Here is a 112,374-nt window from a genome sequence, read left to right on the forward strand (position 1 = left end):
GTCGAAGTTCACAGCGCCTCCCGGATGCTGGATACGGTGTCGCCGCCGACAGCGGCGAAGGCCTGGATGCCTCCGGCGAGGTACACGACGTCGTCGAAGCCGCGCTCGTTGAGGATGCGCGCGGCGCTGCGCGACCGAGGGTCCTTCTCGCAGTAGACCACGAGAGGCTCGTCACCGGCATCCGGCAGCGACCCGCCGCGCAGGTCGCCGATCGGAAGCAGGATGCTGCCGTCGATGCGGCGTGCGTCGGCCTCGTGCTGCTCGCGCACGTCGAGCAGGCGCAGCCGCTCGCCGGCGCGCAGGCGGCCGAGCAGGTCAGCGGCCGAGACGGAGGTGAGGTCATCGTCGGCCTGCACTCCGCAGAAGAGGTCGTAGTCGATCAGCTCGGTGACCGCGGGCGTCTCGTCGGAGACGCCGTAGGGGATCTCGCGGGTGCGTGCGGTGAGCGCGTCGTAGACGAGCACGCGGCCGATCAGGGGTTCGCCGATGCCGGTGATGAGCTTGATGGCCTCGGTGGCGAGCAGCGAGCCGATCGCAGGACAGAGCGTCGGCAGCACGCCGCCGAGCTCGCAGGACAGCGCTTCATCGGCGGGCGGCGGGGCCGGGAACAGGTCGCGCCAGGTGGGACCGTGGCCATGCCACGAGATTCCGACCTGGCCGTGGAATCGCAGGATGGCGCCCCATACCAGCGGCACGCCGGCCAGTACGGCGGCGTCGTTCGCGAGGTAACGCGTGGGGAAGTTGTCGCTGCCGTCGATCAGCAGGTCGTAGCCGGCGAGGATTTCGGGCAGGTTCGCGCTCGTCACCCGCACCGGATGCCGGCTGACCCGGCACTCCGGATCGATCGCGGCGACGGTGTCGGCGAGCGAGTCGACCTTGGGCCGGCCGATGTCGGCGACGCCGTGGCTGAGCTGACGGTGCAGGTTGGACAGCTCGACGTCGTCGTCGTCGATGATGCCGATCGTGCCGATGCCGGCTGCGGCGAGCGCGGGGACCACCGCACTGCCCAGTCCCCCGGCGCCGATCACCAGCACGCGGGCATTGCGGAGCCGGCGCTGCGCGACCTCGCCGAACCCGGGCAGCATGAGCTGGCGGCTGTATCGGGTGACCCGATCGGGGTCCAGCGGCGGACCCGGCTCGACGAGCGGAGACATGGTCCGAGTCTACGCGTTCGCTGTCCACCTGGCGGATATTCACTTCCACTTCGCGGATGCTGGATTCCGCATCGCGGGTACGATGGAGACATGGCGATGGTGACGGTGCGGTACTTCGCGGCGGCGGCGGATGCAGCCGGCTGCGAGCAGGAGCAGCTCGAGCTCGGTTCCGGCGCGACCGTGGGCGTACTGCGCGACGCCCTGCAGGAGCGCTACGGCGCGGCGATGGAGAAGGTGCTGCGCTCCGGATCGTTCCTCGTCGACGGCATCGTGCGCCGCGACCCCGCGTCACCGATCTCGGCGAACGTCGACGTGCTGCCGCCGTTCGCAGGCGGGTGACCGTGCGGACGCACCTCGAGCACGCCGCGGCTGCCGCGGAGCTGCTCGCGCCGCTCGGTGAGCGCCTGACGGATGCGGCACAGCAGTTGCCGCTGGCGGATGCACTCGGCCGCATCCTCGCCGAGGACGTGACCTCCCCGATCTCCCTCCCCCGCTTCGCGAACTCTCAGATGGATGGCTACGCCGTGCGCGCGGTGGATCTCGCCGCGGCATCCGCCGACAATCCCGTGCGCCTCCCGGTCGGCCCGACCAGCGCCGCCGGCGATCCCGTCGGCACGCTCGCTCCCGGAACGGCCTCCCCCGTCATGACCGGAGCCGCCGTGCCGGAAGGCGCGGACGCCGTGGTGCCGATCGAGCAGAGCGATCCGCCCCGGTTCATCGGCATCGGCGGGGGCACGCACGACGCCCCGGCCGGAACGACCGTCGCGTTCCGCGCGCCGGTCGAGCCCGGCACGTTCGTGCGGGCCGTCGGCACCGACATCCGGGAGGGCGCACTTCTGCTGCCGGCCGGAACCCGTCTCGGTCCGGCGCAGCTCGGGTCGCTCGCCGCGGCCGGCGTGCCGTTGGTGCGCGTACGGAATCCGGTCCGCGTGCTGGTGCTCTCCACCGGCCATGAACTGCGGATGCCGGGCATCCGACTCGATCCGGTGGCGGACAGCGGCGCGATCTACGACTCGAACTCGGCGATGATGGCGGCCGCCGTCGCCGCCGCCGGCGCGACTGCCGTGACCGCATCGGCACCGGACGACGCCGCAGCGGTCGTGGACACCATCGAGCAGCATCCGGACGTCGACCTGGTCGTGACGACCGGCGGCGTCAGCGCCGGTGCCTTCGAGGTCGTGCGCGACGCGCTCGCGCCGCTCGGCGTGGAGTTCGGCCCGGTGGCGATGCAACCGGGAGGCCCGCAGGGCCTCGGCACCGCCGTGCTGCCGAGCGGCAGACGGATGCCGGTACTGGCGTTCCCGGGCAACCCGGTGTCGGCGCTGATCTCCTTCGAGCTGTTCCTGCGGCCGCTGCTGCGCGGCTTCGCCGGCCTTCCGCAGCAACGGCGCACCGAGCGGGCCGTGCTCGCGCATCCGGTGACCTCCCCGCCTGCGCGGCACCAGGTGCGGCGCGGCACGGTGCGGGCAGACGGTAGCGTCGAGGTCGGCGCCCCGAGCTCCCACCTGCTGCACGCGTACGCCACGGCGAACGCACTCGTGCACCTTCCGGTCGGAGTGGACTCCCTGCCCGCCGGCGCCGAGGTCGACTACTGGAGGATCGATGACTGAGCCCGAGCCGAAGCTCACCCACCTGCGCGCCGACGGCTCGGCGCACATGGTCGACGTGACCGAGAAGGCCGTCACCCGTCGCGAGGCGAAGGCGCAGGCGGTGCTCATCACCACTCCCGAGGTCGTCGCCGCGATCGCCGACGGCACCCTGCCCAAGGGCGAGGCACTCGGCACCGCACGGTTGGCCGGCATCATGGGCGCGAAGAGGACGTCCGAACTGATCCCGCTGTGCCACCCGCTGCCGCTGACGAAGCTCGCCGTCGACCTCGAGCCCGGCGGCGACCGGGTGCGCATCGTCGCGACCGCCGTCACCAACGGAGTCACCGGGGTCGAGATGGAGGCGCTCACGGCGGCGAGCGTCGCCGCGCTGACGCTCTACGACATGATCAAGGCCGTCGACAACCGCGCCGTGATCACCGACATCCAGGTGCTGGCGAAGTCCGGCGGCAAGAGCGGCGACTGGTCCCGCGAGTCCGGGCGCTGAGCGAGCGAAGCGAGACGAAGCGCGTCAGATCAGGATCGGGAAGGTCAGCATGATGACGATCCCGGCGGCGCCGACGACCATCGCCAAGGAAAGCAGCGTCCAGCGCGCCCACGACACCAGGTCGCGCTGAGACATCGCGGTCAGGAACAGCACGAGGGCGAACAGCACGGTCAGCAGCGTGTAGTTGTCACCGCGCTGGTTGCTCTCGAGCGCCTGCTGGAACTTCGCATCCGCCCGCTCGGAGAGCTGCTTCGCCTCTTCCGTCCCCGGTGGCACGTACTCGGGCACCACGAACGGCCCCTGCTCGACGCGTCCGTCTGCGTCCCACGCGTCGAAGGCCACCCGGAACTCCGGGGTGAAGCGCTGCTCGATATAACCGACGAGCTGAGTGTTGCCGTCGGCCTCGGCGAGGACGTACTGCGTCCAGATCGTGAGGTCGTACTGCCGGGCGTCGCGCGCCTCGCCCTCGGCCGCCGTGGCCTGCACCCGGGCGCTGGAGGCCTGACTGAACGCGATCGACATGTCGCCGCCCCATTTGGAGGCCTCGAAGCCGCACCACGCAGTGAGGACGGCTGTGACAGACAGCACGAACACCGCGATCACGTCGAAGACATCGCGCTTCTTCCGGACCCGCGTCTTCTCGATCTGTCCCATCGCCGACCCCCTCGGCAACATCCTGGCACGGCTAGCCACGATCCGCCGGTGAGATCGCGCCCTTCGTCTCGCTTCGCTCGCTCAGGAGCCGCAGAGCAGAACGAGGACGCTCAGGGGCCGCCGAGCATGGTACGACGGGAGGCGGACGCCGTTGTCCCCGCCCCGCCGAGTCGGGTCAGAGGATGTCGCGGGCGACGGTGCGCCCGACATCCACCAGCAGGGTCTTCGCGTTCGCGATGCTCTTCGCGACATCCGGTTCGACCTCGCTCAGCGCGTAGACGCGCTGGAAGCCGGCGGATGCCACGGCCGCGGCATCCAGGGTCGACCGGCCGCACACCGCGATGACCGGCACACCTTCCGCGCGAGCGACCGCCGCGACGCCGAGCGGCGTCTTGCCGCCGAGGCTCTGGTCGTCGAGGCTGCCCTCGCCCGTGATGACGAGGTCGGCGCCGACCACGCGGTCGGCGAGCCCCGTGAGGCGCTGCACGACCTCGACGCCGGGCTCGCGCCGGGCGCCGAGCATGGCCAGGGCCGCGTATCCGACGCCACCGGCTGCTCCCGCGCCGGGCGCGGTCGTGGAGGGCCGGACTCCCGGCTGGGCTTCCAGCAGTGCCGCGAAGTGCGCGAGTGCGGCGTCCAGTTCAGCGACATCCGCAGCGGATGCCCCCTTCTGCGGGCCGAACACCGCGGGCGCGCCCCGCTCTCCGAGGAGCGGGTTGTCCACGTCGCTGGCCAGCACGATGTCGGCGTCGGCCAGACGCGGGTCGAGGCCGGAGACGTCGACGGTCGCGAGGGCGGCGAGTGCCGCTCCTCCGCCCGGGAGCTCCTCCCCCGCGGCATCCCTCAGCGAGACGCCGAGCGCTTGCAGCATCCCCGCACCGCCGTCGGTGTTGGCGCTGCCGCCGATGCCGAGCACGATCGAGGTGCAGCCACGGTCGAGGGCGGCGCGGATCAGATCTCCGGTGCCGCGGCTGGTGGCCTCCCGGGCGGCGCGAACGCCGCCCGGGAGCACGTCCAGGCCGCTCGCGGCGGCCATCTCGATGATGGCCTGCGAGCCCCGGACAGCGAACCGCGCGGTGACCGGGTCCCCCACCGGTCCCGTCACCTCCGCGGCATCCGCCGTGAATCCGGCGGCGAGGGCGGCATCCACCGTCCCCTCGCCCCCGTCGGCGACCGGCACCGCCTCGATCACGGCATCCTCTCGGACCGACAGGATCCCCTCCCCGAGAGCGGCGGCGACCTCGGCCCCCGTCGCGGACCCCTTGAACTTGTCGGACGCGATGAGAATGCGCATGATCAGAGCGGGCCGAGCTCAGTCGAGCAGCGCGTAGATCGCCTCGGGGGCGTCTGCGGGCGTCGCGGCCAGGTCCTCGAACTCGTTCATGGTGTCGAGGTCGGCACCCATGGCGATGTTGGTGACGCGCTCGAGGATGACCTCGACGACCACCGGCACCTGGAACTCGTCACGCAGGCGAGTCGCCTCGGCGAATCCGGCGGCGAGGTCCTCCGGACGCTCGACGCGCAGCGCCTTGCAGCCGAGCCCCTCGGCCACCTTGACGTGGTCGACACCATAGCCGGTGGCGATGGACGACGAGTCCTGCGGGGTGTTGACGTTGTCGAACGCCAGCGACACCTCGTAGTCCATCTCGAAGCCGCGCTGCGACTGACGGATCAGGCCCAGGTAGCTGTTGTTCACCACGACGTGGATGTAGGGCAGCTTGTGCTGCGCGCCCACGGCGAGTTCCTCGATCATGAACTGGAAGTCGTAGTCGCCCGAGAGCGCGACGACCTGCTCGCCCGGCTTGCCGCGGACCACGCCGAGGGCGGCGGGACCGGTCCAGCCCAGCGGGCCGGCCTGACCGGCGTTGATCCACTTGCGCGGGCCGTAGACGTGCAGCAGCTGCGCGCCGGCGATCTGCGACAGGCCGATCGTCGTGACGAAGGTGGTGTCGCGGTCGAACGCCGAGAGCATCTCCTGGTACACGCGGTGCGGCTTCATCGGCACGTTGTCGAAGTTCGTCTTGCGCTGCAGGCGCGCCTTGCGGTCGCGGCACTCCTCGGCCCAGCCGTTGTAGTCGGGCAGCTCGGCGACACGGTCGCGGGCGGCCTCGAGCAGGGCATCGATGAACGCGCCGGCGTCGGAGACCACACCGTAGTCGGGCGCGAACACGCGGCCGATCTGGGTCGGCTCGATGTCGACGTGCACGAAGGTGCGGCCCTTGCGGTAGGTGTCAAGGCCACCGGTGTGGCGGTTGGCCCAGCGGTTGCCGATGCCCAGCACGAAGTCGCTCTCGAGGAAGCTCGCGTTGCCGTAGCGCTGCGAGGTCTGGATGCCGACCAGGCCCGCGGCCAGCGGGTGGTCGTCGGCGATCGCGCCCCAGCCCATCAGGGTCGGGAACACGGGCACGCCGAGGGTCTCGGCCAGCTCGACGAGCTTGTCGGATGCTCCGGAGTTGACGATCCCGCCACCGGCGATGATCGCCGGGTGCTTCGCGGCCAGGAGCATGTCGAGCACCTTCTCGGCCTGCGCGCGGGTCGCGACCGGCTTGGCGACCGGCAGCGGCTCGTAGGTGTCGATGTCGAACTCGATCTCGGTCATCTGCACGTCGAACGGCAGGTCGATCAGCACCGGGCCGGGGCGGCCGGAGCGCATGATCTGGAACGCGGTCTGGAAGACGCCGGGGACCTGCGCGCCCTCGAGCACCGTCTTGGCGAACTTCGTCACCGGCTTCGCGATCGACGCGATGTCGACGGCCTGGAAGTCCTCCTTGTCGAGCTTCGCGACCGGCGCCTGGCCGGTGATGCACAGCATCGGGATGGAGTCGGCGATCGCGGCGTAGAGGCCGGTGATCATGTCGGTGCCGGCGGGGCCGGAGGTGCCGAGGCAGACGCCGATGCGGCCGTCGCCGGTGCGGCTGTAGCCGTCGGCCATGTGCGAGGCGCCCTCGACGTGGCGGGCCAGGGTGTGCCGGATGCCGCCGTTGGCGCGCATCGCGGAGTACAGCGGGTTGATGGCGGCGCCCGGCAGGCCGAAGGCCTCATCGGCCCCCTCCTTGATCAGGATCTGGACGATGGCGTCCACTGCGCGCATGCGAGTCATGATTTCAGTCCTTAGAAAGTTGTTCGGGATCCTTCGTCTCGTCGCTCCGCTCCTCACTCAGGAACCGGGTCCTGAGCGAGCGGAGTGAGACGAAGGGCGCCCTGTGTGGGGATCGCTCAGTCGCGACCGGAGAGCTCGGCGGTGAGCTTGAACAGACCGGAGTGGTCGAGGCCGCCGTCGCCGCGGGCGACGAGGGAGGTGACCAGCTGCGCGACGGCCGAGCCGAGCGGAACGGAGATGCCGGCCTGTCGTGCGGCGGCGGTGACGATGCCCAGGTCCTTGTTGTGCAGGGCCAGGCGGAATCCGGGGGTGAAGTCGCGGTCGAGGATCTTCTGACCCTTCTGGTCCAGCACCTTCGAGCCGGCCAGTCCCCCGCCGAGCACCTTGAGTGCGGCATCGGTGTCGACGCCGTAGGTCTCGAGGAAGAGGATGGCCTCGGAGAGCGCCTGGATGTTGACGGCGACGATGAGCTGGTTGGCGGCCTTGACGGTCTGGCCGGCACCGGCGGGGCCGACGTGCACGATGGTCTTGCCGACCGCGTTCAGCACGGGCTCCGCCTTGGCGAAGTCCTCCGGCGAGCCGCCGGTCATGATCGAGAGGACGCCGTCGATGGCGCCCTGCTCGCCACCGGAGACCGGGGCGTCGACGGCGCCGAAGCCTGCGGCGACGGCCTCCTCGGCGAGCTCCTTGGCGACATCAGGGCGAATGGACGAGTTGTCGATCCACAGCGCGCCGGCCTTGGCGTTGGCGAAGACGCCGTCCGGGCCCTGCACGACGCCCGCGACATCCGGGGAGTCCGGCACCATCGTGACGATGACGTCGGCGTCCTTCACCGCGTCCGCGATGCTGGTCGCGCCCTTGCCGCCGGCGGCGACGAGCTTCTCGATCGCCTCCGGGCTGCGGTTGAAGCCGGTCACGTCGAAGCCGGCGTTCACGAGGTTCTTGGCCATCGGCAGGCCCATGATGCCGAGCCCGATGAATGCGATGTTGGTCATGTCTTCGCTCCTTCGCGGAAAGTGTCTGGTCAGGCCTGCGCCGTGGCGGCGGTCCAGGCGAACGGGTCGGCCTGGGTGGCCTTGTACTCGAGGCCGATGACGCCCTCGTAGCCGCCGGCCTGGGCATCGGCGATCCACTGTGCGATCGGCAGGTCGCCCGTGCCGGGCTCGCCGCGGCCCGGAGCATCCGCGATCTGGATGTGTCCGAACTCGGCGGCGTGACCGGCGATGACGGCGGCGACGTCGTCGCCGTTCACGGCCAGGTGGTAGAAGTCGGCGAGCAGCTTGACGTTGTCGACGCCCTGCTCGGTCTTCACTCGCTCGATGATCGCCAGCGCGTCGGCGGCGGTCTTCAGCGGGTAGGCGTCGGCGCCCGAGACCGGCTCGAGCAGCACGATGCCGCCCAGCTCGGCGACAGCGCGGCCCGCGATGGCGAGGTTCTCGACCGCGAGGTCGTCCTGCTCCTGCTCGGAGACGCCTTCCTGGCGGAGACCGTAGAGCGCGTTGAAGGCCTTGGTGCCGAGGCGCTCGCCGATCGCGACGACGACGTCGACGTTCGCGCGGAACTCGCCCTCGCGGCCGACCCACGAGACCAGGCCGCGATCGCCGGCGGGCATGTCGCCCGCGAAGAAGTTCAGGCCGGTCAGCTGCACACCGGCATCCTGGATCGCGGTGACGAAGGCGTCGACCTCGGATGCCGCGGGAACGGCCGAGGCGAAGGGCCACCAGAACTCGACGGCGTCGAAGCCGGCGGCCTTGGCGGCAGCCGGACGCTCGTTCACCGGCAGGTCGGTCAGCAGGATCGAGCAGTTCACCGTGTAGCTCATGTGATCACCCTTGATTCGTTCTCGGTTCATCTTCCTTGATTTCGAATCGTGGAAGAAAAGTTCTGTTATCTGAAATCGTACGCGGGGATGCCGGGGATGTCAACGCCCGGAACGACGAACGCCGCCCACCAGCACGGCGGACGGCGTTCGACACAGGACCGACTTCAGGTCAGCTTGATCTGACGGTTCATGTCCTTGTACAGCAGGTAACGGAAGTTTCCGGGGCCGCCGGCGTAGCAGGCCTGCGGGCAGAACGCGCGCAGCAGCATGTAGTCGCCCGCCTCGACCTCGACCCAGTCGTCGTTGAGGCGGTAGACGGCCTTGCCCTCGAGCACGAACAGGCCGTGCTCCATGACGTGGGTCTCGGCGAACGGGATCGATCCGCCCGGCTTGAAGGTGACGATGTTCACCTGCATGTCGTGCGCCATGTCGTTCGAGTCGGCGAAGCGCGTCGTGAGCCAGGCGTCGGTGCCGACCATGGGGGTCGGCTCGATGTCCTGGTCGCGGGTGACGAAGGATGCCGGCGCGTCGACGCCCTCGATCCACTCATAGGCCTTGCGGATCCAGTGGAAGCTGGTGATCTCGTCGCCCTCGTTCGCCAGCGACCAGTTCGCCCCAGGCGCGAGGAAGGCGTAGCCGCCCTCTTCGAGCACGTGCGTCTCGCCCTCAAGGGTCAGCGTGAGCTTGCCGGTGGTGACGAACACCACGCCCTCGACGCCGGCCTCGACCTCGGGCTTCGCCGCGCCACCGCCGGGGGCGATCTCGACGATCAGCTGCGAGAAGGTCATCGCGGAGCTCGGTGTCGGCTTGGCGATGATCCACGCGCGGGCGTTCGTGAAGCCGGGCAGGCTGCTGGTGACGATGTCGCGCAGCACGCCCTTGGGGATCACGGTGTAGGCCAGCTTGACGATCGCGCGATCGGTCAGCAGATCGGTCTGCGGCGGCAGGCCGCCGGCGGGCGTGTAATAGCTCATGAGTTCTCCTTCGCAGCGAGCTTCGGGTGGGCGAGACGGATCAGCTCGTCGGGCTCGGCACCGGTGGCCTCCCGCACCTCCGCCTCGGTGATCGCGCCGCACTCGGCACCGCGGACGACGAACCGGGCCAGCGCGCGGGCTGTGGCCGGCTCGTCCATGATCGTCGCGTCGCTGCCGTGCAGGTAGTTGTCCAGACGCTTCGCCGCGGCGGCGAAGCCTTCGCGGTAGAACGCGTAGGTCGCGAGATACCGGGTGGGCAGCTGTGCGGCGTGCAGATCCCAGCCCTGGTAATAGCCGCGCTCGAGCGAGCGCCGCACCAGGCGGGCGTGCAGCTTCCAGGCATCCTCGGCGTTCTCGCCGACGGGGATGACGTTGGTCGACCCGTCCGAGAGGCGCACGCCGGTCTCGGCGACGGCGACCTGCATGACCTGCTTGGCGTAGTCGGCGGCCGGGTGCTCCATCGACTGGTACGCCGCGGCGATCTGCAGCGAGGCGCTGTAGTCGTACGTGCCGTAGTGCAGCGCGGTGACACGGCCGTTCGACCGGTGCAGCAGGGTCGCGACCGGCACGGAGCCGTCCGCGGCGACGATCAGCTGCGGAGTCTCCATCTGCACCTCGAACCGCAGGCGGCCGGCGGGAAGGCCGAGCCGCTCCTCGAAGATCTCGCAGAGTGAGACCATCGCCTCGACCTGCTCGACAGTGGTGACCTTCGGCAGCGTCAGCACGAGGCCGTCAGGCAGGCCGCCGTTGCGCACCAGCGTGGTCAGGAACAGATCCAGGGTGCGGATGCCGCGGCGCCGGGTCGGCGCCTCGAAGCACTTGAACCGGATGCCGATGAACGGCGGCGCGACACCGCCGGCGACCGCCTGCGAGACGCGCTCTGCGGCGAGGACCGCATCCGCGTCCTCCTCGTCGTCGGGGCGCGCGCCGTAGCCGTCCTCGAAGTCCAGGCGCAGATCCTCGACCGGCTCGTTCGCGAGCTTGGCCTCGACCAGCGGGGCCAGCTCGCCCGCGAGGTGGCCGAGGCCGACGGCCTCGGCCAGTGCGGCGACGCCGCCGAAAGCGGATGCCGCAGCCGCGGCATCCGTTCCGAGCTGAGCGGTGAGCTCCGGCGTGAAGCGGTCGGCCGGCACGTACAGCGTGTGCACGGGCTGACGCGAGCCGTCATCGCCGGGGTACTCGGTCGCGAGCAGCGTGTCGGTGCCGCTGAGTGCGGAGTCGACGGCTGCGAGGTCCTGCTCGCCCAGTGTGGAATCGACGGTCAAATCATTCACTCCTTGCCGGCCTTGACGACGCGCACGATCGCCTCGGCGACGGCGCCCGCCACCTCGGGGTCGAACACGCTGGGGATGATGAAGCTGGCGTTGCGCTCCTCATCGTCGACGCGGCTCGCGATCGCCTCGGCGGCTGCGACCAGCATAGGCGGCGTGATGTCGGACACGCCCGCGTCGAGCAGACCGCGGAAGAAGCCCGGGAAGGCCAGCACGTTGTTGATCTGGTTCGGGAAGTCGCTGCGGCCGGTGGCGACGACGGCGGCGTGCTTCGAGGCGATGACCGGGTCGACCTCGGGGGTCGGGTTGGCCATGGCGAAGACGATCGCGTCGTCCGCCATCGCGGCGATGTCGTCCTCGTCGAGCACGTGCGGAGCGCTCACGCCGATGAACACGTCGGCGCCGACCACGGCCTCCTTGAGCGTTCCCTTGAAGTTGCGCGGGTTGGTGGTGGCGGCGAGCTCGATGCGGTGCGCGTCGGTGTACTCGTCGTCACGGTTGATCGCACCGTTGCGCCCGCAGGCGACGATGTCGACGGCACCCTGCTCGAGCAGCAGCTGAGCGATCGCGTTGCCGGCGGCGCCGACGCCGGAGAGCACGATGCGGACGTCCTCGATCTTCTTGTCGACGACCTTCAGCGCGTTGTGCAGCGCCGCCAGGGTGACGATGGCGGTGCCGTGCTGGTCGTCGTGGAAGACGGGGATGTCGAGCTCTTCGCGCAGGCGGGCCTCGATCTCGAAGCAGCGCGGGGCGGCGATGTCCTCGAGGTTCACGCCGCCGTAGACCGGGGCGATCGCCTTGACGATCTTGATGATCTCCTCGGTGTCCTGGGTGTCCAGGCAGACCGGCCACGCATCGACGTTGGCGAACTGCTTGAACAGCGCGGCCTTGCCCTCCATGACGGGCAGCGCGGCCTCGGGACCGATGTTGCCCAGGCCCAGCACAGCGGAGCCGTCGGTGACCACGGCGATGGTGTTGCGCTTGACGGTGAGCTTGCGGGCCTTGCTCTTGTCCTCGGCGATCGCCATGCAGACGCGGGCGACGCCAGGGGTGTACGCGCGGGACAGGTCGTCACGGTTGCGAAGGGGGACGCTGGGGACGACCTCGAGCTTGCCGCCGAGGTGCATGAGGAAGGTGCGGTCGCTCACCTGGCGCACGGTGACGCCGTCGAGCGCCTCGACGGCGTCGCGGATGCGGTCGGCGTGGTCCTCGTCGATGGTGTTGCAGGTCAGGTCGACGACGATGGTCGTCGGGTGCGACTCGACGACGTCGAGTGCGGTGATGACCGCTCCCGCGTCGGCGGCGGTGGCCGCGAGCTCGCTGGTCACGCTGAAGTTGGACGGCGCGTCGATGCGCAGGGTGATGGAGTTTCCGGGACCCGGGTTCGCCATGATGCCTCCCCTTCGAGAGCTTGTTTTTCGTATCGTGGAGACTATTATCTACTTAGCGAAAGTTTTCCGCAAGTGGTATACCGAAAGGTTCCCGAGTTTCCGGTAAGCGCCTTTCGCATGATGGAATTACAAGACGAATATTGAGGAGTGACCATGGTCGATGCGATGAAGCCCGCCAAGAGCTCGGCGTCCGGAGTCCAGTCAGTGGAGCGTGTCTTCGAGCTGCTCGAACTGATAACGGACGCCGGCGGCGACGTCACCCTCAGCGAACTCTCCGCGTCGACGGACCTGCCGCTGCCGACAATCCATCGCCTGCTGCGCACCCTGGTGGCACTCGGATACGCCCGTCAGCTGCCCAACCGTCGCTACGCGCTCGGCCCGCGCCTCATCCGCATCGGCGAGGGCGCAGCCCGCCAGTTCGGCGCGCTCGCGCGCCCGCAGCTGAAGAACCTCGTCGACCAGCTCGGCGAGAGCGCGAACATGGCGGTGCTCGACGGCGACATGGTCGTCTACGTGGCGCAGGTGCAGTCGCAGCACTCGATGCGCATGTTCACCGAGGTCGGCCGCCGCGCCAATGTGCACGACACCGGCGTGGGCAAGGCGATCCTCGCGCAGCTGCCGAACGAGACCGTGCGCGGCATCGTCAGCCGCACGGGCATGGCGACGCCGACCGAGTACAGCATCGGCACCGTGGAGGACCTCATCGCCGAGCTCGACCGCATCCGCGAGCGCGGCTACTCGATCGACGAGCAGGAGCAGGAGATCGGCGTCCGCTGCTACGCGATGGCGGTGCCGGATGCTCCGACACTGACGGCCGTGTCGGTGTCGGGCCCGATCTCGCGCGTCACCGAGGAGTTCGCGTCGCGCGCCATCCCGCTGCTTCGGCAGGCGGCCGACGCGATCTCGGCCGACCTCGCGGCCTGAGTTCCCGCGCAAAGGCCTCGGATCCGTCGTGGATCCGAGGCCTTTGTCATCCCGCTGGTCGAGCGCCCTTCGTCACTTCGTCACTTCGTCTCGCTGCGCTCGCTCAGGACCCGGGCCGAGTGACCCGGATCCTGAGCGAGGAGCGCAGCGACGAGACGAAGGACGCCCCGAAGCGTCACTCCGCGTCGGAGCCGCTGCTTCCGGCGTTCACATCGAGCAGGCGGTACTTCTCCGCGGCCTGAGCCGGCACTGCGGCATCCACCTCGCCGCGCTTCGCGAGAAGCTGCAGGGTGCGCACCACGACCGACGGGCCGTCGATCTTGAAGTACCGGCGGGCGGCGGCGCGGGTGTCCGAGAAGCCGAAGCCGTCGGCACCGAGGGTCGCCCAGTCGTTCGGCACGAACTGACGCACCGAGTCGGCCCAGTCCTTTGCGTAGTCGCTGACCGCGACGATCGGGCCGTGCGCGTCCGCGAGCTGCTGCCGGATGAACGGCACGCGCGAGCCCTGACCGAGGAACTCCTCCTCTTCCGCGGCGACCGCGTCGCGGCGCAGCTCGGTCCACGAGGTGACCGACCAGATGTCCGCCTCGACGCCCCAGTCGTCGCGGAGCAGCTGCTGCGCCTCCTGCGCCCAGGTCACGCCGATGCCGGATGCCAGCAGGTGCGCCTTCGGCGCCGAAACCTGCGCGATCCGGTGGATGCCGCCGAGGATGCCGGCGATGTCGGCGTCTTCGGGCTCGGCGGGCTGCACGATCGGCTCGTTGTAGACCATGAGGTTGTAGATGTGGTTGCGGTCTGTGGAGTCCGGCCCGTACATGCGCTCGAGACCTGCGCGCATGATGTGGCCGATCTCGTAGCCGAACGCCGGGTCGTAGGTGACCACGGCCGGGTTGGTCGCCGCGAGCAGCGGCGAGTGCCCGTCGGCGTGCTGCAGGCCCTCACCGGTCAGCGTGGTGCGTCCGGCCGTCGCCGAGATGAGGAAGCCGCGCGTCATCTGGTCGGCGGCCGCCCACAGCGAGTCGCCGGTGCGCTGGAAGCCGAACATCGAGTAGAACACGTACACCGGCACGAGCGGCACGCCGTGCGTGGCGTACGAGGTGCCCGCGGCCGTGAACGCGGCGATCGATCCCGCCTCGTTGATGCCGATGTGCAGGATCTGGCCGGCCTCGGACTCCTTGTACGACAGCACGATCTCGCGGTCGACGGCGAGGTAGTTCTGGCCGTTCGGGTTGTAGATCTTCGCGGTCGGGAAGAACGCGTCCATGCCGAAGGTGCGCGCCTCGTCGGGGATGATCGGCACGATGCGCTTGCCGAACTCCTTGTCGCGCATGAGATCCTTCAGCACGCGCACGAAGGCCATCGTGGTGGCCGCCTGCTGCTTGCCGGAGCCTCGGGCCGCGACCTCGTACGCCTTCGCGTCGGGCAGCGCGATCTCGCCGGATGCGTTCGGCCGCCGCTCGGGCAGGTAGCCGCCGAGGGCGCGGCGGCGCTCCTGCATGTACTGGATCTCCGGAGCATCCTGACCCGGGTGGTAGTACGGCGGCAGGTACGGGTTCTCCTCGAGCTGCGCGTCGGTGATCGGCACGCGCAGGTGGTCGCGGAAGTCCTTGAGGTCCTGCAGCGTGAGCTTCTTCATCTGGTGCGTCGCGTTGCGCGCCTCGAAGTGCGGGCCGAGGCCGTAGCCCTTGACGGTCTTGACCAGGATGACGGTGGGCTTGCCGTTGCGCTGCATCGACTGCTGGTAGGCCGCGAAGACCTTGTGGTAGTCGTGACCGCCGCGCTTGAGGCCCCAGATCTCGTCGTCGGAGAGGTTCTCGACCAGGGCCTTCGCACGCGGGTCGCGGCCGAAGAAGTTCTCGCGGATGAAGCCACCGGACTCGGCCTTGTAGGTCTGGTAGTCGCCGTCGCGGGTGGTGTTCATGATGTCGAGCAGCGCGCCCTCGGTGTCGCGCTCCAGCAGGTCGTCCCACTGGCGACCCCAGACGACCTTGATGACGTTCCAACCGGCGCCGCGGAAGAAGCCCTCGAGCTCCTGGATGATCTTGCCGTTGCCGCGCACCGGGCCGTCGAGGCGCTGCAGGTTGCAGTTCACCACGAAGGTCAGGTTGTCGAGGCCGTCGTTCGCGGCCAGCTGCAGCAGACCGCGGCTCTCCGGCTCGTCCATCTCGCCGTCGCCGAGGAACGCCCAGACGTGCTGATCGGAGGTGTCCTTCAGGCCTCGGTTGTGCAGGTAGCGGTTGTTCTGCGCCTGGTAGATCGCGTTCATCGGGCCGATGCCCATCGACACGGTCGGGAACTCCCAGAACTCCGGCATGAGTCGCGGGTGCGGGTACGAGCTCAGCGCGTGCCCCTCGCGGGACTTCTCCTGGCGGAAGCCGTCGAGGTCTTCCTCGGTGAGGCGGCCCTCCATGAAGGCGCGGGCGTACATGCCCGGCGAGGCGTGGCCCTGGAAGAAGACCTGGTCGCCACCGCCCGGGTGGTCCTTGCCGCGGAAGAAGTGGTTGAAGCCGACCTCGTACAGGGTCGCCGCTCCGGCGTAGGTGGAGATGTGCCCGCCGACGCCGATGCCGGGGCGCTGCGCACGGTGCACGAGCACGGCGGCGTTCCAGCGCATCCAGGCGCGGTAGCGCCGCTCCAGGTCCTCGTCACCGGGATACTCGGGTTCGGCGGATGCCGGGATGGTGTTGACGTAGTCGGTGGTCGCGTTCGGCTCCTGCTGGAGCCCGGCGCGATCCGCCAGTTCGCGGACGATGTACTCGCCGCGGTCGGCGCCGCGCTGCGCGATCAGCGCGTCGAGCGACTCGATCCATTCGGTGGTCTCTTCGGGGTCGTGGTCCGTGGTGTCGGAGCCGAGGGTGCCGGTGCTGCGATCTGCATACATGGTCGGCCTTTCTTGTTAGATGTAGGAGTCAGCTCGGTCATCGAGCGAGCGGCGCGAGACGAAATGCCAGGAGGTCTGAAGATGGACGGACGCATCGCCGTGGTGACGGGTGCGGGGTCGGGGATCGGCCGGGCGACCGCGCACGTGCTGCACGACGCCGGATTCCGCGTTGCGCTGATCGGGCGCCGCGAGGCGGCGCTGCGCGAGACTGCGGAGGGCCGGGAGCGGATGCTGGTGCTGCCGGCCGACGTGACGGCCGAGGCGGACGTGGATGCCGCGTTCGCGGCCGTGGTGGCCGAGTGGGGCCGTGTCGACGTGCTGTTCAACAACGCCGGAACCTTCGGCCCCGCGGCATCCGCTGCGGATGTGGACCCTGCCGACTGGCGCTCGACGATCGAGGTGAACGTGACCGGCGCCCTGCTCTGCGCCCGCGCCGCGATGCGCGCGATGCGCGCGCAGCAGCCCCGCGGAGGCCGCATCATCAACAACGGATCGATCTCGGCGCGGGTGCCGCGCCCGCAGTCCGTCGCCTACTCGGTGAGCAAGCACGCCATCAGCGGACTGACGAAGTCGATCGACCTCGACGGCCGTGCGGACGGGATCTCCTGCGGACAGATCGACATCGGAAACGCAGCGACCAGCATCATGACCGAGATCGGCGTAGGTTCCGGGGCGCTGCAGCCCGACGGCTCGCGCCTGGTCGAGCCGACGTTCGACGTCGAGGACGCCGCTCGCACCGTGCTGTTCATGGCGCAGCTGCCGCCGGAGGCGAACATCGCCGAGCTGGTGGTCACCGCCGCGGGGATGCCGTACGGCGGTCGCGGCTGATCCGCTGATCGGCGAGCCGGTCATCTGCGGACCTCCTCGTCCGATTGTTCATTCCCTTTCACCATGTGAAAGAAACCTTTCATCATACGTAAACAAGTGTGCGCCCAGGACGGCGAGGTTGTCAAGACGGAAGCGGGGTCCGCCGAGGCCTTCCGGCCCTGCGAACCCCGCTTCCGTCTGCGTCTTCCGTCAGTGGTGCGACGAGCCGACCTCGTCATCGAGCACCGGCACAGCCTTGCCGTCGGCATCGACGAGCTTGCCGTCCTTGACGCGGTCGCCCTCCTTGAGCACCCGGATGACGTCCGTCTTGATCGTGCGGACCGGCGCAGCGCCGAAGACCGACGGGTTCTCGGGGTTGCCCTTCGTCCAGACGTTGAACACCAGGTTCAGCAGCACCGCCATCATGGCGGCCGAGCTGATGCCCGAGTCGAAGATCACCTGGAACCAGGTCGGGAAGTTCGAGTAGATGTCGTGGTTGATCACCGGGACCATGCCGAACGAGATCGACGTCGCGACGATGATGAGGTTCATGTTGCCCTCGTACTTCACCTTCGCGAGGGTACGGATGCCCGACGCGGTGACGGTGCCGAACAGCACGATGCCGGCGCCGCCGAGGACGGCGGTGGGCATCGCCGAGACGACGCGGCCGAGGATCGGGAACAGCCCGAGGATGATCAGCACCGCACCACCGGCGGCGACCGCGTAGCGGCTCTTGATCTTGGTGACCGCCACCAGGCCGACGTTCTGCGCGAAGGCGCTCTGCGTGAACGAGTTGAAGATCGGGGCGAGGGCAGTGGACACCATGTCGGCACGGAGGCCTGCGGCGATGCGCTTGCGGTCGACCTTCGAGCCGGTGATCTCGGCGACGGCGAGGATGTCGGCGGTGGTCTCGGTGAGGATCACGAGCACCACGATGGTCATGGAGATGATCGCGGCCACGTTGAAGGTCGGCACACCGAACGCGAACGGCGTCGGGAAGGCGAACACCGGCCCCTCGAGCACCTTGGAGAAGTCCGCCTTGCCGATGATCACGGCGAACACCGTGCCGACGACCATGGCGATCAGGATCGACAGGCGCGAGATGAACGCGTTGCCGACCTTGCTCAGCAGCATGATCGTCGCGAGCGTGAAGGCGGCGATGCCGACGTTCACCGGGTCGGCGTAGCCGGGGGCATCCGGCACCGCGCCGGTGATCCAGCGCGCGGCGACCGGCATCAGCGAGAGACCGATCGTCGTGATGACGACGCCGGTGACCACAGGCGGGAAGAAGCGCACGATCTGCGCGAAGAACGGCGCGATCGCCAGTCCGATCAGACCTGCGATGATCACGGCGCCGAAGATGTCGGTGAGCCCGGTCTCCTTGTTGCCGTTCACGATCGCGAGCATCGTGGCGACGCCCGCGAACGAGACGCCCTGCACCAGCGGCAACTGCGAGCCGAAGAGCGGCGGCACGTTCTTGCCGAACTTCAGCCCCAGCGTCTGCAGCAGGGTCGCGAGGCCGCCGACGAAGAGGCAGGAGGCGATGAGGACGCCGATCATCTGCGGGTCGACACCCGCGGCGCTGCCGATGATGAGCGGCGGCGCGATGATGCCGCCGTACATCGTCAGCACGTGCTGGAGCCCATAGGTGAATGCGGAGCCGATGCTCAGCGCCTCATCCTCCGGACGGGCGGATTCTGTCTTGATCTTGCTCTTGGCTGAGCTGCGTGCAGCAGTCATGGGTGGACCTCCTCGTCCGGTGACCCGCTATTCGGGGTGGGCATGTCTGATGGGGGATTTCGGGTATGCGGCAGCCAGGGGTCCGTCCCGTCGGAGACGGACCCCTGAGTTCACCGCCGGTTCAGCAGAAGCCGGCGATGCCGTCCCACGACCAGTGGTCGGTGTCGGCACCGTCGCGCAGGAAGGATGCTTCGATCAGGCCGTAGGGGCGGTCGGCGGCGAAGAACACCTCGTTGGGGTTCTCCAGGCCGAACGGCGACAGGTCGACGACGAAGTGGTGCTTGTTCGGGGTCGAGAAGCGGATCTCGTCGATCTCGGGGTGCGCCTCGAGCACGGCCTCGGCCATCTCCTTCAGCGTGTGCTGCAGGGCGTACGAGTAGTTGCGCGAGAACGCGGCGAGCAGCACACGGCGGACGTCCGCGTAGACCTCGTTGAAGTCGAGGTCGGTGCGGTTGTAGCGCCACTTGGCCGTGACGGAGGTGGCGAGGATGCGGTCCTCAGTCTCCGGCAGGGTGGTGTACTTGTCGCGCGGGTAGCCCACGAAGCCGCTCTGGGTCGACTTGAGGACCGTGAGGTCCTGCAGGCCGGCGATGACGGTGGTGTCGTCGCCGTCGATCTGCACGACGGCGGTGCGGGTCTCGGTGCCTGCGCGCACGAACGAGTGGTCGTGCTCGCCGTTGTCGCCCTCGATGCGCGCCCAGGTGTACTGCTCGGCGGCCCAGCGGCCACCGGTCACCCAGTCGAACTCGCCCGTGAAGTGCCGTCCGAGACGCAGCAGGAAGTCCTCGGGGCTGCCGATGCCGTCCTTGGCGAAGGCGTAGACCGTGTTCTTCTGCGTGTCGGTGGCGACGACATGCTCGTTGTTGCCCTCGAAGTGGGCGCTGGCGAAGTCGCCGCGCAGCTGCGAGGTGACGTTGAGGTCCTCGATCTCGTGGCGGGGGCTGTCACGGGTGATGCGGACGACGCGGTTCTCGGCCTTGCCGTACTGGTTCTTGCCCAGAATGATGTTGGTCATTTTCGTACTCAGCTTCCTCGGTAAGTGGAATAGGCGAACGGACTGAGCAGCAACGGCACGTGATAATGCGCCTGCTCGGCGTCGACCAGGAAGGTCAACACCACCTCCGGGAAGAAGGTGTCCGTGTCGATGCCGGCGAAGTAGGCCGCGGTGTCGAACCGGAGGCGGTAGGCACCGCTCTCCAGCCGCTCCGGGCCGAGCGCTTTCACCCGCCCGTCAGCATCGGTGAGGCCCGTACCGATCCCGGCCCATCCGTCGCCGACTCGGGCCTCGAGTACGACGGCGACGCCGGGCGCGGGGCGCCCGATCGATGTGTCCAGGATGTGGGTGGTCACGTGAGAGACGCTCATGCGCGTGCTCCTTCAGCTCTGCAGGGCCGTCGCCAGGCGCAGCGCTGCGATCTCGCGCAGCTGCTGCTCGATGACGACGAGCTCCTGCTCGGGGGTGTTGCCCAGCCGCGTCTGCAGCAGGGCGAGGATGTCGTCGGCCGAGCGTCCGGCGGCGCGCACGAGGTACACGCGGTCGAACTTCGCCTCGTAGGCACGGTTGCCCTCGGCGAGCGCTGCGGCGGCGGATGCGTCGACGCCGGCCTGCTCGCTGCGCGAGTGCGCGGCCTCCGCGGTGGCGCCCTTCGGCTGCTCTCCGATGCGGGGGTGGTGCGCCAGGGCGCCGTCGATCTCCGCTTCGGAGAAGGGCCCCGCCACGACGGCGGCGGCTGCGGTGATCTCGTCGACCGATCCGAACGGACGGGAATCGACGATCGCCTCGATCCAGCGGGCGACATCGAGCGCCGGCTTCACGATGCTGATCGCGTCTTCACGCGGAAGAGCGTTGAACTCCTCGAGCGACATCTTCGTACCTCAAGTCATGCTGGCATCCGGGGTGTAAGGCTATACGGGAATCTCCGAGAAGATTCGATTCCGTATCCCGGAACTGTTCTTTCAGCATGTGCAATTAGTATGCAGAAGGCGGGCGGGGTCTGTCAACCCCGCCCGCCGAAATTCTTCCGCGACGCGAGAACTCAGACGCCGAGCTCCTCGCGCAGGCGCGCGACGTGGCCGTTCGCGTCGACGCCGTACTCCGCGCGCTGCACGACGCCCTCGCCGTCCAGCACGAAGGTCGAGCGGATGACGCCCTCGAAGGTGCGACCGTCGACGGTCTTCTCGCCCCACACGCCCCAGGCGCGCGCGACGGATGCGTCACTGTCGGCCAGCAGCGGGAAGGTCAGCCCCTCGGCATCCGAGAACGACTTGATGTCGGCGACCTCGTCGGGCGAGACACCTACGACGGCGTAGCCGGCGGCGGACAGCGACGACAGGCTGTCACGGAAGTCGCAGGCTTCGGTGGTGCAGCCGGGAGTCGCGGCCTTGGGGTAGAAGTACACGACGACGTTCTGGCCGCGGTAGTCGGCGAGCGAGGTCGTGGCGCCCTCGGCGTCGGACAGGGTGAACGCGGGGGCGACGTCGCCCACGGACAGTCTTTCGGACATGAGTGTCTCCTTTTCCTTGATTGTGGGTCCCTGAGCCTGTCGAAGGGCTGAGCCTGTCGAAGGGCACTCAGCGGCCGCTCGGCATCACGCCGAACGCCTCGGCGAGCTGCATGATCTTGCGGGCACGGCCCAGACGCGGCAGATCGCTGCCGTCGCGCACGATGCGGCCGCGGGCGTCGAAGTCCTCCAGGAACTCGTAGGCCCATTCGACGTCGGTGCGGGTCGGGCTGATGACCTCGTTGACGACGGGCGTCTGGTCGGCCGAGAGGCAGAGCTTGCCGGTCATCCCCATCGAGACGGTGATGGCGGACTGCTCGCGCAGGATGGGGTGGCTCGAGCCGACCGTGGGTCCGTCGATCGGGCCGGGCAGGCCGCCTGCACGGCTGGAGATCACCAGCCGGGCGCGCGGGTAGGCCATCGCCTCGCGGTCGGCCGACATGCCGGTGTCGCGACGGAAGTCGCCACTGCCGAAGGCCAGACGGAAGGCGCCCTTGGCACGGGCGATCTCGGTGGCGTTCTCGATGCCGATCGCGGACTCCACCAGCGCCACGACGGGCACTTGGGCACCCAGGCGGTTGAAGGTGTCCATCACCTGGCCACCGTACTCGGTCTTCGCGAGCATCACGCCCCGCAGGCCTGGGGCCGATCGCAGCCCTTCGATGTCGGCGCTCCAGTGCTCACTGGTGGCGTCGTTGATGCGCACCCAGGCGCTGTTGCCCTCGCTGCTCAGCCAGCGGATGACATCGTCGCGGGCCTCGTCCTTGTGACTGGCATCGACGGCGTCCTCGATGTCGAGGACCACGGCGTCGGCGTGCGAGCGAGCGGCGTCGTCGAAGGTCTCGGGGCGCGTCGCCGCGACGAGCAGCCAGGAACGGGCCAGCTCAGGCGCGATCTCGCGCGGGGTCGAGGCGGGCAGCGGAGCATTCATTTGTGATTCCATTTCATGGAAGTAGATTTCTACAGTACGAAAAGTTTAGCGCGGTGGATCAGGGGGCGCCAGCGGGCAACTGTACCCGGTCACTCTGCGCGGTAGACGAGCACGGCATCCCAGATCGCGTCGGCGACCTCGGCCTTGGACCCCGACCTCTCGGCGACGACCTCACCGCCGTCGCCGATGATCTCGATCGCGTTGTCGGCGCGCTCGAAGCCGTGCGCGGCATCCGCCCGGTTCACCGCCAGCAGGTCGACGCCCTTGCGCTCTCTCTTGCGGCGAGCGCGCTCGCGGCGCTGGTCGGGATCGGCGAGCGTCTCCGCCGCGAAGGCGACGATCGTCTGCTCGCCGGGGCGGTTCGCAGCGAGCCCCGCGACGACGTCCTCGTTCTCGACGAGGTCGATGCGCGCGAGCACGCCGTCCTCCTTGGTGAGCTTCTGCGCGGCGGCCTCGGCGGGCCGGTAGTCGGCGACGGCAGCGGCCATCACGATGACGTCCGCATCCGGCGCGACCGCGCGCATCGCGTCCGCCAGCTCGGCCGCGGTCTCCACCCTCTCGACGCGGATGCCCGGATGCCGGGCATCCGCCAGCACGTCCTGCTCGATGTGCGCGGCGACCAGCACCACGTCCGCGCCGCGTGCAGCGGCGGCTGCCGCGAGCGCGACCCCCTGCCGACCACTGGAGCGATTGCCGAGGAAGCGCACCGGGTCGATCGGCTCGCGGGTGCCTCCGGCAGACACGGCCACGGTGAGCCCGGCGAGGTCCTGCGGCGCGAGCGCCGCGTGCGCGGCATCCAGGATCTCCTCCGGCTCGGACATCCGCCCGGGTCCGGAGTCGCCACCGGCCAGTTCGCCCTCGGCGGGACCGACGATGATCACCCCGCGCTCGCGCAGCGTGCGGATGTTCGCCTGCGTCGCCGGATGCCGCCACATCTCCGCGTGCATGGCCGGGGCGATCACGACGGGCGCCTCGGTGGCCAGCAGCGTCGTGCCGAGCAGATCATCGGCGATGCCCGCGGTCATCTTCGCGATGGTGTTGGCCGTGGCCGGAGCGACCACGACGAGGTCGGCGTTCTGCCCGAGCGCGACGTGACGCACGCGGGCCACGTCCTCGTGCACGCTCGTCGTGACCGGGTTGCGGCTGAGCGACTCCCAGGTCGGGAGTCCGACGAAGCGCAGTGCATCCTCGGTCGGGACGACGGTGACGTCATGTCCGCCCTTGGTCAGCAGCCGCACCAGCTGCACTGCCTTGTAGGCGGCGATCCCGCCCGTGACCCCGACGACGATGTTCACATCGTCAAGTCTGCCGTAGTTCGGCTCCGCCCACCCCTGCTCCGGTCTCACTCGATGCGGGTGCGGCGGGCGAACACCCGCAACGGTTGAGACCGGAGCCGCAGGAGGTCGACTCCCCCGCAGCTCCGGTCTCACTCGATGCGGGTCAGCCGCGACGCGGCGAGACGCCGGGCGTCGCGTCCTTCAGCGACGTCAGCAGGGCGTCGAACGCCGGCTTCGGGGTGTAGTCCTCGTCGCTGATCGTCGCCCAGCCCTCCCCTGGGAACACGTCGGGCACCCAGGAGTGCGCGTCCGAGAAGCCCCAGACCGTGAACGACGAGCACGCCGTCACGTTCAGGCAGGCCTGGAGGAGCGCCTGATAGCGCTCCGTCTGGGTGGCGACCTGTTCGGCCGTCGGCTCGGTCTCACCGTCCAGCAGCGGAATGCGCACATCGGCCTCGGTGATGGCGACCTTCAGCCCGAGCGCGGCGAAGCGCTCCAGGTTCGCCTGCAGCGAGGCGTCGAAGCCGTACAGCAGGCTCAGGTGCGCCTGCGCACCGAACCCGCCCAGCGGCGCGCCCCGATCCAGCAGCTGCTGCGCGAGGTCGTAGTAGGCGTCGGTCTTCTCGTTGATGCCCTCGGCGTTGTAGTCGTTGAGGAACAGCACCGCGTCCGGGTCGGCCTCGTGCGCCCACGTGAAAGCGTCGGCGAGCAGGCCCACCGGGTCATCGGCGCAGGCCTTGAGGAACGGGTTGCGGTCGGTGCGAAGGGACACGCCGCCGGCATCCCACGTGTCCTTGAAGATCTCATTGGCGACATCCCATTCGTAGATCTCGCCCTTGAAGTGACCGACGACCGTGCGGATGTGATCCTCCAGCACGTCCTTCGCCTGGTCACATGTCCAGGTGCCGCTCGCCTCGGTGACCCAGGCCGGGTTCTGACTGTGCCAGAGCAGCGTGTGCCCGCGCACCTTCTGGTGGTTCGCCTTGGCGAACGCCACCACGGCGTCGGCCGAGGCGAAGTCGTACACATCGGGAGCCGGGTGCACGGCATCCCATTTCATGTCGTTCTCGGGCGTCACCGACGAGAACTGCCGGCTCAGGACGTCCTGGAACTCGGTCGGAGCGGCCGGGTCGTAGTCGGTCAGCATCTGCTCGCCCCACGCCGCAGTGCCGATCGCGAGATCTACAGGGGCCTGGTTGCGCAGCGCGCTCTTGTCGGCGTTGCTGAAGGACGGGGTGTCCGCGTTCGCGGCGGTGACGCCGCACAACGGCAGCACCAGGGCTGCGGCGGCCGTGGCCACCAGCAGCGATCGGGTCGATCGGCGCATGGATGAATCTCCTGACATCGTCGTCGGTCACATGCGTCGCGAGGGTGCGACGCATATGTTTTTGTGTGCAACAAAAATGTAGAGTGACGACGTATCGATAAACAAGAGTTTCGGAATGTTTCGTGGATGCGACCTCAGGCCAGGGACTCTGTCACGCAGCTGAAGGTCGCACGGTACGCGGTGGGGCTCGTCCCGACGATGCGGGCGAAGTTCTGGCGCAGCACGGCAGCGGAACCGAACCCGCACTCCGCGGCGATCTGGTCGATGCTCGCGTCGGTGCGCTCCAGCATCCGCTGCGCCTGGATGACGCGCTGCCTGGTCAGCCACACCGCCGGCGTGACGCCGTGCTCGGCCTTGAACCGTCTGGCGAATGTGCGCGGCGACATGTGCGCGTGCGCGGAGAGCCGCTCGACCGAGAGATCCTCGCCGAGGTGCTCGACGGCCCAGTTCGCCAGGCTCGAGAGCGAGGCCTCGGCGACGACGGGGATCGGCCGGTCGATGAACTGCGCCTGCCCGCCGTCGCGCTGCGGCGGTACGACCATCCGCCGCGCGACGCGGTTGGTGAGCTCGGCACCCAGCTCGATGCGCAGCAGCGACAGGCATGCGTCGATTCCCGCCGCCGTGCCCGCGCTGGTGATGATGCGGCCGTCATGCACGAACAGCACATCGGGGTCGACCGTCACCGCGGGATAGCGGTCGGCCAGCACGTGCGCGTACATCCAGTGCGTCGTCGCGCGGCGCCCGTCGAGCACGCCGGCCTCGGCGAGCGCGAACACGCCGCTGCACTCGCTGATGATCCACGCCCCGCGCCGATCCGCATCGCGGACCACATCGAGGATGCGGGGGTCGACCGAACCCCACTGCTCCTTGGGGAACGGGCAGAGCACGAGCACGTCGGCCTGGTACGCGAAGGAGAGATCGCCCACTCCCCCGACGGTGAACCCCAGCTTCGAGGGCACCTCGCCGGGGTCGGCGGCAACCACGCGGAAGTCGAAGTTCGGCACGCCGTCGTCGGAGCGGTCGAGGCCGAACACCTCGCACGCGATGCCGAATTCGAAGGGGGCGAACCCCGGCTGGATGATGCACGCGACAGTCTTCATCGACACTCGATTCAGGTTGGCAGTTTTCCTGCGACTGCTGTCCATCATGCCACTCGTGGCGGTTTTCCGCCAGACGTAGCGTTACTGCCATGTTCATCGTGATTCTTCTCAGTGCAGTGGCCCTGTGGGGTCTCATCTCCACCGCCGTCGAACTCCACCGCGACGGCTACCGCGCCGTCCCCACCGACTGGTCCCGCGTCCCCCGCTGACGTTCCGGACCGGAGCGGGGAGCCGGAGCCGGCTGGGAACAGCGCCCATAGACTGGCCGCGTGTGCACCGTCGTGATCGAGACCGAACCGGGCTCGGCCCGGCTGCTGGCCGTCCGGGACGAGGATCCGCAACGCGAGTGGGACGATCTCGGTCCGTGGTGGCCCGAGCGCTATCCGGGTGTGATCGGCATCCGCGACCGGCGCGCCGGCGGCGCCTGGCTCGCCGTCGATCCGGCATCCCGGCGCCTGGCCGTGCTGCTCAACCGCGCCGACCTGCTCGACCTGCCGGCGGATCAGGCCCTCTCGCGCGGCTCGCTCGCGCTGGAGTCGGTCGCGGGCCGCACTCCCATGGGTTCGCCGCGCATGCACGGCTTCAATCTGCTCGAGGCCTCGCCCGACGGCGCGCGCGTGATCACCTGGGACGGCGAGGTCCTGCGCGAGACCCCGGTCGACCCGGGCGTCCACATGATCGCGCACGACGACCTCGACGATCCCGCCACAGCGCGGATCGCCGCCTGGCTGCCACGGTTCCGGGCATCCGCCCCGGACGAGTGGACCGCGCTGCTGCAGGAGACGGCCGCCCTCGACCCCGACGACGACCGCGCGATCATCCGCGACAACACGTCGCACGGCTACCCGACGCTGTCGCTGCTCTACGCCACGGCCGCGGTCGGCGCCGACGGGGCGACCGTCGAGTCGCACGTGCTGCGGCGCCCTGGTCACTGGGACTGACCCGGGTCACGCGGCCGCCGGGGCCCCCTTCTCGGGCGGCACGATCAGCTCCGGCGCCGAGGTCACGACCAGCCACACCGGCAGGATGATCACGCACAGCAGCGGCAGCACGGCGATGTCGCCCACCAGCGCCACCGCGAGGAACAGGGCGATCCAGCCGTCGTGCGTCGCCACCAGCGTCGCGCCGAGGGCCGCGCAGGCCACGGCGAGCGCGAGCGGGATGCCGGGGAGCAGCGCCGCGGCGAGCAGACCGAGGGCGACGCCGATGAACACGACTGGGAACACGCGCCCGCCGCGGAATCCGGCCGCCGCCGCGATCACCAGCGCGAGCACCTTCACCCCGGCGAACAGTGCAAGCTGCCCCGCCGAGTAGGCGCCGGGGTCGGAGAGCAGCGCGGCGGTCTCGTTCAAGCCCTTGAACATCGTCATCGGTCCGCCGATGATGCCGAGCACACCGAGCAGCGCGCCGCCGAGCGTGGTGAACAGCAGCGGACTGCGCAGCAGGCGGAACGCGCGGTGCGCGATCGGCAGCAGCACCGCCCCGACCACGACGACCAGCGCCGCGCCGACCGCGACGACCACGCCGAGCAGCACGTCCCACACGTCGATCTCACCGAGCGGCGGCAGCGAGAAGGCCATGCCCTGACCGCCGAGCAGCTTCATCGTGATCGCACCGGACGCCGCCGCCGCCAGCGGCAGGAACAGCTTGTCCCAGAGCGCGCCCTCGCCCTTGATCGCGCCGACCGCTCCGGTGAGCACCAGCGCCGCGGCCACCGGGGTGCCGAACAGCGCACCGATCGTCGCCGACATCGCGAACACCGCGGCGAGCGTGGGCGGCACCTTGGCCGCGAAGCGCGCCAGCAGGGCGACCGCGAGCGCACTGTTGATGCCGATGATCGGGTTCTCGGGGCCGAGGCTCACACCGCCGGCCAGACCGAGCACCACGGCGAGCGCCAGCGAGGGCAGCGCGATGAGCTTCGGGGGCGAGGCGTCCAGCTCGCCGATGGCCGAGTCGGGGCCGCCATGCCCCGGCAGGAACCGGACGGTCGCTCCGACGGCCGCACCGGTGAGGGTGAGCACGGCGAAGATCCAGAACGGATTGTCGGGCCCGAAGCCGAACGCCCCGGGCAGCACATCCCAGAGCACGTGGTGCAGGCCCTCCGACACTCGGTCGAGGGTCCACAGCAGCAGGGCGGAGCCGACGCCCACCGCGATCGCCGGCCCGGCCAGCACGATCAGCCGGCGAGCCGTGGTCGCCCGACGCGCTCCGGCGATGCTGCCGGCGGTCTCGCTCATCGGGCGCTCACCTCGCTCCCGGGCCGTGCACCGCGGCATCCACGGTCGAGTACACCCGTCCGTCGGCCTCGGCCTTCTGGAACCACGACCCGCGACGGGCGACCGTCGCGGCCGAGCCGGGCACCACGGCGAGCCGCAGCTCGATCCCGCGCGCGGTCAGCTCGTTCTCGAAGTCGGCCAGCGCGTCGAGCACGGTGACCGAGACCACCCGCAGGTACCCGGCATCCAGCACGAGCACGCGCACGTCGTCGGCGGCGTCCACCTCGTTCAGGATCGCGGACTCGTAGGGCTGCGCGTTCGCCGTGTACAGCGGGCCCTCGAACTGCACGACGAGTGCGCCGTCATGCACATCGTCGACCTTCAGGCGCACCTTGTTCAGCTCGCGGAAGACGACGACGAACGTGCCGACCACGCCCACGGCCACCGCCAGCAGCAGTCCGGCGGTCAGGCCGACGAAAGCGGTGATCGCGGCGATCCAGAAGTCTGCGCGGTTCAGGCGCCACAGCCTCGCCAGTCCCTTGATGTCGATGAGCCCCACCACTGCGACGAAGACCAGCGCGGCGAGCGTCGCCTGCGGCATGAGGCTCAGCACCGGGCCGAGGAAGAGCGCCACGAGCACGGCGAGGCCAACGGTCACCAGGGTGGCGACCTGCGACTTCGCGCCGGCGTTCTTGTTCACCGCGCTCTGCGAGAAGCCGCCCGCCGCGGGCAGCACCTGGAAGAACGCGCCGATGGTGTTGGCCGCGCCGGTGGCGAACAGTTCGCGGTTGCTGTCGATGGGGGTCTCCCCCGCCTCGCGGATGCCGCGCGCCACGGCGCTGGATTCGAGGAACGCCATCACCGCGATCGCGAGAGCGCCGGGCAGCATGCCGGCCACGTGCGCGAACGACGGCAGCTGGAACGGCGGGAACCCCTGCGGCACAGGGGCGATCAACGCGACCCCGGTGTCCTTCAGTCCGGCGAACGCGACCAGCAGGATGCCCGCGGCGACGACCACGAGCGGCCCCGGCACCTTCGGCAGCAGGCGCCTCAGCAGCACGAGGGCGGCGATCGATCCGATCGACAGCAGCACCGTGGCCGGGTTCGCGTCCGGCAGCGTCTCGAGGTCTGCGATCAGCGAGCGGATGAAGCCCGCGCCGGTCTCGTTCATCTCGACGCCGAGCAGCTTCGGCACCTGCCCCACGGCGACGGTCGCGCCGACACCCACCTGGATGCCGATGATCGTCGGCTTCGAGATGTACTCGACGGCGTTGCCGAGCCGCAGCAGGCGCGCTGCCAGCAGGATCAGCCCGACGATCAGCACGAGCGCCATGAGGTCGGGGACCGGGTTGTCCGAGTTCGCGGCGACGCCGGACGACACGAGTGTCGTGGCGGTCAGCGTGGCGATGGTCGACGTCGTCGACACGCTCATCGCACGCGAGCCGCCGAGCATGGCGTAGACGAACATCGGCACCATGCAGGTGTACAGGCCGACCTGCACCGGCATGTTCGCGATGGTGGCGTACGCCATCGCCTGCGGCACCACGACCGCACCGGCGGAGAGGCCGGCGACGATGTCCGCTCCCAGCCAGGCGCGCCGGTATCCGTGCAGCGTCGGCGCCAGCCAGGTGCGGGAGCCGGTCGCGGTGGGCGCGCTCATGCCGGGAAGACCTGCTCCCAGTCGTCCGCGACGCTGATCACCGTGACGTCGTCGGCGGCGAGCGCCTGCTCGGCCCCGCCGTCGTAGGGCGCGTCGCCGCGACCGGAGTGGTCGTCGTGGTGCACGAGGAGCGCGAGACCGCGGCGGCCGGTGCCGTCGCCCACGGCGAACTGCAGCATCGGCAGGTCGCCGTTCGCGTTGCCTGCGGCCAGCAGCGGCCGGCGGCCGGTCCTGCTCCAGATGCGCACCGGCTTGATGCCGCCGTCATCGAGGAAGTCGAGGTTCGCGGAGTACTTCACGGCGCGGGCATCCGCGTCGTAGGTGAGGCCGTAGGCCGAGCCGATCACGCGCTCCGGCGGGATGCCGTAGAACTCCTGCGTGACGCTGCGCATGAAGTCGCGCTCGCCCGCCGAGGCGATGTAGCAGGTGAAGCCGTTCGCCTCGAGGTATCTGAGCAGCTCGACCATCGGCTGGTACACCGCTCCCGAGAACGGGGTGCCGAGCGTGGGGTGCTTCGCGGTGCGGAAGAACTCCGCGACGGATGCCGCGTACTCGTCCACCGTCATGCCGTCGGTGAGTCCGACCAGGGCGCCGAGCATCTGCTTCAGGTCGCTGTCGTCGCCCGCGTAGTGCTTCTCGACCGCGTGCCCCAGCCAGGACAGGTCGCCGGTGGCGACCGCCTTGTAGGGCTGGTTCTCGGCGAGCGACGGGTCGGCCTTCACCGCGGCCGCCCACTGCCCGACGATGTAGTCGAGCTGGATGATGACGGGTTTCTCCGACCACAGGGTGCCGTCGTTGTCGAACACGGCGATGCGCTCCGCCACGGGCACGGCGTCTGCACCGGTGGTGACGGATTCGACGAAGTCGACGATGGTCTTGCGCGTGGCGGTGTCGCGCCACGAGGGCAGAGTGGTCATGAGGGCTCCTCCGATACTGATCCGGCCAGATTACGGGACGCGGTCGCCGCCCGAGGGCTCCTCACCCGGATGAATGATCGCGGCGCGCAGCGCCGCGATGTCGTCGCGCAGCGCGCGCACCTCCGCCTTCGTCGCGGCATCCGCCCCGTCGTCGCCGTGCGCGCCGCGCTCGACCACCCACGAGGCGAGCGTCGCCGTGATGACGCCGGCGAGCGCGACGCCGCCGAACATGAGGATGACGCCGACGAAGCGCCCGGTGACGGTGACCGGGGTGAGGTCGCCGAATCCGGTCGTCGTGGCGGTGACGCACGCCCACCAGAGCGCATCGCCGAAGCTGACGATGGTGGCGCCGGGTGCACCGCGCTCGGCGTCGAGCACCTGCAGCGAGGCGATGTAGACGAGGATCAGCGTCGAGGCCAGGCCGTAGACCAGGATCCTGGTGCGCAGGGCCGCTGCTCTGGTGCGGCGCAGTCCGGGCAGATGCGTGAACACGCGCGCGACGCGCACCAGCCGCAGCACCGGGATGAGCGTGATCGCGAGGTCGGCGAGGTGGGTGCGGAACCACAGCCAGCGGTCGGGCGCGATCGACAGCCGCACCAGGTAGTCGATGACGAACATGGTCCAGGTGACCAGCACGACGATGTTCGCGAACAGCGCCGGCGTGCCGTCCGCCTCGGTGATCACGCGCCAGGAGTACGCCAGCAGGAACGCGATCGACGCGACCAGCAGCGCCGGTCCGGTGCGGCGGCGCCAGGTGTTCTCGTCCACTCCTGCATCATGCCAGCGCCCCGGTCCCCGTGGCGACCGTTACGGTTGAGCCATGGCGGATGACGAGCGCGAGATGGTCCTGATCCCCGGTGGCACCTTCACGATGGGTTCGACGGAGTTCTACCCCGACGAGCAGCCCGTGCATCGGCGCGAGGTTGCATCCTTCCGCATCTCGAAGTACGCCGTGACCAACGCCGACTACGCCCGCTTCGTCGCCGACACCGGCTATGTCACGGTCGCCGAGCGGCCGCTGGACCCCGCGTCCTACCCCGGGGTCGCCGCCGAGGATCTGGTGCCCGGCGCGATGGTGTTCACCCCGACGACGGGGCCGACCGATCTGCGCGACTGGCGCAACTGGTGGCGCTGGGAGACGGGTGCGCACTGGCGTGCGCCGTTCGGCCCGGGCTCCGGCATCGACGACCGGATGGATCACCCGGTCGTTCACGTCGCCTACGAGGATGCCACCGCGTACGCGGAGTGGGCCGGCAAGCGCCTGCCCACCGAGGCCGAGCACGAGTACGCCGCCCGCGGCGGCGTCGATGGCGCCCGTTTCGCGTGGGGCGATGACCCGTACCCGGGCGGGCGCGCGCTGGCCAACTCCTGGCTGGGCCGCTTCCCCTACGACAACCGCGGCGTGGGCGGCACGGCACCCGTCGGCTCGTACCCCGAGAACGGCTACGGGCTGTCCGACATGATCGGCAACACCTGGGAGTGGACCACCGACTACTACGCGCCGCGGCACATCGTGCCGACGGACAAGCCGGTGGATGCCGGCAAGCGCGCCAATCTGCTGGCCGCCGCCAGCTCGCGCGAGGGCGAGCAGATCCCCCGCCGCGTGCTCAAGGGCGGGTCCTTCCTGTGCTCGCCGGACTACTGCCTGCGCTTCCGGCCCGCCGCCCGCTCGCCGCAGGCCGAGGACACCGGGATGTCGCACGTCGGCTTCCGGCTGGCCGCAGACGCCTGACCTACGAGAAGGAGAGATGATGACGCGCCCCTACCTGGACAAGAGCTCACCCGAGGCGTGGAAGGCGCTGAACGCCCTCTCCGACACGGTCGCGGGCGTCGCCGCGGACGCCGGCCTCGTGATGACCGAGGTCGAGTTCATCAAGCTGCGGGCGTCGCAGCTGAACGCCTGCGCGTTCTGTCTCGACGTGCACTCGCGCGAGTCGCGCAATGCGGGCATCCCGCAGCAGAAGATCGACCTTCTGCCCGCCTGGCGCGAGTCGGCGCTGTACACCGAGCGCGAGAAGGCGGCGCTGGCGGTCGCCGAGGCCGCGACCCGGATGCCGCTGAGCGAGAGCGATGCCGCCGACCTGGCGGCTTCCCGCGCCGTGCTCGGCGATGCCGCATTCGCCGCGGCGGAATGGGTGGCCGTGACGATCAACGTCTTCAACCGGATCTCGATCCTCAGCGAGCACCCGGTGCGGCCGCGCGATGCGGAGGGCAAGGTGATTTGAGATGCGCCGTGCTGAGCGAACGGAGTGAGACGAAGTGAGCGACCTCGAGAAGGATCCGCAGGTCGAGGTCCTCGAGCCGGGGCAGCCGTGCACCGGTGTCGAGGTGCTCGAGCCCCGCGAGGTGCCGCTCGGCGGCCCGCGGGCGATGACCGTGTACCGCACGCTGCCGCAGAAGCAACGCTCGCTGGTCGGGGCCTGGTGCTTCCTCGACCACTACGGCCCCGACGACGTCGCCGTGTCCGGTGGCATGGAGGTGCCGCGGCATCCGCACACGGGCCTCGCGACGGTGAGCTGGCTGTTCACCGGCGAGATCGACCACCTCGACTCCGGAGGCAACGCCGCCGCCGTGAAGCCGGGTGAGCTGAACCTGATGATCGCCGGCAGCGGCATCACGCACTCCGAGATCAGCACACCCGAGACGCGGACGCTGCACGGCGTGCAGCTCTGGTACGCACTGCCCGAGAGCACCCGGTTCTCGCCGAACCACTTCGACCACTACGCGCCCGAACCCGTCACGACAGCGGGCCTGACCGCGCGGGTGTTCATCGGCTCGCTGCTCGGCTCCACGTCGCCGGTCGACACCCGCACGCCCGATCTGCTCGGCGCCGAGCTGATCCTCGAGCCCGGCGCGTCGGCGACGCTGACGGTGCGCGCCGACTTCGAGCACGCGCTGCTGGCCGAGACCGGCACGATCGACGTGAACGGCACGTCCGTCGCGCACCGCGAGCTGGGCTACGTACCGATAGGGGCCGACACGCTGCACGTGACCGCGGGCGCTGACGGCGCCCGCGTGATCCTGCTCGGCGGCGTGCCGCTGGGTGAGCAGATCGTGATGTGGTGGAACTTCGTCGGCCGCAGTCATGACGAGATCGTCGAGTTTCGGCGCCGGTACCAGTCCGAGCTCGGCTTCGAGCCGGCGGATGCCGCGGATACCGGCAAGCCGGCGCTGTTCGGCCGGTTCCCGCCCGGGCAGCGCGCACCGCTGCCCGCCCCGCCCATGCCCACCATCCGGCTGCGGCCGCGTCAGTAGGAGGAGACGACCATGACGAACGAGCGCTACATCGTGCAGAACCGGCCGGACGAGTCCCGGTACGTCCTGCTGGACACCGGAGAGGACGGCACGGGCACGACGGAGATCGGCGAGGAGTCCTACGTCGACGTCGCGACGGATGCCGGCACGCAGCGCGTGCTGTTCCACACCGGCGTCTCCGAGGAGTACGCAGGCCGTGGGCTGGCCTCGGTGCTGGTGCGAGGCGCCGCGGACGACGTCGTCGCCTCGGGCGCCACGATCGTGCCGGTCTGCCCCTACGTGAGGGCGTGGCTACCCAAGCATCCGGAGTATGCGGAACACGTCGTGCAGCCGCGCCGCGAGCACCTCGAGGCGGTCAAGGCGCAGGAGGGCTGACCCGACTTCACCCGGATGTCATGGCCGCACCCTTCCGCGCGGCTCACCGACCCCGCTATGGTGCGGATGGGGAGCAATACCGACCGGACAAGGGAGTGTCATGGCAAGGGAATTCCAGGGGAAGATCGAACTCGATGTGCGCGACTCCGTCGCGGACTGGGACGCGTTCCTTCCGAGCAAGCCGCCGGCAGGGGCGCCCAACGTCCTCGTCGTCCTCTACGACGACACCGGCATGGCCGCGTGGTCGCCGTACGGCGGCCGGATCAACATGCCGACCATGGACCGGCTGGCGGAGAACGGCCTGACGTACACGCAGTGGCACACCACGGCGCTGTGCTCACCGACGCGCTCGACGTTCCTCACCGGACGTAACCACCACCTGAACGGCTTCGCGACGATCTCGGAGTCCTCGACCGGGTTCCCGGGCTACAACTCGCACATCCCGCCGACGAACGCCACGATGGCAAACGTGCTGCGGGATGCCGGCTGGTCGACGTTCTGGGTCGGCAAGAACCACAACGTGCCGATCGATGAGTGGACCGCCGGCGCCTCGAAGAAGAACTGGCCGCTCGCGCAGGGCTACGACCGCTTCTACGGCTTCATCGGCGGCGAGACCAACAACTGGTTCCCCTCGCTCGCAGAGGACAATCACTACATCGACCAGCCGTACCTGCCCGAGGACGGCTACCACCTGTCGAAGGACCTCGCCGACCAGGCTCTGAAGATGATCCGCGACGTCAAGCAGACCGAGCCGGAGAAGCCCTGGTATCTGTGGTTCTGTCCCGGCGCGAACCACGCCCCCCACCACGCCCCGCAGGAGTACATCGACAAATACAAGGGCAAGTTCGACGACGGCTACGAGGCGTACCGCGACTGGGTGATCGAGCGGATGAAGGAGAAAGGCATCCTCCCCGAGGACACCGCCAACACGCCGTTCAACCCGATGCCCGAGGACGCCTACACTCCGACCGATGCGGTGCGTCCGTGGGATTCGCTGACCGATCCGGAGAAGGCGATGTTCTCGCGCATGGCGGAGGTGTACGCGGGCTTCTCGGAGTACACCGACGCACAGGTGGGCCGCATCATCGACTATCTGGACGAGTCCGGCCAGCTCGACAACACCCTCGTCATCTACTGCGCCGACAACGGCGCATCGGGTGAGGGCAGCCCGAACGGTTCGGTGAATGAGGGGAAGGTTTTCGGCGGCTACCCCGACGACGAGCAGCAGAACCTGTCGATGGTCGACGAACTCGGCAGCCCCAACACCTACGGTCACTACCCGACGGGGTGGGCCGCGGCGTTCTCGACTCCGTACAAGATGTTCAAGCGGTACACCTTCCAGGGCGGTGTCGCCGACCCGCTGGTGATCCACTGGCCTGCGGGCATCACGGCGAAGGGCGAGGTTCGCCATCAGTACCATCACTCCACCGACATCGTGCCCACGATCCTCGAGGCGTGCGGCGTGACCTTCCCCGACACGTACAACGGCATCGAGCAGACGCCGCTGTCGGGCGTCTCGATGGTCCCGTCGTACGATGCGACGCCCGATGGGCCGACGACGAAGGAGACGCAGTATTACGAGATGCTCGGCAGCCGCGCCATCTGGCACAAGGGCTGGAAGGCCGTCGCTGTGCACGGCCCCACGAGCGGCATGAGCAGGTTCGACGAGGACGTCTGGGAGCTCTACCACACCGACGTCGACCGCTCCGAGGCCCACGATCTCGCCGCCGAGCACCCCGAGAAGCTGAAGGAGCTGAAGGCGCTGTGGATGGAGGAGGCGAAGGCCAACAACGTCCTGCCTCTGAACGACCTGCAGATCTTCGGCAATCCGAAGGACTTCGAGACCTTCGTGTCGATGGAGTTCCACCAGCCCGCGCCGCCGTCCGGGCAGTTCGTGTACTACCCCGGCACGACCGAGGTACCGGAACGCTCCGCGGCGAACGTGCACGGCGTCTCGTACAAGATCGCCGCCGAGGTGGAGTTCACTCCAGAGACCGAGGGCGTGATCTTCGCGCACGGCTCCCGCTTCGGCGGCCATGCCCTGGTGGTGAAGGACGGCCAGATCCACTACGTGTACAACTTCCTCGGCATCCCGCCGGAGGACCACGTCAGCGGGCCCGCACCCACTTCCGGTCGGCACATCATCGGGGTGGACTTCATCAAGGAGGGCGTCGGCGAGTACCGCGAGGGCAAGGGACCGGTCAGCCTGTACATCGACGACCAGAAGGTCGACGAGAAGCAGATCCGCACCGTGCTCGGGCACTTCTCGCTGTGCGGCGAGGGTCTGACGATCGGTCGCGACAGCGCCGACCCGGTGTCGTCGCTGTACGGCTACGGGTTCGACTTCACCGGCGGCGAGATCGCGAAGGTCGTCTTCGACATCGCCGACGACGCGTACATCGACCTCGAGGCGCACCTCGCCGCCGCGATGGCGCGCGACTGATTCATCCGATTCGGGCGAGGGGGTGCCGCTCGGCGCCCCCTCGCCTTTAGTTTTGTGGATAGGAAGGGAGCACCATGACCAAGGAATTCCAGGGGAAGATCGAGCTCGACGTCCGGGACTCGGTCGCCGACTGGGCGCCGTACGAGCCCACCCGTGCGCCGGAGGGCGCACCGAACATCCTCGTCATCCTCTACGACGACACCGGCATGGCTTCGTGGTCGCCGTACGGCGGCCGCATCAACATGCCGACGCTCGATCGCCTCGCGGCGAACGGGCTGACCTACACGCAGTGGCACACCACCGCGCTGTGCTCGCCGACCCGGTCGACCTTCCTCACCGGCCGCAATCACCACGTCAACGGCATGGGCAACATCATGGAGGGCACGAACGGGTTCCCCGGCCTCTCCGGCCACATTCCCGAGTCGTGCGCCACGATCGGCCAGGTGCTGCAGAAGAACGGCTACTCCACGTTCTGGGTCGGCAAGAACCACAACGTGCCCGAGGAGGACATCTCCACCGGCGGAAGCAAGGAGCAGTGGCCGCTGGCTCAGGGCTTCGACCGCTTCTACGGCTTCCTCGGCGGCGAGACGAACAACTGGTACCCCGACCTCGTCGAGGACAACCACTTCATCGAGCCCCCGTACTCGCCGGAGGACGGCTACCACCTCTCGAAGGACCTCGCCGACCAGACCATCCGCCTGATCCGCGACCAGAACGCGTCGAACCCATCCAAGCCCTGGTACACCTGGTTCTGCCCGGGTGCGAACCACGCCCCGCACCACGCGCCGAAGGACTACATCGACAAGTACAAGGGGCAGTTCGACGACGGCTACGACGCGTACCGCGAGTGGGTGCTCGGTCGCATGATCGAGCGCGGCATCCTGCCCGCCGACACGGCACTGACGCCGATCAACCCGATGCCGGAGGACCAGGCGAACGCCGCCGACTACGTCAAGCCGTGGGACTCGCTGTCCGACGACGAGAAGCGTCTGTTCGCCCGCATGGCCGAGGTGTTCGCCGGCTTCAGCGAGTACACCGACGTGCAGATCGGCCGCATCATCGACTACCTCGAGGACTCCGGTCAGCTCGACAACACGCTCATCTTCTACTGCGCCGACAACGGGGCATCCGGTGAGGGCTCCCCCGACGGCTCGGTCAACGAGAACAAGTTCTTCAACGGGTTCCCCGACGACTTGAAGGAGAACCTCGACAAGATCGGCGTGCTGGGCGGCCCCGAGACGTACAACCACTACCCGACCGGGTGGGCGACGGCGTTCTCGACCCCGTTCCAGATGTTCAAGCGGTACTCGCAGTTCTCGGGCGGCACCTGCGACCCGATGATCATCCACTGGCCGGCCGGCATCAAGGCCAAGGGCGAGATCCGGCACCAGTACCACCACTCGACCGACATCGTCGCGACCGTGCTCGACGTGATCGGCATCGAGATGCCGGACGTGTTCCGCGGTGTCGAGCAGCGTCCGCTCGATGGCGTCTCGATGAAGTACTCCTTCGACGCGGCGCCCGACGGGCAGACCGAGAAGAAGGTGCAGTACTACGCGATGCTCGGCACGCGCGGCATCTGGAAGGACGGCTGGAAGGCCGCCGCCATCCACGCCCCGCTCACCGGCCACGGCCGCTTCGACGAGGACCGCTGGGAGCTCTACCACGTGGCAGAGGACCGGTCCGAGTCGAAGGACCTCGCCGCCGAGCACCCCGAGAAGCTGCAGGAGCTCATCGACGCCTGGTTCGAGGAGGCGGAGAAGAACAATGTGCTGCCGCTCGACGACCGCTCCGCCCGCGACCAGCTCACCATCGAGCGCCCGCAGGCCGAGCCGCCGCGCACCCGGTACATCTACTACCCCGACACCACAGCCGTGGCCGAGAGCGTCGCGGTGAACGTGCGAGGACGCTCGTACAAGATCATCGCCGACGTCGACCTCGAGAAGGGCGCCGAGGGCGTTCTGTTCGCGCACGGCTCGCGGTTCGGTGGCCACTCGCTGTTCATCAAGGACAACAAGCTGACCTACGTGTACAACTTCCTCGGCATTCCGCCGGAGCAGGTGTTCACGTCGGGCGAGCTGACGCCGGGCAAGCACGCGCTGGGCGTGGAGTTCATCCGCGAGAGCGCGGGCGAGCACGGCGAGTCCATCGGCACCGCGAAGCTCTACATCGACGACCAGGTCGTCGCGGAGGGCCCGATGCGCGCACAGGTCGGCAAGTTCACGCTCGCCGGCGACGGGCTGTGCATCGGCTACGACAGCGGTGACGCCGTCAGCGGACAGTACTCCGACGGCTTCCCCTTCACCGGCGGCAAGCTGCTCGGCGTGGGCGTCGACGTCAGCGACGAGCAGTACCTCGACCTCGAGCTTGAGGCACAGGCGGCATTCGCACGCGAGTGACGCGTTCGTGACGCCGAACGGGGCGGGAGGGCTTCGGCCCTCCCGCCCCGTTCGCGTGTTCCCCCGGATCCTGAGCGAGGAGCGCAGCGACGAGACGAAGGGCGCGGGGTGGCCGGTGAGGGTCAGGCGGGAAGCGGCTCGTCGCGGTAGAGCGCCTCGAACGTGTCCAGCGTGCGGTTGATGTCATGCACGGCGACGCCGTCGAGCGAAGCGCGCTGCATCCGCTCGTACTCCGCGGGAGAAGCGGTGAACACACGGGTGATCTTCGCGGCGAGGTCGTCGACGTTCCCGGGCTCGAACAGATAGCCGTTCTCGCCGTCGTGCACCAGGTGCGGCAGCGCCACGGCATCCGCACCGACCACGGGCAGGGCCGAGGCCATCGCCTCCATCGTGACGATCGACTGCAGCTCGGCGATCGACGCGATCACGAACAGGGATGCCCGGGAGTAGAGGTCCCGCAGCTGCTCATCGGTCACCCGCCCGTGGAAGGTGACCCGGTCGGACAGCCCGAGCTGCGCAGCGAGGTGCTCCAGGTTCTTGCGCTGGTCGCCGCCGCCGGCGATGTCGAAGTGCACGTCGAGCGCCGGGTCCAGCCTGGTCATCGCGCGCAGCACGACGTCGACCTGCTTCTCACCGGTCAGGCGGCCGACGAACAGCATCCGGTTCTTCTCGCGCGGGGCGATCACGGGCGTGTAGTTGCGGCGGTCGATGCCGCACGAGACCGGCACCACGCCGCTGATGTCGATGGTCTTCTCGAGGAAGTCCGCAGCCTTGCGTGTGGGCGTGGTGACGGCCCGCGCCATGCGCAGCGTGCGCTCGGCGTCGTCCCATGCGAGCTTCAGCACCGGGGCGTTCACGAACTCGGGCATGGCGGTGTGGTCGAGGATGTTCTCGGCCATGACGTGGTTGGTCGCGACGATCGGGATGCCTCGCTGCCGGGCGATCCGTGCCAGGCCGCGCCCGATGATGATGTGCGACTGGATGTGCACGATGTCGGGCTGCACCTCGGTGAGCACCTTGCGGGCATAGTGCTTCGACCGCCACGGCCAGATGAACCGCAGCCAGTCGTGCGGCAGCCATCGCACCGACGGCAGCCGGTGCATGGTCAGCGGCTCGCCTTCGATGACCTCGGTGTGGGTCGCTGAGCGGCGGTAGCGGGTGTTCGGCGCGACGACGTGCACGTCGTGCCCGCGCTCGACGAGCCCGGCGGCGAGCCGCTCGGCGAAGCGGGCGGCCCCGTTGATGTCGGGGTAGAAGGTGTCGCAGCCGATGAGGATGGTCAGGGGGCGGGCGGTCGGGGTCGCCGAATCCACGCTCTGATCGTCGGAGGATGTCACGGAGTAGTCGCTCCCAGTGCGGCCGGAGGGTGCCCGGTCGGGCGCACCCCACCCTACCCGAGGGGTCTGTGCCGGTCTCGGAGCCCGCACCGAGCAGCATCCTCTACCCTCTTTTCATGCGCCTGATCTCCTCCGCCGATCCCGGCCTCTGGATCCCCGTCACCGGCTCGCTGGGCTGGAAGGGACGGCGGCATCGCAAGGCCGCCATCCGGATGCTGCTGGGGCAGGCCGGTGCCGCGGGAAAGCCCGGCGCCGGGTTCGGTGCCTGGCTGGCCAGCCAGGCCGCGCCGTTCGCGATGCGCAAGGCCGATGGGCGCGTGCTGGCCTGGACCTGGAAGGCCGATCCGGATCTCGTGGTCGCGATCGCGACGACGCAGGAGCTCACCCCGCAGCTGCGCACCGCGCGGGCGATGATGCCCATTGAGTACGACGACACCGAGAGCTTCGCCACCCCGCTGGGCGTGGGCGAGAAGCTGATGATGGCGCTTCCTCCGACCCCGGGCACTCCCCCGTTCGCGACGTACACCTGGGACACCGGCACCCATCTGATCACGCTGAACGCGGTGTGCGGCGACCGGGAGCGCTTCGGCACGGTCGAGGGCGCACTCGACGATCTCGCCCGCAGCCTGCGGATCGCCGACGACGTGACCGGCGGCGAGTCGCAGGTGCTGCGACTGCCGCCGGCCTGACGCGGTCTACGCGGCCCGCTCGTACTCGGCGAGCACCACGCCCGAGTCGAACGCCGTCGTCGCGGTGCGGGTGAGTGCTGTCGGCGCGAAGCCGCGGTGTCCGAAGAGCGGGATGCCGCTGCCGAGGATCACCGGGTTGACCTTGAGCACGAGGCGGTCGACCTCATCGGCGAGGGCGGCGGCGAGCGCCCCACCGCCGCACAGCCAGATGCCCTCGCCCGGCTCGGACTTCAGCTCGCGGACGACCTCGACCGGGTCACGGTCGGTGAACTCCACGCCCTCGACCGGCTCCGGCGTGCGGCTGGTGAAGACCACCTGGCGCAGGTGGTTGTAGGGACTGGTCAGCATCGGCAGCCCGACCGCATAGGTGTTCCAGCCCATCACGACGGTGTCGAACGGACCGCCTTCGGCCGGGACGCCCGCCATGTCGGCCAGGGCCGTCGGCACGGTGCCGCGGAACCGCTCGCCGACCACGGCCATGTGGTCGCCGACTCCGTCGAAGAAGTCGAACTCCCCCTCGGGACCGGCGATGAATCCATCGATGCTGACGGCGACGAAATAGGTGAGTTCTCGCATACGTTCTCCATTCACAACAGGTGCAGTGGTTTGAGACTACAACAGGTGCAGTGGTTGCGCTAGGGTCAATTCATGGCAAAGAACGAGGCACGACGAAACGCACTCGCCGATGCCGGCATCGCGGTGCTGGCAGCCGAAGGGTCGCGAGGACTCACCCATCGCGCCATCGACGAACGGGCGGGCGTCCCCATCGGCACCACGTCGAACTACTTCCGAAGCCGCGATGCCCTGATCGCCGGACTGTTCGAACGCATCGGCGCACGCCTCGCCCCCACCCCTGAGGATCTGGCGCGCCGGGCATCCGCAGAGCCGAGCCGCGCCCTGTTCGCCGATTATGTGCGCGACATCGTGCGCCGCCTGTCCACCGAGCGCGAGGTCACGCTCGCCCTGTTCGAACTGAGGCTCGAGTCGGCCCGCCGACCGGAGCTGGCCGAGACGATGGCCGCCTGGCAGCGCACCGGCTTCGAGGGCGACATCGCCTTCAATCAGGCCGCCGGCCTGCCCGGCGGTCGCCGTGAGATCGCACTGTTCCACTACGCGCTCGACGGGCTGCTGCTCGATCGCCTGACCTCGCCGATCGACCCGGACACTCCGACCGACGACATCGTCGACGCCCTGGTCGAGGGCCTCCTCCCCGAGATTTAGTGAAGGTAGGTAATGATGTAGTAGCATCATCATATGGAACCGCTGCTGCTCGACCGCCTGCTCCAGATCGGCGAACTCTTCGAGAAGGACATGTCCCGCGCGTTCGAGGGCACGTCGCTCAGCACCGCCCGCGTGCACCTGCTCTGGGTGCTGCAGGACGCCGGGCCCTCGACGCAGCAGACCCTCGCCCGGCTGTGCGGGGTGAGCCCGCGCAACATCACCGGCCTCGTCGACGCACTGGAGGCCTCAGGACACGTGCGCCGAACCCCTCACCCGACCGACCGCCGCGCAGTACTCGTCGAGCTCACCGAGATGTCGACCACGTACATGGCGCAGATGCGCCGGGAGCACTCCGATCTCGACACCGAGCTGCTCGACGCGGTCGCTCCGGCGGATCGCGAGGCCGTGCAGCGCGGGGTCGCCGCGATCGCGAACCGACTCGGCGAGCTGGTCGCTGACGCCCGAGGAGGGACGTCATGACCGTCACCGCGCACACCCCCTCGCGCAGTGTCAGGGCGGGTTCGCTGCTCCGCCGGGCCATGCACGTGGAGAAGCGGGTCTACACGAGCATCGGTCGGGCCCTGCTGCGCCGCCCCGCCGTACCGACCGGCGGGACCGGCATCGCCTATCACCGCCCGGTGCTCACGGTGCTCATCATCTTCATCGTGCTCTCGGCGATCGAGATCCCGGTGATCGACCTGATCGTGCACCGCTGGGTGCCGGTGCGGATCGGCTTCCTGATCCTCGGTATCTGGGGGCTGACCTGGATGGTCGGGCTGCTCTGCGCGATGCTCATGCGCCCGCACTCGATCGGCCCCGACGGCATCCGGGTGCGCAACGGCCTGGAGATCGACGTGCCGTTCTCGTGGGATGACATCGCCTCGATCGCGATCGTCACGAGGGTCGACCAGCCGAAGACGCCGCGCGTGGTCGACGGCGTCTACTCCGAGCGCATGCAGTACGAGACGAACATCCAGGTCGAACTGGAACGCCCGGTCACCGTCAGCCTCCCGGGGATGCCCCCGCACGGCGGCATCCACGAGGTCACCACCGTGCGCTCTGGGCGGATGACCCGAAGGCATGCCTCGCCGCAGCGCGCCCCTTCCTCGCCGGGGCTTAGCTCGCGCCGGTGCGTCCGACCGTGACGTCGCCGGACAGCCAGCGCAACCAGCGCTGCTGCGGATCACCCTCGAGCACGAGAGCGCGCACCAGCAGTGTCAGCGGGATGCACAGGATCGCGCCGAGCGGGCCGATGATGAAGGTCCAGAACGCGACGGACACGAAGCTCAGGGTGAGGCTCAGGCTGACCGCGTCGCTGACGAACTTGGGCTGCACCAGCACCTGCAGCGTCACGTTGACGACGATGTAGATCGCGATCACGGCCAACATGAGCGGCCAGCCGCCCACCACCAGTGCCAGGATCGCGGGCGGGATCAGGCCGATCACGAATCCGATGTTCGGAATGAAGTTGGTCACGAACGCGAGGATGGCCCAGACGATCGGTGCGGGCACGCCGACCGCCCAGAGCGCCAGCCCGTCGATGATCGCGACGACGGCACCGAAGGAGGCGTTGATCACGTAATAGCGCCGCACGTTGCTGCTGTAGTCGGTGAAGCGGCGCATCGCCGGTCGCGCCTGCGGGCCGTACAGCTTCTCGGCCTGCCCGTATCGCGAGGCGTCGGCGGCCATGAAGAGGATGTAGGCGAACACGAAGAACAGTCCGGTGAGAACGTTCACCGTGCTGCCCGCGAGTGAGGTGACGAAGCCGAGGATCGTGTCGGGCTTGATCAGCTCGGCCCCGGTGGCGGGGTCGAGTCCGAGAGACGTGAGCTGCGCGGACAGCGAGGTCCAGGTGTCCATCAGCTCATCCGCGTAGTCGCCCACCATCCGCACGAACTGCGCACCGGCGTAGCCGAGCAGCAGCGCCATCACGACCAGCACCACCCAGCCGAGCACGATCACCGCGGTCGTCGCCAGCCAGCGCGGCCAGCCGGCGCGTTCGAGCGGATGCCGCACCGGATGGCAGATGATCACGAGCACGGCGCCCAGCGCCAGCGGTCCGATCAGCTCGCGCGCGCCGTGCATCCCGGCCAGCGCGATGACGGCCGCCGCGAGGCCGATCAGCACCCGCAGCGTCGGCGAGAGGCCGGCGGGGGCCGGTGCCGGCGCGCTCATGCGCCCGCCGCCGCGGCGGCCCGGTCGAGTGCGGCGGCCTGCGCCGCATCATCCGTCCCCGCGTCCTCTTCGACGGCGGCGGCGGCGCGGATGAACAGGATGATCCACGAGAAGACGAGGATGCCGGCGACCAGTTCGACCGCGGTCAGCGTGTAGTAACCGGTCGCGAAGAAGATGCCGACCAGCACGACGACCGCCACGAACAGATAACCCATCAGCAGGAAGCCGCGCGGCATCCGCGGCACCCACCAGCGCAGGCCGATGACGATCGCGGTGAACGCGACGGCCATGCCGGTCGCGACGCTGTTGTGCACCAGGAAGAACTCGTCGACCGGGAACACTCCGACGCAGCCGAGGAAGACACCGACGATCACCAGCAGGGTGCGCACCCAGACGATGCCGGGCGCGCTGCGGATCGACATGGACTTGGTGGCGTACCGCACCAGGATCGTCACCATGAAGCCGGCGACGATGAGGGTGAGGTTGAACGCCATCGCGGAGAGGTCGTCGGTCATGCCCAGCGCACTGAGGTTCTCCTCCCACCACTTCGGGTCGCTGGCGGTGAGCATGCTCGCCATCACGCCGAAGATGAGGAACACCGCGAGCACCGTCGCCAGCAGTGAGAGATCCATGTGGGTGGCCGAGAAGAAGACGACGTAGGCGGTGACCGCGGCGGCGGCCCCCGACAGGATCAGCAGCGGGAAGGCGAAGACCGTCGCGCCGATGAATCCCCTCTCGAGGATGTCGGCGAGCAGCGTCCAGCCCAGCAGCGCGATGATCGCGTGCGCGAAGGCCAGCGCCGCGACATCCGTCACCTCGAGGAACGTCACCTTCTCGCCGCGCTCGCGGATCACGTAGCGGCCGGCGATGAAGGCGAGAGCGGCGACGACCGCCGAGGCGAGCGCCGCGTACTGCCCGATCGATCCGGGTCCCGCGATCGGCGCGTCCTGGAAGCCGAACACCGGCAGGGCGACCAGCGCGGCGATGATGAACGCGATCGCGCCGACGCCGAGTGACAGGGACTCCAGGGCGGTGGCACTGCGGCCTTGGCTGTCGACGTGCTGCGCGGTGGGGGAAGTTGTCATGCGCTGAGGATATCGTCACGGGAACCGGACACCCAGCGACGCGGGCGTAGGCTGTACGAGGTCTTCATGCACCCTCCGAGGAACGGGAAGCGAGGTGGTGCCCCATGTCCAGTGACAGTCACAGTCGCAGACGCGTCTCACCCATCCGCTTCCGCTCCGCACCGCTGATCAGCCCGAACTGATCGCCGCGGTGGGGCGGCTTTCTCTGCGAAGGCACGACCATGACCCCCACGCAGCTTCAGAACGTTGCCGAGGCCGCCGACACGATCGGCCAGCTCCTCTCTCAGAACGACCTCGCCGGCGCATCCGCCGTGCTCACCCCGCTGACGGTTCCCGAAGTCGTCGAACTCGTCGATCGCCTCAGCATCGAAGATGCCGCGATCCTGTATCGTCTGCTCGCGAAGGGCAGGGCGCTCGAGGTGTTCGAGGCGCTCTCGCCCGGAACTCAAGGCGATCTCGTGCAGGCGCTGCGCAACGCCGAGGTGACCACCCTGTTCGCCGAGATGGACCCGGACGACCGGGTCTGGCTGCTCGACGAACTGCCGGCATCCGTCGCCCCTCGGCTGCTGCGCGGGCTGACCCGGCAGGAGCGCGACCTCACCTCGGGCATGCTCGGCTACCCGCAGGACTCGATCGGGCGCCGGATGAGCCCGGAGTTCGTCACCACGCATCCTCAGCTCACCGTCGCGGCGACGATGGCGCGCGTCCGCGGCGCCCTCGACTCAGCCGAGACGGTCTACACCCTGCCGGTGACCGACCACGGCCGCCGCGTCGTCGGCGTCGTCAGCCTGCGCGACCTGATGGGCGCGACGGATGACGCGCTGATCGGCGACCTCATGCACGAGGCGCACATCGCCGTCGTCTCGGAGGACGCCGAGACCGCGGCCCGCCGCACCACCGACTACGGGCTGCTCGCGCTGCCGATCGTCGACGGCGAGGACCGGCTGGTCGGCATCCTCACGATCGACGACGCGGCCCGCATCCTCAAGCAGGAGGAGAGCGAGGATGCCGCACGACAGGGCGGCGTCGAGCCGCTGCGTCGCTCGTACCTGTCCACGCCGATCCGGCGGCTCGTGCGATCGCGCGTGATCTGGCTGCTGGTGCTCGCGGTCGGCGCGACGCTGACGGTGCAGGTGCTCGACACCTTCGAGGCGACGCTCGCGCAGATGACGGTGCTGGCACTCTTCGTGCCGCTGCTGATCGGCACCGGGGGCAACACCGGCAACCAGGCGGCGACCACCGTGACCCGGTCGCTCGCACTGGGTGAGGTGACGCCGCGCGATGTGCTGAAGGTGCTCTCCCGCGAGGTGCGCACCGGGTTCTGCCTGGGGCTGCTGCTCGGGCTGCTCGGCTTCGCGATCGCCGGACTCGTCTACGAGTGGCACGTAGGCCTGGTGATCGGACTCACGCTCGTGGCGGTGTGCACGGTCGCGGCATCCGTCGGCGGCATGATGCCGCTCGCCGCCCGCGCGATCCGCGTCGACCCGGCCGTGTTCTCGAACCCGTTCATCACGACGTTCGTCGACGCGACGGGCCTCGTGATCTACTTCCTCATCGCGAAGGCCGTGCTCGGGATCTGAAGCGTCAGTCCTCCGGGCCGTCGGAAGCGAGGTGCGGGCTCCACAGCATGACCTCGGTGGAGCGGCGGATGCGGCGGCCGGACGGCACGGTGACGACCTGGCCGCTGCTCGCCGCGGCGAAGACACGCACGCCGGGGCGGCTGCGCCGTTCGGCATCCAGCGTCTGCTCGAGCTCGCGCACGCGGTGGCGCAGCGCACGCACCTCGTCCTCGAGGTCGAGCAGCCGCGCGATCGCCGGCAGGCTCATGCCGTCGGCGGAGAGGCGTGCGACCTCGCGCAACTGCATGATGTCGCGCTGCGAATAGCGGCGGGAACCGCCGCGGGTGCGACCGGGGACGACCAGTCCTATGCGGTCGTACTGACGAAGGGTCTGGGGATGCATGCCGGAGAGCTCGGCCGCGACCGCGATCGCGTAGACCGGAGCATCCTCGTCGGCATCCATCCCCATCACCTTCACGCCCGCGCCTTCGCCATCATCTCGGCGCGCGGGTTCTCCTTCGGCTCGGCGGCCTGGAAGGCCTCCAGAGCAGCCTTGGCGGCCTCGTCGAGGTGCGACGGAACGGCGACCTGCAGTTCGGCGAGCAGGTCGCCGGTGCCCTTCTTCGTGGTGATGCCGCGGCCCTTGACGCGCAGCACCCGCCCCGACGGCGTACCGGGGGCGACCCGCAGCTTGACGGTGTCGCCGTCGAGCGTGGGCACCTCGATGGTCGCGCCGAGCGCGGCCTCGGTGAAGGTCACCGGCACCGTCAGGCGCAGGTTCTGCCCGTCACGGGTGAACACCGGATGCGGGCGCACCGTGATCTGCACCACGATGTCGCCGTTCTCGCCGCCGTCCGGCGACGGACGGCCGCGACCGCGCAGCCGGATCTTCTGCCCGTCGGCGACGCCGGCGGGAATCTTCACCTTGAACGGCTTGCCGTCCTCGGACTGCAGCGAGATGGTCTCGCCCTTCGCCGCGGTGACGAAGTCGATCGTGGTGCGAGCGGTGACGTCGGCGCCGCGCTGCGGGCCGCCGAAGCCGCGGTATCCCCCGGACGGCTGCCCGAAGCGGCCGGAGCCGAACGAGCCGCCGCCCTGGTTGAACATTGCGAAGATGTCGTCGAAATCGGCCTGCTGGCCACGGCCCTGCCCGAACCGGCTGAACACGTCCTCGAAGCCGCCCGCCCCGCCGCCGGGCGCGGTGAAGCGCGCACCCGACCCCATGGCGCGGATCTCGTCGTACTCCTTGCGCTGCTCAGGGTCGCTGAGCACCGAGTACGCCTCGCTGATCTCCTTGAACGTCGCCTCGGCCTTGGCATCCCCCGGGTTGGAGTCCGGGTGGTACTTGCGCGCCAGCTTGCGGTACGTCTTCTTCAGCTCGGCGTCCGAGACGTCCTTCTTGACGCCGAGCGTCTTGTAGAAGTCCTTGTCGAACCAGTCCTGACTAGCCATCGATCACCTACTCCGCAGGTACGGCGACCACGACCTTCGCCGGGCGCAGTTCGACGTCGCCCAGCCGGTAGCCGACCTCGACGACCTCGAGGATCGTCGACGTGGTGGCACCCGGGGTGGGCTGCTGGAAGATCGCCTCGTGCTGCTGCGGATCGAACTCCTCGCCGGCCGCACCGTAGGCGACGACGCCGAGGCGGTCGACGACGGAGCGGAGCTTCTCGGCGATCACCGAGAACGCGGAGCCCTCGGCGAGATCGCCGTGCTGCTCGGCGCGCGCCAGGTCGTCCAGCACGGGCAGCAGGCCCTTGGCGACCTCGCCCTTCGCACGGGCGATCTCGATGTGGCGCTGCTCCTCGGTGCGGCGACGGTAGTTCGCGTACTCCGCCTGCAGGCGCTTCAGGTCGACGAGCAGGGCGTTCTCGGCATCCTCCAGAGCGTGGTCCTCCGCAGCCGCCTCGGCGGTCTGCTCGGCGCTCAGGATGTCGTCGATCGTCAGCTCTTCGGCCTCGGATGCGTCGTCCTGCGGCGCGGGGCCGGATGCCGCAGCATCCGACCCCTCGTCCTCAGGAACTTCGTCGAAGTTCTTGTCGGTCATCGTTACTTCTTCTCGTCCTCGTCGTCCACGACCTCGGCGTCGATGACGTCCTCGTCGGAGGTCGCCTCGCCCGCCGCGTCAGCGGCCGGCTCGCCGGCCGCGGCATCCGCCTGGCCCTGCGCGTAGATCGCCTCGCCGAGCTTGGACTGCGACTGGTTCAGCTTGTCGAACGCGGTCTTCACCGCGTCGTCGTCCTCGCCGGCCAGAGCCGTCTTCAGCGCGTCGACGTCGGCCTGAACCTCGGTCTTCACGTCTTCGGGCAGCTTGTCCTCGTTCTCCTTGATCAGCTTCTCGATCGAGTAGGAGAGCGTCTCGGCCTGGTTGCGGGTCTCCGCGGACTCACGACGCTTCTTGTCCTCGGCGGCGTGCTCCTCGGCCTCGCGCACCATGCGCTCGATGTCGTCCTTCGACAGCGACGAGCCGCCCGAGATGACGATCGACTTCTCGGTGCCGGTGCCCTTGTCCTTGGCAGACACGTGCACGATGCCGTTGGCGTCGATGTCGAAGGTGACCTCGATCTGCGGGATGCCGCGCGGAGCCGGCGCGATGCCGGTCAGCTCGAACGTGCCCAGCGGCTTGTTGTCGCGGGTGAACTCGCGCTCGCCCTGGAAGACCTGGATCGCCACCGACGGCTGGTTGTCGTCCGCGGTGGTGAAGGTCTCGCTGCGCTTGGTCGGGATCGCGGTGTTGCGGTCGATGAGCTTGGTCATCATGCCGCCCTTGGTCTCGATGCCGAGGCTCAGCGGGGTGACGTCGATGAGCAGGACGTCCTTGCGCTCGCCCTTCAGCACACCGGCCTGCAGCGCGGCGCCCACGGCGACGACCTCATCCGGGTTGACGCCCTTGTTGGCGTCCTTGCCGGTCTCGGCCTTCACCAGCTCGGCCACGGCCGGCATGCGGGTGGAACCGCCGACGAGCACGATGTGGTCGATGTCGGCGACCTTGATGTTCGCCTCGCGGATGACGTCCTCGAACGGCTTCTTGGTGCGGTCGAGCAGGTCCTTGGTGAGGTCCTCGAACTTGGCGCGCGTGACGGTCTCGCTCAGCGAGACGGGGCCGCTGTCGGTCAGCGACAGGTACGGCAGGTTGACGCTGGTGCTGGTCGAGGAGGAGAGCTCCTTCTTGGCCTGCTCAGCAGCCTCCTTGAGGCGCTGCAGCGCGATCTTGTCACCCGAGACGTCGACGCCGGTGGTCTCCTTGAACTGCTTGATCAGGTAGTCGACGAGACGCTGGTCCCAGTCGTCGCCGCCGAGGCGGTTGTCACCGGCGGTGGCGCGCACCTGGATCGTGGAGAAGTCGTCGTCCTTGCCCACCTCGAGGAGGGAGACGTCGAAGGTTCCGCCACCGAGGTCGAAGACGAGGATGAGCTCGTCCTCCTTGCCCTTGTCGAGGCCGTAGGCCAGGGCGGCCGCGGTGGGCTCGTTGATGATGCGCAGCACATTGAGGCCCGAGATCTCGCCGGCCTCCTTGGTGGCCTGGCGCTCGGCGTCGTTGAAGTACGCCGGGACGGTGATGACCGCGTCGGTCACGGTGTCGCCCAGGTACGCCTCGGCGTCGCGCTTGAGCTTCTGCAGGATGCGGGCCGAGATCTCCTGCGGCGTCCACTTCTTGCCGTCGACGTCGAAGGACCAGTCGGTGCCCATGTGGCGCTTGACCGACGAGATCGTGCGGTCGACGTTGGTGACGGCCTGGCGCTTGGCGGTCTCGCCGACGAGCACCTCGCCATCCTTGGTGAAGGCGACCACCGAGGGGGTGGTGCGGAAGCCCTCGGCGTTGGCGATGACCTTGGGCTCGCCGCCCTCGAGGACGCTGACGACGGAGTTGGTGGTTCCGAGGTCGATACCGACAGCACGTGCCATGTGTTCTCTCCTTGTGGTTGTTGTCTGGGAAGTCTGCTGCGACCCGGAAACCTGAGTCGCGATGACTCAAGTGTACGCCCGGGGGTGGAGAGTGTCAATTCAAAGTTGATATGAGGTCACTCAACTCTGCGGGCTGGATGGCGCGCTCACCCAGTCACTCAGAACAGGACAACACGCGAAAACAGGACGAATGCGCCGCATCCGTCCTGTTCTGGGTCGTTCGCCTGCACTGGCGCCGAGCCGTCAGCCCGCCGACCTCACTTCCCCGGAAGCTGCGGAGGCCCCACCATCAGCAGCACCGCGAAGATCGCGGCGACGAGCACGAGGATCAGCAGCGCGAGCACCCACGGCCGGTGCAGGAACCAGCGCATGGTGCGGTCGTACCAGGTGCGATCGCGCGGGTCGTCGGTCTCGTCCAGACGCCACTCGCCGGTGAGCCGGCCGGTGCGATGCAGCCAGATCTCGGCGGGGATCGTGGCGTAGGGCACGATCGCGCTGGCGATCGCGGTGATCGCGACGCCGACGTGCCAGCGCTGGTGGAAGGCGAGCAGCACGGCGGTCGCCCCATAAGAGAGGAACACGAAGCCGTGGATGCCGCCGGCCACGGTGACCAGGGCCGGCGGAGCACCCACCGCGCGCGCGACGAGGGCGCTGATCAGCAGGGTCCAGGTGATCGCCTCTGCGATCGCGAGCACGCGGAACAGACGCGCGGGTGTGGTGAACACGGGTCTCCTCGGGTCGGGTCCCTCCAGGTTAGGCAGGATCGTTACCGAATGCCTCCGCCGACCATCGTCCTTTCGATCGATACGGCTATAGAATCAGCGCGGTGCCTCAGCACCACTGGGGATCCGAGGAGACGCGCCGCCCGTGAGCATCGCACTCAGCGAGCGACGATCGCTCGCCCGACACCGCCGTGCGCTCGGCTACTGGGCCGTCTCGATCGGCATGTTCGCCTCTCTCTGGATCAGCACGCAGATTCAGCCCGCACCGTGGATGCACCTTCCGATGCTGTTCACGCACCTGGCATCCGTCATCGCCGGACTGGGCGCAACCGTCATGCTCGACGTGAAGGCGCTGCGCTGGGTGACGGGAGCGCAGCAGCTCAGCGACCTGTGGCTGTTCGAGAGGTCCGTCACCCCGCTCGCCTGGGCCGGCATCACGGGTCTGCTGTTCACCGGCGCGTTCCTGCAGCCCAGCCTCGATGAGCCGATCACCGCCCTGAAGATGGTCGCGGTCTTCGTCGCCGCCATGAACGGCGTCGCACTGGGCAGGCTCACCGACACCCTGCGCCGGATGCCGCCTGACACCCGCTTCGCGGCTGCGCCGACCCGGCTGAAGCTGTGGTGCCTGAGCAGCGCGGCCACCTCGCAGATCGCGTGGTGGACGGCGGTGATCATCGGAATGCTGAACACATCCGGCGCGTGAACCGCGTCGGTATACCAGATCTCCCCTCGTCACCCCTGTTTTCCCGCCCGCGTGCCGCCCTATAATCAAGCGGACCGCCCCTCGCCGTCACCCGAAGGCTGCAGTGGGTCGTGAGCCCGACCCCCCGACCGGAATAACCTCGCCATGCCCGAAACCCCCCTTCCGCCGCGCCGCTCGACGCACATCGAGTTCGACCCGGCGACAGGTGACACCACCGTGCCCGCGAAGCCGATCACGCACGAGCCGCAGCTGCGTCCTCGTCCGCGCCCGCAGGTGCCGGCATCCGGCCCGCTGCCGCGCTCGGCAGCGGTGGGGACGGCGGCCCGTTCGTCTGAGGCGGAGGAGCCGGCAACCGGTCTGCGCACCCGACCGGCATCCGGCGTCCCGACCCGCCCGATGCTGCAGGTGGACGGCGGCGACGGCGGCGCGACTCCCCCGGCCGGAGCGGCCGGAGCGGCCGACGCCACGCCGGCGAAGCGCCGCCGCACCGTGCTGATCGCGATGGTGGCCGTGATCACCGTGCTGCTGGGCTCGCTGGCCGCCGTGACGGCCGGCATCGCCTCGTCGATGTCGGACAAGGCCGCCGAAGCCGCAGCGCCGCCGGCAGCAGTGGCCAAGGAGCCCGCGCCGATCGAGTTCCCGAAGGACACCCCCGCGGCGGCGGCCGGCGCAGGGCCGTGCACCTCGGTGCGCGTGCTCTCGTCGTTCGAGAACGCCGAGATGGTGGAGAACCTCGCGAAGGCCTACAACGAGAAGCCCCGCGATGTGGACGGCTCGTGCGTAACCGTCACGACCTCGAAGTCGAAGTCCGGTGTCGCCGCCGAGGACGCCGCCGCCTCGTTCTCGAGGTTCGCCGCCGACCAGCGCCCCACCGTCTGGCTGCCGGATTCGTCGATGTGGCTCGCGGATGCCGGTGACGCGGCGCCCGTGGGTGAGCGCACCCTGGTCGCGTTCTCCGACGTCGTCCCCGCCATGCCGCACTCCCTGGCCGACGCGATCGGCTGGTCCGACAAAGCCCCGACCTGGGCCGAGATCTTCCAGGCCGCGGGCGACCCCGACGTCTGGGTCGACGCCGGGCATCCGGAGTGGGGCACGTTCAAGCTGGGCAAGACCAGCCCTCTCGTGGCGACCTCCGGCGCCGCGGCGATGCTCGCCTCTTACGGAGTCGCCGCCGACGACGTCGGCGAGGTGACCACCGAGGACATCGCCGATCCGACGGTGCGCCGCAAGGTGCACGACCAGGAGCTCGCCACCAGCCACTACATGGCCACGCCCGAGCACTTCCTCTGGCACGCCCGGCAGGCCGAAGGAAAGGGGTCCTCTGCCGACTTCCTGTCCGCGGTCATCGTCGACGAGAAGTCGATCTGGGACTACAACCGCGGCATCTCCAGCCGCGACGGCGTCACGCGTGCGGTGGGGCAGCCGCCGGTCGATCCGCTGGTTCCGGTCTACCCGGCCGACGGCGCATACTCGGCCGACAATCCCGCGATCCCGCTGACCGGCGACTGGGTGGATGCCAAGCAGCAGTCCGCCGCGGCGGACTTCATCCGCTTCACCGGTACGGAAGAGGGGCAGACCGTGGTGCGCGAGGCCGGCTACCGCGACCTGAACCGCGAGCTCGACGACCACGTGGCGCAGATCGCCCAGCTCGACAAGAAGGGCACGAAGACGCAGCTGTCCACCAGCGCCGAGGTACTGCTCGCCGCCCAGGCTGCCTTCCCCGAGGTCCGCAAGCGCGCGAATGTACTGTTCCTGCTCGATGTCTCGGGATCGATGGACGAGCCTGTGACGGCGACCGACACCCGCCTCACCCTGGCGAAGAAGGCCGTCGGCGCCGCGCTCGACCACTTCACAGAGGGCGATGACGTGGGCCTTGCCGCCTTCGCGCAGAACCCGGACGGCAAGCTGGTTCCCGGCCAGCTGGCCCCGGTCGCCGACATCCGCCAGACCAAGAAGAAGTTCGTCAGCCAGCTCGACAGCATCACCTCGATGGGCGACACCCCGCTGTACGAGGCGGTCGACACGTTCGCGAAGAAGCAGGCCGCGTCGTGGGCATCCGACCACATCAACGCGATCGTGCTGCTCAGCGACGGCGAGAACGACACGAACCACGACACCACCACGGCCGCGCAGATGCTCAAGACGCTCGAGGGCCTGCACCACGACAACACTCCGGTGCTGATCTTCACGCTCGCCTACGGCAAGGATGCCGACGTGCAGGCGCTGAAGGACATCTCGGGCGCGACGGGTGCGCACTACTACGACGCGACGGATCCGACGCAGCTCAAAGAGGTGCTCGGCGACCTCGTCACCAGTTTCTGACGAACGGATGCCGGTGACGCAGGCTGTTCGCCCGCGCGTCACCGGCATCCGGTAGCGTGACGCCCATGACCGCTGACGTTCCGCCGCCCACCGCCGACACCAGGTCTCTCGCGGCGTTCGGCGCCACGGTCGACGGCGGTGACGAGACGCCGATCCCCCGCAAGCGAGTGCTCTCGTGGGCGATGTGGGACTGGGCGATGCAGCCGTTCAACACCGTCATTCTGACCTTCGTCTGGATCGCGCTCTATCTCACGAGCCGGATGTTCCTCGAGCCGGAGGTGCGCGAGTCCGGGCTGCTCGCGGACGGCTCGTACCTGAGCTGCAACGACACCGCCAACCTGGGCACCGCGTACTGCCAGGGGCTGACCGATCTGTCGGAGTGGTGGGGCTGGGCGAACTTCGCCGCCGGCATCCTGATCCTGCTGCTCGCCCCGGTGCTCGGCCAGCAGGCGGACGCGCGCGGCAGCAAGAAGAAGTGGGTGATGGGCGCGACGATCGCGATCGCGCTGGTGCAGTTCTCCCTGTTCTTCGTCGAGGCCGATCCGAAGTTCTTCTGGTTCGGTGCCCTCGCCGTCGCGATCGCGGCGGTCATCGGCGAGATCGGCAACGTCAGCTACTACGCGATGCTGTCCGAGGTGTCGACCCCGAAGAACGTCGGCCGCATCTCGGGTCTCGGCTGGGGCCTGGGCTACGTCGGCGGCGTCGTCGCGCTGATCCTGTGCATCCCGGTGCTCTTCCTGATCGGCCAGGACGAGCCGCTCGCGTTCAAACTCGTCGCGGTGATCTGCGCCGTGTGGACGCTGGTGTTCTCGATCCCCATGTTCCGCAACGTGCCGGAGTCGCCGGCGTACGGCACCTCACCGAAGGTGGGCTTCTTCCGCGCGTACGTCGTGCTGGGGCACAACATCGCGAACCTGTTCCGCACCAACCGGCCGACGTTCTGGTTCATGCTCGCAGCCGCCGTCTACCGCGACGGCCTGGCCGGAGTCTTCGCGTTCGGCGCCGTGCTGGCGGCGCAGGGCTTCGGCTTCTCGTTCCTCGAGGTGATCGTGTTCGGTCTAGCCGCGAACCTCGTCGCCGGCGTCTCGACGCTGCTCGCCGGCCGCGTCGACGACGCAATCGGCCCGCGGCGACTCATCATGATCACCCTCATCGGACTCGTTGCGATGGCGTTCGTGGTGTTCGCGCTGCGCGACCTCGGCACGATCGTGTTCTGGGTGTGCGGTCTGCTGCTGTGCGCCTTCGTCGGGCCGGCGCAGGCCGCCAGCCGCAGCCTGCTCACCCGGCTCACCCCGCCGGATCAGCAGGGCGAGATCTTCGGCCTGTATGCCACGACGGGCCGCGTCGCGTCGTTCCTGTCGCCGCTGGCCTGGTCGCTGTTCCTGCTCTGGTTCGGGGGGATCATCTACGGCGTGCTGGGGATCGGGCTGATCCTGCTGATCGGGCTGGTGCTGCTGATGTTCGTGCGCTTCCCGAAGGATGTCAGGGTCTGAGGCTTCCTGCGGCTGGAATACCGTCGGCGGGCCTGAGGTTCGCCTTCTCATGAGCCTGATCGCGATGACGCCGCCGCGCGCGGGCGGCGATGACCGGGGCGCCGGCGATCCGGGCGCAGCGCTCGAGACGCTGCTCGAGGCCGTCGAAGTGCGCATCCGTGAGCAGCTCCGATACCGCCTCGCCGACGAAACGCTCGTGCTCGACCCGGACGCGCTGGCCTTCGCCTACGTGCTCTCCGGTGAACTGCAGATCCGGTCCGCCGGTCTGTCGGGTCGGAGCATCGGCACCGGTGACGTGCTGCTCGTGGGCGGACAGCACACGACGACCCTGGTCGCGCAGGGTGCGGCATCCGTCCTGGTCTCCGAACTCGCCCTCGCCGACGAGGCCGCGCACATCGCCGCGCTGCTGCCCGACCTCGCCTGGATCACCGGCTTCGCCACCCTCGAGCCCGCGGCTGCGGCGCTCGCGCAGGTCATGGGCGTCGATGCCGGCGCGGAGTGCGAGAACCGCAGCGGCGACGGCCCGATCTGCCGGATGATGGCGAAGACGGTCCTCGCGTCGGTGATCCGCGCCTGGGCGGCGAACGGCTGCGCGCCCGAGGGCTGGCCTTACGCGGCATCCGATCCCTTCCTCGACCGCGTCGTCGACGCGATCCACGCCGACCCCGGCCGGGACTGGACGGTCGAGTCGCTCGCGGCCGTCGGCGCGATGTCGCGCTCGGTCTTCGCCGAGCGATTCCGAGAGACCTACGGCCAGTCCCCCGCGGGCTACGTCACCTCCGTGCGGATGCGCTCCGCGCAGGAACTGCTCTCGCGCGGACTCGGTGTGAGCGTGGTGTCGCGCGAGCTCGGCTACGCCTCGGACGAGGGATTCAGCCGGGCGTTCCGCCGCCATGTCGGCGACACTCCCTCGGCCTGGCGCGCGCAGCGCCGGCTCGCCACCGCCTGAGACCTTCATCGAGGCCGGCCCCGCCCCTGGCGAGGCAGGGCCGGTCGGTAGTGTGTGAAACGTCGCAATTGACACCGAGAGGAAACACAGCAGTCTCCTACGGAAGGTTTGATCAATGAAGACGAAGTTCCTCGCCGTTCTCGGGACGGCGGCAGTTGTCGCGCCGCTGGCCCTGGGCTCCGCAACACGATGGATCGCGTCTCGGCGAGCGGCGACGGGGCGATGAACCTCGACACCGAGTCGTGCTGGGGTGCGGAGACCGCGACCGACGACGCCTGCTACATCGACGTCGCCAAGCGCGTGCAGACCAGCGACCTGCAGGTGCTGGCCCGCGGCTGGATGCGACTGGACGGCGCCGGTGACCACAAGGGCACCGTCGAGCTGGCCGCCAACGACGTCGTGGTACCGGCCGGGCACCAGCTCGGTCTGGTCATCACGGGCAGCAACAACGGCGTGATCATGCCCGACACCGCCCGCAACCCGTACACGATCGACCTCTCCCAGACGAAGCTCAACCTGCCGGTCTCCAGCCCGATGAGCGGGTTCGGCCCGGGCAAGCTGAAGGTCGAGGACACCGAGAACCTGGTCGACGGCACCCTGCCGACCGCTCAGGATCTGCTGCGCGGCCTGGAGGACTGACCTCCGCTCCGCAGAGCACAGATGCCCCTCCTCGGAATCTCCGAGGAGGGGCATCTGCCGTCGGGTCAGGCCCTCGCTGCCGCCCGATCCGACAGCCCGAACAGAACCGCGCCGACCACCAGGCTCGCCGCCCCCACCAGGTAGACAGGCACGATGCCCAGCCCGTCGACCAGCAGCCCGCCGACCGCCGCGGCGATCATGATCGCCGCCTGGAATCCGACCACCGAGATGCTGCCGCCGGCTTCCAGCCGATCCGGCATCCGCTTGCCCACCCACGTGTTCACGATCAGCAGCCAGGATGCGAAGAAGAATCCCCACACGAACGATGCGACGCCGACGAGGAACGGCGAACCGGATGCCGCGATCAGCACGATCGCGCTCGCGGCGACCACGACCGGAGTGATCACGGCCAGCACGGCGTAGGTGCGGTCGACGATCAGTCCGATCAGGAAGTTGCCCGCGAGACCGCCGATGCCGAACGCCGCCAGCAGAGCGATGATCAGGCCTGCATCGATCGGAGTGCCGCCGTCCTGCACGCGCTCCAGCGCGACCCGGATGTAGGTGTAGGCGAGGAAGTGCCCGAGCACGACGAGCATGTGCCCCACGAAGCCCAGCCCGATGCCGGGCAGGCGCAGCGTGCCCACCAGCGCCCGCAGCGACGATGACCCCTCCGACGGCACCTGCGGCAGCAGCACACGCAGCGCCACCGCGAGCAGCCCCGTGGCCAGGGCGGCGAGGCCGAAGACGCCCTGCCAGCCGACGACACCGCTGAGCATCACGCCCACGGGCACACCTGCGACCGTGGCGAGCGAGCCTCCGGCCGTGGTGAACATCACCGCCTTGCCCAGCCGGTCGGGACCGGCGATCTTCGCGGCCACGGTGATCGACATCGCCCAGAAGGCCGACAGCGCGCCGCCGAGCAGCACACGGCCGATGAGCAGCAGCGGCAGGTTCGGGGCGATCGCGACGATCGCGTTCGAGACGGTCGCGGCGACGGCCATCCACACCAGCAGCGAGCGGCGGTCCAGGCGCGGGAACATCAGACCGACGGTCGGGGCGACGATCAGCCCGGCGAGCGCCGTGACGGCGACCATCAGTCCGGCCTGCCCGGTGCTCACGCCGATGTCGCCGGCGATCTCGGTGAGCACTCCGCCCGGCAGGAACTCGGCCGTGACGAGCAGGAAGCTCATCGCGGTCATCGTGAGCAGCGCGCCGTAGCGCAGTCGCGGCGCAGCGGGGGCGGTCGTCACGGGAACAGGGGCGGTCGTGGTCATGGTTCCAGCTTTCCGAGGCGCAGCCAGGTTCGCCCGACGGTGCGTCCGGGGCATCCGACCGATCGTCCGGATCCCGGCGGCGGGTACTGCACATGCACAACCGACCACGCGGTCGAAACCGCACCCCAAAACGCCGTCGAGCATGCGAAACCGACCACGCGGTGCAAAGCGCAGCCAGCGGGAGAGGTCACTCCCAGTTGTCGGCGAGCTTCCCCAGCAGGCGCGCGAGCTCCGCGCGCTCGTCCTCGCTCAGCGCGGCGAGCGCGCGGTCGAGCCGGTCGCGACGCTGCCCGCGCACCCCGCCCAGCATCCGCCTGCCGTCGTCGGTCAGCACGATCCGCGTGCGACGGGCGTCGTCGGGGTCGGCCTCGCGGCGGACCCAGCCGTTCTCGACGCCCTGCTGCACCAGCCGCGAGGCCCGCGGCTGGTCGACGCCGATCGCGTCCGCAAGATCGCTCACGCCGAGCGGAGCGGATGCCGCGGCGAGCGCCTCGAGCATCCGCAGCCGCGCCGGGAAGTCACGCATGCCAGGTCCGCCCCAGCCGCCGTGCCGGCCCCAGGGTCCTCCCCCGTGCGGGCCGGGATGTCCGTGCATCCCGCCGTGCCCGTGCGGACCGCCGTGTCCCTCCCGGCCGTGCCCTTCGTGCGCCCGTGACGGTCCGCGCCCGCGCAGCCGTGAGAGCGCGTCGGCGATCAGGTCTGCGGGGTCTTTCGACGGGCTGCTCATGCATCCGATTTTACATGTGACTTGACATATACCTACATTGCATGTCACACTGCATATACATGCAACATGACAAGTAAAGGACCTCTCATGAACAGCTCAGAGAAAAACACCGCCCGCCCGTTCGGCTTCTGGATCACGGCGATCGACCGCCTGATGGCCGAGCGATTCGCCACCGCCTTCGAGAACGAAGGACTCACCCGCCGTGATTGGCGACTGCTGAACGTCGTCGCCGAAGGCGGCGACCCGCACACCCCGAAGATCCGCCGGCTCGCCGAGCGCGGCTGGATCACCCGCACCTCCGGCACCTGGCAGCTCACCGACTCCGGTCGCGCCGCCAAGGAGCGCCTGGGCGCCGTCGTCGACGGCATCCGCGCGCAGGTCTCCGACGTCGTCACCCCCGAGGACTACGCCGTCCTGACGGCGTCGCTCGAGAACATCGCCCGCGCATTCGGTTACGAGGAGGGCAAGCCGCTCCCCCGTCGCCACCGCGGACACCACCGCGGACACCGCCACGGTGGACACGGCGAGCACCGCTTCGGCCCGCACGGCCACGGCCACCACGAGCACCGCGCCTTCGAGGGCGCCCCGTTCGACGGCGACCGCCGCGGACATGGACACTGGGGCCACGGTCGCGGGCACGCCCCGCAGGTGCAGCACATCCATATCCACACCCACTGAGCGGTGAGCCGCTCGGCCAGGGGCCTCGACCGCGTCATCCGCGTTCGAGGCCTCTTCGCGTCAGCCCGCGCTTCATCTGACTGAACCACCTGCCGTCGACTGAACCACCTGCCGACGACTCGGCGACTGCCGGTTCACTCGGCGGGCAGCGCAGCAGAAGCCGCGCGTCAGTTCCCCTTCGCCCCCGCATCGGTCACGCCGACGTCGGTGCGGTGGAAGTTCTGGAACGAGCGGGATGCCGTCGGACCGCGCTGCCCCTGGTAGTGGTTGCCGTAGGCGCCCGAGCCGTACGGGTTCTCGGCGGGCGACGACAGCCGGAAGAAGCACAGCTGGCCGATCTTCATTCCCGGCCACAGCTTGATCGGCAGCGTCGCCACGTTCGCCAGCTCGAGCGTCACGTGCCCGGTGAAGCCGGGGTCGATGAATCCCGCCGTCGAATGCGTGATGAGTCCGAGCCGTCCCAGCGACGACTTTCCCTCCAGCCGCGCGGCGATGTCGTCCGGCAGGGTGACCTGCTCGAAGGTGGCACCGAGCGCGAACTCCCCCGGGTGCAGCACGAACGGCTCGTCCGGGTCGACCTCGATCAGGCGGGTCAGCTCCGGCTGATCCTCGGCCGGGTCGATGTACGGGTACTTGTGGTTGTCGAACAGCCGGAAGTAGCGGTCCAGGCGCACGTCGATGCTCGACGGCTGCACCATCCCGAGATCAAGCGGATCGAGCCCGACGCGCTCGGATGCCAGTTCTGCCCTGATGTCGCGATCGCTGAGAAGCACGAGTTCAGCGTACCGGTGCGCAGGATCGGCCATAATGTTCGCGACAGCAACCGCTTCCCGAAGGAGCCATCGATGACGACATTCACCGCCTGGAAGTTCGAGACCGTCGAAGGGGCCGAGACGGCGACCGGCATCCTGCGCGAGGCCGCCGACGAGGGCCTCATCAAGATCGAGGACTATGCCGTCATCGAGTGGACTCCCGGCGAGGATCGCCCCAAGGTCAAGTACGAGCACCGCGACGACTGGCGCGCGACCGGCTGGGGCGCACTGCTCGGTGGGCTCGCGGGCGTGCTCTTCTTCCTGCCGCTGATCGGTGCCGCCGCCGGTGCGGCGATCGGACTGCTGGTGAAGAAGATGGACGACGCCGGCATCAGCAAGGAGCAGCTCGACCGCATCGGCAAGGAGGTCGTCCCCGGCACCTCCGCGCTCTTCGTCGTCAACACCGAGACGGATCGCGACCGTCTCGCCGAGCGCTTCCACGGCGTCGGCGCCACGCTCATCGCGAGCAACCTGGTATCGGTGGACGAGGACACCGTGCGGAAGGCCTTCGAGGGCTGACGCCACCTGCGCGACGCTTCGACAGGCTCAGCGACCCAGGACCGACAGGCTGAGCGACCCAGGACCGACGGGCTCAGCGACCCCGCAGTTGGGCCCTGAGCCTATCGAGGCTCAGACCAGGCCGATCCTGTGCGCGATGATGACCGCCTGGATGCGGTCGCGCGCGTCGAGTTTCGCGAGCACCCGGCCGACGTGCGTCTTCACGGTCGATTCGCTCAGGAAGAGCCGCTCCGCGATCTCGGAGTTGGTCAGTCCCTGCGCGATCGCCAGGAACACCTCGCGCTCGCGCTCGGTCAGCTCGGTCGTCGGATCGGGTCCGGATGCCGCCGGCGCGGGCTGCGCGGACAGCTGGTCGAGAAAGGCACGCGTGGCGCGCGGCGCAAGCACCGCGTCGCCGCGGGCCACCGCGCGCACGGCCGCGACCAGTTCCTGGCGCTGAGCGTCCTTGAGCAGGAATCCGCTCGCGCCGGCGCGGATGGCGCCGAACGCGTACTCGTCGAGGTCGAAGGTGGTCAGCACCAGCACACGGATGCCCGGATGCTCGCGCACGATGGCCTCGGTGGCGGCGATGCCGTCGGTGCCCGGCATCCGCACGTCCATCAGCACGACGTCGGGCGTGAGCGCGGCGGCCTGCCGCACGGCGACGGCCCCGTCGCCGGCCTCGCCGACGATCTCGATGTCGCTCTCCGCCTCGAGCACCATTCGGAAGCCGACGCGGATGAGCGCCTGATCGTCGACGAGCAGCACGCGGATGGGTTCGGTCATGAGGCGCTCTCGATCGGGCGCGGCAGTTCCGCGCGCAGCATCCATCGTCCCCCGCCGACGGCGCCGGACCGGAACGACCCGCCCAGATGCGCGGCGCGCTCGGCGAGTCCGCGCAGGCCGAAGCCGGGGTCATCCGTGCCGGTCGAGGCCCCGTCGTTGACGATCTCGACGACCAGCGGATCGGCGGCGTAGTCGATCCGCACGTCGATCGCGGTCGCCTTCGGTGCGTGCCGCATGGCGTTCGTGAGCCCCTCCTGCACGATGCGACCGACGGCGAAGGCGACCGCGGGCGGCAGCTCCGGAGAGCCCTTCGTCACCAGCGAGACCGTGAACCCGGCGCTGCGCGCGGCTGCCACCGGTTCGGCGGGGTCGATCGGTGCGGCGGGTTCGAGCGGCGCATCGCCAGCCCGCAGCACGCCCAGCATCGAGCGCATCTCGGCGAGGGCGCTGCGGGCGGTGTCGGCGGCGGCGAGCGACGCATCCCGCGCGCGGTCCGGATCGCCGGTCGCGGCGGCGCCTTCAGACAGGGCGACGACGACGGTCAGCGAGTGGGAGACGATGTCGTGCATCTCACGCGCGATGCGCTCGCGCTCGGCCGCCGCGGCGAGCTGCGCGTGCTGGTCGCGCTCGACGAGCAGCTGGCGCGAGCGGGCGAGCACCGCCTCCATGTAGCGCTTGCGGTTGCCGACGTTCACGCCGATGAGGGCGCCGATCAGGCCGAGCACCAGTTCGCCGAGGATCGCGTTGATGGACGTGCCCCAGCTGAGGGCGCCGGTGAGCGACATCGAGACGCCGAGCAGCGCGAGCACGCCGATCCCGATGCCGAGCGCCGTCCAGCAGGCGCGGGCCGACCGGTACACGGCGAGGGTGTAGGCGGTCACCGCGATCAGGAAGGACGCGACCGGCTCGGTGAGCAGCATGTAGAGCACCGCCACCACGATCGATGCGACGAAGACGAGCATCGGCCAGCGACGACGCCAGACCAGCAGCACGCAGGTCGCGATCATCGCGAGCACAGCTGGCGTCCACGCGACCGCGGCGGTGATCTGCCCGCCGTCCACCGCCGAGGTCGAGCCGTAGGTGGAGGCCTGGGCCAGCGCCGGAAACAGGCAGAACAGTGCGATGAGGATGTCGGCGAAGAGCGGATGCCGCGCCCAGAACCGCCGGATCACACCCGGCGGGCGCGGCAGACGAAGGTCGCCGTCCGCGGGGACGGCGACCTCCGTTCCGGATGTTCCAGGCACGCGGCCGACTCTACGCGTCGCGCACGCGGAGCACAGCCCACGCAGCGAGCTGTCCGACGACCGCCCAGCCGATCAGGGTGACCAGTGCGACCGGCCATTCCAGGCCCCAGTCGCTCTGCGGCGTGATCAGGTTCTGCGAGGCGGGCATCGGCAGGTAGGCGCCGAGGTCCTGGATCCACTGCCACCCCTCGCCCGCCATCTGGAACATGCTCACCACGATCGGCAGCACGAACAGCAGTCCGACGGTCGAGGCGATTGCACCCGCGCCGCTGCGCAGGATGAACCCGAAAGAGACGCCGATCAGGGCGAACACCGCCATCGAGAACCAGGCCGCCAGCAGCGGATACCAGGTCTCGGGGGCATCCGTCCAGAGGATCGGCTTGTCGTTCCCCTCGACGATCGGGGTGACCGCGAGTGCGGCGACCAGCTGCATGACGGCGGTCGAGACGAAGATCAATGCGGCGACCACGGCCGCCTTCGCCGCCAGCACGGCGCCGCGCACCGGCACAGCCGTCAGCGTGGAACGGATCATGCCGGTGGAGTACTCGCCGGTGACGGCGATCGCGCCGAGGATGCCGGCGAGCAGCATCGTGAACTGCACCGAAGAGACGACCGCCTGGATGCCGTCGACCTCCGCCGCGCCGGCGAGCATCATCGCGATGCCGATCGTGAGCACGGCTGTGATGCCGATGGACCACCAGGTGGAGCGCAGCGTGGCGAGCTTGATCCACTCGCTGCGCAGCGCGCGGCCGAAGGAGAGCCGGTACGCCGACGTCTCGGTGTGCGTGCGCCTTGCCGGCGCGGTCTGGACGCTCATGCGATCTCCTTGCTCTTGTACTCGACCGCGTCGCCGGTGAGCGCCATGTAGGCCTCTTCGAGCGAGCCGGTGGCCGGGGTCAGTTCGTGCAGCGGGATGCGGTGCTCGGCGGCGAGGTCGCCGATGCGGGCCGCCGGAACGCCGACGACGTCGAACGTCTCGGGGCCGGTGCTGATGATCTCCGTCGCGGGGCCGGCGACCACGGCCGCGAGGTCGGCGGCACGCGGGGTGCGCACGCGCACCGTGGTGCTGGTCCAGGCGCGGACGAGGTCGTCGAGCGGAGCATCCGCCAGCACCTTGCCGCGGCCGAGCACGATCACGTGGTCGGCGGTCTGCGACATCTCGCTCATGAGGTGGCTGGAGAGCAGCACGGTGCGTCCCTCGGATGCCGCGTGGCGGACGAACTGGCGCACCCAGCGCACGCCCTCGGGGTCGAGGCCGTTGACCGGCTCGTCGAGGATGAGGGTGTGCGGGTCGCCGAGCAGAGCGGCGGCGATGCCGAGGCGCTGGCCCATGCCGAGCGAGAACTTGCCGGCGCGCTTGTTCGCGACCGAGCCGATGCCGGCGAGGTCGATGACCTCGTCGACACGGGACGACGGGATGCCGTGGGTGGCCGCCATCGCGCGCAGGTGGTTGCGGGCGGTGCGGCCGGTGTGCACGGCCTTGGCATCGAGCAGCACGCCCACTTCGGTGAGCGGTGCGGGCAGCCGGCGGTACTCCTGCCCGCTGACGGTGACGCGACCGGACGTCGGCTTGTCGAGTCCGACGATCATGCGCATCGTGGTCGACTTGCCTGCGCCGTTCGGCCCGAGGAACCCGGTGACCATCCCGGGCCGCACGGTGAACGACACGTCGTCGACGGCCTTCTTGTCTCCGAACCTCTTGCCGAGGCCTTCTGCTGTGATCATGCCTTCGACGCTATTTCCCGGGCCGGGTGCGGCGCGTCGGCCTGGCGGATGATCCTGCGGTGTGGAGGGTGGTACCGCGGTGCCATGCCTCGGTCGTTGAGCGCCCTTCGTCTCGTCGCTGCGCTCCTCGCTCAGGATCCGCGCAGCGAGACGAAACGTCGTCCCGTTCAGGTTTGTTATGCTGGCCAGGCACCATCTCGGGGCTGTAGTTCAATGGCAGAACTTCTGCTTCCCAAGCAGACAGCGCGGGTTCGATTCCCGTCAGCCCCTCCGCGAATCTCGACCGATGAATCTGACCTTCCGCCAGGACGCCAGGGACGACGCCGTACACAGCGCGGCGTCGATCTGGGCCCGGGCGACCGCCATGCGCGACGGGCTGCAGCGCCCGGCACCCGCGGAGGACAAGATCCCCGGCATCAGGTCCGCACTCGCCGTCGCTGGCGCGAGCCTTCATGTAGCGGAGCGCTGGCCGGACGACGTCGGCTTCGCCGTGCTCGTGCCGAACGGGCGAGCACTCGAGCTGCGCTACCTCGGCGCCGACCCGGAGGCCTGGGGAACGGGCGTCGGCGGCGGCATCCTCGAGTACGTCGAGGGCCGCGCGCGCAGCGCCGGCTTCGACGAGCTCACGCTCTGGGTCCTCGAGGACAACGAGCGAGCGATCGGCGTCTACGAACGGTCCGGCTGGCGGCGCACGCCGGACATGAAGTCGCAGCTCGAAAGCCGCCGCACCGAGTGCCGGCTGCACAAGGCGCTGAACTGACCTCGGCCGATCACGTCAGGCTCCGCACCTCGATACTCCCCGGCTCAGCACCGGGAGACGCGGAGAGCACGATCTGACCGGTCCACGGCACCAGGCAGGTCAGGGTCCGGGCGCCATCTGCGGCGAACACCTCGATCGAACCGCGGTCCACGATGAGGGTCAGCGCCTCCATCCCCTCAGCGGGCAAGGGCATCCGCTGCACACCGGGGAACGGATCCGGAACGGCGGTCGCGGACGTACGGTCGAACACGACCTCGTCGGGCGACCAGCGCAGGACTACCCGCGGCCCGTCTTCGGAGGCCAGCACGACCTCACCGGTGACGCCCGTCAGGTCGATCCGCGCCGCACCGGGCAGCGCGAAGGAACCGTCCGTCTCGGGAGCCACCGCCGCCCCCGCGGTGACCACCGGCTCCGCGATCAGCTGCGGACGCCCGTCGACCGTGGCCAGGCCGAGCCGGCGTGCGATCGTCATCGCGCCCCGCCAGCCCTCATCGGGCCAATCGCGGGCGTACTCCCAGTTGCTCATCCACGCGATGAGCGTGCGCCTGTCATCGGGCAGACCGTTGAAGCTCACGCCGGCATAGCAGTCGGGTCCGTGGTCGAGCCAGTCGGCGTCCTCCGCCGATCCCGGTGGCTGGTCGGCCGTGAAGGTCACCCCGTCGAACGCTCCCACCACGTACTGCGTTCCCGACCCTCCCGCGATGCCGCCGGGATTCAGGCTGATCACGAGCACCCAGCGCACGTCCTCGAGATCCCCGTCGACCGCCAGCGGGAACAGATCCGGGCACTCCCAGATGCCGTCGACGGCCCCGGCAGGCCCGTACGCAGACAGGAAGGACCACTGCTTCAGGTCGTCGGAGCGGTACAGCACGACCTGCCGGTCCACGGCCTCGACCGCCACCATCACCCAGTACTCCCCCGCCGGACCTGCGTAGCGGAACACCTTCGGGTCTCGGAAGTCCGTCGACTCCCGATCGAGCACCGGATTCCCCGCATACTTCGTCCACGTCTCGCCGTCGTCGACGCTGTACGCGAGCGCCTGCGACTGGATGCCGGTCGACTCCGACACCGACGTGTAGATCGCCACCAGGGCGGTCTCACCCGGCCCGGCGAATCCCGCGGTGTTCCCGGTGTCGACGACGGCGGAACCGGAGAAGATCTGCTCGTGCTCGTCGAACGGGATCGCCACCGGGTGCTCGGTCCACGTCACCAGGTCGGTGCTGGATGCGTGCCCCCAGCTCATGTTGGCGTGAACCGTTCCCTGCGGGTTGTACTGGAAGAACAGGTGGTACCGACCGTCGTGGAAAACCAGTCCGTTCGGGTCGTTCATCCAGTTGCGGGCAGGCGTGAAGTGCACGAGCGGCCGGGTCATGACGTGTTCCTCTGCAGAGAGTCCGGCGCGGGTCATGCCCGCGTCCTGATGTGGAGTGAGATGAGTTCGGCGGCGCCGCCGTTCGCGAAGAAGCCGATCCGCTCCCCCGCCCGGCGGTACAGTCGCGTGCTCAAGGCGACCTGCCGGTCGAGCACCGCGACGACGATCTCGCCGTCGACGACGATCTCGATGCGGTGCCTCCCGGGTTCCAGCCGGCACGGCCGCTCGAACTCGAACGGCACGTCGCCGGAGATCTGCCACTGCTCACCACCGGTGACCGCGCGGGGCCAGCGGTCGAAGACCACGCGGCTCCGGCGCGGCTCGAGACGGATCGCGCCGGCTTCGCCGCCGTCGGCTGTGGAGCGGATCAGCAGCCCGGCCTCCTCGAGGCCGGCGCCGAGTTCGAGCTCGGCCGTCAGCAGGAACGCATCCGGCAGGTCCTCGGTGCCGATGACGTCCGCGTAGCGCTCCGCGGCGTCGAGTTCGGCCGGGAGCGCCGGCATTCCGGCATCCGTCGTCGCCTCGAACGAGGCGAGCATCTCGTCGGGGAATCGGAACGTCAGCGCGCCGTCCGGGTGCTGGTCGGCTTCGAGCGTTGACATCGTGCCCGCCCACTGCCAAGGACCGTCGTCGGTGCCGCCTTCGCGGGTGGCGATCCAGCCGACGAAGTACCTCCGGCTGTCGCGCTCGACGGTCTTCGCGGCATAGAACGCCCTGGTGTCGATCTGGTCGTCGCCCGGGGGCAGCAGCCATGGTCCCTGCGGCGAGCGCGCAATCCGATAGCGGGTGCAGAACGCGTCGGTGAACTCGGAGTACACCAGGTACCACCAGTCGCCCCACTGGAACACGTCGGGGCACTCGTGCGCGATGTATCGCCGCGGGTCCCAGAGCGGCTCGACCGGCGTCCAAGAGTCCAGATCCGACGAGGTCAGCTGGGCCACGGTTCCGCGCCGGCGATCCGGCCCGTCCTCGTGCCGCGCGGCGACGAGCATTCGCCAGAGATCCCCATCGCGGAACACGAACGGATCGCGCCAGTCGCCGGACTCGTATCCCGCAGGAGCGCCGAAGGTGAGTTCCGGATGCTTGGTCCAGTCGCGCAGGCCGTCACGGCTCGTCGCATGCGCGACCAGCTGCAGCGGACGCCCGTCCGCTCCGAGCCGCCGCGGGTTCTGCGCCGTGGAGAACAGGTGCGCGGTGCCCTCGTCGTCGATCACGACAGAGCCGGTGTAGACGTTGAAGTCCTCGGCGTCCGGACCTCCGCTGGGCACGGCCTCGCCGTGGTCGACGAAAGTGACGAAGTCGGAGGTCGTGACCAGATGCCACGGCATGCCGTTCGCGGGCCTGCCGTCATCGGCGGCGATCCGGTCGGCGAACAGGTACCAGAGGTGGAACACGCCGTCCTGCTGGAACGGGATCACGTCGCCGACCCAGCCGTGCCGAGGCTGGAAGAACGCGCTCATCGGGACGACCCCGCCGTCACGCCGGCGATGAAGTAGCGCTGGGCCACGATGAACAGCAGCACGCTGGGGATCATCGAGATCACCACACCGGCGAGCACGACCGAGATGGATCCGGTGCCGAGGTTGCCCTGCAGTCCGACCAGTCCCAGCGGCAGCGTGAAGTTGCTCTGCGACTGCAGGAAGATCAGCGGCCGGTAGAACTCCGCCCAGAACCCGGAGAAGTTCAGGATCGCGAGGGTCGAGATCGCCGGAGCGGCCATCCGCGCGTAGACGTGGAAGAACACGCCCCACTGGCTGGCTCCGTCGATGCGCGCGGCCTCACCGAGCTCACGGGGCATCTGCATGAAGTACTGCCGCATCAGGAAAGTGCCGAACGCGCTGCCCAGCGCCGGGATGATCAGTGACGCCAGGCTGTCGACCATCCCGAACGACTTGATGATCATGAAGATCGGGATGATGATCGTCTGCAGCGGCACCATCATCGTTGCGAGGAAGGCGCCGAAGATCCAGTTCTTGCCCGGGAACGAGATCATCGCGAACGAGTAGCCCGCGAGCGTGCAGGTGATCGTCTGCCCGACCACGATCAGCAGCGTGACGATCACGCTGTTGACGAAGAACTGGCCGATCGGGATCTGCTCGAACACCGCGGAGTAGTTGCTGAAATCCGGGTTCCACGGAATCCACTGCGGCGGATTGTTGAACGCCTCCGCGGGGCTGCGCAGCGACGTGGTCAGCGCCCACAACAGAGGCCCCAGGGCGAACACCGCGGCCAGGATCAGGACGACCAGGCCGACGAACTTGCCCACCTGGAACACCTTGCGGCGCTTGCCGGCAACGGGGTGCGGGGCCAGCGCCTCGCCGGTGACGATGACGGATGTCGCGCTCATTGGTAGAACACCAGCTTCCGGGATGCGAGGAACTGGATGCCGGTGACCGCGAGGATCAGCAGCAGGAGGACGATCGAGATCGCCGAGGAGTACCCGAACTGCAGGTTCTGGAACCCGGTCTGGTACATCGAGATCACGGCCGTCGTGGTCGCCGTGCCCGGCCCGCCCTTGGTCATGATGTAGGGCTGGTCGAACAGCTGCATGGCGTTGATCATGGCGATCACGGCCGCGAACAGGATCGTCGGGCTGATCAGCGGGATCTTGATGCGGAACAGCGTACGCAGCGGTCCCGCGCCGTCGATCGACGAGGCCTCGAGCACGTCGGTGGGCACCGACATCAGGGCCGCGACGAAGAGCACGAAGGTGAATCCGACCTGCTGCCAGACGACGATCAGCACGATGGTCACCTGCGCTCCGAGCGGGCTGGTGAGCCAGGGCACTCCGGAGACGCCGAGCAGGCTGAGGTAGTAGTTGATCGCGCCGAACTTGTAGTCGAACAGGTAGCCCATGAAGATGGCCACCGCCGCGGTCGATGCCAGCAGCGGCAGGTAGAACGCGGTGCGGAAGAACGTGCGGCCGAAGTTCGAGGTGCGTTGATTGACGAGCACGGCTAGGAAGAGGCCGAGCGACAGCTGCAGCGCCACGATCGCGAGCGCCATGACGATGGTCACGCCGAACGACTGCAGCACGGGCTGGTCGTTCAGGAATCGCTCGTAGTTGGCGAGGCCGGCCCACCTGGGAGGAGAGATGACATCCCAGTCGAAGAACGACAGCACGAGCGACGCGACGATGGGCAGGAACGTGAACACGGTCACGAACAGCATCGCGAGGCCGATCATCGCATAGCCGAACAGCGCCTCCCGCCGGGCCGTCCGCCGCGCACCGGGGCGGCGGACGGGCCGGCGAGGGGCCGCCTCGCGCGATGGCGCACGTTGCGTGCGCACAGGGGAAGCTGTGGCGGACATCAGCTGCCCTTCGCCACCTTCTCGAGGTCGCCCTGCATGGCATCGAGCGCCTTCTTCGCGTCGCCCGACGACACTGCCTCGGTGGTGCGCTGATTCAGCGAGGTCGCGAGGGCGTTGTAATAGGACGGCGCCGAGATCGGCACCGAACCGTCGAGCTGGTCGTAGAACACCTGCCAGTGCTCAGGTCCGGTCGTCTTGTACCGCTCCGCGGTCATCAGCGACTTCCGGCCCGGCGTGGTGACGTTTCCGGGGAACATGATGTCGAAGCTCTCCGGCTCGATCATCATCTTGATGACCTCCCACGCGGCGTCCTTCTTCTGCGAGGACTGGAAGATCGAGTACCCGCCGGTGCCGAACAGCGACTTGTTCGACTTCCAGGTCGGGAACAGCTGCGCGTCGAAGCTGCCGTCCTTCATGCCGGCGTTGTGCAGCCCGCCCGCCCAGAATCCGCCGCCGATGGTCATGCCGATCCGGCCGGACGAGAACAGGCCCTGCAGGGTGCCGCCGCCACCCACATCGGGCGAGGGCGACAGCTTGGCCTTCTGCAGGTCGATCACGTACTGCAGCGCCTCGACCGAGGCATCCGAGTTGGCTGTGGGAGCGCCCCACTTCCAGCCGCCCTTGCGACCCTGCACGCTCGCGTCGCCCGACTCGTAGGCCTTGCTCCACAGCCAGTCGCCGCCGTCGTACTTGCCCTCTTCGAGCAGGTTGCCGTCGTTGGCGTACAGGAAAGAGGTCCAGCTGCCCCAGAGACGCACCACCCAGTCGAAGGGCAGGATGTCTCCGCCGACGTTGCCGATGCCCTCGGCCATGGTGTGGAAATCGTCCATGGTTCAGCCCGCCGGTGGAGCCTGCAGGCCGGCCTTGCCGAGCACGTCGTTGTTGTAGAACATGCTGCCGGCGTTGAAGCTGTCGGGCATGTTGTACAAGTGGCCGTCGACCATCATGGCCTCGATGAGGGCGGGATGGATGTCGTTGAAGTAGCTCGACTTCAACAACGCCATGTCCTTCGTGACGTAGTCGTCGAGGGGGACGATGAGCTCCTTACCCGCCATCAGCTGGAGTCCCTCGGTCGCGACGCTGACCAGGTCGGGAGCCTGGCCTGCGGCGATGAGGGTGAGCACCTTGGCGAGGAAGTCGTTCCAGTCCGTGCCGTTGATCGCGGTGATCTTCAGCGTGAGGTCTTTGTCGACCTTCTTCACCTTCGGCTGCAGGGCGTTCTGCAGGGTGGTGGCGGCCTTCTGGTCGCCGAAGTACAGCATCGTGAGCGTTCCGGAGCTGGAACCGCCACCGGCCGGTGAGCATCCGACCAGACTCGTGCCGAGCCCAGCCAGCGACAGGCCGGCGAGGCCGATGCCGCCGAGCTTGATCAGGTCGCGTCGCCCCATCTGGGGGCCGAATTCGCGTGCCATCAACTTCTCCTCTCTGAGAGCGATCGGTCCGAGCGCATGGTCCGGGTGAACTGTTGAACCGATTTATCAGAAGCTAGCATCGCCCTGACGCGTCGCGCAAGATCTTTGATGAATTGATTTATCACGACCCGATATCGGCTATGTTGGTCGCAGAAGGGGGATGCACCGATGGCAACTGCTCGCAGACCGACACTCGCCGACGTGGCACGGCTGTCCGGCATGTCGAAGACCGCCGTCAGCCTCGTGCTGAACGACCGGCCGTCGCGGATGTCCGACGAGGCCGCCGACCGCATCCGCACCGCGGCCGCACAGCTCGGCTACAAGCCCGACCCCGCCGCCCAGAGCCTGCGGTCAGGCAAGACGCGGTCGATCGGCTTCATCTCCGACCAGGTCACCATCACCCGATTCGCCTCTGCCATGGTCCGAGGAACGCTGCGCGCCGCTAAGGAACTCGACCATACCGTGCTCATCGCCGAGACCGGCGATGACGTCTCGCAGCTCGCCGAGTCCTTCCGCGAGATGATCGACCGTCGTGTCGACGGCATCATGGTCGGCCTCATGGCCGCGCGCATGGTCGATGTGCCGCCTGCACCACCGGGCGTGCCGGTGGTGATCGTCAACGGGCGCACGCCGGACGAGCTGCCCAGCGTGCTGCCGGACGAGTACGAAGCCGGGCGCGCCATGGCATCCGCCCTGCTCGATGCCGGCCACAGGCGCATCGGCATCATCGGCGACCTCCCCGCGGCGGCGAACCCGCGCCGATCGGTGACGATCAGTCGTCGCTTCGCCGGTATCGACGACGTACTCCGCGAGGCGGGCCTCACCGCGGTGCGCGTGGACGTCGACGACTGGGGCCCCGACATCGGATACCGCGAGGCGCTGCGCATGCTTCCTGAGCACCCCGATCTCACCGCCGTGCTCGCGTCCACGGACGGCACGGCGTTCGGTGTGATGCAGGCTCTCACCGAGCTGGGGCTGCGCGTGCCCGACGACATCTCGATCGTGTCCTTCGACGACGAGGACCTCGCCTCGATGGTGCATCCCGGACTCACCACCGCACGACTCCCCTATGAGGAGATGGCACGCCACGGCGTGCAGATGCTGCTGGGCGAGCGCGAGCTGGCGCATGAACTGCTGCCGATGCCCGTCATCACTCGCGGGTCGGTGCGCACGGTCACCCCGGGGAGCACCGGCGCATGAGCGGGAACGGCAGAATCATCGTGATCGGCGAGGCGCTGATCGACGTCGTGCACCGCACGGATGGACGTGTCGACGAGAACCCCGGAGGCAGCCCCGCGAACGTCGCGCTGACCCTCGGTCGCCTCGGCGACGCTCCCCGGCTGATCGCCGCCGTCGGACGGGACCCCCACGGGGACCTGCTGCGCGAGTGGCTGGCGGCGTCGGATGTCGAGCTTCTCGCCGTGGACACCGCGCGCACAGCCACGGCGACCGCGCGACTGGCCGCCGACGGCTCGGCCACCTACGAATTCGACATCGACTGGAGCCTGCCGGACGACGTCTCGACCATGGACGCCGGCATCGTGCACACCGGGTCGATCGGCAGCCTCCTGGACCCCGGCGCCGAAGTCGTCCGCCGGCTCGTGGAGGCGGCACGACCCACGGCGCTGATCACCTTCGATCCCAACGTACGCCCCGCGCTGATGACCGACCGGGACGCCACTCGCCGCCGGATCGAGGCGCTCGTAGAGAGTGCTGATGTGGTCAAGGCCAGCGATGAGGACCTGGCGTGGCTCTACCCCGACCGCTCCGCACAGGACAGCGCGAGCGCCTGGCAGCGGTCGGGGCCGGCCGTCGTCGTGGTCACCCACGGCGGCGAGGGCGCCGTGGCCGTCACCGCCGGTGACACCATCCGCGTCGCCGGGCGCTCTGTTCAGGTCGTCGACACCGTCGGCGCCGGGGACACGTTCATGGGCGCGCTGATCCACGGGTTACGCCGCGCCGGCTTCACGGATGCCGGGTCCCGCGAGCGACTACGCGAGGTCGACTCCGTCTCGATCGAGCAGATCCTCGACCTCGCCGCCACCGCCGCCTCGATCACGGTCTCGCGCCCCGGCGCGGACCCGCCCCGCCTCGAAGAACTCTTATCCCAAGAGTAAATTCCTCGTTTCTTGAACCCTGGAACTGGCGAAAGTTCCCATCGTCTGCCGCTTAGAGTCGTGGCATGGCCGCCACCCCCGCCGCAGCCGTGCCCACCCATCCGGTGCGTGCGGCGTACTTCGTCTCCGACAGCACGGGCATCACCGCCGAGACCCTCGGCAACGCCCTGCTGGCGAACTTCCCCGGCTTCGTGTTCCGCAAGCACACCATCCCGTTCGTCGACACGGTGGATGCCGCGGCAGGCGTCGCCAGGCAGATCGCGGCCGATGATGCCGCCGGCCGCGAGCCGATCGTGTTCACCACGGCGAAGAACCCCGCAGTCCGTGCGGTCGTCACCGCCGTCCCGGCCACCCACATCGACCTGCTCAGCGGCCACCTCGGCGAGCTGGAGCAGGCTCTCGGCACCACGGCATCCGAGCAGCTCGGCCAGTTCCACATGCTCGGCGACACCACCGAGTACTTCGCCCGCATGCGGGCCGTCGAGTACGCGATCGAGCACGACGACGGGCAGAGCGCCCGCGCCCTCGATCTGGCCGACGTGATCATCGTCGCTCCGAGCCGGTGCGGCAAGACCCCGACGACCATGTACCTGGCCCTGCAGTACGGCCTGCTCGTCGCCAACTACCCGCTCACCGATGACGACTTCCCCGCCGAGGGCCTGCCGCCGCTGATCGCGAAGTACTCCGCCCGCTGCTTCGGCCTGACGACCACTCCCCTGCGCCTCAGCCAGGTGCGTCACGAGCGCCGCCCCGACTCGCGGTACTCCAGCCTCGCGCAGTGCACCACCGAACTGCGCCGCGCCGAGAAGCTCTACGCCCGCAATCGCATCCCGTTCCTGAACTCCTCGACGAAGAGCGTCGAGGAGATGTCCGCCGTCATCCTGCAGACCCTCGGCCTCCGCCGCTGATCACCCTTCAGACGAAAGAGCACCTCATGACCAACATCCTCTGGTTCGACGAGATCGGCATGACCGATCTTCCCCAGGTCGGCGGCAAGAACGCCTCCCTCGGCGAGATGATCTCGAATCTCTCCGACCTCGGTGTGCGTGTGCCCGGCGGCTTCGCGACCACGGCCGACGCGTACCGGCGCTTCCTCGCGCACAACGATCTGCGCGGCCGCATCCGCGACGCGATCGCGGGGCTCGACGTCGAGGATGTCACGCGGCTCGCGCTCGTCGGCACCGAGATCCGCACCTGGATCGCCGAGCACCCGCTGCCCGAAGACCTCGAGTCCGACATCCGCACGGCCTTCGACCGGCTGGTCGCGGCGGATGCCGAGCCCGAGACCGTCACCTGGGCGGTGCGGTCCTCCGCCACCGCAGAGGACCTTCCAGACGCCTCGTTCGCCGGCCAGCAGGAGACGTTCCTCAACGTCGGCGGCATCGACAACATCATCGCCGCGATCCGCAGCGTCTACGCCTCGCTCTACAACGACCGCGCGATCGCGTACCGCGTGCACCAGGACTTCGACCACGACGAGGTCGCGCTGTCGGCCGGCGTGCAGCGCATGGTGCGCTCGGATGTCGGGGCATCCGGCGTGATGTTCACCATCGACACCGAGTCGGGCTTCGACCAGGCCGTGTTCGTCACCAGCTCGTACGGCCTCGGCGAGGCCGTCGTGCAGGGTGCCGTGAACCCCGACGAGTTCTACGTCTCGAAGCCCGCGCTGCGCGCCGGGCGTCCGGCCATCCTCAAGCGTGCGGTCGGCGAGAAGGCCATCGCCATGCGCTACACCGACAGCAAGCAGGCAGGGGCCAGCACCGCCTTCGTCGACGTTCCGGCCGAGCAGCGCGCCCTGTTCTCGATCACGGATGCCGAGCTCACCGAGCTCGCGCAGCACGCGCTGATCATCGAGGAGCACTACGGCCGACCGATGGACATCGAGTGGGGCAAGGACGGCGTCGACGGGAAGCTGTACATCCTGCAGGCCCGCCCCGAGACCGTCGTGTCCCGGGCATCCGCCAACGTCATCCACCGGTTCCGCCTGCAGGAGCAGGGCCCGGTCGCGGCCGAGGGCCGCGCGATCGGGCAGCGCATCGGCGCCGGTCCCGTGCGCATCCTGCGGGATGCCACGCAGATGAGCGAGTTCCGGACCGGCGACGTGCTCGTCGCCGACATGACCGACCCCGACTGGGAGCCGATCATGAAGCGGGCATCCGCCATCGTGACCAACCGCGGCGGCCGCACCTGCCACGCCGCGATCATCGCCCGCGAGCTCGGCATCCCGGCCGTCGTCGGCACCGGCGACGCCACCCGCGCACTGCGCGACGGCCAGCCCGTCACTGTCTCGTGCGCCGAGGGCGACACCGGCTTCGTCTACGACGGCATCCTCCCGTTCGCCGAGGAGGAGACCGCGTTGGACCGGATGCCGGAGTCGCCGGTGAAGATCATGATGAACGTCGGCACGCCCGACCAGGCGTTCTCGTTCTCGCGACTGCCGAACCGCGGTGTGGGCCTCGCCCGCCTCGAGTTCATCATCAACCGCCAGATCGGCATCCACCCCCGCGCCCTTCTCGAGCGAGACACCCTGCCCGACGATCTGCGTCGCGAGGTGGACGCCCGCATCGCGGCGTACCCCTCGCCGCGGGACTACTTCGTGCAGCGGGTCGTCGAGGGCGTCTCGATGCTCGCCGCGGCCTTCGCGCCGGAGCCGGTGATCGTGCGGATGAGCGACTTCAAGTCGAACGAGTACGCCAACCTCATCGGCGGTGAGCGCTACGAGCCGCACGAGGAGAACCCGATGATCGGGTACCGCGGCGCGTCCCGCTACGTCTCCCCCGACTTCCGTGAGTGCTTCGAGATGGAGTGCGAGGCGCTGATGTTCGTGCGCGACGAGATGGGGCTGACGAACGTGCAGGTGATGGTGCCGTTCGTGCGCACCGTCGCCGAGGGCCAGGCCGTCGTCGAGCTGCTCGCCGAGAACGGGCTGCGCCGCGGCGAGAACGGCCTGAAGGTCGTCATGATGTGCGAGGTGCCCACCAACGCGCTGCTCGCCGACGAGTACCTCGAGCACTTCGACGGCTTCTCGATCGGCTCGAACGACATGACCCAACTGACGCTCGGGCTCGACCGCGACAGCGCACTCGTCGCCGACACGTTCGACGAGCGCGACCCCGCCGTGCTGAAGCTGCTCTCCATGGCCATCGAGGCGTGCCGCCGGCACGGCAAGTACGTCGGCATCTGCGGCCAGGGACCGAGCGACCACCCCGAGCTCGCGGAGTGGCTGGTCGGTCAGGGCATCGAGTCCGTGTCGCTGAACCCCGACACGGTCGTGGAGACGTGGCTGCGGCTGGCGAAGCTGGAGGCGGCGGCCGTCTGAGCGGTCGCAGACCCTTCGACAGGCTCAGGGACCCACGGGGTTGGGCCGCTGAGCCTGTCGAAGCGTCGGATGCGCGGACCCCTCAGACTTCCGGCATCACCCAGAACCCCGGCTCCCCCGGCCGGATCTCGCTGTGCACGACCGACACCAGCCGGGCGCCGGATGCCGCGGCGAAGCCTTGACCGAACCCGGACATCAGGCGGTGGTGCGCCCAGGTGAACGCCGGGCGCGCGAGCGGTGATGTCCGCCGCATCCACGGCTTCGTCGTCTCCACGAGCCATGCGAACCAGATCGTGGCCTCGTCGCCCTCGCTCGCGGCCACGGCAGCCCGCCCGCGCCCCGCGAGGTCGCCGCGCACCGCGGCATCCACGGAGCGCATCCGATCGAGCGCGGTGATCTCGATCTCGTACGTCAGTCGGTAACCGAGCGGCGTGCGGATGGTGTGCCGGTGCACCGAGCCGACCTGCGCCGCACCGGCAGACCCGGCGACGATCTCGACGCGTTCGAGCTCGGGCCACCAGCGCGCCCAGCCGGCGACATCGCTGAGCACGTCCCACACCCGCACCGGATCCCCGGCGACGCGGTAGGTGCTCACGAAGTGGTAGCCGGCGCTCATGGCATTCCGGTCAGTGCCCGGCGGCCGCGACCTCTTCGGGGCTGCGCTGCACGCAGAACTCGTTGCCGTCGACGTCGCTCATGGTCACGTACCCGCTGCCGTTCTCGCGCCGCCGGTCGGCGACGACGGTCGCGCCGAGCCCCTTCAGCCGCTCGACCTCTTCGTCGCGGGTGCTCCCGACCGGATTCAGGTCGAAGTGGATGCGCGGCGTGAACTCCTTGCCCTCGTCGGCCGGCTGGAAGACGAAGTTGACCGCGACCGGCTCGGTGAGGAACACGGTGACCGGGTCGCCGGGGTTGTTCGGGTTGTCCGGGTCCTCCTGCAGCGCGAGCAGCTGCTGCCAGAAGGCGCCGAGCGACTCGTGGTCGCGGGCGGTGATGTTGATGGCGTCGATACGCGAGACCATGGAACTCCTTTGTCAGCGGACCCCGGCCGTACGGCGCGGAGGCACCCGGCTGACGCTACCGGCACGGCGCCCCGCCGCGCCAGTGATCGCGATGCCAGAGAGCCTCGAACAGAGAGACGCCGCCGCCGAGCAGCACGGGACGACGCCCAGGACGATGAGTGAGGATCGTCATTTCTTTATCCAAAACTCGTTTAGATAAAGAGTTTTTAGGCTAACATTTTGTTATGCCCGTCACGCCGATCCCCGTCAAGCGCTCGATGCGCACCATCGGGCAGAACCTCGCCAACCAGCGCAAGCTGCTGGGCCTGACGGCGAAGATGGTTGCGGAGCGCGCCGGAACGACCCCGCCGACCCTCAGCAAGCTCGAGAACGGGCAGGGCGCATCACTCGAGATCACACTGCGCGTCATGCGGGTTCTCGGACTCATGGATGCCGTCGTGGCGGCGACCGATCCCTTCAACACCCCCCGCGGTCGCCTGATGGTCGACGAGATCCTCCCGCAACGCGTGCGTGTTCGACGTGACGAGCGGTAGCCGGGCGCACAGCGCTCTTCGATGTCGGAGGCTCCATGCATCATCGACCCCAACCACACTGACTCCGGCAGCCTGTCGTATCGGAGCCCAGCGAACACTGCCTGCGACAATGAGGAGGTGAGTTCCGTGACCACCGTGCACCAAGCAGACACTCCTGCACTGCGCAAGGCACGGGGTGCGTTCTTCACGCCGCCGGCCATCACTGCGTTCATCGCGGCGTGGGCGATCCGTTCCGAGAAGGACGCCGTTCTCGAGCCTTCAGCCGGCGATGCGGAGTTCATGATCTCCGCGGTCGAGCGGCTCCGCGCGCTCCAAGGCAAGGATGACGCACCGCCCCGCGTTCACGGTGTCGAGATCCACGAACACAGCGCCCGCGTCGGACGGGAGCGCGTCAGACGGGCCGGTGGCGTCCCCAAGATCATCCGGAATGACTTCTTCGCCGTCGATCCGCGGCCCGTCTATGACGCCGTGATCGGAAACCCACCGTACATCCGCTACCAGGACTTCTCGGGTGAGGCACGGGCACGGTCCAGAGCGGCTGCCTTCCGCGCAGGGGTGCGACTCACTGGGTTGGCTTCAAGCTGGGCTGCATTCACAATCCACTCTTCTCTGTTCCTCCGCAAGGGTGGCCGTCTCGGGCTCGTTCTCCCTGCAGAACTGCTCTCGGTGAACTATGCGGCTCCTGTCCGCCGCTTCCTGTTCAACAGTTTTCGATCCGTTGAACTGGTGCTGTTCGACGAGCAAGTCTTCCCGGATGCGGAGGCGGACGTCGTGCTGCTCCTCGCCGACGGGCATGGGGAGGGTCCGACGGACCACGCGTTCTTCCGGCAGACCCTCAATGCGTCAACGCTTTCGCCTGCCGCGTCGCCCGGCACCAAGTGGACTCCAGTCGACCCCGCGGAGAAATGGACGGGCAGCATCGTCGACCCGAACGCCATTGAGCCGCTTCGGACGCTGCGCTCGCAGGGGGCATTCACCGACCTCGAAGCATGGGGCGACACGACCCTCGGGATCGTCACCGGCAACAATCGCTACTTCACGATGTCCCCCGCGCGGGCTGAACGCATCGGACTCAACTCGGACGAACTCCTCCGTCTGTCTCCTCCCGGCAGCTCGCACCTGCGCGGTCTTGAACTGACGCAGGAGATGCTCACCACGCTTGGCAGCGAGGGCAAGTCGACGTACCTCTTCAAGCCCAGCGAGGAACCGTCCAAGGCCGCGCTGAACTACATCCGCGAGGGCGAGGACACCGGCGTACAAGATGCCTACAAGTGCAGGGTCCGCAAGACCTGGTACCAGGTCCCGGTCGTGAAGCCCGCCGATCTGCTGCTGACCTGCATGAACGCCGACACCCCCCGACTCACCACGAACTCTGCAAGGGCTCATCATCTGAACTCGGTGCACGGTGTGTACTTGCGCGAGGAGATCCGCGACCTCGGCGCTGATCTGCTGCCGACCGCGAGCCTGAACTCGGTGACGCTGCTGAACGCCGAGATGGTCGGCCGCTCATACGGTGGCGGGATCCTGAAGATCGAACCGCGCGAAGCAGACCGGTGGGCGATGCCGCATCCAGAGCTCGTCGCTTCACGTGCGGGCGCGTTGCGTGCGCTGAAGCCGAAGATCAGCGCGCTGCTGGCGTCCGGTCGGCTGCTTGATGCTGTGGCGCTCGTCGATCAGGTGCTGCTGTGCGAAAGCGGTCTGGTCGCCTCCGATGAGATCGAGCACGTCCGCGCAGCGCACGCAGACCTGGTGCGCCGTCGAACAGTGAGGGGTGGAAGTGGCCGCTGAGCCGAGCGCGAAAGAGAAGGCCTGGGTCTTCTTCGACAGAATCGTCGCGGATGCGGCACCCGACGGCCAGTACACGAACCCGTGGTTCCTCGATGACGAGGGTGTCCGCCGGTACGGTCCGGACTACACCACGCTCACGAAGCTTCTGGGGGTTCCGCTGCATCTCCGGGCTGACACCCGCACCGGCGTGCCGGCACTCGCCCTCGATGTCTGGCTCAGCTATGAACTCCGGCGCGCTGGATTCGACTCGGATGCGGCATGGCCACGCCCGACGCATCCTCGAATCCTGCCGATGCCGATCGCCAATCTGGTCAAGGCCCTCCCAGTCAAGGAACAGAAGGCGCTCACCGATCGCCTCACGAAGGCGGGGGCCATTTCGGGCGTCACGTCCGCCAGCGCAAGCATCCTCGGCAAGAACTATCTCAAACAGGTCGACGTGATCATGACGGACTGGGCGACAGGCCCCGAGCTGCTCATATCGACCAAGCGGATGGACTCGTCGTATGGGAAGAATGCGGCGAACCGTGTCGAAGAGTCGTACGGCGACGCCAAGAACCTGCGCCTGAGGCATCCGCTCGCGGCGCTCGGATTCGTGTTCGGGCTGCGGTCCGACATCCTGCAGAAGGAGCCCGACACTGCCGAGTGGCTGATCGATCTGTTGCAGAAGCTCGGCAGAGAGGACGACGCCTATCACGCGACCTGCCTGGTGATGATCGAGTACGAGGACGACGACGCGGTGCCGTCCGACTCCGGTGAAGATCCCGAGGATCCGCTGGTTGCTGCGGGACTTGCGACCGATCCTGAGACGAACGTGCTCCCTGTCTTCACCCCCGAGGATGACGTCCTCACTGTCCTCGCGACCCTCCCGCCTGTGAAGATCCGTCACGATGCCATGCCGGAGCAGCTGTCACCCGCACGGTTCCTCGCTGAGATGGTGAGCCGCGTTCTGGACGCGACCCCCGTCAACCTTCATCGTGAGGCACGCGTTCGCATGAAGCTGGCGCAGCCGCGAATCGACTGACCCGCCTCAGTGGGTCGTCGTGATGCCCACCGAGTCGTGCACGATGACCGCCGCGACGCGCGCGCCCGCGCCCGCCGCCACCAGGAGCTGCTGCGGGCCGGGTGAGGCGATGTCGCCGGCGGCGTAGACGCCGGTCCGGCTGGTGCGGCCGGAACCGTCCACGATGAGATGCCCGGCGTCGTCGGCCTCCGGCGCGACGTCGCCGAGGTAGCCGAGCTCGGCATCCCACTGCGGCTGCACGAAGCCACCCTCGATCGCGTGCTCGCTGCCATCCGAGAGGCGGATGCCGGTGATCCAGCCCTTCTCGCCCTGCAGCTCGACGATCGGCGCGCGCTCGACGACGATCCCCTGCGCGAGCAGCTCCGCCTCCTCATCGGCCCCGATCGCGTCCGAGCCGTGCGTGAACACGGTGAGCCGGTCGGTCCATCGCGAGATCAGGCGAGCACGGGATGCCAGGTCCGCGGTCTCGCCGATGAGCGCGAGCCGGCGATCGCGCAGGTCCCAGGCGTCGCAGGCGACGCAGCTGAACAGGCTCACGCCGTAGAAGCCGCGCAGGTTCGGCACGTCCGGCAGCTGTTCGCGCAGCCCGGTCGCCAGCAGCACGGCGCGCGCGGACACCACTTCGTCAGGCGCACGACGGCCCACGGATGCCGCGAATCCGGCATCCGACTCCTCGATGCCGAACACCCGCTGCCGGGTGCGCACCTCGACGTTCGGATACCCGGCGAGCTCCTCCCGGGCGAGACGGCGCAACTCGTGCGGGGGCACGCCGTCGCGAGTCAGGAAGCCGTGCGAGACGAGCGTCGCCGCGTTGCGCGGGCGATCGGCATCCACCAGCAGCACCCGCATCAGCGCTCGGCCGAGGTTGAGCGCGGCCGACAGTCCGGCGGGACCGCCGCCGACGATCAGCACGTCGTAGGGCTCAGTCATGACCGTCCGCCTGCCCTTCGACAGGCTCAGGGACCGGGAGCGCCGACACCAGCGGGTGGTCGAAGGAGTACGGGCCGACCTTCGCCGCGCCGCCGGGCGAGCCGATCTCGTCGAAGAACGCCACGTTCGCCGTGTAGTAGTCCTGCCACTCGTCGGGCAGGTCGTCCTCGTAGTAGATCGCCTCGACAGGGCACACCGGCTCGCAGGCACCGCAGTCCACGCACTCGTCGGGATGGATGTACAGCGACCGCTCACCCTCGTAGATGCAGTCCACCGGGCACTCGTCGATGCACGCGCGGTCCTTCACGTCCACGCAGGGCAGCGCGATCACGTAGGTCATCGGACGAGCGCCCCGTCGCGCGACACGGCGACCTGCTCCTCGCGCGGCACGACCTTGACCCGCTCGCGGGTGTGCTCGTGGGTCTCACCGAGGTGCCGCTCGTGCGCGTCCAGCGCCAGCCAGCCGTCCCAGGTCGTGTACTCCGTGCCGCCGGCGTCGAGCACGTCGAGGATGTCGTCCTCTGCCTCGACCGCCGTGAGCAGCCCCGCCTCGGCATCCGCGACGATGTTCGTGATCGTCTCCAGGGCATCCGACTTGGTGTGGCCGATCAGGCCCACCGGACCGCGCTTGATCCACCCGGTCGCATACAGACCGGGCTCGTCGTCGACGCGGCCGGCCTCGTTCGGCACCACGCCGCGGCGCTCGTCGAAGGGCGCGCCCTCGACCCGGGTGCCGTAGTAGCCGACCGCGCGGTACACCGCCTGCACGTCGTAGTCGCGGAACTCGCCGGTGCGCTCCAGCGCACCGTCCTCGCCCGCCCTGGTGCGCTCGAAGCGGATGCTCTGCACCCGGCCGTCGCCCTCGATCGACACCGGCGCGTGCCAGAAGTGGAGGTGCAGGCGCCTGCTCGCCGTTCCCGCCGGGCGCTCGCGCCAGCTGTTCAGGGTGCGCAGCATGACCTTCAGCTGGTTGGTCGACGCGGATGCCGCATCGACTCCGTCGAAGTCCTCGTCGTGCAGCACGATGTCCACGTCGCGAACCTCGCCGAGCTCGCGCAGCTCGATCGGCGTGAACTTGATGTCGGCGGGCCCGCGGCGGCCGAAGACGTGCACGTCGGTGATCGCCGACGACTCGAGACCCGCGAGCACGTTGTCGGGCACCTCGGTCGTGCGCTGGTCCTCGCCGTGCTTGGCGAGCACGCGCGCCACGTCGAGCGCGACGTTGCCGTTGCCGATCACGGCTGCGGAGGTGGCATCCAGCGGCCAGGTGCGCGCGACATCCGGATGCCCGTCGAACCAGGCGACGAAGTCGGCAGCGCCGTAGGAGCCGGGCAGGTCGATACCGGGGATGTCGAGCGCCGCGTCGCGGATCGCCCCCGTGGCCAGGATGACGGCGTGGTACCGCTCGCGCAGCTCGTCGAGCCCGAGATCCTTGCCCACCTCGACGTTGCCGATGAACCGGATGGTGCGGCGGTCGGCGGCCCCTGAGCCCGACGAAGGGTCCGCCTGCGCGTCGAGCATCTCGTGCAGCGAGGTGACGATGCCCTTGATGCGGGGGTGGTCGGGCGCGACGCCGTATCGGATCAGGCCGTAGGGCGCGGGAAGCGACTCGAAGAGGTCGATCTCGACGCGGCCGCCGCGCTCCTTGACGGCGTTCGCCAGCAGGTTGCCGGCGTAGATGCCGGCAGGTCCCGATCCGACGATCGCGACGCGCAGGTTCAGAGAAGAGGTCATGGTGGTTCTTTCGTACTCAGAGTGAGGAGAGGGTGAGCAGCGCGTCGGTCCAGCCCTTCGACAGGCTCAGGGACCCAATCTCCTGGGTCGCTGAGCCTGTCGAAGCGAGGCGGACGACATCGCCGACGATCACGACCGCGGGCGAGCGCACCTGTCGCGCGGCGGCGAGGTGGGCGATGGTGCCGAGCGTGCCGATCGTGACGCGCTGCCTCTCGCCGTAACCGTCCTCGACGATCGCGACGGGGCAGTCCGCCCCGCGCTCGCCGGCGGCCAGCACGTGCGCGGAGTGGCCGAGGGTGTTCACGCCCATCAGGAGGATCACCGTGTGGTCGGAGCCGCCGGGCAGGTGCTGGATCTGGTCGTGCGCGCTGACGACGGTGAACGAGGTCGCGACGCCGCGGTGGGTCACCGGGATACCCGCGGCAGCCGGTACCGAGATCGCGCTGGTGACGCCCGCGACGACCTCGACGGGGATGCCTGCCGACTCGCAGTGCAGCTGCTCCTCTCGTCCGCGGCCGAGCACGAACGGGTCGCCGCCCTTCAGGCGCACGACGTTCCGTCCGGCGAGCGCCTCCTGCACGAGAAGGGCGTTGATGCCGTCCTGCGGCACCTTGTGGTGGCCGGGCAGCTTGCCGACGTCGACGACGTCGGCGGTGAGCTCGACACCTTCTGCGGCGAGCTGCTCGAGCACGGCGCGGGCGCCGAGGCGGTCGGCGACGATGACGTCGGCCTGCTGCAGCGCGCGCAGTCCGCGCAGGGTGAGCAGGCCGGCATCGCCGGGTCCCGCTCCGACGAGGGTGACGCGTCCGGTCACTTTCCACCTCCCAGGAGAAGGCCCCGGCTGCGCAGCATCCGCCGCTCGATGGGGCCGAAGATCACGAGTTCGATGAGGATTCCGATGGCGAGGATCAGGATGATGGTTCCGAGCACCGCCGCGAGATCGGCGAGTTCACGGGACTGATCGAGCATGGTGCCGAGGCCGAAGCCGATCGATCCGCCGGTGGTGATGATCTCCGCGGCCATCAGCGACCGCCACGAGAAAGCCCAGCCCTGCTTGAGCCCGGCGAAGTATCCGGGCAGGGACGCCGGCAGCACCACCTCGGTGGCCAGTTGCCACCGGCTGGCTCCCAGCACCGTGCCGACCCGGCGCAGCTGCGGCGGCACCTGGTCGATGCCCGAGAGCAGGCCGTTCACGATCGACGGGATCGCACCCATCAGGATCACGAAGTACGCGGTGGCGTCGGAGAGGCCGAACCAGATGATCGCCGCGGGCACCCAGGCCACCGAGGGCAGCACCTGCAGTCCCGAGATCAGCGGGCCCGCAGCGCGGCGGAGCACCTTCACCTCGGCGAGCAGCATGCCGAGCGCCGTGCCGATGACGATCGCGATGAGGAATCCGATCACGCCGCGTTCGAGGCTGGTCGCCACGGCCTCCTGCAGTCGACCGGACGCCCAGGCGTCGCCGAGCGCCGACGCGACCTGGATCGGGCTGGGTGCCTTGTCGGGGCGCGGGTTCGCGATCATGACGTACAACTGCCAGATCGCGAGCAGTGCCAGCAGCAGGATGATCGGCGGCAGCGCCTTCGACAGGACCTCCCGCACCAGCGAGGGGCGCTGCGCCTCGTCGGATTGCAGGCGGTCGAGGCCGGCGGAGAGGGTGTCGAGCTCGTCCTTGGCGCCCTTCGTCACTTCGTCTCGCTCCGCTCGCTCAGTACGGCGCTCCTCGCTGCGCTCGTCGCTCAGGGTCCGGTCGCCCGCACCCTGAGCGAGCGAAGCGAGACGAAGGGTCTCTGCAGAAGCTTCAGGAGGCATTGCGGGCGATCTCCTTCCTCAGCTCGGCGGTGATCTCGGTGGCCAGCGCCGCCACCTCTGGCGACTCGATCCGGCGGCCGGTGGTGTTGCGGATGCGCCACTCCCCCGCGATACGGCCGGGCCGGCTCGACAGCAGGATCACCCGCTGACCCAGCCGCGCCGCCTCGCGCACGTTGTGCGTGACGAACACGATCGTGCGACCGGTGGCGCGCCAGACCCGCTCCAGCTCCTCGTGCAGCAGGTCGCGGGTGATCGCGTCGAGAGCGGCGAAGGGCTCGTCCATCAGCAGCACCGACCGGTCCTGGGCCAGGGCACGCGCGAGCGCCACGCGCTGCCGCATCCCGCCGGAGAGCTCGTGCGGGCGCTTGTCGGCAGCTTCGGAGAGATTGACGGTGCCGAGCAGCCGCTCGGCCTCGGCGCGGCGCTCGCCGCGCGGCAGCCCGCGCAGTCGGAGTGCCAGTTCGACGTTCTTCCGTGCGGTGAGCCAGGGCATCAGCGCGGACTCCTGGAACATGACCGCGGCGCCGCCGTCCGGCGTGACGATCTCGCCGGCCGTCGCAGGCTCGAGACCGGCGACGAGATTCAGCAGGGTCGACTTGCCGCATCCGGATGCCCCGAGCAGGCAGACGAACTCGCCGGGTGCGATGTCGAGCGAGATGTCGTCGAGCACCACCGGACCCGTGCCGTACCGCTTGGTGACGTGCGAGAGGCGCACCGAGGGGGCGACGACGGGCGCCGGCGCAGCAAGCGGCGTGACGCCGTCGAAGCTCGGCGTCAGCCGGGCGGCACCCTTCGACGGGCTCAGGGACCCAGGGCTCTGGGCCGCTGAGGCGGTCGAAGCGTCCTCGGTGCGCACTCCCATCAGTCCTCCCCGAGCCCCGCGGCCGAGACCGGCTCCTGGCCGGCGTCCTTCAACTGCGCGTTCAGCGCGCGCAGGTCGAACAGCCCGTCGATCGCGCCCTTCTTCTGCGTTCCGGCGGCGAGGCCGTTGCTCACGAGCTTCTCGAAGGTCTCCGCGTGCGGGTCGACCGTGAACGTCACGTTCTGCAGCGCACGCGCGAGCACCTCGTCGGACAGACCCTTGCCCGTGGCATCCTCCAGCGCGCCGTTGATCACGGCGGGCGCCTCGGCGGCGTTGTCGTCGAGCCACTGCACCGAGGCGATGTGCCCCTCGAGCAGCTCTTCCACGGCCTCCGGATGCTCCTTCGCGAAGTCCTTCCGCACCAGCAGCACCGTCGTCGGGAACGCACCGTCCTTCCAGAGGTCCTTCTCGTCGATGAGCACCTTCGCACCGGCGTCGACCACCAGCCGCGACACCCACGGCTCGGGCACCCAGGCCCCGTCGACCTCGCCGTCCTGGAACAGCGTCAGCGTCTGCGCGTTCTCGGTGGGGGTGATGTTCACGTCACCGCCGCCCGAGACGGAGGTCTCGAAACCCTCATCCGCCAACCAGCTGCGCAGCGCCACGTCCTGCGTGTTGCCGAGCTGCGGGGTCGCGAGAGTCGCGCCCTTCAGGTCCGAGGCGGTCTTGATCTCGTCGCTCACGACCAGCGCCGCGCCACCCGAGGTCGCGCCGGCGATGATGTTCGCGGACTGCCCGCCCGACTGGATGAACGTGTTGATCGCCGGGTTCGGGCCGATGTAGGTGGCATCGATCGCGCCCGCCGAGAGCGCCTCGATCGCGGCGGGGCCGGCGTTGAACACCTCGGTCTTCACCTCGACGTCGCCCAGTGCATCCTGGAACAGCCCTTCCGAGACGCCGACCAGCGCGGGCGCGTGGGTCACGTTCGCGAAGTAGCCGAGGCGCAGCTCGGCGAGGTCGTCCTTGCCCGTGCCCTGGTCGGCGGATGCCGAGGCGCAGCCCGCGAGCATCATCGCTGCAAGTCCCAGGGCGGTCAGAGCGGTGGTCTTGCGGGTGTTCTTCACGGTTTTCGCCTCCTCAGCGTCGGTGTTGCGGATGGTGTCGGGTTCAGTCGACGACGGTCGCGGCGGCCAGCGTCGCCCCGTCGCCGGGGTGGATGAGCACGAGCGAACCGCCGTGGCGGTCGTTCGTGTACGGCTCGAGAGGCAGGTCAGCGGCGAAGCGCAACCGCACGTGCCCGATCTCGTTCACGGCCAGCACGGATGCCGGTTCGCGGGCCAGGGTCTCCAGGTCGCGGCGGTCGAGCACCTCGGCGATCAGCGCCTGCACGGTCGCGGTGCCGTGCTTGGCGAGCACCTTCGCGCCGGCGATGACCTCGCGCTGGTCCAGCTGGAACAGCTCGACCACCGCCTCGCGGCGTCCTACCGGTGCGGTGCCCGCGGCGGTGATCACGGCGCCGCGCGCGGCATCCAGCTCATGGGCGAGTGTCAGCGTGACCGACTGCGGCGCTGTCGCGGCGTCCGCCGGCTCGCCGGCGACGAGGATGCCGGTGACCGTCGTGCCGTGCCCGCCGGGGAACACCTCGACCCGGTCGCCCACGCTCACCGAACCGGACGAGATGCGCCCCGCGAAACCACGGAAGTCGCGGTAGCGCTCGGGGTTCGGGGTCTCGGGCGAGAGTCCGCCCTGCGGGCGCAGCACGAGCTGCACCGGCAGTCGGAGATCGGATGCCGCGGAGTCGGTCTCGTCGGCGCTGGGCAGCGTCTCGAGCAGCTGGATCAGCGTGTCGCCGTTGTACCAGGGCGTGCGCTCGGAGCGCTCGACGATGTTGTCCCCCTCGAGCGCCGAGACCGGCAGCACGTGGATGCCTCGCAGGCCCAGCTGCTCGGCGACGCGCTCCGCCTCGAGTTCGATCTCGAGGAAGCGGTCCTCGTCGAAGCCGATCAAGTCGATCTTGTTCACCGCGATGATCACGTGCGGCACACGCAGCAGCGAGGCGACGGCGAGGTGCCGGCGGGTCTGCTCCACGACACCCTTGCGGGCATCGACGAGCACGACGACGGCATCCGCGGTCGCGGCGCCGGTGACCATGTTGCGGGTGTACTGCACGTGCCCAGGGCAGTCGGCGAGGATGAAACTGCGCCGGTCGGTGGCGAAGTAGCGGTAGGCCACGTCGATCGTGATGCCCTGCTCGCGCTCGGCCCGCAGGCCGTCGGTGAGCAGCGCGAAGTCGAAGTCGCCGTGCGCGAAGCCCCGCTGCCGGCTGGTGGCCTGCACCTGCTCGAGCTGGTCGGCGAGGATCGCCTTCGCGTCGTGCAGCAGCCGGCCGACCAGGGTCGACTTGCCGTCGTCGACAGAGCCCGCGGTCGCGAACCGGAACAGGGTCGCACGCCCTTCGTCTCGTCGCTGCGCTCCTCGCTCAGGACCCGGGGGAAGTCCCCCCTCCGCGGCTCCTGAGCGAGCGGAGCGAGACGAAGGACGTCCGGTCACGTTGTCGATGGTCATCAGAAGTACCCGTCCTTCTTGCGGTCCTCCATGGCGGCCTCGCTGATGCGGTCGTCCGCCCTGGTCGCGCCGCGCTCGGTGATGGTCGAGCGGGCGACCTCGGCGACGACGGATGCGGCATCCGCAGCATCCGATTCCACGGCGCCCGTGCAGCTCATGTCGCCGACCGTGCGGTAGCGCACGACGCGGCGCTCGACCTGCTCGTCAGGGCGGGGCTGCGATACCTCGCCGACCGCGCGCCACATGCCGTCGCGCCGGAACACGTCACGCTCGTGCGCGAAGTACAGCGGCGGCAGCGGGATGCCCTCACGCTCGATGTAGCTCCACACGTCGAGCTCGGTCCAGTTCGAGATCGGGAACGCGCGCACGTGCTGACCGGGCAGGTGGCGGCCGTTGTACAGGCTCCACAGCTCGGGACGCTGGTTGCGCGGGTCCCACTGCCCGAACTCGTCGCGCAGCGAGATGATGCGCTCCTTGGCGCGGGCCTTGTCCTCGTCGCGGCGCGCACCGCCGAAGACGGCGTCGTGCCGGCCGAGCGCGATCGCGTCGAGCAGCGGCTGCGTCTGCAGCGGGTTGCGGGTGCCGTCGGGCCGCTCGGCGAGGCGGCCGTCGTCGATGTAGTCCTGCACCCGCGCGACCTCGAGGGTCAGCCCGAGGCGCCGCACGGTCTCGTCGCGGAACGCGATCACCTCGGGGAAGTTGTGCCCGGTGTCCACGTGCAGCACGGGGAAGGGCACCCGGCCCGGCGCGAAGGCCTTGGTGGCCAGGTGCAGCACGAGCACGGAGTCCTTGCCGCCGGAGAACAGCAGCACGGGGCGCTCGAACTCGGCGACGACCTCGCGGATGATGTGGATCGCCTCGGCCTCGAGCAGGTCGAGGGCGCTGAGTCCAGTGGGACGCGTTTCGTCTCGCTCCGCTCGCTCAACGACCGGGGAGGAAGTGGTGTCAGTGCTCATACGTGAAGCCCGCATTCTGTCTTCGCCTGTCCGGCCCAGCGGCCGGAGCGGGGGTCTTCGCCGGGGGCGACCGGCTTGGTGCACGGCTGGCATCCGATCGACGGGTATCCGAAGTCGACCAGCAGGTTGACCGGCGCCTTGTGCTCCGCGGCGTAGGCGAGCACGTCGTCGAAGCTCCAGGCCGCGACAGGATTCACCTTGACCAGGCCGTTGCGCTCGTCGAAGGTCACCAGCGGCGTGTTCGTGCGGGTCGGCGCCTCGTCGCGACGCACGCCCGTGAACCACAGCTCGTAGCCCCCGAGGGCCTCCCGCAGCGGGGCGACCTTGCGGCGAGCGCAGCACAGCGCCGCGTCGCGCTCGAACAGCTTCGCGCCGAACTCGGCGTCCTGTTCGGCGACGGTCTGCTCGGGCGTGACATCCACGATGCGCACGTCGAGGGCCCTCGCGACCTCGTCGCGCGTGGCGTAGGTCTCGGTGAAGTGGTAGCCGGTGTCGAGGAACAGCACGTCGACGCCGGGCAGCTGCTCCGCGACGAGGTGCGGCAGTGCGGCATCCGCCATCGAGCAGGCGACCGCCGCGGCCTCGGCGCCGAAGTGGCGCGCCACCCAGGCCACGACCTCGGCGGCGGATGCCTCGTGATCGGTCAGGCTGCCGAGCTCGGCGTTGCCCTGCTCGGCGAGCGCCGCGAGCTCCTCGCGGGTGCGCCTGGTCTGCACGCGGGGAGCGAGGCTGACGCTCATTGCAGTGCCTCCTCATCCGCTCTGTGCGCCCACTGCGCGAAGCTCTCGCCGTCGGCGCGGTCCGCGAGGTAGCGGCGGATGACGCGCTCGGCGTAGTCCGCGATGCCGTCGGCGGGCACCTTGAGGCCGCGCACGGTGCGGCCGAGGCCCGCCTCGTCGCGGCCGACGCCGGCGAGACCGCCGCCGAGGTGCACCTGGTAGCCGGGCACCTGCTCGCCGTCGATCGTGACCAGCTGGCCCTTCAGCCCGATGTCCGCGACCTGGATGCGGGCGCAGGAGTTCGGGCATCCGTTCACGTGCAGAGTGATCGGACGGCCGATCTCGGGCTCGAGCGCCCCGAGGCGCTCCTCGAGCTGCTCGATCGCCTGGGCCGCGTTGACCTTGGTCTCGACGATCGCGAGCTTGCAGTACTCGATCCCGGTGCAGGCGATCGTTCCGCGACGGAACAGGCTGGGCCGCGACGACAGGCCGATCGCGTCGAGTCCGGCGACGAGGCCGTCGACCTCGTCCTCCGGCACGTCCAGCACCAGCAGCTTCTGATGCGGCGTGGTGCGGATGCGGCGGGAGCCGTGCACCTCGGCGAGGTCGGCCAGCGCGGTGAGCGTCGTGCCCGACACGCGGCCGACGAGCGGAGCGGCGCCGACGTAGAAGCGGCCGTCCTTCTGCCGGTGGATTCCGACGTGGTCGCCGATCGTGGTCGGTGTGGGGGCCGCGGGGCCGTCGGGCAGCGGCGAGCCGAGGTACTCGTTCTCGAGCACCTCGCGGAACTTCTCCACACCCCAGTCCGCGAGCAGGAACTTCAGCCGGGCCTTGTTGCGCAGCCGGCGGTAGCCGTAGTCGCGGAAGATCTGGGTGACGCCGTGCCACACCTCGCCGACCCGCTCCGGGACCACGAAGGCGCCGAGGCGCTCACCCAGACGGGGCACCGCGGCGAGCGCACCGCCCACCCAGATGTCGTAGCCGATCCCGAGCTCGGGATGCTCGACGGCGACGAAGGCGCAGTCGTTGATCTCGTGCACGACGTCCTGGCTGGGGTGGCCCGTGATCGCCGTCTTGTACTTGCGGGGCAGATTCGCCAGCGTCGGGTCGCCGATGAAGCGGTCCGCGATCTCGCGGATCTGCGGCGTGGGGTCGATGATCTCGTCGGCGGCGATGCCGGCCACCGGCGAGCCGAGGATGACGCGCGGCACGTCGCCGCAGGCCTCGGTGGTGCTCAGCCCGACCGCTTCGAGACGGCGCCAGATCTCGGGCACGTCCTCGACCTGCACCCAGTGCAGCTGCACGTTCTGCCGGTCGGTGAGATCGGCACTGTCGCGGGCGAACTCCGTGGAGATCCCGCCGATCACGCGGAGCTGCTCGGTGGTCAGCTGTCCGCCGTCGATGCGGACCCGCAGCATGAAGTACTCGTCCTCGAGCTCGTGCGGCTCGAGCTGGGCGGTGCGTCCACCGTCGATGCCGGGCTTGCGCTGCGTGTAGAGCCCCCACCAGCGGAACCGGCCGTGCAGATCCGTGGGATCGATCGAGGCGAAGCCGCCCTTCGCATAGACCTGCTCGATGCGCTCTCGCACGTTCAGCCCGCCGTCGGCGAGCTTGAACTCCTCGTTGGCGTTCAGCGGCTCGTTGCCGTCGACCGCCCACTGGCCGTGCGGCTTGGACGGCGCGCGCGAAGTGCGCGTCCTCGCCCCGCGAACGGGTGCCTGCTGTTCGACGGTCATGATCGCTCTCCTCCGGCGATGCGTCGGGGGCATCACCACGAGGACACGCTAGACAGCCGGATCGCGCAGGGGAACTGCGGAATGACTTATGGCGTCAAGCCCCGTCACGCCCCGTCATGCTTCGAAAGAAAAGCGATTCAGAAGCGCTCGCGTGCTATTCGTGCGCGCGGATTAGTTGTGCGGACGCCGCGCTGAAACGCTCTAGAACGAGTCCGACGAGCTCGGCGGGCGGTTCGGAACCGTCCAGCAGCGGCTTCGACGTCGGATGCCCCTCCGACCGCTTGCGGGTCAAGTCGTAGAAGTACCCGTGCGCGAGCAGGTACGTCGACACGACGGCACCCGGATGCTCGTCGAGCAGCGCCCCCAGTTCGGGTTCGCGGGCGGCGAGATAGCCGATGCGGACGGGCCTGCCGAGCCGCGTCGCGAACTGCTCCGCCATCCCCTCCGCATCGACCGCGGAGCGGTCGTCGCGGGAACCGGCGACAGCGATCACGACGTCGTCCCCCGGCGGCAGACGTCGCGCCAGCACCTCGGCGAGACGCGGATCCGGCCCGAGAGGGTCGGCGACGACCGCATCCGCCCGCCCTGCGACGATCCCGTGCAGGTCGTGGAAGACGTGGAAGCCGCTGGACAGCAGCAGCGGGACGACCACGACCGGCCCCTCGATCGCGGCGAGCGCCGCGCCGGCATCCGGTTCCTGCACGTCGACGAACGCCTCGTGCACCTCGAGGGCCGGCGCAGCGGCGCGCACCGCGGCGACGAGCGAGCGCACATCGGCGGCGCCCTGGGTGTCGGAGGTGCCGTGCGAGACGGCGAGCAGTGCGGGCTGGGCCATCCTCACAGACTAGGGGGTGTCACAGCTGCAGGCAGGATCACTACAGGCAGGCGGGTCGCCGCCGATCATGCCTGCGCCCGTGATCGCCGCCTGCAGGCGTGACCGGGCTCCCCGGTGCGATCAGGACGGGCGCTCCACGGCGACCTCGATCAGCTCACGGCTGGTGGGCGACAGGTCACGGACCCCGCCGCGCCACAGTGCGGTGATCGGGCGCAGCAGCGGAGCATCCGCCAGCGGCACCTCGATCATACGGCCGAGGCGGATGTCGTCGGCGACCGCCAGTCGGGAGAGCACGGCCGGTCCGAGCCCCTCGGCGACGGCGGAGCGCACCGCGGCCGTCGTCGACAGCACCGCGACCGGCTCGGCCGGGTCGCGATACAGCCGGGAGCGCACCTCGTCGTCCCAGGCCCGTCGGGTGCCACTGCCGGGCTCACGCGCGACCAGCGGAGCGTCCGCAACGGCCTCGAGCGTCACGCGCTGGTTCGCCCACGGATGCCCCGGCGCGACGACCACGGCGAGCTCGTCCTGCCCGACCGTGGTGTGCGAGAGCCCCGGCGGGATCATCGACGACTCGATCACGCCCAGCTCCGCGCGCCCGCTGCGCACCAGCTCCTCGACTTCGACGCTGTTGGCGGTGAGCAGCCGCACCGCAGTCGGCACCCGGCCCGCGAGCACCTGGCGCTCCCGCAGTGCCACCAGCCAGCGGGGCACCATGTGGGCTGCGACGGTCTGACTGGCCGCCACCGTGAGCTCGCGGCGGCGCGCATCGCGGAGGGTCTCCACCCCGGCGCGGAAGCGCTCCGCGCCGGCGAGCACGTCCGCCGCCCAGGTCGCGACGGTCTCGCCCTCCGGCGTGGGCACGACGCCCTGCGGCGTGCGCAGGAACAGCTCCATGCCGAGCATCCGCTCGACTCCCCGCAGCCGGGTGGACGCGGACTGCTGCGAGATCCCGCACTCCCGGGCGGCGGCCGAGATCGAGCCGGTCCGCAGCGCGGCGACCAGCAGCTCGAGCGCGTCGAGGTCGGGAACGTCGCGCATCGCACCTCCCACAGCCTCAGCCTGTACCCCTACCCACGATAGCCGTCTACCGGTCGGCGCCGAGGCCGGGAACGCTGGAATCATGCTCTTCTCGCCCGCGCAGACCCTGCCGCAGCGGCTCGCCCGGCGCGGCGCCGAGGTGCTCCCCGGCGTGCTCGTCACGGCCGGCATCGCGGTGCTCGCCACCGGAATCGGCACCCTCGTCCCGGTGCTCGGCTCCGCCGTGCCGGCGATCATCATCGGTGTGCTGCTGTCGCTGCTGCGCGGACGGATGCTGCCAGAGCGGGCGGACGCCCGCATCGCGCCGGGCATCGGGTATTCGAGCAGGTTCCTGCTGCAGCTGGCCGTGGTGCTGCTGGGCGTGCAGCTGTCGATCGGCAGCATCGTGCAGGTTGGAGTCGAGTCCCTGCCGATCATGCTGACGACGCTGGCCGTCTGCCTGCTCGGCGCGTGGTGGATCGGCAGGGCGATGCGGGTGGAGAGCCGGCTGCGCACCCTGATCGGCGTGGGCACCGGCATCTGCGGAGCATCCGCCATCGCCGCGGTCTCACCGGTGATCGGCGCTGCCAGCGCCGAGATCGCCTACGCCGTCTCGACGATCTTCCTGTTCAACATCCTCGCTGTCGTGCTGTTCCCCCTGATCGGGCACGCCCTGGACCTGGACCCGCACACGTTCGGACTGCTGGCCGGCACCGCGATCAACGACACCAGCTCGGTGGTCGCCGCCGCGAGTGTGTTCAGCACGGCGGCGCTCGGCTTCGCCGTCGTGGTCAAGCTGGTGCGCACCCTGATGATCATCCCGATCAGCATCGGCCTGTCGGTGATCGAGGCGCGGAGGGATGCCGGTGGCGAGCGCCTCACCGGACGCCGTATCGCGACCCTCGTGCCGTGGTTCCTGATCGGCTTCGTGATCGTCGCCGTGATCAATTCTCTTGGCGTCATCCCGCAGGGCCCGCGCGACTTCCTGGTGCAGGCGAGCATCTTCCTGATCGCGATGGCCCTGGCCGGCATCGGCCTGTCCACCGACATCCCGGCCCTGCGTCGCGCGGGCTGGCGTCCACTCGCCCTCGGCGGGATCCTCTGGGCACTGGTGACGCTGACATCGCTCGCGACGATCGCGGTGACAGGGGCGCTCGGGTTCTGACGGTCCGCGAGGCGCGAGAAGGCCGGACAGCGCGCCGGTCAGCGCCTCGACGCGTCGATGAGCAGCGCGAGATGCCTGCCTGCGACGAGCAGCGGCTCCTGCGTCCGGAAGACCTGGGCGGAGAGCTCCGCGCCCTCGAGCGTGTTGATGACCGTGCAGGCGAGTTCGCGAGCGTCACCCTCGGAGAATCCCGCTGCGCGCAGTCTGTCCGCGGCGAGCTCCTGCCAGTTCCGGAACACGCGCGCGACCGCCGCCTCGATCGCCGGAACCCGCCCCGTGGTCTCGAGGGCGGTGGCGCTGATCGGACAGCCGTCGGTCCAGCCCGACGCCTCGAGATGTTCGGCCAGCGAACGGGCACACGCCTCGACGGCCTGCGCCGGATCGTCCGCCCTCGCCAGTGAGTCGGCCAGGATTCCGGCGAACTCGCGATCGCCCTGATCGATCGCCGCGATCGCCAGCTCCTCCTTCCCGCCCGGGAAGAAGTGGTAGACCGAGCCCAGCGTGGCTCCCGCCTCGGTCGCGATCTGCTTGACTCCCGCACCCTCGAAGCCGCGCTGCTGCATCATGCGGGTGGCCGCCAGCACGATGCGCTCGCGGGTGCTCTGGCCGGTTCTGGTCGACATACCGTCGAGCTTATCGATAGAACGTTCGTTTCAGCGTTGCGGATGCCGCGCGCGTACTGCTACGGTCTTCTTCTTGATAGAACGTTCTAATGAGGAGCTGCACATGACCACTGAGAAGTCCCCGGTGACCGTCATCGGACTCGGCCCGATGGGAACCGCCATCGCCACCGCACTCGTGGAGGCCGGGCATCCCACCACCGTCTGGAACCGGACGGCAGCGAAGGCCGAGCCTCTCGTCGCGAAGGGTGCGGTGCTCGCCGGATCTGCGGCGGATGCGGTGACGCAGAGCCCCCTGGTGATCGTCTCGCTGCTCGACTACGACACCTCGGACGCGGTCCTGCACCCGATCGCCTCCGTGCTCACGGGGCGCACGGTCGTGAACCTGACGGCCGACACCCCGGCCCGCTCCCGACAGGCTGCGGACTGGGCGGCGGAGCACGGCATCACCTACGTCGACGGCGCCGTCATGTCGCCCGCCTTCACCATCGGCACCCCGGATGCGGTCGTCCTGTACAGCGGGCCGGAAGACGCCTACCGCTCCTGCGCCGACACCCTCTCCGCGCTCGGCGGTTCACACACGTTCCTCGGCTCCGACCCCGGCCGCGCAGCGGCGTACGACCTCGCGCTGCTCGACATCTTCTGGACCTCCATGACCGGCCTCACGCACGCCTTCGCCCTGGCCGAGGCCGAGGGCATCCGGGCAGCGGAGCTGGCTCCGTTCGCGCTCGGGATCGCCGCCCTGTTGCCCGGCTCCGTGGCCGACATGGCCGAACGCCTCAGCACCGGCCGGTTCCGCGCCGGCATCTCGAGCATCCGCTCGAACGTCGCCACGATGGACCACATCATCCACGCCGCGGCGAGCCGCGGAATGGACGCCGGCCCGCTCGGCGCCGTCCGCTCCTTCGCACAGGAGGTGATCGACGCGGGAGGAGGCGACGACGACATCGCCCGCCTCGCTCGCGGCTACCTGACTGCTACAGCCAACCGTTCTTCTTGAACACGGCGTACAGGCCGAAGCCGAGTGCGACCATCATCCCCAGCGCCATCGGATAGCCGAACAGCCAGTGCAGCTCCGGCATCCGATCGAAGTTCATGCCGTAGACCCCTGCGATCAGGGTGGGCGCGAACAGGATCGCCGCCCAGCTGGAGATCTTCTTCGTCTGCTCGCCCTGCCGGATGCTCAGTTCGGTCATGCGCCGCATCTCCTCGTTCTGGCGGCGGGCGACGATCGTCGCCTCGACGGTGAGGGCGTTGTCGAGCACGCTGCGGAACGTGGTGAAGCGGTCGGCGACCCGCAGTGCGTGGTCCTGCGCGTCGCGCAGGTACCGCTGCAGCTCCTCGTCGACCGCATACTTCTCGCTGCCGCGCAGCAGGGCGTCGATCATGCCCGCGAGCGGCTGCGTGGCCCGCTGCACGTCGATCACCTCTCGGGCGAGGTCGTAGATGCGCTGGGTCGCGTCCACGTCCTCGGCGAACAGCTGTCCCTCGATCTCGTCGATGTCGTTCTCGAGACCCGCCACCACAGGGGCGTACTCGTCGATCACCTCGTCGAGGATCGCGTACAGCACGGCCTCCGGGCCGAGGGCGAGCAGCGACGGCCGGGACTCCATCCGGTGCCGCACCCGTCCCAGGTCCGGCGCCTCCGCATGCCGCACCGTCACCACGAAGTCGGGGCCGACGAACACGTGCACCTCGCCGAACTCGACCTCCTCCTCGGCGTCCTTGTAGCGCGCGGGGCGCAGCACCACGAACAGCACGTCGTCGTACCGCTCGATCTTGGGCCGCTGATGCCCGCGCAGGGCGTCCTCGACGGCCAGCTCGTGCAAGCCGAACTCCTCGGCGACCACGCGCAGCTCATCGGCGCCAGGACGGTACAGGCCGATCCAGCCCATGCCCCCGCGTTCCCGCATCCGCTCGAACGTCTCGTCCAGGCTGCGCGGGTTCTCCGTGCGCACTCCGTCGACGTAGATGCCGTTGTCGACGATCGCCATGCGCACCCCTCCCGTTCGGGACGAGCCTAACCCGAGGGTTGCGTCACTTCGCAGGAGGTGCGACGCAGACCACCGCCGACTTGGCGATCTCGGTCTTGTACTGCTCTGCGGTGAACGGCAGCGCGAACTCCGGCGCCTTCTGGCCCTCCGCCGCGGGCACCTTGGAGGCGATCGCGGCCAGCTCCCACGCCAGATCCCGGGCGATCAGGCTTCCCGACGTCGAGTTGTTGAGCGTGACGGCGACGGTGAACCCGGTCGCCGGGTCGGAGTAGGCGGCCGTCGCGTAGCCGGGCGTCCAGCCGTGCTGGCCGACCATCGAGCCGACGATGTAGGCGCCGCCGGTGGCCTGGAACCAAGATGCACCGTCGGCGGCGACCTTCAGCGGGGCGTCGAATCGCTTCTTCTCGGCCTTCTCACCACGAAGCCCCTGCGCGGCCTCGGCCTGGACGTACCGCCCGAGGTCCTCGATCGTCGAGGTGACCCCGGAGTCGGTGAATCCGGCGCTGGAGGACATCTTCGTGACATCCACCGGAGCCGTGCAGTTGTAGCCGCCCTGCAGGGCAGGCAGGTAGCTGCCGCTCAGCGCGGGGGACGGCTTCGGCTCCGCCGGGGCGCTCGAGGGCAGGCTGGTGTTCTCCAGCCCGAGCGGCTCCGTCACGTACTGCTCGATCAGAGACGCCGCGTCCATGCCCGAGGCGCGCTCGAGCGCGAGTCCGAGCAGCAGGTATCCAGCATCCGAATCACGGAACGTCGTGTGCGGCTCGGTGCGCGCCTGCCCCAGTCCGTGGCTGGCGAGCTGCAGCGGCTGCCACTCCCGACCCGGGGTGTTCAGCCAGTAGCCCTTGGCCGCCGCCTCGGACGATCCGATCCCCGCGGTCCCGTTGCACAGGTCCAGCAGCGTGACGTCCTTCAGATCGGCGACGCCCGAGACGTACTTCGGCACCGGCGCGTCGAGCTCGATCTCTCCGGCGTCGGCCATGCCGTACAGCACGTCACACGTCATCAGCCGGGTCACGTCGGCCACGCGGAACGACATGTCCGCCGTCACCTTCGTGTCACTGCCGGCCCCCTGCGTGCCGATGCCCTCGACCCAGGTTCCGCTCCACGGCACCCAGACTCCGACGATCGCGCCGGACGCCCCGGCGGAGGTCATCGCCTCCTGCACTGCGGTCTGCAGCTGGTCGACGGTCTCCTTCGGCAGCTTCGCGTCGACCTGCTCGGGCGGGGTGTAGCTGAACGTCGACTCACCGCCGGAGCATCCCGTGAGGATCAGAGCGAGTGCCGCGGCTGCGCCGACGACGGCGCGCAGACGGCGCGACGAACGATGCTGCATGGATGCCTCTCCCGTGACTATGCCCCGATTCTAGGATGCGGATGCTGGGAGCGAGCCTTGCCGGGCCGTGCGTCAGCTGCCGATCGCCGACTGCTCGGCCCGCCTCGCCTCCCAGGCCTCGCGCATGAAGCGGGTGACGTCCGGATCGACGCGGATGTCGCTGGGCCGCAGCGGCCGGCTCAGGTAGAGGCCGTCCAGCGAGGTGAGTCGGCTGAGCGCGACGTACGTCTGACCGGGGGCGAACGCGCCGGACCCGAGGTCGATGACCGCGCGGTCGTAGGTCTTGCCCTGCGACTTGTGGATAGTCACAGCCCAGGCCAGCCGCAGCGGGAACTGCGTGAACTCCGCCACGACCTCGCGGCTGAGCGTCTTGGTCCCGGGGTTGTAGGCGTAGCGGAACCTCTCCCAGACGGCGGGCTCGACATCGACCTCCTCGCCGTCCAGGTCGACGCGCACCGCGCCGCCGAGGATGCGGGTGACCGTGCCGATGGAGCCGTTCACCCAGCGCGGCGGTTCGCCCTGCATGGCGGTGTCGTTGCGCAGGAACATGACCTGCGCGCCGACCTTGAGCTTGAGTTCCAGCTCGGCCGGGTAGTTCCCCTCACCGCGGCCGAAGTCGCCGTTGACCTCGGCGGCGGCGGTCTGCTCCCGTCCGGACAGCGCCTGCAGATGCCGGGTGTTGATGCGCGTCACGATGTCGTTGCGTGTCGCGAGCGTGATGATGGGCACCTCGCCGGGCTCCGGCTCGGGCGCGGGACGTGCGCCCTGGCTGTTCAGGACGCCGGCGATCTCGGCGGTCACCCGGCCGTAGCGCACCGCGTTCAGCATCTGCTTGAACCCGTCGTCGGACTGGCGGTGGATGTGCACCAGCTCGCGCACGTGCAGCTGCGCGCCGTGCGCGCCGATGTCGAGCATCGGCGCCGTGTCGCCGGACCCTGAGCCTGACGAAGGGTGTCCGCCGGTCCACACCTTCGCGTCGAAGAACCAGAACGAGCGGTAGTGGTCCTGGATGTAGCGCAGCTCGTCGCCCCGTGGAGGCACCGGCGCCAGCTGGTACGGGTCGCCGAACATCACCACCTGCACGCCGCCGAACGGCTCGCCGCGGCGGCCCCTCGCCTGTCGGAGCGAGCGGTCGATGGCGTCCATCAGATCGGCGTTGACCATCGAGACCTCATCGATCACGAGGGTCTCGATCGCATTCAGGATGCGGCGGGTGCCGTCGTTCTGCTCGATGTCGCTGTCGGCGATCAGGCCGATCGGCAGCCGGAACAGCGAATGGATCGTCTGTCCCTCGACATTGAGTGCGGCCACGCCGGTCGGCGCGCAGATGGCGATCTGCTTCTTCGTGTTCCAGGCGAAGTGCTGCAGCAGCGTGGACTTGCCGGTGCCGGCGCGCCCGGTGATGAAGACGTGGTCGGAGGTGTCCTCGATCAGCCGGAACAGCTCGAGCTGTTCCTCGGAGAGCGGCGGCAGAGACACGACCCCATGTTAAGCGCTCGGGCGGCACGCTCGGCTTCATCCCAGCGGCCCGCTCTTAGACTGACGCCATGGTGCAGCCGGAGGGGAGCGCGCCGCGGCGCCCGCGCCTCGGCATGGATCTGACGATCCTGGCTCTGATCGGCGTCCTCCTCATCGCCGCCCTCGGTGCCGGCGGCGCTGCGCTGTACCAGCAGTACTACAGCCCTGCCGCGTTCGTCTCGCGCTACCTCGATCTGCTGGCGTCCGGAAGGGCGGCGGATGCGCTGCGCGTGCCCGGCGTGGCCGTCGACCGCACCGTGCTCGAAGCCGCGGGTATCGACGGCAATGCGTCCGAGGCGCTGCTGCGCCGCGCCGCGCTCGCACCGCTGACCGATGTCCGCCTCGAGACCGAGCAGAACGGCGGGGTCTACCGGGTCAGCGCCGACTATCAGGCCGCAGGGCACAGCGGGACGACCGAATTCGAGATCGTGCAGGACGGCTGGGTGGGGGTGGCCCCGAACTGGCGGTTTGCGAAGAGCCCGCTGGCCGAGATCGAATTGGTCGTGCGCGGCGCCGACGTCTTCTCCGTGAACGGCTTCGAGCTCGACCGGCGCCAGGTGGCGATCACCGGGGCCGAGGCTGCGCCCCTCGAGCCTGTGCACCTGCTGGTGTTCACACCCGGCGTGTACTCGGTCACGGTCAAGACCCCTATCGCCTCCTCCCCCGGCGTCAGCGTGCTGGCCGACGCACCTCTGACGCACACGCCGGTCGACGTGCAGACGCAGCCGACGAAGAAGTTCCGCGATGTCGTGCAGCAGCGGGTCGAGCAGTTCCTCACGACGTGCACGACGCAGAAGGTGCTGCAGCCCACGGCCTGCCCGTTCGGACTGGAGGTGCGCAACCGGCTCGCGCCCGACTCGCTGCCGATGTGGTCGATCACCGAGCAGCCGCAGGTCTCCGTCATCCCGGACGGTGCGAACTGGCGGATCAAGCCGTCCGACGCGGTGGCGCACATCGAGGTCGACATCCAGTCGCTGTTCGACGGTTCGATCGAGCACGTCTCGGAGGACGTGCCGTTCTCGGTCGACGGCACGATCACGATCCTCGCCGACGGGTCGGCATCGATCCGGGTCGGCACGCCGGCCGGCCCCGACCTGGACTGATCGGCCCGCCCGCATCCGGGGCGCGTCGAACCCTCAACGCCCCGCGCGCTCGCGCTCCGCATCGCGGCGGTCTCGCTCCGCGAGGGCCGCGAGCTTCGCGTTGTACTCCTCGAGCTCTGCATCCCCGGTGCGATCCGCGTGGCGGTCCTGGCGTCGCTGCATCCGCTCGTCCGATCGCGACCACTGGATCGCGACGGTGATCGCGACGATCAGCGTCGGGATCTCGCCGATCGACCAGGCGATGCCGCCGCCGACGTACTGGTCCTCCAGCGGAGGCGCCCCCCAGGTGCGGCCCATCGAGCCGAACCACTCCGCGACGATCAGTCCGGTCTGCATCATGATCGCGATGCCGAAGAACGCGTGCATCGCCATCACCGCGATCAGGGTGATCAGCCGGCCGGCGTAGGGCAGCCGGTACGGCACCGGATCGATGCCGATGAGCGACATCACGAACAGGTATCCGGTGAGCAGGAAGTGGATGACCATCCACTCGTGGCCGAGGTGGTCGTACATCGACCAGCGCACCAGGTCGGTGAAGTAGAACGCCCACAGCGACAGCACGAACAGCCCGGCCGCGACGAACGGATGCGTGAGCACGCGCGCGTACGGGGAGTGCACGGCCCACATGATCCACTCGCGACCGCCGCGGGTGCCGTCGTCGCGCTTGTGGATCGCGCGCAGCGCGAGCGTGATCGGGGCGCCGGAGACCAGCAGCAGCGGGATCGCCATGCTCAGCAGCATGTGACCGAGCATGTGCACGCTGAACAGGTAGTCCTGGTAGGCGTTCACCGACCCGCTGGTCACCCAGACCAGCATCAGCATGCCCAGCACCCAGAAGATGGTGCGGTGGATCGGCCAGCGGTCGCCGCGCTGCCGCAGCCGTCGCACGCCGACCAGGTAGAACACCAGTCCGAATCCGGCCACGACCACCCAGAGGATGTCGATGTCCCACGACGTGAGCCAGCGGATCGGCGTCAGCTCGGGCGGCAGCGGAGAGTCGGTCAGGCGCTCGGCCGGGGAGCGTCCGGGAGCCGCCTCCTCGCCGACCGGCGGGGGCGTGCGGGCCAGTGCGGCTGCAGCACCGGAGGCGAGGCCGATCAAGGCGAGCTCGCCGAGCAGCAGCATCCAGAACGTGCGCCGCGGGTGCTCCCCCTCGAGGTGCGGGATGAGCCGCATGCGGTACCAGGCGCCGAGCAGGCCGAGTGCGCCGAGCAGCGCGGCCTTGGTGATCACGATCAGGCCGTACGGGCTGAACAGCTGGTCCCAGGTGCCGATCGCGACGACCGAGCGCGCCACGCCCGAGACGGCGACCACGATGTAGGCCGCGAGCGCGATCGACGAGTAGCGGCGCACCAGGGTCGCGAGGTCGGACACCCGCCCGCGCAGCAACACGAGCAGCAGCAGGCCGCCGATCCAGGCCGCCGCCCCCACGGTGTGCAGCAGGATCGCATTGACCGCGATGTTGTGCCCGGCGACGTCACCGGAGTGCCCCTGCGTCGCGTTCGGCAGGAAGGATGCCGCAGCGAGCAGGGCTGTGAAGAACACGGCGGTCCAGCCGCGCGCGGCGAACGCGATCACGGTCACCGCCGCGCCCATCAGCACGGTGACCAGCCAGGCCTGGCCGAGCGGCAGTTCGATGAGGAAGCGCCCCAGCTGCTCGCCGAACTGCGGACCGAGGCTGAGCTTCGCGTTGAACGCGGCGAGGAATGTGAAGAACGCGCCGGCCGCGGACGCGACGGTGAAGACCGCCGCCCCGACGGATGCCGTGTCGACGGCGAGCTCGAAGTTCTTGGTGCCGGACTTCAGCGCGAAGAGCGCGAGCACCAGCGGTCCCAGCATCGCAGCCGCGGCGAGGTTGCCGAGCATCTTGGTCGCGGGAAGCGCCCAGCGCACGACCGCCCCCGGGTCTGCGAAGACCAGCTCCGCCGCGCCGCCGCCGTACACGAGGGCGACCACCAGCGCCGCCGCCGAGGCGAGGACGAGGGTCGCGATGCCCGCGAGGCGGTAGGTGTTCACCCCTCAAGCCTAAGCGGGGCGCTGGGTCCCTTCCGTCGTCCGTCCAGCCGGCGTCGCAGCTGCAGGCACCAATGACATCCGCAGGCGCGGATGGCCCCGGGCTGCCTGCAGACGTCCGCTCTGCCTGCAGACGTCGCATGCCAGACGAGAGGGCGGATGCCTGGATACACGAAGGCCGCCGCCCCGGAGGGCGACGGCCTTCGTGAAGAGGCTGCTTACTTGACGGCGGCCTTGAGCTTGGAGCCGGCGGTCACCTTGACGCGCTTGCCGGCCGGGATCTTGATCTCGGCGCCGGTCTGCGGGTTGCGGCCGGTGCGAGCGGCGGTCGCGACCTGCTCGAACGAGATCCAGCCCGGGATCGAGACCTTGCTGCCCTTGGCGACGGCGTCCGAGACGGAAGCGAACAGCGCGTCGAGGACACCCGAGACGGTGGCCTGGCTCTGGCCCGTGGCGGAAGCGATGCCCGCGACGAGCTCGGTCTTGGTGATGGACTTGTCAGCCATGTCATCCTCCAGCGACGAGATCCGTCGCATTCGTTGGTGTGCGGAAGGCGGCTGCCCCCCGGTTGGTCGGTACGACCGTGACGACAGTACCAACCTGGCCGGTGTTTTCCGCGTCATTTCGCGGGTTTCGGGCGATTTTCGTGGCGTGTCGCGTCACATCTGTCACAGCAGTCACAGATTGCGGCACCCCGAGACCCTGTCTTCGCTCTCACTGGGGAGGAACCCGCACGCTCGGGAGGAGTGTTTCGCGAGAGGTTTCCTCCCGAACAGGGGACTTCCGCCCGAGCGGGCGCTCGCAAGCGGCCCTGCGGTTCAGGCGGCGAGGTGCAGACGCTGGGCGATCGCCGCGAGGATCAGGGACTGCACCTGCGGCCAGTGATCCATGAGCTGCCCATAGCTGATGCGGATCACGTGATAGCCGTGCAGTCTCAGCAGGGCGTCGTGTGCGATGTCGCTGTCACGCTGCGCGCCGACGTGATGTCCACCGTCGATCTGCACGACCAGCCTCTCACCGATCAGGAAGTCCACGGCGTGCCCGAGGATCCACACCTGCGGCACGATCTGCACGTTCAGCCAGCGCAGTCGAGTGCGGAAGATCGTCTCCGTTCCGGCATCCGCGAACGGCGTCGCCGCCTGAAGGAGAGCCCGCGCATCCGCCGGCAGCGGCGCGCCGGCGAGGATGCCCGCATCGACGAGGCCCTTCCGCAGCGCGGACTCCCATACGGCGAGCGCCGCCTCGTGCGGCTGACATCGGGCGATGAGGACGAGTGCGTTCTCGAGTGAGTCCTCGCAGCGGTCCGGGTCGCGCGGAAACAGAGGCGAGCGCCAGTGGATCGTTCCGCGGGCGATCTTCGCATGCCCGGAGTGCGGGGATGCCGCGACGTGCGGCTCCGCCGCATCGAGCACCCACAGCCCGCGCCGCTCGGCCAGGGTCACGCAACTGAGCACGACGCCCCGACGGGCGGCAGCCACCAGCATCCGATCGGCGTCCGGAACGGCGACCCATCCGCGACGGACTGTGATGATGCCGCCCGCCTCGCGCGCCTTGCGCAGGGCATGCGCGCTGACGCCCGCACGGTGCAGCGCCTCCACCCGCGCGACGCCGCCCCGACTGCGCACTTCGTCTTGGGGATCCATGCGTTCGATCCTCGGCTCGTCGGATCGGAGCATCGTGCGCGGGTGACGCGATTGTGGACAGTTCGACGTGGAGGCCTGCTGTGGATGGAGAGTGCAAACGCCATGCCCGGGAGGAGGTCTCGCGCTCGGGAGGAGCATCCGCGCAAGATTCTCCTCCCTGACAGGGGACTTCCTCCCGAACCGGCGCGCGCAGGCGAACGCGGCGCCTGTTGACAGGTCCGGACACGCAGAAGGGGCGAGGATCCGAAGATCCCCGCCCCTTCTGTAGGAACTGTGCTTACCAGCTCGACTTGGTCACGCCGGGCAGCTCGCCACGGTGCGCCATGTCACGGAAGCGGACACGCGAGATGCCGAACTTCGTGAGGACACCGCGCGGGCGACCGTCGATGACGTCGCGCGAGCGCACGCGCACCGGCGAGGCGTTGCGCGGCAGCTTCTGCAGGCCGACACGGGCGGCCTCGCGCTGCTCGTCGGTGGAGTTCGGCGAGACGAGCGCCTTCTTCAGCTCGGCACGACGCTCGGCGTACCGATCGACGATGACCTTGCGCTGCTCGTTCTTGGCGATCTTGCTCTTCTTAGCCATGGATCAACGCTCCTCTCGGAATTCGACGTGCTTGCGGACCACCGGGTCGTACTTCTTCAGCACGAGGCGGTCGGGGGTGTTGCGACGGTTCTTCTTGGTCACGTAGGTGTAACCGGTGCCCGCCGTCGAGCGGAGCTTGATGATCGGACGGACGTCCTGTGCCTTCTTGGCCATTAGAGCTTCACACCCTTCGCCTGGAGGTCCGCGACGACCTTGTCGATGCCGCGGGCGTCGATCACCTTGATGCCCTTGGCGGACACGTTCAGCGTGACCTTACGGCCGAGCGACGGAACAAAGTAGGTCTTCTTCTGCACGTTCGGGTCGAAGCGGCGCTTCGTCCGGCGGTGCGAGTGCGAGACGTTGTGACCGAAGCCGGGAACAGCACCGGTCACCTGGCACACTGCTGCCATGTTGTGACTCCTTCTATACCGTGAGACCGGACGGTCTCACCCAAGATCCCTTGTCTGCGTGCCGGTCGGCGACCAGCACACGAACTGCACGCCAGGAGAGCGCGCAGACGAAGAGCAATCCTAGCACGGGCCGGATCACTTCTCCGAACCGGCCACCATGCCCTTGATGAAGTAGCGCTGCAGCACCAGGTAGACCACGAGCACCGGCAGCACCGAGATGAGGGATGCTGCGGCCGCGGCGCCCAGGTCACTGGACGAGGTCGCGAAGAAGGTGCCGATGGCCGGGGCGATCGTGCGCAGCTCCGGACTGCGCATCAGGAAGACGCTCAGCGCGTACTCGTTCCACACGGCGACGCTGGTGAGGATGACCACCGTCGCCGTCACCGGCTTCAGCATCGGGAAGACGATGCGGAACAGCACCTGCACGGCGTTGGCGCCGTCCACCGCCGCAGCCTCCTCGATCGAGATCGGCAGCCCGCGCATGAACGCCGTGTAGAGGAAGATCGCCAGCGGCAGCTGCATCGCCGTCATCACCAGGATGGTGCCCCAGTAGGTGTTCACGCCCTTCATCTGCACGAGCATCGAGTACAGCGGCACCAGGATCGACAGCGGGGGCACCATGATCAGCCCGACGATCCCGGCCAGCACCAGCCTGTTGCCGATCGTCGCGCGGCGTGCGAGCGGATAGGCGGCGAGCGCGCCGATCACGCACACCAGCACCGTGGACACCACCGTGACCAGGGCGCTGTTGCCGATGGCGCGCAGGATGTGGCCCTGCTGCACCGCGGTGGCGAAGTTCTGCAGGTACCAGTCGCCGAACGGGAACAGCCACTGCGACGACAGGTCGCTCTTCGCCTTCAGCGACGTGGTGACGGTGATGTAGAACGGCAGCAGCTGCAGCAGCACGGCCAACAGCAGACCGAGTCCGATCGCGAGCTTCGCGCCCAGTGACAGCCGGGTCTTCACAGCTGCTCCAGTCGCCGGCGGTTGAGCACGGTGTTCAGCACCAGGGTGAACACCGCGATGAGCAGGAACAGGGCGACCCCCATCGCCGAGGCGTACCCGGCACTCTGGTTGTCGAAGTACACCTTCGCGATCAAGGTCGACACCGAGTTGGTGGAGTACCCGGGCCCGCCTCCGGTGAGCACCATGATCACATCGAACAGCTTCAGTCCGCCGATGAGGTTCAGCACGATGCTGGTCGCGAACGCGGGCTGCAGCATGGGCACGGTGACGTGCCGGAACGTCTGCCAGGCGGATGCTCCGTCGAGCGTCGCCGCCTCGAAGTACATCGTCGGGATCGACTGCAGCCCCGCCAGGTAGATCACCATCGAGATGCCGACGAACTGCAGCGAGTTCACGATCACGATGAGCAGCACGGCCCGGCCGGGCTCGGCCAGCCAGGCCGTGCGCTCCCCTCCCAGCGCGATGACGAGGTCGTTCAACCCTCCCGAGTTGTACGAGAAGAACAGGTAGTACATCGTGCCCATGACCACCGGCGACACCAGCACGGGCAGGTAGATGATGGCGCGCGCCAGGTTGCGACCGCGGATGGCCCGGTCCAGCGCCAGCGCCAGCGCGAGGCCGATGATCTGCTGCAGGATCGTCGATCCGACGCCGTAGATCACGGTGTTCCACAGTGCGGTGCGGAAGTTCTCGTCCTGGAACAGCCGCAGGTAGTTCGCCGCCCCCACGAACGAGCGGTCGGGCGTGTAGCCGTCCCAGTCGGTCAGCGACAGGATGACGCCGTTCACCAGTGGCCAGAGCATGAAGACGCCGAGCACCGCGATCGCGGGGAGGTAGAGCACGTTGAGCCCGGGCCCCGCGAAGCGGGGAGTCCCCCCGGCTCCCCGCTTGCGTCTACGCACCGTCCCCCCGGCGGTGGCAGTCATCACTTCTGCAGCGAGTCGTAGCTCGACTTCATCTGCTTGGTGGCATCCTCCGGTGACATCTGGCCGGTGATCACACCGTCCGTCGTGGTGACCATGGTGTCCCAGATGCCGTTGGGCAGGTACACCCGGTCGAAGTAGGGCATCAGCGGATAGTCGCCGGGCTTGACGAACGTCTCGTAGCTCTCGGTGAGAACGCCGAGATCGCTGGTCGCGTCGGTCAGACCCGGGATGCCGCCGATCGAACTGGCGAGCTTGGACTCGTTCTCCGGCTCGGCGAGGAAGGCGATGTAGTCCAGCGCCTCCTCCTTGTGCTCGCCGTCTTTGGCGACACCGTAGGCGCGCCCCTCGCCGCCGACCAGGAACGGCTCGCCCTCCTTGGAGGGGATGGGCATGTAGCCGATGTTCGCATCGGGGTTGAAGCCGAGCGCGGTCGCCGCCAGATAGTTCTGCACGAAGATGAAGCCCGTCTTGCCCTCGGCCAGCGCACGTCCGAGGTCGTCGGTCGTCGCGGCCGAGTAGTCCGGATTGAAGTAGCCCGCCTTCTGCCAGGCGGCGACGTTGTCGAGGATCTCGGCGTAGCCGGCCTCGTCGAAGGTGCCGTCCTTGAAGCCCTCGAACTGCTCCTCGGTGAAGTCACCCGAACCGATGAAGTCGGTGATGTTCCCGGCGAACCAGCTGTCCTTCCCCGAGGACGAGATCGGGATGACCCCGGCATCCTTGAGCGTCTTCAGCGCGGCGTCGAAGTCATCCCAGCTCTTCACCGACGCCGGGTCGATGCCATTCGCCTCGAGCACGTCGCGGTTGTACATGATGCCCGCGACGTCGGTGTCGATCGGCAGGGCGAAGAACTGCCCCTCGTCGTTCTTCATCGCCGGCGCCAGCGCCTCGTTGAAGTTCTTCGCCCACGGCTGGGTGTCGAGCGGCTCGAGGAACTGGCTGTACCGCAGCAGCGACCAGCCGTGCGTGGCCCAGATGTCGGGCACGTCGCCGGAGGCGAGGCGCACCTTCATGTCGGCCTCGTAGGTGTCGGTCGACGGCACCAGTTCGATCTGCACGTCCGGATGATCGGCCTCGTACTTCTCGGTGATCTCGGTGAGCACCTTGAGAGACGGGTCGGTCGCACCGAAGTTGGTCTGCATCTCGAGCTTGGCGGAACCGCCGGAGTCGCCCGATCCGCCATCACCGGAGCATCCGGTGAGTGCAAGGGCGATGGCGGCGAGAGCCGCGACGCCCGCAAGGGTGGACTTCATCGTTCTTCCTCACTTATCGGATGCGGGACAGGTTACCCGCGTAGACAACGGAAGCGCAAGAGGCAATGATGCTTCGTTATTCCGCATTATTCCGGGCATCCACTCCTGTTGACACGCGTAGACTCACGGTGTCAGAATTCGATTCATGTCGTTCTCTCTGGGCATCGTCGGTGCTGGCCAGTTCTCTGGCCAGTTCGCCACGCTCTTCCATCACCACCCCGATGTCTCAGCCGTGTACGTCACCGACCTGATCTCCGAGCGCGCGGATGAGCTCGTGCGCACCGCCGGTTTCGCCGGCACGTTCTCCGACTTCGACGAGATGCTGGCATCACCCGTGGATGCCGTGGCGATCTTCACGCAGCGCTGGACGCACGGGCCTCTGGTGGTCAAGGCGCTGCGCGCCGGCAAGCACGTGTACTCAGCGGTGCCGATGGCGATCTCCGCCGAGGAGATCGCCGAGATCATCGACGTCGTGCACGAGACCGGCCTCACCTACATGATGGGTGAGACCAGCTACTACAACCCGGCGACGGTGTTCGCCCGCAAGAAGCTCGCATCCGGCGAGTTCGGTCGCCTGTTCTACGGCGAGGGCGACTACGTGCACGACATGGATCTCGGGTTCTACGAGGCCTACCAGTACTCCGGTGGCGAGAACTGGAAGTCGACCGCCAGCTATCCCCCGCTGCTGTACCCCACGCACTCCATCGGCGGTGTGCTCGGCGCCTGGCCCACGCACGCCACGGCGGTCTCGGCGGTCGGCGTCGTGGACGCTCGCGGCGACGGGGTGTTCGACCGCGCGGTGAGCCAGTTCGACAACGACTTCTCCAATGCCACCGCGCTGTTCGAGCTCGCAGCGGGCGGCTCGATGCGCATCAACGAGTTCCGGCGAGTGGGCTACCCCTCGCACCTGCGCGAGTCGCGTTTCCGCTGGTTCGGCACCGAGGGCTCTTTCGAGCAGCTCGCTCTGACCACGGTGTGGCAGACCAGGGAGGGCGTGGAGGACATCTCCGCGCAGATCGACACCCACGCATCCCTCTCCCCCGACGACCCGTCGCTCGCCCATGTCGCGCCGGCGCTGCGCGACGCCTTCGTCTCGGGGTACGCGGCCGTGCACGACCGCGAGCGCATCCCGGTCGAGATCCGCTCGCTGCACAACGGGCACGAGGGCAGCCACCACTTCCTCGTGGACGACTTCGTCCGCGCGGTCGTGGACGGCACCCTGCCGCCGGTGAACGCCTGGCAGGCCGCGCGGTTCACCCTGCCCGGCGTGATCGCGCACGAGTCGGCGCGCCGCGGCGGCGAGCGCCTGAGCATCCCCGACCTGGGCGACG

The 112,374-nt window shown here is 69.1% G+C and carries 108 protein-coding genes, 1 tRNA gene and 1 pseudogene (2 of these 110 running past the window's edge); 37 read left to right on the forward strand and 73 right to left on the reverse strand.

The window, feature by feature from the left end; genetic code table 11:
* Nucleotides 1-12, reverse strand: partial view of a molybdenum cofactor biosynthesis protein MoaE gene (locus DY023_RS16890; protein ID WP_116243509.1) — the beginning only. It extends 396 nt beyond the left edge of the window; 12 of the gene's 408 nt are visible here — the first part of the coding sequence; the start codon lies at nt 10-12; its stop codon lies off the left edge, out of view.
* Nucleotides 9-1,154 carry a ThiF family adenylyltransferase gene (locus DY023_RS16895; RefSeq protein WP_116243510.1) on the reverse strand — a complete coding sequence of 382 codons (1,146 nt, stop codon included), beginning with the start codon at nt 1,152-1,154 and terminating at the stop codon, nt 9-11. The genes DY023_RS16890 and DY023_RS16895 overlap by 4 nt, the downstream gene beginning before the upstream one ends.
* A gap of 90 nt (nt 1,155-1,244) precedes the next feature.
* Here DY023_RS16895 and DY023_RS16900 point away from each other — a divergent pair, with 90 nt between their 5' ends.
* Genes DY023_RS16900 through moaC form a run of 3 tightly spaced genes read left to right on the forward strand, consistent with a single transcriptional unit; the run spans nt 1,245 to nt 3,248 of the window.
* Nucleotides 1,245-1,493: a MoaD/ThiS family protein gene (locus tag DY023_RS16900; protein ID WP_116243511.1), complete on the forward strand. Its 249-nt coding sequence runs from the start codon at nt 1,245-1,247 to the stop codon at nt 1,491-1,493.
* Nucleotides 1,494-1,495: 2 nt separating this feature from the next.
* Nucleotides 1,496-2,764, forward strand: coding sequence for a molybdopterin molybdotransferase MoeA (locus DY023_RS16905; RefSeq protein WP_245958760.1), 1,269 nt, complete (start codon nt 1,496-1,498; stop codon nt 2,762-2,764).
* Nucleotides 2,757-3,248 (forward strand): cyclic pyranopterin monophosphate synthase MoaC, encoded by a 492-nt coding sequence (moaC, locus tag DY023_RS16910; protein ID WP_116243513.1) that lies wholly within the window; start codon nt 2,757-2,759, stop codon nt 3,246-3,248. Before DY023_RS16905 ends, moaC begins: the two co-directional genes overlap by 8 nt.
* Before the next feature lie 24 nt (nt 3,249-3,272).
* Here the strand turns inward: moaC and DY023_RS16915 are convergent, their stop codons facing one another.
* The 8 genes from DY023_RS16915 to DY023_RS16950 form a co-directional block, all read right to left on the reverse strand.
* On the reverse strand, nt 3,273-3,902 hold the full coding sequence (locus tag DY023_RS16915; protein WP_116243514.1) for a hypothetical protein: 630 nt from the start codon (nt 3,900-3,902) through the stop codon (nt 3,273-3,275).
* Between the two features lie 175 nt (nt 3,903-4,077).
* On the reverse strand, nt 4,078-5,196 hold the full coding sequence (locus tag DY023_RS16920; RefSeq protein WP_116243515.1) for a glycerate kinase: 1,119 nt from the start codon (nt 5,194-5,196) through the stop codon (nt 4,078-4,080).
* 18 nt (nt 5,197-5,214) lie between these two features.
* The gene (gene gcl / locus DY023_RS16925; RefSeq protein WP_116243516.1) at nt 5,215-7,002 is read right to left on the reverse strand and encodes a glyoxylate carboligase; all 1,788 of its coding nucleotides are present in this window, start codon (nt 7,000-7,002) and stop codon (nt 5,215-5,217) included.
* Nucleotides 7,003-7,118: 116 nt separating this feature from the next.
* Nucleotides 7,119-7,997, reverse strand: a complete 879-nt coding sequence (locus tag DY023_RS16930; protein WP_116243517.1) for a 2-hydroxy-3-oxopropionate reductase — start codon at nt 7,995-7,997, stop codon at nt 7,119-7,121.
* 29 nt (nt 7,998-8,026) lie between these two features.
* A complete protein-coding gene (locus tag DY023_RS16935) occupies nt 8,027-8,824 on the reverse strand; it encodes a hydroxypyruvate isomerase family protein (RefSeq protein ID WP_116243518.1) in 798 nt (265 codons plus the stop codon).
* Nucleotides 8,825-8,988: 164 nt separating this feature from the next.
* Nucleotides 8,989-9,798 (reverse strand): bifunctional allantoicase/(S)-ureidoglycine aminohydrolase, encoded by an 810-nt coding sequence (locus tag DY023_RS16940; protein ID WP_116243519.1) that lies wholly within the window; start codon nt 9,796-9,798, stop codon nt 8,989-8,991.
* Nucleotides 9,795-11,063, reverse strand: a complete 1,269-nt coding sequence (locus tag DY023_RS16945; protein ID WP_116243520.1) for a DUF6986 family protein — start codon at nt 11,061-11,063, stop codon at nt 9,795-9,797. Before DY023_RS16945 ends, DY023_RS16940 begins: the two co-directional genes overlap by 4 nt.
* A 5-nt stretch (nt 11,064-11,068) precedes the next feature.
* The gene (locus DY023_RS16950) at nt 11,069-12,460 is read right to left on the reverse strand and encodes an NAD-dependent malic enzyme (protein WP_116243521.1); all 1,392 of its coding nucleotides are present in this window, start codon (nt 12,458-12,460) and stop codon (nt 11,069-11,071) included.
* 153 nt (nt 12,461-12,613) lie between these two features.
* Between DY023_RS16950 and DY023_RS16955 the strand changes: the two genes are divergently transcribed.
* On the forward strand, nt 12,614-13,384 hold the full coding sequence (locus tag DY023_RS16955) for an IclR family transcriptional regulator (protein WP_181905889.1): 771 nt from the start codon (nt 12,614-12,616) through the stop codon (nt 13,382-13,384).
* A gap of 175 nt (nt 13,385-13,559) precedes the next feature.
* Here DY023_RS16955 and aceE read toward each other — a convergent pair whose 3' ends face one another.
* Entirely contained in the window at nt 13,560-16,265 is a 2,706-nt protein-coding gene (gene aceE / locus DY023_RS16960; protein WP_116243522.1) for a pyruvate dehydrogenase (acetyl-transferring), homodimeric type, read from the reverse strand.
* Nucleotides 16,266-16,346: 81 nt separating this feature from the next.
* On the opposite strand from aceE, the gene DY023_RS16965 reads away from it, so the two are divergent.
* The gene (locus tag DY023_RS16965; RefSeq protein WP_245958761.1) at nt 16,347-17,093 is read left to right on the forward strand and encodes an SDR family oxidoreductase; all 747 of its coding nucleotides are present in this window, start codon (nt 16,347-16,349) and stop codon (nt 17,091-17,093) included.
* A gap of 189 nt (nt 17,094-17,282) precedes the next feature.
* Here the strand turns inward: DY023_RS16965 and DY023_RS16970 are convergent, their stop codons facing one another.
* The 9 genes from DY023_RS16970 to DY023_RS17010 form a co-directional block, all read right to left on the reverse strand.
* On the reverse strand, nt 17,283-18,812 hold the full coding sequence (locus tag DY023_RS16970) for a nucleobase:cation symporter-2 family protein (protein ID WP_116243524.1): 1,530 nt from the start codon (nt 18,810-18,812) through the stop codon (nt 17,283-17,285).
* Nucleotides 18,813-18,933: 121 nt separating this feature from the next.
* Entirely contained in the window at nt 18,934-19,827 is an 894-nt protein-coding gene (gene pucL / locus DY023_RS16975) for a factor-independent urate hydroxylase (RefSeq protein ID WP_116243525.1), read from the reverse strand.
* A gap of 8 nt (nt 19,828-19,835) precedes the next feature.
* Nucleotides 19,836-20,177 (reverse strand): hydroxyisourate hydrolase, encoded by a 342-nt coding sequence (uraH, locus tag DY023_RS16980; RefSeq protein WP_116243526.1) that lies wholly within the window; start codon nt 20,175-20,177, stop codon nt 19,836-19,838.
* 12 nt (nt 20,178-20,189) lie between these two features.
* On the reverse strand, nt 20,190-20,678 hold the full coding sequence (gene uraD, locus DY023_RS16985) for a 2-oxo-4-hydroxy-4-carboxy-5-ureidoimidazoline decarboxylase (protein WP_116243527.1): 489 nt from the start codon (nt 20,676-20,678) through the stop codon (nt 20,190-20,192).
* Between the two features lie 170 nt (nt 20,679-20,848).
* Nucleotides 20,849-21,316, reverse strand: coding sequence for a thioredoxin-dependent thiol peroxidase (gene bcp / locus DY023_RS16990; protein WP_116243528.1), 468 nt, complete (start codon nt 21,314-21,316; stop codon nt 20,849-20,851).
* Nucleotides 21,317-21,383: 67 nt separating this feature from the next.
* A complete protein-coding gene (locus tag DY023_RS16995) occupies nt 21,384-22,244 on the reverse strand; it encodes an HpcH/HpaI aldolase/citrate lyase family protein (RefSeq protein ID WP_116243529.1) in 861 nt (286 codons plus the stop codon).
* Between the two features lie 89 nt (nt 22,245-22,333).
* Complete coding sequence (gene coaBC / locus DY023_RS17000) at nt 22,334-23,539, reverse strand: bifunctional phosphopantothenoylcysteine decarboxylase/phosphopantothenate--cysteine ligase CoaBC (protein ID WP_116243530.1); 1,206 nt, start codon at nt 23,537-23,539, stop codon at nt 22,334-22,336.
* A 145-nt stretch (nt 23,540-23,684) separates the two neighbouring features.
* Nucleotides 23,685-24,848 carry an endo-1,4-beta-xylanase gene (locus DY023_RS17005; protein ID WP_116243531.1) on the reverse strand — a complete coding sequence of 388 codons (1,164 nt, stop codon included), beginning with the start codon at nt 24,846-24,848 and terminating at the stop codon, nt 23,685-23,687.
* 134 nt (nt 24,849-24,982) lie between these two features.
* Nucleotides 24,983-25,948, reverse strand: a complete 966-nt coding sequence (locus tag DY023_RS17010) for a GlxA family transcriptional regulator (RefSeq protein WP_116243532.1) — start codon at nt 25,946-25,948, stop codon at nt 24,983-24,985.
* A gap of 269 nt (nt 25,949-26,217) precedes the next feature.
* Here DY023_RS17010 and DY023_RS17015 point away from each other — a divergent pair, with 269 nt between their 5' ends.
* Nucleotides 26,218-26,889, forward strand: coding sequence for an NRDE family protein (locus tag DY023_RS17015; RefSeq protein ID WP_116243533.1), 672 nt, complete (start codon nt 26,218-26,220; stop codon nt 26,887-26,889).
* 6 nt (nt 26,890-26,895) lie between these two features.
* On the opposite strand, the gene DY023_RS17020 is transcribed toward DY023_RS17015, so the two are convergent.
* The 4 genes from DY023_RS17020 to DY023_RS17035 are packed head-to-tail and all read right to left on the reverse strand — an operon-like array spanning nt 26,896 to nt 31,509.
* Complete coding sequence (locus tag DY023_RS17020) at nt 26,896-28,185, reverse strand: ion channel protein (RefSeq protein WP_116243678.1); 1,290 nt, start codon at nt 28,183-28,185, stop codon at nt 26,896-26,898.
* 7 nt (nt 28,186-28,192) lie between these two features.
* Nucleotides 28,193-29,824, reverse strand: a complete 1,632-nt coding sequence (locus DY023_RS17025; protein ID WP_116243534.1) for a SulP family inorganic anion transporter — start codon at nt 29,822-29,824, stop codon at nt 28,193-28,195.
* A complete protein-coding gene (locus DY023_RS17030; protein ID WP_116243535.1) occupies nt 29,821-30,741 on the reverse strand; it encodes an HAD family hydrolase in 921 nt (306 codons plus the stop codon). Before DY023_RS17030 ends, DY023_RS17025 begins: the two co-directional genes overlap by 4 nt.
* Nucleotides 30,742-30,771: 30 nt before the next feature.
* Entirely contained in the window at nt 30,772-31,509 is a 738-nt protein-coding gene (locus tag DY023_RS17035; RefSeq protein ID WP_116243536.1) for a potassium channel family protein, read from the reverse strand.
* Nucleotides 31,510-31,582: 73 nt separating this feature from the next.
* Between DY023_RS17035 and DY023_RS17040 the strand changes: the two genes are divergently transcribed.
* From DY023_RS17040 to DY023_RS17065, 6 genes are all read left to right on the forward strand, one after another.
* On the forward strand, nt 31,583-32,473 hold the full coding sequence (locus DY023_RS17040; RefSeq protein WP_116243679.1) for a formylglycine-generating enzyme family protein: 891 nt from the start codon (nt 31,583-31,585) through the stop codon (nt 32,471-32,473).
* Between the two features lie 19 nt (nt 32,474-32,492).
* A complete protein-coding gene (locus DY023_RS17045; RefSeq protein WP_245958762.1) occupies nt 32,493-32,966 on the forward strand; it encodes a carboxymuconolactone decarboxylase family protein in 474 nt (157 codons plus the stop codon).
* Between the two features lie 34 nt (nt 32,967-33,000).
* Nucleotides 33,001-33,996 (forward strand): pirin family protein, encoded by a 996-nt coding sequence (locus DY023_RS17050; RefSeq protein ID WP_116243538.1) that lies wholly within the window; start codon nt 33,001-33,003, stop codon nt 33,994-33,996.
* Nucleotides 33,997-34,008: 12 nt separating this feature from the next.
* Entirely contained in the window at nt 34,009-34,371 is a 363-nt protein-coding gene (locus tag DY023_RS17055) for a GNAT family N-acetyltransferase (protein ID WP_116243539.1), read from the forward strand.
* A 100-nt stretch (nt 34,372-34,471) separates the two neighbouring features.
* Nucleotides 34,472-36,814 carry an arylsulfatase gene (locus DY023_RS17060; protein ID WP_116243540.1) on the forward strand — a complete coding sequence of 781 codons (2,343 nt, stop codon included), beginning with the start codon at nt 34,472-34,474 and terminating at the stop codon, nt 36,812-36,814.
* Between the two features lie 74 nt (nt 36,815-36,888).
* Nucleotides 36,889-39,213, forward strand: a complete 2,325-nt coding sequence (locus tag DY023_RS17065; RefSeq protein WP_116243541.1) for an arylsulfatase — start codon at nt 36,889-36,891, stop codon at nt 39,211-39,213.
* A gap of 122 nt (nt 39,214-39,335) precedes the next feature.
* On the opposite strand, the gene DY023_RS17070 is transcribed toward DY023_RS17065, so the two are convergent.
* On the reverse strand, nt 39,336-40,526 hold the full coding sequence (locus DY023_RS17070; RefSeq protein WP_181905890.1) for a glycosyltransferase: 1,191 nt from the start codon (nt 40,524-40,526) through the stop codon (nt 39,336-39,338).
* A 140-nt stretch (nt 40,527-40,666) separates the two neighbouring features.
* Between DY023_RS17070 and DY023_RS17075 the strand changes: the two genes are divergently transcribed.
* Complete coding sequence (locus tag DY023_RS17075) at nt 40,667-41,239, forward strand: hypothetical protein (protein WP_116243680.1); 573 nt, start codon at nt 40,667-40,669, stop codon at nt 41,237-41,239.
* A gap of 6 nt (nt 41,240-41,245) precedes the next feature.
* Here the strand turns inward: DY023_RS17075 and DY023_RS17080 are convergent, their stop codons facing one another.
* Nucleotides 41,246-41,815, reverse strand: coding sequence for a dihydrofolate reductase family protein (locus DY023_RS17080; RefSeq protein WP_116243543.1), 570 nt, complete (start codon nt 41,813-41,815; stop codon nt 41,246-41,248).
* 72 nt (nt 41,816-41,887) lie between these two features.
* On the opposite strand from DY023_RS17080, the gene DY023_RS17085 reads away from it, so the two are divergent.
* From DY023_RS17085 to DY023_RS17095, 3 genes are read left to right on the forward strand one after another with little or no spacing between them, the layout of a single operon-like run.
* A complete protein-coding gene (locus DY023_RS17085; RefSeq protein ID WP_116243544.1) occupies nt 41,888-42,460 on the forward strand; it encodes a TetR/AcrR family transcriptional regulator in 573 nt (190 codons plus the stop codon).
* Nucleotides 42,461-42,493: 33 nt separating this feature from the next.
* A complete protein-coding gene (locus DY023_RS17090) occupies nt 42,494-42,940 on the forward strand; it encodes a MarR family winged helix-turn-helix transcriptional regulator (protein ID WP_116243545.1) in 447 nt (148 codons plus the stop codon).
* Nucleotides 42,937-43,605, forward strand: coding sequence for a hypothetical protein (locus DY023_RS17095; protein WP_116243546.1), 669 nt, complete (start codon nt 42,937-42,939; stop codon nt 43,603-43,605). Before DY023_RS17090 ends, DY023_RS17095 begins: the two co-directional genes overlap by 4 nt.
* On the opposite strand, the gene DY023_RS17100 is transcribed toward DY023_RS17095, so the two are convergent.
* Both DY023_RS17100 and DY023_RS17105 read right to left on the reverse strand, forming a co-directional pair.
* Entirely contained in the window at nt 43,577-44,635 is a 1,059-nt protein-coding gene (locus DY023_RS17100; protein ID WP_116243547.1) for an AI-2E family transporter, read from the reverse strand. The genes DY023_RS17095 and DY023_RS17100 overlap by 29 nt on opposite strands.
* The gene (locus DY023_RS17105) at nt 44,632-45,720 is read right to left on the reverse strand and encodes a DUF998 domain-containing protein (protein ID WP_116243548.1); all 1,089 of its coding nucleotides are present in this window, start codon (nt 45,718-45,720) and stop codon (nt 44,632-44,634) included. The genes DY023_RS17100 and DY023_RS17105 overlap by 4 nt, the downstream gene beginning before the upstream one ends.
* Before the next feature lie 221 nt (nt 45,721-45,941).
* On the opposite strand from DY023_RS17105, the gene mgtE reads away from it, so the two are divergent.
* Entirely contained in the window at nt 45,942-47,300 is a 1,359-nt protein-coding gene (gene mgtE, locus DY023_RS17110) for a magnesium transporter (protein ID WP_116243549.1), read from the forward strand.
* Nucleotides 47,301-47,304: 4 nt separating this feature from the next.
* Here the strand turns inward: mgtE and DY023_RS17115 are convergent, their stop codons facing one another.
* The 5 genes from DY023_RS17115 to DY023_RS17135 form a co-directional block, all read right to left on the reverse strand.
* On the reverse strand, nt 47,305-47,742 hold the full coding sequence (locus tag DY023_RS17115) for a heat shock protein transcriptional repressor HspR (protein ID WP_245958763.1): 438 nt from the start codon (nt 47,740-47,742) through the stop codon (nt 47,305-47,307).
* Between the two features lie 11 nt (nt 47,743-47,753).
* The gene (locus DY023_RS17120; RefSeq protein WP_116243550.1) at nt 47,754-48,731 is read right to left on the reverse strand and encodes a DnaJ C-terminal domain-containing protein; all 978 of its coding nucleotides are present in this window, start codon (nt 48,729-48,731) and stop codon (nt 47,754-47,756) included.
* A gap of 7 nt (nt 48,732-48,738) precedes the next feature.
* Entirely contained in the window at nt 48,739-49,326 is a 588-nt protein-coding gene (locus DY023_RS17125) for a nucleotide exchange factor GrpE (protein WP_116243551.1), read from the reverse strand.
* Between the two features lie 2 nt (nt 49,327-49,328).
* A complete protein-coding gene (gene dnaK / locus DY023_RS17130) occupies nt 49,329-51,185 on the reverse strand; it encodes a molecular chaperone DnaK (protein WP_116243552.1) in 1,857 nt (618 codons plus the stop codon).
* 257 nt (nt 51,186-51,442) lie between these two features.
* A complete protein-coding gene (locus DY023_RS17135) occupies nt 51,443-51,910 on the reverse strand; it encodes a DUF3817 domain-containing protein (RefSeq protein ID WP_116243553.1) in 468 nt (155 codons plus the stop codon).
* A gap of 142 nt (nt 51,911-52,052) precedes the next feature.
* Here DY023_RS17135 and DY023_RS17140 point away from each other — a divergent pair, with 142 nt between their 5' ends.
* The 5 genes from DY023_RS17140 to DY023_RS17160 all read left to right on the forward strand — a co-directional run bounded on the left by DY023_RS17140 (nt 52,053) and on the right by DY023_RS17160 (nt 58,013).
* A complete protein-coding gene (locus DY023_RS17140; protein WP_116243554.1) occupies nt 52,053-52,610 on the forward strand; it encodes a hypothetical protein in 558 nt (185 codons plus the stop codon).
* Between the two features lie 144 nt (nt 52,611-52,754).
* The gene (locus DY023_RS17145; protein ID WP_116243555.1) at nt 52,755-54,932 is read left to right on the forward strand and encodes a vWA domain-containing protein; all 2,178 of its coding nucleotides are present in this window, start codon (nt 52,755-52,757) and stop codon (nt 54,930-54,932) included.
* A gap of 65 nt (nt 54,933-54,997) precedes the next feature.
* The gene (locus DY023_RS17150) at nt 54,998-56,425 is read left to right on the forward strand and encodes an MFS transporter (RefSeq protein ID WP_116243682.1); all 1,428 of its coding nucleotides are present in this window, start codon (nt 54,998-55,000) and stop codon (nt 56,423-56,425) included.
* 49 nt (nt 56,426-56,474) lie between these two features.
* Nucleotides 56,475-57,374 (forward strand): helix-turn-helix transcriptional regulator, encoded by a 900-nt coding sequence (locus tag DY023_RS17155; protein ID WP_181905891.1) that lies wholly within the window; start codon nt 56,475-56,477, stop codon nt 57,372-57,374.
* A gap of 189 nt (nt 57,375-57,563) precedes the next feature.
* A complete protein-coding gene (locus DY023_RS17160) occupies nt 57,564-58,013 on the forward strand; it encodes a CocE/NonD family hydrolase C-terminal non-catalytic domain-containing protein (RefSeq protein WP_116243556.1) in 450 nt (149 codons plus the stop codon).
* A gap of 65 nt (nt 58,014-58,078) precedes the next feature.
* Here DY023_RS17160 and DY023_RS17165 read toward each other — a convergent pair whose 3' ends face one another.
* Nucleotides 58,079-59,287, reverse strand: coding sequence for an MFS transporter (locus DY023_RS17165; RefSeq protein ID WP_116243557.1), 1,209 nt, complete (start codon nt 59,285-59,287; stop codon nt 58,079-58,081).
* A 187-nt stretch (nt 59,288-59,474) separates the two neighbouring features.
* Nucleotides 59,475-60,014, reverse strand: a complete 540-nt coding sequence (locus DY023_RS18105) for a MarR family winged helix-turn-helix transcriptional regulator (RefSeq protein ID WP_181905892.1) — start codon at nt 60,012-60,014, stop codon at nt 59,475-59,477.
* Nucleotides 60,015-60,101: 87 nt separating this feature from the next.
* Between DY023_RS18105 and DY023_RS17175 the strand changes: the two genes are divergently transcribed.
* Nucleotides 60,102-60,692, forward strand: a complete 591-nt coding sequence (locus DY023_RS17175) for a MarR family winged helix-turn-helix transcriptional regulator (protein ID WP_116243558.1) — start codon at nt 60,102-60,104, stop codon at nt 60,690-60,692.
* A 167-nt stretch (nt 60,693-60,859) separates the two neighbouring features.
* On the opposite strand, the gene dcd is transcribed toward DY023_RS17175, so the two are convergent.
* A complete protein-coding gene (gene dcd / locus DY023_RS17180; RefSeq protein WP_116243685.1) occupies nt 60,860-61,465 on the reverse strand; it encodes a dCTP deaminase in 606 nt (201 codons plus the stop codon).
* Nucleotides 61,466-61,537: 72 nt separating this feature from the next.
* Here dcd and DY023_RS17185 point away from each other — a divergent pair, with 72 nt between their 5' ends.
* Nucleotides 61,538-62,023, forward strand: coding sequence for a DUF1269 domain-containing protein (locus DY023_RS17185; RefSeq protein ID WP_116243559.1), 486 nt, complete (start codon nt 61,538-61,540; stop codon nt 62,021-62,023).
* Nucleotides 62,024-62,134: 111 nt separating this feature from the next.
* On the opposite strand, the gene DY023_RS17190 is transcribed toward DY023_RS17185, so the two are convergent.
* From DY023_RS17190 to DY023_RS17205, 4 genes are read right to left on the reverse strand one after another with little or no spacing between them, the layout of a single operon-like run.
* The gene (locus tag DY023_RS17190; RefSeq protein WP_116243560.1) at nt 62,135-62,788 is read right to left on the reverse strand and encodes a response regulator; all 654 of its coding nucleotides are present in this window, start codon (nt 62,786-62,788) and stop codon (nt 62,135-62,137) included.
* Nucleotides 62,785-64,032 carry a histidine kinase gene (locus tag DY023_RS17195; RefSeq protein WP_245958764.1) on the reverse strand — a complete coding sequence of 416 codons (1,248 nt, stop codon included), beginning with the start codon at nt 64,030-64,032 and terminating at the stop codon, nt 62,785-62,787. The genes DY023_RS17190 and DY023_RS17195 overlap by 4 nt, the downstream gene beginning before the upstream one ends.
* Nucleotides 64,033-64,042: 10 nt before the next feature.
* Nucleotides 64,043-64,849 carry an ABC transporter permease gene (locus DY023_RS17200; RefSeq protein ID WP_116243562.1) on the reverse strand — a complete coding sequence of 269 codons (807 nt, stop codon included), beginning with the start codon at nt 64,847-64,849 and terminating at the stop codon, nt 64,043-64,045.
* Complete coding sequence (locus DY023_RS17205) at nt 64,846-65,757, reverse strand: ABC transporter ATP-binding protein (protein ID WP_116243563.1); 912 nt, start codon at nt 65,755-65,757, stop codon at nt 64,846-64,848. The genes DY023_RS17200 and DY023_RS17205 overlap by 4 nt, the downstream gene beginning before the upstream one ends.
* A 199-nt stretch (nt 65,758-65,956) precedes the next feature.
* On the opposite strand from DY023_RS17205, the gene DY023_RS17210 reads away from it, so the two are divergent.
* Both DY023_RS17210 and DY023_RS17215 read left to right on the forward strand, forming a co-directional pair.
* Nucleotides 65,957-66,027, forward strand: a tRNA-Gly gene (locus DY023_RS17210).
* Nucleotides 66,028-66,043: 16 nt separating this feature from the next.
* Entirely contained in the window at nt 66,044-66,517 is a 474-nt protein-coding gene (locus tag DY023_RS17215) for a GNAT family N-acetyltransferase (RefSeq protein ID WP_116243564.1), read from the forward strand.
* A 10-nt stretch (nt 66,518-66,527) separates the two neighbouring features.
* Here the strand turns inward: DY023_RS17215 and DY023_RS17220 are convergent, their stop codons facing one another.
* The 5 genes and pseudogenes from DY023_RS17220 to DY023_RS18465 form a co-directional block, all read right to left on the reverse strand.
* Nucleotides 66,528-67,889: a glycoside hydrolase family 32 protein gene (locus tag DY023_RS17220; protein WP_245958765.1), complete on the reverse strand. Its 1,362-nt coding sequence runs from the start codon at nt 67,887-67,889 to the stop codon at nt 66,528-66,530.
* Nucleotides 67,890-67,921: 32 nt separating this feature from the next.
* Nucleotides 67,922-69,349 carry a glycoside hydrolase family 32 protein gene (locus DY023_RS17225; RefSeq protein ID WP_116243566.1) on the reverse strand — a complete coding sequence of 476 codons (1,428 nt, stop codon included), beginning with the start codon at nt 69,347-69,349 and terminating at the stop codon, nt 67,922-67,924.
* Nucleotides 69,346-70,236: a carbohydrate ABC transporter permease gene (locus DY023_RS17230; protein ID WP_116243567.1), complete on the reverse strand. Its 891-nt coding sequence runs from the start codon at nt 70,234-70,236 to the stop codon at nt 69,346-69,348. The genes DY023_RS17225 and DY023_RS17230 overlap by 4 nt, the downstream gene beginning before the upstream one ends.
* Complete coding sequence (locus DY023_RS17235) at nt 70,233-71,201, reverse strand: carbohydrate ABC transporter permease (RefSeq protein WP_116243568.1); 969 nt, start codon at nt 71,199-71,201, stop codon at nt 70,233-70,235. The genes DY023_RS17230 and DY023_RS17235 overlap by 4 nt, the downstream gene beginning before the upstream one ends.
* Nucleotides 71,201-72,613: pseudogene (locus DY023_RS18465) on the reverse strand (ABC transporter substrate-binding protein). Before DY023_RS18465 ends, DY023_RS17235 begins: the two are co-directional and overlap by 1 nt.
* A gap of 168 nt (nt 72,614-72,781) precedes the next feature.
* Here DY023_RS18465 and DY023_RS17245 point away from each other — a divergent pair.
* From DY023_RS17245 to ppsA, 4 genes are all read left to right on the forward strand, one after another.
* Complete coding sequence (locus tag DY023_RS17245) at nt 72,782-73,813, forward strand: LacI family DNA-binding transcriptional regulator (RefSeq protein ID WP_116243569.1); 1,032 nt, start codon at nt 72,782-72,784, stop codon at nt 73,811-73,813.
* Nucleotides 73,810-74,730, forward strand: a complete 921-nt coding sequence (locus DY023_RS17250) for a carbohydrate kinase family protein (protein ID WP_116243570.1) — start codon at nt 73,810-73,812, stop codon at nt 74,728-74,730. Before DY023_RS17245 ends, DY023_RS17250 begins: the two co-directional genes overlap by 4 nt.
* Nucleotides 74,731-74,795: 65 nt before the next feature.
* On the forward strand, nt 74,796-75,638 hold the full coding sequence (locus DY023_RS17255; RefSeq protein ID WP_116243571.1) for a pyruvate, water dikinase regulatory protein: 843 nt from the start codon (nt 74,796-74,798) through the stop codon (nt 75,636-75,638).
* Between the two features lie 26 nt (nt 75,639-75,664).
* A complete protein-coding gene (ppsA, locus tag DY023_RS17260) occupies nt 75,665-78,049 on the forward strand; it encodes a phosphoenolpyruvate synthase (protein ID WP_116243572.1) in 2,385 nt (794 codons plus the stop codon).
* A gap of 82 nt (nt 78,050-78,131) precedes the next feature.
* Here ppsA and DY023_RS17265 read toward each other — a convergent pair whose 3' ends face one another.
* The gene (locus DY023_RS17265) at nt 78,132-78,665 is read right to left on the reverse strand and encodes an SRPBCC family protein (protein WP_116243573.1); all 534 of its coding nucleotides are present in this window, start codon (nt 78,663-78,665) and stop codon (nt 78,132-78,134) included.
* 10 nt (nt 78,666-78,675) lie between these two features.
* Nucleotides 78,676-79,071, reverse strand: coding sequence for a VOC family protein (locus tag DY023_RS17270; protein WP_116243574.1), 396 nt, complete (start codon nt 79,069-79,071; stop codon nt 78,676-78,678).
* A 224-nt stretch (nt 79,072-79,295) separates the two neighbouring features.
* Between DY023_RS17270 and DY023_RS17275 the strand changes: the two genes are divergently transcribed.
* The 3 genes from DY023_RS17275 (at nt 79,296) to DY023_RS17285 (ending at nt 82,413) form a co-directional block, all read left to right on the forward strand.
* On the forward strand, nt 79,296-79,604 hold the full coding sequence (locus tag DY023_RS17275; protein ID WP_116243575.1) for a helix-turn-helix domain-containing protein: 309 nt from the start codon (nt 79,296-79,298) through the stop codon (nt 79,602-79,604).
* Between the two features lie 126 nt (nt 79,605-79,730).
* Nucleotides 79,731-81,392, forward strand: a complete 1,662-nt coding sequence (locus DY023_RS17280; protein ID WP_245958766.1) for an Eco57I restriction-modification methylase domain-containing protein — start codon at nt 79,731-79,733, stop codon at nt 81,390-81,392.
* Entirely contained in the window at nt 81,382-82,413 is a 1,032-nt protein-coding gene (locus DY023_RS17285) for a hypothetical protein (protein WP_116243577.1), read from the forward strand. Before DY023_RS17280 ends, DY023_RS17285 begins: the two co-directional genes overlap by 11 nt.
* 6 nt (nt 82,414-82,419) lie before the next feature.
* Here the strand turns inward: DY023_RS17285 and DY023_RS17290 are convergent, their stop codons facing one another.
* The 13 genes from DY023_RS17290 to DY023_RS17350 form a co-directional block, all read right to left on the reverse strand.
* Entirely contained in the window at nt 82,420-83,343 is a 924-nt protein-coding gene (locus tag DY023_RS17290) for an NAD(P)/FAD-dependent oxidoreductase (protein WP_116243578.1), read from the reverse strand.
* Nucleotides 83,336-83,683, reverse strand: coding sequence for a ferredoxin (fdxA, locus tag DY023_RS17295; RefSeq protein WP_116243579.1), 348 nt, complete (start codon nt 83,681-83,683; stop codon nt 83,336-83,338). The genes DY023_RS17290 and fdxA overlap by 8 nt, the downstream gene beginning before the upstream one ends.
* The gene (locus DY023_RS17300; RefSeq protein ID WP_116243580.1) at nt 83,680-85,077 is read right to left on the reverse strand and encodes an FAD-dependent oxidoreductase; all 1,398 of its coding nucleotides are present in this window, start codon (nt 85,075-85,077) and stop codon (nt 83,680-83,682) included. The genes fdxA and DY023_RS17300 overlap by 4 nt, the downstream gene beginning before the upstream one ends.
* Nucleotides 85,078-85,093: 16 nt before the next feature.
* Nucleotides 85,094-85,891 (reverse strand): uroporphyrinogen-III C-methyltransferase, encoded by a 798-nt coding sequence (cobA, locus tag DY023_RS17305; RefSeq protein WP_116243581.1) that lies wholly within the window; start codon nt 85,889-85,891, stop codon nt 85,094-85,096.
* Complete coding sequence (locus DY023_RS17310) at nt 85,888-86,889, reverse strand: ABC transporter permease (RefSeq protein WP_116243582.1); 1,002 nt, start codon at nt 86,887-86,889, stop codon at nt 85,888-85,890. Before DY023_RS17310 ends, cobA begins: the two co-directional genes overlap by 4 nt.
* Nucleotides 86,879-87,751, reverse strand: coding sequence for an ABC transporter ATP-binding protein (locus DY023_RS17315; RefSeq protein ID WP_116243583.1), 873 nt, complete (start codon nt 87,749-87,751; stop codon nt 86,879-86,881). The genes DY023_RS17310 and DY023_RS17315 overlap by 11 nt, the downstream gene beginning before the upstream one ends.
* Nucleotides 87,751-88,815 (reverse strand): ABC transporter substrate-binding protein, encoded by a 1,065-nt coding sequence (locus DY023_RS17320; RefSeq protein WP_425453475.1) that lies wholly within the window; start codon nt 88,813-88,815, stop codon nt 87,751-87,753. Before DY023_RS17320 ends, DY023_RS17315 begins: the two co-directional genes overlap by 1 nt.
* Nucleotides 88,816-88,858: 43 nt before the next feature.
* Complete coding sequence (locus DY023_RS17325) at nt 88,859-90,256, reverse strand: sulfate adenylyltransferase subunit 1 (RefSeq protein ID WP_116243584.1); 1,398 nt, start codon at nt 90,254-90,256, stop codon at nt 88,859-88,861.
* A complete protein-coding gene (cysD, locus tag DY023_RS17330; RefSeq protein ID WP_116243585.1) occupies nt 90,256-91,212 on the reverse strand; it encodes a sulfate adenylyltransferase subunit CysD in 957 nt (318 codons plus the stop codon). Before cysD ends, DY023_RS17325 begins: the two co-directional genes overlap by 1 nt.
* Entirely contained in the window at nt 91,209-91,952 is a 744-nt protein-coding gene (locus tag DY023_RS17335) for a phosphoadenylyl-sulfate reductase (RefSeq protein ID WP_116243586.1), read from the reverse strand. The genes cysD and DY023_RS17335 overlap by 4 nt, the downstream gene beginning before the upstream one ends.
* Nucleotides 91,949-93,667: a nitrite/sulfite reductase gene (locus DY023_RS17340; RefSeq protein WP_116243587.1), complete on the reverse strand. Its 1,719-nt coding sequence runs from the start codon at nt 93,665-93,667 to the stop codon at nt 91,949-91,951. Before DY023_RS17340 ends, DY023_RS17335 begins: the two co-directional genes overlap by 4 nt.
* A gap of 154 nt (nt 93,668-93,821) precedes the next feature.
* A complete protein-coding gene (locus DY023_RS17345) occupies nt 93,822-94,502 on the reverse strand; it encodes a sirohydrochlorin chelatase (protein WP_116243588.1) in 681 nt (226 codons plus the stop codon).
* Nucleotides 94,503-94,622: 120 nt separating this feature from the next.
* Entirely contained in the window at nt 94,623-95,540 is a 918-nt protein-coding gene (locus tag DY023_RS17350) for a LysR family transcriptional regulator (protein WP_181905894.1), read from the reverse strand.
* An 82-nt stretch (nt 95,541-95,622) separates the two neighbouring features.
* On the opposite strand from DY023_RS17350, the gene DY023_RS17355 reads away from it, so the two are divergent.
* Nucleotides 95,623-96,684: a YeiH family protein gene (locus tag DY023_RS17355; RefSeq protein ID WP_116243590.1), complete on the forward strand. Its 1,062-nt coding sequence runs from the start codon at nt 95,623-95,625 to the stop codon at nt 96,682-96,684.
* A gap of 38 nt (nt 96,685-96,722) precedes the next feature.
* Here DY023_RS17355 and DY023_RS17360 read toward each other — a convergent pair whose 3' ends face one another.
* Complete coding sequence (locus DY023_RS17360; protein ID WP_116243591.1) at nt 96,723-97,307, reverse strand: TetR/AcrR family transcriptional regulator; 585 nt, start codon at nt 97,305-97,307, stop codon at nt 96,723-96,725.
* Between the two features lie 103 nt (nt 97,308-97,410).
* Between DY023_RS17360 and DY023_RS17365 the strand changes: the two genes are divergently transcribed.
* Complete coding sequence (locus DY023_RS17365; RefSeq protein ID WP_116243592.1) at nt 97,411-98,304, forward strand: NAD(P)-dependent oxidoreductase; 894 nt, start codon at nt 97,411-97,413, stop codon at nt 98,302-98,304.
* On the opposite strand, the gene corA is transcribed toward DY023_RS17365, so the two are convergent.
* The 3 genes from corA to DY023_RS17380 form a co-directional block, all read right to left on the reverse strand.
* A complete protein-coding gene (corA, locus tag DY023_RS17370; RefSeq protein WP_116243593.1) occupies nt 98,282-99,298 on the reverse strand; it encodes a magnesium/cobalt transporter CorA in 1,017 nt (338 codons plus the stop codon). The genes DY023_RS17365 and corA overlap by 23 nt on opposite strands.
* Before the next feature lie 43 nt (nt 99,299-99,341).
* Nucleotides 99,342-100,631, reverse strand: coding sequence for a serine hydrolase domain-containing protein (locus DY023_RS17375; RefSeq protein WP_116243594.1), 1,290 nt, complete (start codon nt 100,629-100,631; stop codon nt 99,342-99,344).
* Between the two features lie 72 nt (nt 100,632-100,703).
* On the reverse strand, nt 100,704-102,110 hold the full coding sequence (locus tag DY023_RS17380) for an ATP-dependent DNA helicase (protein WP_116243595.1): 1,407 nt from the start codon (nt 102,108-102,110) through the stop codon (nt 100,704-100,706).
* A gap of 68 nt (nt 102,111-102,178) precedes the next feature.
* Here DY023_RS17380 and DY023_RS17385 point away from each other — a divergent pair, with 68 nt between their 5' ends.
* Entirely contained in the window at nt 102,179-103,252 is a 1,074-nt protein-coding gene (locus DY023_RS17385; RefSeq protein WP_116243596.1) for a hypothetical protein, read from the forward strand.
* 33 nt (nt 103,253-103,285) lie between these two features.
* Here the strand turns inward: DY023_RS17385 and DY023_RS17390 are convergent, their stop codons facing one another.
* From DY023_RS17390 to DY023_RS17430, 9 genes are all read right to left on the reverse strand, one after another.
* On the reverse strand, nt 103,286-105,268 hold the full coding sequence (locus DY023_RS17390; protein ID WP_116243597.1) for a bifunctional copper resistance protein CopD/cytochrome c oxidase assembly protein: 1,983 nt from the start codon (nt 105,266-105,268) through the stop codon (nt 103,286-103,288).
* A 215-nt stretch (nt 105,269-105,483) separates the two neighbouring features.
* On the reverse strand, nt 105,484-105,771 hold the full coding sequence (locus DY023_RS17395) for an HU family DNA-binding protein (RefSeq protein ID WP_116243598.1): 288 nt from the start codon (nt 105,769-105,771) through the stop codon (nt 105,484-105,486).
* Between the two features lie 312 nt (nt 105,772-106,083).
* Entirely contained in the window at nt 106,084-106,908 is an 825-nt protein-coding gene (locus DY023_RS17400; protein WP_245958767.1) for a DUF559 domain-containing protein, read from the reverse strand.
* Nucleotides 106,909-107,185: 277 nt separating this feature from the next.
* Nucleotides 107,186-107,491, reverse strand: coding sequence for a 30S ribosomal protein S14 (gene rpsN / locus DY023_RS17405; protein WP_116243600.1), 306 nt, complete (start codon nt 107,489-107,491; stop codon nt 107,186-107,188).
* 3 nt (nt 107,492-107,494) lie between these two features.
* Entirely contained in the window at nt 107,495-107,665 is a 171-nt protein-coding gene (gene rpmG / locus DY023_RS17410; protein ID WP_046014935.1) for a 50S ribosomal protein L33, read from the reverse strand.
* On the reverse strand, nt 107,665-107,901 hold the full coding sequence (gene rpmB / locus DY023_RS17415) for a 50S ribosomal protein L28 (protein ID WP_116243601.1): 237 nt from the start codon (nt 107,899-107,901) through the stop codon (nt 107,665-107,667). Before rpmB ends, rpmG begins: the two co-directional genes overlap by 1 nt.
* A gap of 135 nt (nt 107,902-108,036) precedes the next feature.
* Nucleotides 108,037-108,867 (reverse strand): carbohydrate ABC transporter permease, encoded by an 831-nt coding sequence (locus DY023_RS17420; RefSeq protein WP_116243602.1) that lies wholly within the window; start codon nt 108,865-108,867, stop codon nt 108,037-108,039.
* The gene (locus tag DY023_RS17425) at nt 108,864-109,793 is read right to left on the reverse strand and encodes a carbohydrate ABC transporter permease (protein WP_116243603.1); all 930 of its coding nucleotides are present in this window, start codon (nt 109,791-109,793) and stop codon (nt 108,864-108,866) included. The genes DY023_RS17420 and DY023_RS17425 overlap by 4 nt, the downstream gene beginning before the upstream one ends.
* On the reverse strand, nt 109,793-111,043 hold the full coding sequence (locus DY023_RS17430; protein ID WP_116243604.1) for an ABC transporter substrate-binding protein: 1,251 nt from the start codon (nt 111,041-111,043) through the stop codon (nt 109,793-109,795). Before DY023_RS17430 ends, DY023_RS17425 begins: the two co-directional genes overlap by 1 nt.
* Before the next feature lie 145 nt (nt 111,044-111,188).
* Here DY023_RS17430 and DY023_RS17435 point away from each other — a divergent pair, with 145 nt between their 5' ends.
* Nucleotides 111,189-112,374 carry the 5' portion of a Gfo/Idh/MocA family protein gene (locus DY023_RS17435; protein WP_116243605.1) on the forward strand. Its footprint extends 23 nt past the window's final position, so the window shows 1,186 of its 1,209 coding nt (coding positions 1-1,186); its start codon is at nt 111,189-111,191; its stop codon lies beyond the right edge, outside the window.

Origin of the sequence: Microbacterium bovistercoris (assembly GCF_003387575.1) — a bacterium.
Classification (GTDB): domain Bacteria; phylum Actinomycetota; class Actinomycetes; order Actinomycetales; family Microbacteriaceae; genus Microbacterium; species Microbacterium bovistercoris.

What these genes read in the sequence shown, in the direction of transcription:
- ppsA (WP_116243572.1), top strand. Translation starts at nt 75,665, where the DNA reads ATGACCAACATCCTCTGGTTCGACGAGATCGGCATGACCGATCTTCCC.
- rpsN (WP_116243600.1), bottom strand. Translation starts at nt 107,491, where the DNA reads ATGGCTAAGAAGAGCAAGATCGCCAAGAACGAGCAGCGCAAGGTCATC.
- DY023_RS17385 (WP_116243596.1), top strand. Translation starts at nt 102,179, where the DNA reads ATGGTGCAGCCGGAGGGGAGCGCGCCGCGGCGCCCGCGCCTCGGCATG.
- DY023_RS16920 (WP_116243515.1), bottom strand. Translation starts at nt 5,196, where the DNA reads ATGCGCATTCTCATCGCGTCCGACAAGTTCAAGGGGTCCGCGACGGGG.
- DY023_RS17010 (WP_116243532.1), bottom strand. Translation starts at nt 25,948, where the DNA reads ATGAAGACTGTCGCGTGCATCATCCAGCCGGGGTTCGCCCCCTTCGAA.
- DY023_RS17045 (WP_245958762.1), top strand. Translation starts at nt 32,493, where the DNA reads ATGACGCGCCCCTACCTGGACAAGAGCTCACCCGAGGCGTGGAAGGCG.
- DY023_RS17025 (WP_116243534.1), bottom strand. Translation starts at nt 29,824, where the DNA reads ATGAGCGCGCCCACCGCGACCGGCTCCCGCACCTGGCTGGCGCCGACG.
- DY023_RS17230 (WP_116243567.1), bottom strand. Translation starts at nt 70,236, where the DNA reads ATGAGCGCGACATCCGTCATCGTCACCGGCGAGGCGCTGGCCCCGCAC.
- DY023_RS17235 (WP_116243568.1), bottom strand. Translation starts at nt 71,201, where the DNA reads ATGTCCGCCACAGCTTCCCCTGTGCGCACGCAACGTGCGCCATCGCGC.
- DY023_RS17060 (WP_116243540.1), top strand. Translation starts at nt 34,472, where the DNA reads ATGGCAAGGGAATTCCAGGGGAAGATCGAACTCGATGTGCGCGACTCC.
- rpmG (WP_046014935.1), bottom strand. Translation starts at nt 107,665, where the DNA reads ATGGCCAAGAAGGCACAGGACGTCCGTCCGATCATCAAGCTCCGCTCG.
- DY023_RS17220 (WP_245958765.1), bottom strand. Translation starts at nt 67,889, where the DNA reads ATGACCCGGCCGCTCGTGCACTTCACGCCTGCCCGCAACTGGATGAAC.
- DY023_RS17160 (WP_116243556.1), top strand. Translation starts at nt 57,564, where the DNA reads ATGGATCGCGTCTCGGCGAGCGGCGACGGGGCGATGAACCTCGACACC.
- DY023_RS17020 (WP_116243678.1), bottom strand. Translation starts at nt 28,185, where the DNA reads ATGAGCGAGACCGCCGGCAGCATCGCCGGAGCGCGTCGGGCGACCACG.
- DY023_RS17145 (WP_116243555.1), top strand. Translation starts at nt 52,755, where the DNA reads ATGCCCGAAACCCCCCTTCCGCCGCGCCGCTCGACGCACATCGAGTTC.
- DY023_RS17105 (WP_116243548.1), bottom strand. Translation starts at nt 45,720, where the DNA reads ATGACAACTTCCCCCACCGCGCAGCACGTCGACAGCCAAGGCCGCAGT.
- DY023_RS16940 (WP_116243519.1), bottom strand. Translation starts at nt 9,798, where the DNA reads ATGAGCTATTACACGCCCGCCGGCGGCCTGCCGCCGCAGACCGATCTG.
- DY023_RS17150 (WP_116243682.1), top strand. Translation starts at nt 54,998, where the DNA reads ATGACCGCTGACGTTCCGCCGCCCACCGCCGACACCAGGTCTCTCGCG.
- DY023_RS16915 (WP_116243514.1), bottom strand. Translation starts at nt 3,902, where the DNA reads ATGGGACAGATCGAGAAGACGCGGGTCCGGAAGAAGCGCGATGTCTTC.
- DY023_RS17300 (WP_116243580.1), bottom strand. Translation starts at nt 85,077, where the DNA reads ATGACCTCTTCTCTGAACCTGCGCGTCGCGATCGTCGGATCGGGACCT.
- DY023_RS17245 (WP_116243569.1), top strand. Translation starts at nt 72,782, where the DNA reads ATGGCAACTGCTCGCAGACCGACACTCGCCGACGTGGCACGGCTGTCC.
- DY023_RS16995 (WP_116243529.1), bottom strand. Translation starts at nt 22,244, where the DNA reads ATGAATGCTCCGCTGCCCGCCTCGACCCCGCGCGAGATCGCGCCTGAG.
- DY023_RS17400 (WP_245958767.1), bottom strand. Translation starts at nt 106,908, where the DNA reads ATGGATCCCCAAGACGAAGTGCGCAGTCGGGGCGGCGTCGCGCGGGTG.
- DY023_RS17345 (WP_116243588.1), bottom strand. Translation starts at nt 94,502, where the DNA reads ATGGCCCAGCCCGCACTGCTCGCCGTCTCGCACGGCACCTCCGACACC.
- DY023_RS17125 (WP_116243551.1), bottom strand. Translation starts at nt 49,326, where the DNA reads ATGACCGACAAGAACTTCGACGAAGTTCCTGAGGACGAGGGGTCGGAT.
- DY023_RS17090 (WP_116243545.1), top strand. Translation starts at nt 42,494, where the DNA reads ATGGAACCGCTGCTGCTCGACCGCCTGCTCCAGATCGGCGAACTCTTC.
- DY023_RS17155 (WP_181905891.1), top strand. Translation starts at nt 56,475, where the DNA reads ATGAGCCTGATCGCGATGACGCCGCCGCGCGCGGGCGGCGATGACCGG.
- DY023_RS17355 (WP_116243590.1), top strand. Translation starts at nt 95,623, where the DNA reads ATGCTCTTCTCGCCCGCGCAGACCCTGCCGCAGCGGCTCGCCCGGCGC.
- DY023_RS17100 (WP_116243547.1), bottom strand. Translation starts at nt 44,635, where the DNA reads ATGAGCGCGCCGGCACCGGCCCCCGCCGGCCTCTCGCCGACGCTGCGG.
- DY023_RS17430 (WP_116243604.1), bottom strand. Translation starts at nt 111,043, where the DNA reads ATGAAGTCCACCCTTGCGGGCGTCGCGGCTCTCGCCGCCATCGCCCTT.
- uraD (WP_116243527.1), bottom strand. Translation starts at nt 20,678, where the DNA reads ATGTCGCTCGAGGAGTTCAACGCTCTTCCGCGTGAAGACGCGATCAGC.
- DY023_RS17335 (WP_116243586.1), bottom strand. Translation starts at nt 91,952, where the DNA reads ATGAGCGTCAGCCTCGCTCCCCGCGTGCAGACCAGGCGCACCCGCGAG.
- DY023_RS16895 (WP_116243510.1), bottom strand. Translation starts at nt 1,154, where the DNA reads ATGTCTCCGCTCGTCGAGCCGGGTCCGCCGCTGGACCCCGATCGGGTC.
- DY023_RS17265 (WP_116243573.1), bottom strand. Translation starts at nt 78,665, where the DNA reads ATGAGCGCCGGCTACCACTTCGTGAGCACCTACCGCGTCGCCGGGGAT.
- DY023_RS17315 (WP_116243583.1), bottom strand. Translation starts at nt 87,751, where the DNA reads ATGGGAGTGCGCACCGAGGACGCTTCGACCGCCTCAGCGGCCCAGAGC.
- DY023_RS18105 (WP_181905892.1), bottom strand. Translation starts at nt 60,014, where the DNA reads ATGAGCAGCCCGTCGAAAGACCCCGCAGACCTGATCGCCGACGCGCTC.
- DY023_RS16900 (WP_116243511.1), top strand. Translation starts at nt 1,245, where the DNA reads ATGGCGATGGTGACGGTGCGGTACTTCGCGGCGGCGGCGGATGCAGCC.
- DY023_RS16965 (WP_245958761.1), top strand. Translation starts at nt 16,347, where the DNA reads ATGGACGGACGCATCGCCGTGGTGACGGGTGCGGGGTCGGGGATCGGC.
- aceE (WP_116243522.1), bottom strand. Translation starts at nt 16,265, where the DNA reads ATGTATGCAGATCGCAGCACCGGCACCCTCGGCTCCGACACCACGGAC.
- DY023_RS17085 (WP_116243544.1), top strand. Translation starts at nt 41,888, where the DNA reads ATGGCAAAGAACGAGGCACGACGAAACGCACTCGCCGATGCCGGCATC.
- DY023_RS17055 (WP_116243539.1), top strand. Translation starts at nt 34,009, where the DNA reads ATGACGAACGAGCGCTACATCGTGCAGAACCGGCCGGACGAGTCCCGG.
- gcl (WP_116243516.1), bottom strand. Translation starts at nt 7,002, where the DNA reads ATGACTCGCATGCGCGCAGTGGACGCCATCGTCCAGATCCTGATCAAG.
- mgtE (WP_116243549.1), top strand. Translation starts at nt 45,942, where the DNA reads ATGACCCCCACGCAGCTTCAGAACGTTGCCGAGGCCGCCGACACGATC.
- DY023_RS16930 (WP_116243517.1), bottom strand. Translation starts at nt 7,997, where the DNA reads ATGACCAACATCGCATTCATCGGGCTCGGCATCATGGGCCTGCCGATG.
- DY023_RS17325 (WP_116243584.1), bottom strand. Translation starts at nt 90,256, where the DNA reads ATGACCATCGACAACGTGACCGGACGTCCTTCGTCTCGCTCCGCTCGC.
- DY023_RS17365 (WP_116243592.1), top strand. Translation starts at nt 97,411, where the DNA reads ATGACCACTGAGAAGTCCCCGGTGACCGTCATCGGACTCGGCCCGATG.
- DY023_RS17310 (WP_116243582.1), bottom strand. Translation starts at nt 86,889, where the DNA reads ATGCCTCCTGAAGCTTCTGCAGAGACCCTTCGTCTCGCTTCGCTCGCT.
- rpmB (WP_116243601.1), bottom strand. Translation starts at nt 107,901, where the DNA reads ATGGCAGCAGTGTGCCAGGTGACCGGTGCTGTTCCCGGCTTCGGTCAC.
- DY023_RS17120 (WP_116243550.1), bottom strand. Translation starts at nt 48,731, where the DNA reads ATGGCTAGTCAGGACTGGTTCGACAAGGACTTCTACAAGACGCTCGGC.
- DY023_RS17290 (WP_116243578.1), bottom strand. Translation starts at nt 83,343, where the DNA reads ATGACTGAGCCCTACGACGTGCTGATCGTCGGCGGCGGTCCCGCCGGA.
- DY023_RS17185 (WP_116243559.1), top strand. Translation starts at nt 61,538, where the DNA reads ATGACGACATTCACCGCCTGGAAGTTCGAGACCGTCGAAGGGGCCGAG.
- moaC (WP_116243513.1), top strand. Translation starts at nt 2,757, where the DNA reads ATGACTGAGCCCGAGCCGAAGCTCACCCACCTGCGCGCCGACGGCTCG.
- DY023_RS17190 (WP_116243560.1), bottom strand. Translation starts at nt 62,788, where the DNA reads ATGACCGAACCCATCCGCGTGCTGCTCGTCGACGATCAGGCGCTCATC.
- DY023_RS17375 (WP_116243594.1), bottom strand. Translation starts at nt 100,631, where the DNA reads ATGCAGCATCGTTCGTCGCGCCGTCTGCGCGCCGTCGTCGGCGCAGCC.
- DY023_RS17225 (WP_116243566.1), bottom strand. Translation starts at nt 69,349, where the DNA reads ATGAGCGCGTTCTTCCAGCCTCGGCACGGCTGGGTCGGCGACGTGATC.
- DY023_RS17425 (WP_116243603.1), bottom strand. Translation starts at nt 109,793, where the DNA reads ATGACTGCCACCGCCGGGGGGACGGTGCGTAGACGCAAGCGGGGAGCC.
- DY023_RS16970 (WP_116243524.1), bottom strand. Translation starts at nt 18,812, where the DNA reads ATGACTGCTGCACGCAGCTCAGCCAAGAGCAAGATCAAGACAGAATCC.
- DY023_RS17065 (WP_116243541.1), top strand. Translation starts at nt 36,889, where the DNA reads ATGACCAAGGAATTCCAGGGGAAGATCGAGCTCGACGTCCGGGACTCG.
- DY023_RS17360 (WP_116243591.1), bottom strand. Translation starts at nt 97,307, where the DNA reads ATGTCGACCAGAACCGGCCAGAGCACCCGCGAGCGCATCGTGCTGGCG.
- DY023_RS16950 (WP_116243521.1), bottom strand. Translation starts at nt 12,460, where the DNA reads ATGGCGAACCCGGGTCCCGGAAACTCCATCACCCTGCGCATCGACGCG.
- corA (WP_116243593.1), bottom strand. Translation starts at nt 99,298, where the DNA reads ATGGCGATCGTCGACAACGGCATCTACGTCGACGGAGTGCGCACGGAG.
- dnaK (WP_116243552.1), bottom strand. Translation starts at nt 51,185, where the DNA reads ATGGCACGTGCTGTCGGTATCGACCTCGGAACCACCAACTCCGTCGTC.
- DY023_RS17395 (WP_116243598.1), bottom strand. Translation starts at nt 105,771, where the DNA reads ATGGCTGACAAGTCCATCACCAAGACCGAGCTCGTCGCGGGCATCGCT.
- pucL (WP_116243525.1), bottom strand. Translation starts at nt 19,827, where the DNA reads ATGACCAACATCATTCTGGGCAAGAACCAGTACGGCAAGGCCGAGAAC.
- DY023_RS16955 (WP_181905889.1), top strand. Translation starts at nt 12,614, where the DNA reads ATGGTCGATGCGATGAAGCCCGCCAAGAGCTCGGCGTCCGGAGTCCAG.
- DY023_RS17005 (WP_116243531.1), bottom strand. Translation starts at nt 24,848, where the DNA reads ATGCGCCGATCGACCCGATCGCTGCTGGTGGCCACGGCCGCCGCAGCC.
- DY023_RS17200 (WP_116243562.1), bottom strand. Translation starts at nt 64,849, where the DNA reads ATGAGCGTCCAGACCGCGCCGGCAAGGCGCACGCACACCGAGACGTCG.
- uraH (WP_116243526.1), bottom strand. Translation starts at nt 20,177, where the DNA reads ATGAGCGTCTCTCACGTGACCACCCACATCCTGGACACATCGATCGGG.
- cysD (WP_116243585.1), bottom strand. Translation starts at nt 91,212, where the DNA reads ATGAGCACTGACACCACTTCCTCCCCGGTCGTTGAGCGAGCGGAGCGA.
- DY023_RS17215 (WP_116243564.1), top strand. Translation starts at nt 66,044, where the DNA reads ATGAATCTGACCTTCCGCCAGGACGCCAGGGACGACGCCGTACACAGC.
- DY023_RS17030 (WP_116243535.1), bottom strand. Translation starts at nt 30,741, where the DNA reads ATGACCACTCTGCCCTCGTGGCGCGACACCGCCACGCGCAAGACCATC.
- DY023_RS17165 (WP_116243557.1), bottom strand. Translation starts at nt 59,287, where the DNA reads ATGACCACGACCGCCCCTGTTCCCGTGACGACCGCCCCCGCTGCGCCG.
- fdxA (WP_116243579.1), bottom strand. Translation starts at nt 83,683, where the DNA reads ATGACCTACGTGATCGCGCTGCCCTGCGTGGACGTGAAGGACCGCGCG.
- DY023_RS17115 (WP_245958763.1), bottom strand. Translation starts at nt 47,742, where the DNA reads ATGGATGCCGACGAGGATGCTCCGGTCTACGCGATCGCGGTCGCGGCC.
- bcp (WP_116243528.1), bottom strand. Translation starts at nt 21,316, where the DNA reads ATGTCCGAAAGACTGTCCGTGGGCGACGTCGCCCCCGCGTTCACCCTG.
- DY023_RS17275 (WP_116243575.1), top strand. Translation starts at nt 79,296, where the DNA reads ATGCCCGTCACGCCGATCCCCGTCAAGCGCTCGATGCGCACCATCGGG.
- DY023_RS17340 (WP_116243587.1), bottom strand. Translation starts at nt 93,667, where the DNA reads ATGACCGTCGAACAGCAGGCACCCGTTCGCGGGGCGAGGACGCGCACT.
- DY023_RS17175 (WP_116243558.1), top strand. Translation starts at nt 60,102, where the DNA reads ATGAACAGCTCAGAGAAAAACACCGCCCGCCCGTTCGGCTTCTGGATC.
- DY023_RS17205 (WP_116243563.1), bottom strand. Translation starts at nt 65,757, where the DNA reads ATGATCACAGCAGAAGGCCTCGGCAAGAGGTTCGGAGACAAGAAGGCC.
- DY023_RS17350 (WP_181905894.1), bottom strand. Translation starts at nt 95,540, where the DNA reads ATGCGCGACGTTCCCGACCTCGACGCGCTCGAGCTGCTGGTCGCCGCG.
- DY023_RS17075 (WP_116243680.1), top strand. Translation starts at nt 40,667, where the DNA reads ATGCGCCTGATCTCCTCCGCCGATCCCGGCCTCTGGATCCCCGTCACC.
- DY023_RS17255 (WP_116243571.1), top strand. Translation starts at nt 74,796, where the DNA reads ATGGCCGCCACCCCCGCCGCAGCCGTGCCCACCCATCCGGTGCGTGCG.
- DY023_RS17080 (WP_116243543.1), bottom strand. Translation starts at nt 41,815, where the DNA reads ATGCGAGAACTCACCTATTTCGTCGCCGTCAGCATCGATGGATTCATC.
- DY023_RS17250 (WP_116243570.1), top strand. Translation starts at nt 73,810, where the DNA reads ATGAGCGGGAACGGCAGAATCATCGTGATCGGCGAGGCGCTGATCGAC.
- DY023_RS17270 (WP_116243574.1), bottom strand. Translation starts at nt 79,071, where the DNA reads ATGGTCTCGCGTATCGACGCCATCAACATCACCGCCCGCGACCACGAG.
- DY023_RS17095 (WP_116243546.1), top strand. Translation starts at nt 42,937, where the DNA reads ATGACCGTCACCGCGCACACCCCCTCGCGCAGTGTCAGGGCGGGTTCG.
- DY023_RS16935 (WP_116243518.1), bottom strand. Translation starts at nt 8,824, where the DNA reads ATGAGCTACACGGTGAACTGCTCGATCCTGCTGACCGACCTGCCGGTG.
- DY023_RS17040 (WP_116243679.1), top strand. Translation starts at nt 31,583, where the DNA reads ATGGTCCTGATCCCCGGTGGCACCTTCACGATGGGTTCGACGGAGTTC.